Genomic DNA, 113,734 nt, shown 5'->3' with positions numbered 1-113,734 from the left:
ATACCGTGGTCGCGGCCAGCATCATGCCGACCATAAATTTCTTCAATTTCATTCCATCTCCTAAAATCACCAACGTTGATGCATTACATCTTGATACCGGTGTGCAAAGCGGCAATGCCTGCCGTCAAATTGTAGTACTGCACGCGCTCCAGGCCCGCCGTTTCCATCATGGTCTTCAGGGTTTCCTGGTCCGGGTGCATGCGGATCGATTCTGCCAGGTAACGATAGCTTTCCGCGTCGCCGGCGATTTTCTGCCCGAACCACGGCAAGACCGAGAACGAATACAGGTCGTACGGCTTTTGCAGGGGAGCGGCCACCTTGGAAAACTCCAGCACCAGCAGCTTGCCGCCCGGTTTCAGCACGCGGCGCATTTCCGCCAGCGCCACATCCTTGTGCGTCATGTTGCGCAGGCCAAAGGCCACGCTGACACGGTCGAAATAATTATCGGGGAATGGCAGTTTTTCCGCGTCACACAACATGGTGGGGGTGAGCAAGCCGCGATTCAAGAGGCGGTCGCGGCCCACGCGCAACATCGATTCATTGATATCGGTCAGCCAGACTTCGCCGGTAGGGCCCGCCTGCTTGGCAAACGCCTTCGACAAGTCGCCCGTGCCGCCGGCGATGTCGAGCACCTTGAAACCGGGGCGCACGCCCGCATTGGCAATGGTGAACGTCTTCCACAGACGGTGCAGCCCGCCCGACATCAAGTCGTTCATCACGTCGTATTTGGCAGCGACGGAATGGAACACCTTGGCGACTTCGCGCACTTTGTCGTCTTCTGCAACTGTTTTGTATCCGAAATGGGTCGTATTGGTCATGGTAGGCAGTCTGTTTGAACTTGGGAGCATTATACAAGCGGCAGGCGCATTTCCCCGTGACGCCGGAGAAGGTATTGCCTTTCCACTGCATTCGACGCGAGCATTGCCGCCCGGGCATACGCCGCCAGCGCCCCCTGCCGGTCGCCCTGGCGGCGCAGCAAGTCGGCCCGGGCCGCATGCAGATAATGCGATAGCGTCAGGCTGGGCAAGGCTTCCAGGCGATCGAGCCACGCCAGCCCGTGTGCGGCGCCATGCGCCATCGCACAGGCGATCACGGCATTAAGCAAGATCAACGGTTCCGGCTTGTGGCGCAGCAAGGCGCCGTACAGGGCGCTGATCTGGCGCCAGTCCGTCTGGCTGGCCGTGGGCGCTTTGGCGTGCAAGGCGGCAATCGCCGCCTGCAGCTGATATGGCCCTGGCGCGCGCGCCGGCAAGGCCAGTTCCAGCACGGCCAGTCCCTCGGCAATCAAGCCCCCCTGCCACAGGCGCCGGTCCTGCTCTTCCAGGGTCAGCAGATAGCCTTCAGGCGATAGCCGGGCCGGGCCGCGCGAAGCCTGCAGCAGCATCAGGGCCAATAGCCCCTGCACTTCGGGCTGGCCCGGTTGCAGGCTGTCGAGCAAGCGTCCCAGGCGCAGCGCCTCGGCGCACAGGTCCGCGCGCAGCAGGGTGTCGCCGCCGCTGGCGCAATAGCCTTCGCTGAACACCAGGTAAATCACGTGCAGCACCTGCGCCAGCCGTGGCTGCAATTCTTGTTCCGGCGGCAACTCGAACGGGATACGCGCTTCGGAGATCTTGCGCTTGGCGCGCAACAGCCGCTGCGACAGGGCAGCTTCCGCCACGCCGAAGGCGTGCGCGATCTCGCCCGTGGACAGGCCACACAAGATGCGCAGGGCCAGCGCCACCTGCGCCTCGGGCGCCAACGCGGGATGGCAGCAGATGAACAGCAGGCGCAGGCGGTCGTCTTCGATGGGCGGCGCTTCCACCGCCACGGCCGCAGTCAGGCTGCCTAGCTGGGCCTCGGCATCGCTGACGCTCTTGCCCGCCCGGCGCACGTGATCGAGGCCCGCATTGCGCGCCACGGAACTGAGCCAGGCGGCGGGATTATCGGGGATGCCCGTGCGCGGCCACAGTTCCAGCGCCTTGCGGCACGCTTCCTGTAACACATCTTCCGCCAGGCCCAGGTCGCCGAAACGCCGCATCAGGCCGGCCAGCACCCTGCCCCTTTCCTGGCGAAAGACGTGCTCGACGGCCGCAATGGCGTCGCCGGCCATCGTCAAGCCGTCACGGGCCGCACTTCGATGGTGCCCAGGGAAGCGGCAGGGCAACGCCCGGCCCAGGCCAGCGCCTCGTCCAGGTTGGCGCAGGCTAGCAGATAGTAGCCGCCCAGCTGCTCCTTGGTTTCCGCGAACGGCCCATCCGTGATGACGGGCTTGCCATTGCGCACCCGCACGCTGGTGGCGCTGCCCACGGGCGCCAGTTCGGCGCCCCCGCGCAGCACGCCTGCCGCCTCCAGCGCCTGCGTATAGCTGGCAAAGTCGGCCATCAGGCTGGCCATCTGCCCGTCTTCCATGGATTCATAGCGCGCCTCGTCGGCGTAGATCAGGATCATGTATTCCATAGTCTCTTCTCCAAAAGAAAAATGCCCGCAAGCGCGGGCATTCATACGACGAATGGATATGCGGCAATCCGACAAGCTTACCGCATTATTTTTCAGTTTAATGCTTATGCCCGCAGCTAGGGCCGTGGACGTGGCCGGAAGATTGCTTGACCGTCATGTCCGCCTTGGCGTCGCGGCCGCTGTCGCCGGGATAGCCGGCTGCCGCCAGCTGGTCCAGATAGGCTTGCCACAGCCTGTCTTTTTCCGCGCCCAGCTTGTACAAGTATGCCCAGGTGTACAGGCCGGAATTGTGGCCATCGCTGAAGGTGGGCTGCACGGCGTAGTTGCCGACCGGCTCGATGCCCGTGATGCCCACCAGGCGCTTGCCTAATTGCAAAGTTTCCTGGCCCTTGCCATGGCCCTGCACTTCGGCCGACGGCGAGTACACGCGCAGGTATTCGAACGGCAGCGCAAATTCGCTGCCATCGTCGAAAGCCACGTCGAGCACGCGCGACTGGTTGTGCACGGTCAAGCCGGTCGGTTGCGGTGTTGCTGCTTTTTCAGTCATGACGATGCTTTATGCGGATAAACGTTGAATGATGGCGTCGCGCAAGGCCGGCAACAGGGCGCGGCGCGCGGCCAGCACCTCGGGTGCCGTCTCGCGCTGCACGACAGCCCAGCTGGGGTTCGGGAAATGCGCGTCGTCGCGGTAGCGGGGAATCACGTGCCAGTGCACGTGCGGCGTCATGTTGCCGAAACTGGCCACGTTGACCTTTTCCGGCTGCATCACTTCACGCACGGCCAGCTCGACTTGCCACACGACTTCCATGACGTAGTTGCGCTCGCCAGGCGTCAAATCCGTCATTTCCTTGACGTGCTTGTTCCAGATCACGCGGCAAAAGCCGGGATAGGCGGCGTCATCGACGGCCACGACGGACAGGCGCTCGCTGCGCCACAGCAAGGCTTCACAGCCCTGCTTGTTGGCAAAGCCGTCCAGCAATGTGCACAGATCGCAGGTCACACCAGCACCCGTTCAATGCCGCCGTCATTGGCGCGTTTCACGTAATCCGGCATCCAGTTCTCTCCCAGCAAGTGTTTGGCGATCTCGACGACGATGTAGTCGGCCGTCGTGCCCGAATCGTCATTGTAGCGCGACAGGCCTTGCAGGCACGATGGGCAGCTGGTGAGGATTTTCACGTCACCGGTGAAACCGTCGCCGCGCAGCTTGTCGGCGCCCTTGACCATCTCTTCTTCCTTGCGGAAACGCACTTGCGTGGAAATGTCAGGGCGCGTGACGGCCAGCGAACCCGATTCACCGCAGCAACGGTCATTCTTCTCGATCTTGACGTTATCTACCGTGCTGATCAGGGAATTGATGGTCTTGCCCGATTCCTGCAGCTTCATCGGATTGTGGCATGGCTCGTGGTACATATAACGGGTGCCGTTGACGCCTTCCAGCTTCACCTGTTTTTCCAGCAGATACTCATGGATATCCATGATACGGCAGCCAGGGAAAATCTTCTCGAACTGATACGTGGCCAGCTGGTCGTAACAAGTGCCGCACGACACGAGCACCGTCTTGATGTCCAGGTAATTGAGCGTGTTGGCCATGCGGTGGAACAGGACGCGGTTGTCCGTCATCATCTTCTCGGCCTTGTCGAACTCGCCCGCGCCCCGCTGCGGATAACCGCAGCACAGGTAGCCCGGCGGCAAGACCGTCTGCACGCCCACTTCCCACAGCATCGCTTGCGTGGCCAGGCCCACTTGCGAGAACAGGCGCTCCGAACCGCAACCGGGGAAGTAGAACACGGCTTCCGTATCGGCCGTCGTCGTCTTCGGATTGCGGATGATCGGGATGACCTTGTCGTCTTCGATGTCGAGCAGCGCGCGCGCCGATTTCTTCGGCAGGTTGCCCGGCATTTTCTTGTTGATGAAGTGGATCACCTGCGCCTTGACGGGCGGCTTGCCCGTCGATGGCGGCGGCGCCTTGGTTTGCTTCTTGGCAAACTTCTTCAGCAAGTCGTGGCCCAGGCGCTGCGCCTTGTAACCCCAGCCGATCATGACCTTGCGCGTGGCATTGATGGTCACGGGATCGGTGGCGTTGAGGAACATCATCGTGGCCTTGGTGCCCGGATTGAAGCTCTTCTTGTCCATCTTGCGCAGCAAGTTGCGCATGTTCATCGACACGTCGCCAAAGTCGATGTTGACCGGGCAAGGCGTCACGCATTTATGGCAGACCGTGCAATGATCGGCCACGTCCTCGAACTCTTCCCAATGCTTGATGGAAATACCGCGGCGCGTCTGCTCTTCGTACAGGAAGGCTTCGATCAGGGACGAGGTCGCCAGGATCTTGTCGCGTGGCGAGTACAGCAAATTGGCGCGCGGCACGTGGGTCGAGCACACGGGTTTGCACTTACCGCAACGCAAGCAATCCTTGACGCTGTCGGCGATGGCGCCGATATCGCTTTGCTGCATGATCAGCGACTCGTGGCCCATCAGGCCGAACGATGGCGTGTAGGCATTGCGCAAGTCGGCGCCCATGCCCGGCAGATTCAGCAGTTTGCCCTTGTTGAAGCGGCCTTCCGGATCGATGCGCTGCTTGTAGCTGCGGAAGTCGCCGATTTCTTCTTCCGTCAAAAATTCCAGCTTGGTAATGCCGATACCGTGCTCGCCGGAAATGACGCCATTGAGCGAGCGGGCCAAAATCATGATGCGGCCCACGGCTTCGTGGGCGTCTTGCAGCATTTCGTAATTGTCCGAGTTGACGGGCAAGTTCGTGTGCACGTTGCCGTCACCCGCATGCATGTGCAGCGCGACGAACACGCGGCTACGCAAGATGCGCGCGTGAATCGCCGTCGCCTCGTCGAGGATTAGCTTGAAGGCGGCGCCGTTGAAGATCTGGCGCAGCTGGGCGCGGATTTCCTGCTTCCACGTGATGCGCACCGTGCGGTCCTGCACCACGTCGAACAGGGTGGCGTTCGGCTGCGTTTCCAGGCGTGCTTCGAACACGGGCAGCAAGCGCTCCATGCCCAGTTCGGCCAATTCAGCCTTCGCGTCGACCAGCGGACGGTCGAGCTGGGCCAGCAGATAAGTCCAGCGTGCCGTGACTTGCGCCAGCAACTGCTGCGCCTGCTCGGCGCGGTCGCCCAGCATTTCAGCATCATCGACGCGGTCGTCGGACGCATCGTCGCTCTTGCCGATTGGCAAGTTACCCTTGGCAAAGAACGCGCTCAGGGCGTCGGCCAGTTGCAGCTTGTTCTTGATCGACAGCTCGATATTGATGCGCTCGATGCCATCCGTGTATTCGCCCATGCGGTTCAGGGGAATCACGACGTCTTCATTGATCTTGAACGCATTGGTGTGCTTGGCGATCGCCGCCGTGCGGGCACGATCTAACCAGAATTTCTTGCGCGCTTCCGGGCTGACGGCAACAAAACCTTCGCCCACGCGGGTGTTGGCGATGCGCACCACTTCCGACGCCGCTTGCGCGACGGCGTTTTCATCGTCGCCGACGATGTCGCCAAACAGGGCCATCTTCGGCAACACGCCCCGCTTCGACTTGGTGGCGTAGCCGACGGCGCGCAGGTAGCGCTCGTCCAGATGCTCCAGGCCCGCCAGGCGGATGCTCGTGTATTGCTCGCCCTTGGCCGGCAAGCCGTCCAGGTAATCCTTGATTTCCACGATCGACGGGATCGCATCGCGCGCCTGGCCAAAGAATTCCAGGCAGACGGTGCGGGCGAATTTCGGCATCTTGTGCAAAATCCAGCGCGCCGACGTGATCAGGCCGTCGCAACCCTCTTTCTGGATGCCCGGCAAGCCGGCGAGGAATTTATCGGTGACGTCCTTGCCCAGCCCCTCCTTGCGGAACTTGCGGCCAGGAATTTCCAAAATTTCCGTCTTGAACGGCGCGTTCGGTTTTGTCGCGTCGCGCGTGCTCGGGTGGCGCCATTCCAGCTGGAAACGTGCCAGTGCGATATCGTGGATCTTGCCCAGGTTATGGTCGAGGCGGGTGACGTCGAGCCAGTCGCCGTTCGGATCGACCATGCGCCACGAGGCCAGGTTGTCCAGCGCCGTGCCCCACAGCACGGCTTTCTTGCCGCCCGCATTCATGGCGACGTTGCCGCCGATGCAAGAGGCGTGCGCCGAGGTCGGATCGACGGCGAACACGAAACCGGCCTTTTCCGCCGCTTCCGACACTTTGTTCGTGATCACGCCCGCGCCCGAATTGATCGTCGCGTATTCGTGGCTCAATCCCGGCAAGACCGTCATTTCCACGGCGCCCAGGGTGATGAGTTTTTCCGTGTTGATGACGGCCGACATCGGCGTCAGCGGAATCGCGCCGCCCGTGTAGCCGGTGCCGCCGCCACGCGGGATGATGGTCAGCCCCAGCTCGATACAGCCTTTGACGAGGCCGGCCATTTCCTCTTCCGTGTCGGGTGTGAGCACGACGAACGGATATTCCACGCGCCAGTCGGTGGCGTCCGTCACGTGCGACACGCGCGTCATGCCGTCGAAGCGCACATTGTGTTTTTCCGTGTAGCGGCCCAGCACCTTGACCGTGCGCTTGCGCAAGTCGTAGGTCTTGCGGAATTCGTCGCCAAAGTCGGCCACTGCCTTGCTGGCCGCCTTCAGCAGCAACTCCACATTGGCGCTGCGCGCCTTGGCCACTTCCGGCGCTTCGCCAGCCGCCAGCGCGTCGCCGCCGGCCGCATCGATGGACAGGCGGCGCTTGTCGACTTCGGCCAGGCGGTGATGCAAGGCATCGATCAAGCCCTGGCGGCGCTTCGGATTGTCGAGCAAGTCATCCTGCAGGTAGGGATTGCGGCGCACGACCCAGATATCGCCCAGCACCTCGTACAGCATGCGGGCGGAACGGCCCGTCTGGCGGGCGCCGCGCAGCTCGTCGAGCAGGCGCCAGGAGTCCTCCCCCAACAGGCGTATGACGATCTCGCGATCGGAAAACGACGTGTAGTTATACGGGATTTCGCGCAGGCGGCTTGCTGCGGGACCATTCGGCGTTTCTGCCAGTAAAGCTTGGATTTGTGCGGGAGCGTTCATGGAGTGTGGTGACGATATAGACTGGACCCTAAAGGGCCATTTTATCTTATTGCGCCGCACCATGCGGGAACAGCCTTATGCCGCCCAAGGTTTAAGCACCTCATCCGCCCCCATAGCAAATATGGAAAAGCCTTCTTTTACGCGAATAAAAAACCAGTTTCCATGATTTTTTGACGCAAAAATGCCAAGAATCGGACTCTATTGCAAACTATCGACCTGCCCAAAAATGGGGCAAACTGGCGTTGCAGGCAGTCCCATTCAGGCCAGCATCTGGCCGATCCGGTGCCATACGCCATCGGGCACGTACAGCAGCAAGCCCGTCATGGTCAGGTAGCGCGCGCACTTGCCGACGGCCATGTAGGCCACGCTGGGCCAGAACGGCAGCTTGAGCCAGCCAGCCAAAGTGCACAGCGGGTCGCCCACGAGCGGCAGCCAGGCCAGCAGCATGGTCTTGGCGCCATAGCGGGCCAGCCAGCGGAACCAGCGCGTGTCGCGCTCCTTGGCAAACGCCTGCTTGGCCCGGTAGCCGAGCCAGTAGTCGACGATACCGCCCAGGGTATTGCCCAGGGTGGCCACGCCGATGGCGGCCCAGAACAGCGCGGGATTGGCCTTGATGACGGCAAACACGGCCGGCTCCGAGCCGAGCGGCAGCAAGGTGGCGGAAATAAAGCTGATCAGAAAGACCGATGTCAGCCCGACTTCCGGTGCTGCGATCAGCTGCAGCAGCCAGGCGATTGCGGATTCGATCATGGAACACTTCGCGATGCAGTAAGGCTCTCCATTATAATGAAGAGCAGCCTGGGCGCCGCACACATCGCGCCGGCCGGCAAAGGCATACCCGCCCGCAGTTCCACAGAGCATTATTGTCGCCAGGCTATCCGCCGCGGCGCCGCCGCTATCGACAGACACGCTCCAGACCCTTTCTGGCCCAGAATCACTTGCTTGCAGACTATGAACATCGACTACCTCAAGAAAATCCTGACCGCCCGCGTCTATGACGTCGCCACCGAAACGCCGCTGGAACTGGCCCCTGCCCTGTCGCAGCGCCTGAACAACCAGATTTACTTCAAGCGCGAAGACATGCAAAGCGTGTTCAGCTTCAAGATTCGTGGCGCCTACAACAAGATGTCCAAGCTCAGCGAAGCGGAACGCAAGCGCGGCGTGATTTGCGCCTCGGCCGGCAACCATGCCCAGGGCGTGGCCCTGTCCGCCGCGCGCATGGGTTGCCGTGCCGTCATCGTCATGCCGACCACCACGCCGCTGGTAAAGGTCGAGGCGGTCAAAGGACGCGGCGGCGTGAACGTGGAAGTGGTGCTGCACGGCGAGTCCTACACGGATGCCTACAACCATGCGCTGACCCTGGAAAAGGAACAGAAGCTGACCTTCGTGCACCCGTTCGACGATCCGGACGTGATCGCCGGCCAGGGCACGATCGGCATGGAAATCCTGCGCCAGCACGCCGGCCCCATCCACGCCATCTTCGCGCCCATCGGCGGCGGCGGCTTGATCGCCGGCATTGCCGCCTACGTGAAACAGATTCGCCCCGACATCAAGATCATCGGCGTGCAAAGCGTCGATTCGAACGCCATGGCCCGCTCGCTCAAGGCCGGCGAACGCGTCACCCTGAACGACGTGGGCCTGTTTGCCGACGGCACGGCCGTGCGCCTGGCTGGCGAGGAAACCTTCCGTCTCGTGCAGGCGTATGTCGATGAAATCATCACGGTCGACACGGACGCCATCTGCGCCGCCATCAAGGATGTGTTTACGGATACGCGCAGCATTCTGGAGCCGTCCGGCGCGCTGGCCATCGCCGGCGCCAAAGCCTATGTGGAACGGGCCAGCCTGACCAAGCACCCCGTCAACAATGAAACCCTGGTCACCATCGCCAGCGGTGCGAACATGAATTTCGACCGGCTGCGTTTCGTCGCGGAACGGGCTGAACTGGGCGAATTCCGCGAAGCCGTGTTTGCCGTCACCATGCGCGAACAGCGGGGCAGCTTCAAGCGTTTCTGCTCGCTCATCGGCGCGCGCAACGTGACGGAATTCAATTACCGCATCAGCGATGAAAAAGCCGCGCACGTATTCGTCGGCATCCAAATTGCCGACCGGCATGAGTCGAGCGTGCTGGCGAAAACCTTCGAGGAACACGAATTCAAGACCCTGGACTTGACCCACGACGAACTGGCCAAGTCGCACATCCGCCATTTGGTGGGCGGCAAGAGCCGACTGGCCCAGGACGAGTTGCTGTACCGCTTCGAATTCCCCGAGCGCCCCGGTGCGCTGATGCGTTTCCTCGACAGCATGGCGCCGAACTGGAATATTTCCCTGTGCCATTACCGCAGCCAGGGCGGCGACGTGGGCCGCATCCTGATCGGCCTGCAAGTGCCGCCCGATGAAATGGGCGAGTTTGCCCGCTTCCTCGATACCCTCGGGTACCGCTATTGGGATGAGAGCAGCAATCCTGTGTATAAATTATTTTTGGGGTAATCACCCCAATTGCAAATGCTGGGGTCCGACCCGTCGGGTCTGACCCCTGTCCTTGCCGTTGGGCTGAAATAGGCTACCATGCGTCCTTGACTGAATTCACGCCACACGACCATGACCACCACCAACGATCTCGCCGAACAATCTCCCCTGGGCAAAAGCTCCGCCTACCGCACCGATTACGCGCCGGAATTGCTGTTTCCGATTCCGCGCCAGGGCAAGCGCGACGAGCTGGAACTGCGCGGCACTCTGCCCTTCTTCGGCCTCGATATCTGGAATGCGTATGAACTGTCGTGGCTGAACCAGCGCGGCAAGCCGCAGGTGGCCATCGCCAAGGTCAGCGCGCCGGCCGATTCGCCGAACATCATCGAGTCGAAATCGTTCAAGCTGTACCTGAACTCGTTCAACCAGACCAAGCTGGACAACCCCGAAGCGCTGCTGGCCCTGCTCAAGCAGGATTTGTCGAACGGCTTCGGCGCGCCCGTGCAAGTGGAACTGACCTTGCAGGAAGATTTCGGCAAGCTGAAAATGGGCGAATTCGACGGCGTACTGCTCGACCGCCTCGACCTGGAAATCACGCAATACACGCCTTCGCCGCTGCTGCTGAAAGCCGCCCTGAATGAAGCGCCCGTGGAAGAAAAACTCGTCTCGCATTTGCTCAAATCAAATTGCCTGGTGACGGGTCAGCCAGACTGGGGCAGCGTGCAGATCGAATATGCGGGGCCGCAGATCGACCAGGAAAGCCTGTTGCGCTACCTGATCGGCTTCCGCGAGCACAATGAATTCCACGAGCAATGCGTGGAGCGCATCTTTGTCGATATCTTGCGTCAGTGCAAGCCGCAAAAACTGTCCGTGTATGCGCGCTATACGCGCCGCGGCGGCCTCGATATCAATCCATGGCGCAGCAATTTCAGCACGGGTACGATGCCGGGCAATCTGCGCAATGCGCGCCAGTAACACCAGACACCACCACGCAACCATGCCAGCAGGAATGTTGGCTGTGTTTTAAAACAACGTTGCAGTAGTGCCGCAGAGCATGTCACAGACGCTGAAAAATCGGAAAATCGGCATTCGGCGGCGGAAAAACCGGCGCGCGCCGTGTTTTTAATCAAGAAATAGCCGATACACGCCGATGTTATTTTTTTGCTAAAATGATGGCCACGTGGGCTGTAGCGCCCACTGCGCCCGCAGCGGGCGTATACTGTTGAGAATTGGCGTTACAGGCCGCCGAAACAGGCCTATAATTCGGCTCGCAAGCCCTCTGCGCATTGCACCATTTCATTGAGTGTCATGACTAATCTTAGCAAAATATTATCCCTCGAAAACGTCCTGCTGGACCTGGAAGTCTCCAGTAAAAAGCGCGCCTTCGAGCAAGCCGGCCTGATCTTCGAAAACAATTACGGCATCGCCCGCTCTACCGTTTCGGACAATCTGTTTGCCCGTGAACGCCTGGGCTCGACGGGTCTGGGCCATGGCGTGGCCGTGCCGCATGGCAGAGTCAAGGGCAGTAAAACCTTGAAATCGCCGCTGGGCGCCTTCGTGCGCCTGGCCGAGCCGATTCCCTTCGAATCGCCCGATGGCAAGCCCGTCAATCTGCTGTTTTTCCTGCTGATTCCTGATCATGTCACTCAGCAACATCTGGAAATCCTGTCGGAAATCGCCGAAATGTTTTCCGACGATGCCTTCCGTACGGCGCTGGCCACGGATCCGGAACCGAAATCCGTGCATTCGCGCATCGTCAATTGGCAACCCAGTCTGCAAGCGGCGGGTTAAACTTCAGGTATTCCTCCACTCCTGAAGAAGACTGCCATGTTGCAAACGCCGCTGACGATACAACGCCTGTACGACGATAATCGTGAAAGTCTGCAACTGGGCTGGTTCGCCGGCTTCCCCGGCGGCGAGCGCCTGATCTCGGGCGACGTCTCGTCGGCCGCCGACCAGGTCGGCCACTTGAACCTGATCCATCCGGGCCGCATCCAGGTCTTCGGCCACCAGGAAATCAATTACTACCAGCGCCTGAAGGTCAATACGCGTACCCACGTGATCGGCGAGCTGATCGCCGGCGGCCCGCCCGCGCTGATCATCGCGCAAGGGCTGGAAACGCCGCCCGACATCCTCGCCATTTGCGACGAGCAAAACATTCCCCTGTTCTCCACCCCGTTGCCGGCCGCGCAAGTGATCGACTTCCTGCGCGTCTACCTGTCCAAAAAACTGGCGCAGCGCATCATCATGCATGGCGTGTTCATGGACGTGCTGGGCGTGGGCGTGCTGATCACCGGCGATTCGGGCCTGGGCAAGAGCGAGCTGGGGCTGGAACTGATTTCGCGCAGCCACGGCCTGGTGGCAGACGACGCCGTCGAATTCTCGCGCATCGCGCCGAACATGATCGAAGGGCGCTGCCCGCCCCTGCTGCAAAACCTGCTGGAAGTACGGGGCCTGGGCTTACTCGACATCAAGGCCATCTTTGGCGAAACGGCCGTGCGCCGCAAGATGCGCTTGAAACTGATCGTGCATCTCGTGCGCCGCAACGCGCTGGAAGAAGAAGTCGAGCGCCTGCCCTTCCTGTTCCCCACGGAAGACGTGCTGGGCCTGCCCGTGCGCAAGGTCGTCATCCCCGTCGCCGCCGGCCGCAACATCGCCGTGCTGCTGGAAGCGGCCGTACGCAATACCATTTTGCAACTGCGCGGCATCGATACCTTGCAGGAGTTCATGGAACGGCAACGACTCGCCATGAGTGGCGATTAATGTTGCCAAGGAGTTCGCCCTTGCAAGGGCGAACCGTTACGCAGGCACGCAGCAGTGCTGCGTGAATCCCCTGCTGCACCAACGACTCGCCATGAGTGGCGATTAATGTTGCCAAGGAGTTCGCCCTTGCAAGGGCGAACCGTTACGCAGGCACGCAGCAGTGCTGCGTGAATTCCCTGCTGCACCAACGACTCGCCATGAGTGGCGATTAATGTTGCCAAGGAGTTCGCCCTTGCAAGGGCGAACCGTTACACAGGCACGCAGCAGTGCTGCGTGAATTCCCTGCTGCACCAACGACTCGCCATGAGTGGCGATTAGCAACGTAGGTCGGATTAGCGGGGCCGCCGAGGCGGGGCAAGGCCCCGCGTAATCCGACAACATGATTGACGTATGCAGCAAAGAAATACCACAGTCTAAATTGCAATAATTTGTAAAGATAATTGCCTTGGAGCAGAGTGCCGATCTTTATTGTATGATCGGGCTATGCATATCGTCCTTATCACCGGAATATCCGGCTCCGGTAAATCCGTCGCGCTCAATGTGCTGGAAGATACCGGCTACTATTGTGTCGACAACCTGCCACCGGCCTTGCTGCCCAGCCTGGTGCAAACCCTGCTCGACGAAGGTACACCGCAACTGGCCGTCGCCGTCGATGCGCGCAGCGCCGAGTCGCTCGTCAGCCTGCCGCACAATGTGGCGCTGCTGCGCGACCAGGGACACGACGTCAAGGTCATGTTCCTGACGGCCACCACGCATTCGCTGGTGGCGCGCTTCTCGGAAACGCGGCGCAGCCATCCGCTGTCGCACGAATTGCGTCCGAACCAGAATCCGGCCAGCCGCCGCACCCTGATCGAGTGCATCTCGGAAGAGCGCGAACGCCTGTCGGCCATCGAACAGCTGGGCCACGTGATCGACACGTCCGAACTGAGCGCCAACAAATTGCGTGCCTGGATCAAGGATATGATCGCTTCCGAACGCGCACCGCTGACCCTGTTCTTCGAATCGTTCGCCTTCAAGCTGGGCGTGCCGCTGGACGCCGATTTCGTCTTCGACGTACGGGCCTTGCCTAACCCGTATTACGACCTGGCGCTGCGCCCGCTCGATGGCCGCGACGCGCCCGTGATCGCCTTCCTCGACGCACAGCCGAGCGCGCTGGAACTGCTGGCCGACATCCGCGCCTTCATCGAGAAATGGCTGCCGTCATTCAAGTCCGACAACCGCAGCTACCTGACAGTGGCCCTCGGTTGCACGGGTGGCCAGCACCGCTCCGTGTACATGGCGGAACGACTGGCGCAATACTTCGGCCCCAACGAGCGCGTGGTCTTGCGCCACCGCGAACGTAGCTAGTTAATTCAGGTGGCGCAGCGGATGCGCTGACGCCGGCCAGACCGGTGCGAAGAAACGCGCCACCATGGCAGCATCGACCTCGTACAGGCTTGATGGGTTCCAGCGCGGCGCATTGTCCTTGTCGACCACCAGCGCACGCACGCCTTCGAGCACTTCGCCATGCTCGAAATTGTGGCGCACCACCGTGCGCTCCAGACGCAGACAATCGGCCACGCCCAAGTGAGCCCCGCGCTGCAGCAATTCCAGAGTTACCGACATCATCAAAGGCGAGCGCAGGCGCATGGCCGCCAGCGCCTTGCTGGCGAACGCGCTGTCGTCCTGCGCCAGCGAGGCCATGATGGCCGCCACGGAACCCGCGCCGAAGTGACGGTCCAGCGCCACGCGCGCCGCCGCCAGCGAGGAGATACCCGCCTCGGCCTGGAACGGCGCCGCCAGCGCCTTGATGGCCACCGGCAAGGCCTCGCCCGGCGTCGATTCGAACAGGGCCAGCAGCGCCCCCATCTGCGCCTCGGGCAGGTAGACATCGGCCAGGTCCGTGTACAGGGCGTCGGCCGCGTTGATCGTCAAGCCCGTCAAGCCCAGGTACAGGCCCAGCTGGCCGGCCAGCCGGGACAGGAAATAACTGCCACCCACATCGGGGAACAAGCCAATATTAACTTCCGGCATGGCCATGCGTGTGCGGCCCGTGACGATGCGCAAGCGGTTGCCGGGTCCGGCTTGCGCCACGCCCATGCCGCCGCCCATCACCACGCCATCCATCACGGCGATATACGGTTTCGGATAGAAATGAATCACATGATTTAACGCGTATTCTTCCGTAAAGAAATCTTCCAGCAAGGCGCTGCCGCCTTGCGGCGTGGCCAGGCCCGCATCGTAGAAGAAACGGATGTCGCCGCCGGCGCACAGTGCTTTCTCGCTGCTCGAGCGGATCACGACGGCGTCCACCTGCGGATCGTCGCGCCAGGCCAGCAGGACAGCGCTCAGGGCGCGCACCATCTCCAGCGACAGGGAATTCAAGGCTTTCGCACGGTCGAGCACGATATGGCCCGTGCGGTTGCGGATGGAGGTCTGGACGAAGTCGTTCATGGCAGGCGTGAAAGAAGTGAAAGTACAAACATTCTAGCGCCTGCGCGGGGAACATTGCGTTCAAAAGGTCCAGGCGCAAAAAAGGGCGCAATGTGCGCCCTTAGTTGATCACAACTGCTGGAAGCGGGTGGCCTTAAACGGCGACGACGGCGTCTTCCTCGGAGTTGTCTGGCAGATGCTTGATCGCCTCTTTACCGTGCCCTTGCACTTTGGTTTTGTATTTCATCACTTGCCTATCGAGCTTGTCGATCAGGGCATCGATCGCGGCATACAGGTCTTGTGCCAGGCTTTCCACATAGACGGTTTTGCCACTTAAACGCAGGTTGACTTCGGCCTTTTGACGTTTTTCTTTCTCTTTGAGGTTATCCACGGTCAGAATCACGGCGATATCGATAACTTGATCGAAATGACGTTTCACGCGTTCCAGCTTCGTTTGTACGTATTCACGGATGGCTGGTGTCACTTCGAGATGATGTCCGCTGATGGTGAGATTCATACACACTCCTAAAGATGATCGGGTTCGTGCGGTCCATCCTATCCGGCCCGCAGAGGAACCGAAAAAAACTTACAAACACTTACGCAGGCTCACTGGCGGAATTTTCAACGCTTCCCGGTATTTGGCAACAGTACGTCGCGCAATCACCATGCCTTGTTCCCCCAGCATGTCCGCAATCTTACTGTCGGATAAAGGATTTTTAGGGTCTTCTGCTCCTGTCAGTTGCACGATCAATGCCCGTATCGCCGTCGATGACGCTTCGCCCCCCGCTTCGGTGGCGACGTGGCTACCAAAGAAATATTTCAACTCGAACATGCCGTGCGGGGTCAGCATGTACTTTTGAGTTGTTACCCGCGAGATAGTACTCTCGTGTAAACCCAGTGTATCAGCTATTTCACGGAGCACAAGGGGGCGCATGGCAACGGCCCCATGCGAGAAAAAGTTCTTTTGTCTTTCTACTATCGCCTGTGCCACGCGCAAAATCGTGTCGAAACGCTGGCGCATATTCTTGATCAGCCACTTGGCTTCCTGCAACTGTGCGCCCATGGCGCCCTCGCCCTTGCCCTGCTTGAGCAAGTTGGCATACATGGCGTTGATGCGCAGGCGCGGCATGACGTCGTTGTTCAGGGTCACTTGCCAGCCATTGCGCGCGCGCTTGACGACGACGTCGGGCACCACATAATCGGACACGTCCGAGGCGAACACGGCGCCCGGATGCGGATTGCACTGGCGAATCACCGTCTGCGCTTCGCGCAAGTCTTCATCGTCGCAATCAAGGGCTTTTTTCAGCTTGTTGAAATCGCGCTGGGCAAACCAGGCCAGGTGCTTTTCCACGATGACGAGGGCCATGCGCCGCGTCACCATGGCGATGTGCGGCAAGCGCTTGATCTGCAGCGCCAGGCATTCGGACGCATTGCGCGCGCCCACGCCGGGCGGATCGAAACTTTGCAGCAGCGACAAGGCCGTGCGCATCTCGTCGGCGTCGATTTCCAGCTCTTCCGGCAGGCGCGCCAGGATGTCGTCGAGCGACTCTTCCAGGTAGCCATTGTCGTCGAGCGCGTCGATGATCAGCTCGACCAGCGCACGGTCGCGCAACTCAAGCACCGTCACGCGCATCTGCTCCATCAGGTGTTCGCGCAGGGTGCAGTGATGGGCCTCGAGTTGCGGGCGGGAATCTTCGTCGTCGGGCGCCTTGCCCCGGCTCGCCTCGCTCCAGTCGCTGTCGCCGCCATCCGCGGCGGCCGGGCCCTCACCCGCCTCGCCGTCAAAGGTTTCCGCTTCGGCCGGCGCGGCAGGCGCCTCCTGGCCTGGCGGCTGGGGCGGCGCTTCGGCCGGCGCGGCCGTGGAACTCAAGGCCCCGTCGGACAGCAGGCGCAGCGAACGGTCGAGCGGATCGTCGAGGCGCTCGAGCAGGGGATTGTCCGTCAACAGTTGCTCGAGTTCCTGGTGCAATTCCAGGGTCGACAATTGCAACAGGCGTATCGATTGCTGCAACTGCGGCGTCAGTGCCAGGTGCTGCGAAGTGCGCAGCTGCAATGATTGTTTCATTGGCTTACATGCGGAAGTGTTCGCCCAGATAGACCCGGCGTACCGACTCGTTCGCGATGATGTCGTCGGGGCGTCCCGACGCCAGTACCGAGCCCTGGTTGATGATGTAGGCACGGTCGCAAATACCCAGCGTCTCGCGCACATTATGATCGGTGATCAGCACGCCGATATTGCGCTCCTTCAAGAAGCGCACGATGCGCTGGATCTCGATCACGGCGATCGGATCGACGCCGGCGAACGGCTCGTCGAGCAGCACGAAACGGGGATCGGTGGCCAGCGCGCGGGCGATTTCCACGCGGCGGCGCTCGCCGCCCGACAGGGACAAGGCCTGGTTCTCGCGCAACTTTTCAATCTGCAAATCGGCCAGCAGTTTATCCAGGCGCTCCTCGATCTCGGCCTTCTTCAAAGGACGGCCTTCGACGGTCTGGATTTCCAGCACGGCGCGGATATTGTCTTCCACCGTCAGCTTGCGGAAGACGGACGCTTCCTGCGGCAGATAGGACAAGCCCATCTGCGCGCGGCGGTGGATCGGCAGGCTGGAAATGTCCACGCCGCTGATGTCGATGCTGCCGCCGTCCGACGGCACCAGGCCGACGATCATGTAGAACGAGGTGGTCTTGCCGGCGCCGTTCGGGCCCAGCAAACCCACCACTTCGCCGCATTCGACTTGCAGCGAGACATCATGCACGACTTGCCGCTTGCCATAGGTTTTTTGCAGACCGCGAACGATCAGGGTGCTGCCGCAACGAGTATTGTCCATTATTTCTTTCCTGGCACAGGCGTGGCCGGCGCTTTCTCCGCTTCCGGCGCCTTGGTCTTCGGCTGGATCACCATGCGCACGCTGCCGCCATCGGAAGTGCTGGTGCCGCTGTCGGAATTTTCCATCTTGAATACTTCCTTGCGGCTGTCATACGAGATGAAGGCGCCATTGGCCACGTCGGTTACTTTCGTGCCTTCCAGACGCGTCAGCTTGGCCTTGGAAAACAGTTTCACCACTTCCGTCTTGTTGTCGTATTCCACGCGCTCCGCTTCGCCTTCGACCCACAGGTCGCCCGCGCCATCGCGCTTCTGGCGGAACGTGGCCAGCTTGCCGGGATCGGCCCAGAAGGTGATGAACTGGTAGCCTTGCGGGTCTTCCGTGATCAATGCCCGGCCCGCCTTCATGGTCAGGGTGCCCTTGACCAGCACGACGTCGCCCGTCAGGGTACGCACCTGCTTGACGTCATCGACGTGGCCGCTGCGTGCCGTGATGACGGCTTCCTTCTCGGAATCGGCTTTCTCGGCATGCGCCACGCCCATGATGGCCAGCGAAAATACGGTCAACAGCAAGATGTTCTTCATAGTATGGTTTCCTTGTTTCATTCTGTCATTTTGCCGCCGCGGCAGGGCGCGGTTTCGGCGGGAGGACCATGCGCAGCGCATTCTGCACTTCCACCACGCCCGTGGCGTTATTGGCTTTCATGCCGATGCCATTGAGGCGCGAAGTCCCCGTCAGGATATCGACAGGCACGTCCGTTTCCATTCTTTCCTCGTCCGGAAACACCGTCAGCGCTTCCGTCCTGACCGTCAGGTTCTGCGCCTTCGGACTGGCCGCGCGGTCGATCACGACCTTGCGGTGCAGTTGCAGCCGGGTATTGTCCTGGTCGATATGCGCCAGTTCCGCATTCATGTTCAACGGCGGCATGCCGGGCGTGAGCTTGCGCACGAAGGGCTGGTCGATATCGGACGAATCGTCGGCCGGATAATGCGTGAGCTTGGTGCCCGACACGATATAGCTGGGCTTACCCGTCAAATCCATGCGCACCAGGCTGAAATTGGTGATGAAATAATCGGGCTCATCCAGATGCTTGCTGGCCTTGATGTCCTGGCTGTTCTTGTTCATCACTTCGAGCAGCCAAAAGCTGGCCAGCGCGACAACAACCGCACCCAGCAAGGTAAAAATCGTGCGCCAGCGATGGGCGCCTCCTGGCTTACGCATAGGATTTCACTCTTTCCAATATCACTGGCGGCAAGGTGCGCCTCACTCCAGGAACGGCGCCATGACGCGCGCATAGTTGTCCTGCGCGCGCAGCAGGAATTCGCAGATCTCGCGCACCGCGCCGCGGCCGCCGCCGGCCTGCGTCACATGGTGCGCCAGGTCCAGCGCTTCCGGACGCCCGCCCGGCACACTGACGGCGAAACCGACGCGTTTCAGGATGGGCGCATCGATGACGTCGTCGCCGATATAGCCGCATTGCTCTTCCGTCAAGCCCGTCAGCGCCAGCAGTTCGCGAAACGGCGTCAGCTTGTCGTGGCCGCCCTGGTGCACATGGGTAATGCCCAGGTCTTGCGCGCGGCGTGCCGTAATGGCCGAGCGGCGCGCGCTGATAATGGCCGTCTGCACGCCCGATTCCTGCAACAGCTTGATGCCCAGGCCATCATACACATTAAACGTTTTCATCATCTCGCCATCGGGGCCGAAATGCAGGCTGCCGTCGGTGAGCACGCCATCGACGTCAAAGATCATCAGTTTGACCTTGGCCGCACGTGCCAGGTTGTCCGCTACGCTGTCCATCAGATCACCTTCGCTTGCGTCAGGTCATGGATATGCAGCGCGCCCACCAGCTTGCCGTCGGCATCGACGACCAGCATCTGGTTGATGCGGAACTGCTCCATCACGGCCACGGCATCGACGGCCAGGCGTTCGGGCGCGATGCTGCGCGGCTGCGCATGCATGACGTCGCGGATCGCCACTTGCGTGAAATCCTGCACGCGCTCGAACATGCGGCGCAAGTCGCCATCCGTAAACACGCCCACGGGGCGGTTGTCCGCGTCGACGACGGCCGTCATGCCCATGCCCTTCTTCGTCATTTCTTCCAGCGCCTGCAGCAGGGATGCCTCTACCGGCACTTTCGGCACCCTTTCGCCGCTGCGCATGACGTCATGCACATGCGTGAGCAGGCGGCGACCCAGGGCGCCGCCAGGGTGCGAGCGGGCGAAATCTTCTTCCTTGAAGCCGCGCAAGTCGAGCAAGGCCACGGCGATCGCGTCGCCCAGGGCCAGGGTGACGGTGGTGCTGGCCGTCGGCGCCAGGTTCAGTGGGCAGGCTTCTTTCTCAACAGAAATATCCAGGTGCACATCGGCCAGCTGGGCCAGGCTGGAATTCGGTTTGCCCGTCATGGAAATCAGTACGCCGCCCATGCGCTTGACGACAGGCATGATGGCCATCAGTTCGGACGACTCGCCCGAGTACGATATGGCAATAAAAGCATCGTCCGAGGTGACCATGCCCAGGTCGCCATGGGCCGCTTCGGCCGGATGCACGAACAGGGCCGGCGTGCCGGTGGAAGCGAGGGTGGCGGCAATCTTGCGCGCGATATGGCCGGACTTGCCGATGCCGGAGACGACGACTCTTCCTTTGCATTGCAGCAACAGCGCCACGGCGCGGCCCACGCTGTCGTCCGTGGCCAGGCGCGCGTGCAGCGCAACGATGGCGTCGGACTCGATCTGCAAGGTGGTGCGGGCCAGCGCGACAGCGCGCTCGGTCGTCGCTTGCATGTCAATTCGATCAAAAGCTTTCAGCATTGTTTTTTCATGGGTTACACTCATGCCCAAAGTATAAACGAATTAGGAAAGCAAAAAACTTGCCAGTCACAACAAACAACGATTTCCATTGACCGTACCGGGCAACCCATGTTTTCCTCGCTTGAACTGACCCTGATGTTACTCGGCAGCGCCGTGCTGGGCGTGGTCGCTTTCAGAATGTTGCATTTGCCGCCCATGCTGGGCTACCTGGCCGTTGGCATCGTCATTGGCCCCCATGCGCTGGGCCTGGCGGCCGAAAACGAGGCCAGCCATACGCTGGCCGAGTTCGGCGTCGTCTTCCTGATGTTTTCCATCGGGCTCGAGTTTTCTCTGCCCAAGTTCCTCGCCATGCGGCGCATCGTCTTCGGCCTCGGCATGGCGCAGGTGGTCACCACCATCATCGCCACCGTCGTCTTCGGCTGGTTCGTCGGGCGCTACCTGTCCGCCTACATCCACCTGAGCTGGCAAGCCGCGTTCGCCCTGGGCGGCGCGCTGGCCATGTCGTCGACAGCCATCGTCTCGAAAATGCTCACGGAGCGGCTCGAGCTCGAAAGCGAACACGGCCGCAAGATCATCGGCATTTTACTGTTCCAGGATCTGGCCGTCGTGCCGCTGCTGATCCTGATCCCCGCCCTCACGCGCGATTCGGACAACCTGGCCGAAACCCTGGCCTGGGCCGGCGGCAAGGCCCTGGTCGTACTGATCTTGCTGCTGTTCATCGGCCAGAAGATGGTGCGCGGCTGGCTGACCATCGTTGCCAAGCGCCGCTCGCAAGAATTGTTCATGCTCAACCTGCTCTTGATTACCCTGGGCGCGGCGTGGATCACGGAACGGGCCGGGCTGTCGCTGGCCCTGGGCGCATTTGTTGCCGGCATGCTCATTTCCGAGACGGAATTCAAGCACCAGGTGGAAGAGGATATCAAGCCCTTCCGCGACGTGCTGCTGGGCCTGTTCTTCATCACGGTCGGCATGCTGCTCAATATCCGCGTGGTGCTCGATAACTGGTGGCTGGTGCTGCTCTTGCTGTGCGGCCCCGTGCTGCTGAAATTCGCGCTGATCGCGGGCCTGGCCCGGCTGTTCGGGTCCAGCAACGGCGTGGCCTTGCGCACGGGACTGGGACTGGCGCAGGCGGGCGAGTTCGGCTTCGTGCTGCTGAACCTCGCTGGCGGCATCAAGCTGATGGACCCGTTCGTCGTGCAGGTGGTGCTGGCCTCGATGGTGCTGTCGATGCTGGTGGCGCCCTTCCTCATCGCCAAGTCGGACGCCATCGTCATGAAACTGGCGGCCAACGACTGGATGATGCAGTCGCTGGCGCTGACCAGGATCGCCACCCGCACCATGGCGTCACAAAAACACGTGCTGATCGCCGGCTTCGGGCGCAGCGGGCAAAGCCTGGCCATCCTGCTGGCGGAAGAAAAAATCGAATACCACGCGCTGGACCTGGACCCGGAACGGGTGCAGGAAGCGCAGCTGGCCGGCGCCAACGTCTCGTATGGCGATGCGGGCCGGCGCGAAAGCCTGGTGGCGGCCGGCATCTACCGGGCCAGCGCCGTCGTGATCACGTATGCCAACACGCCCTCGGCACTGAAGTTATTGCATCTGCTGAACGAAATGGCGCCGACTCTGCCCGTCATCGTGCGCAGCCACGACGATACCGACCTCGACCAGTTGAAGAAGGCGGGCGCGGCCGAAGTGGTGCCGGAATTGATGGAAGGCAGCCTGATGCTCGCTTCACATGCCTTGATCATGATGGGCGTGCCCCTGCGCCGCGTGGTGCACCGGGTGCAGGCGGCGCGCGAGGAACGCTATGCCTCGCTGCGCGGCTATTTCCACGGTTCCAGCGACGCGGGCGACGATGCCGAGCTGGAACGCCTGCATACGGTCACCGTCAGCGAGGACGCGCATTGCGTGGGACTGCCCTTGAGTGCGGTCGACGTGGCCGGCTGCGGCGCGTTTGTGACGGCCATCCGCCGCGGCCGCGGCCGCCTGGAAGTTACCCCCGAGACGCAGCTGGCCAGCGGCGATGTGGTGGTGCTGCGCGGCACGGCCGACGCCGTGGCCAAAGCCGAGACCTTGCTGTTGAAATAATCAGTCGCGCTGCGCTTTCCAGCTGACGACCTTGTTACGTCCATCGGCCTTGGCCTGGTACAGGGCCTGGTCCGCGTGCGCCACCAGTTGCTGCGCCACCGTTTCAATCGGCAGCAGCGCCGCGTCCGCTTCCAGGCTGGCCACGCCGATCGACACGCTGACCCACGCCTGCGCGCTGCCCGGCAAGTCGAACATGGTGCCGGCGATACTGGCGCGGATACGTTCGGCCACGAAGGTCGCGCTGTCGAGGTCGGCATCGATCAGCAGCACAACGAACTCCTCGCCGCCGAAGCGGCCCAGCGCATCGGAGCGGCGCAATTCCGTGCGGATGCGCGTAGCCACTTCGCGCAGTACTTCATCGCCGCCCTGGTGGCCATGCGTGTCATTGACCAGTTTAAAATGGTCGATGTCGATATACATGCATGAGATGCAATAATTCTGGCGCCGCGCGCGGGCGATTTCTTCCAGCAGGCGGCGATCGATATAGCGCCGGTTGTAGACGCCCGTCAGGGAATCGGTCAAGCCGATGTATTTGAGCATTTCATTGCTGATCACGTTTTCCAGGCAAATGGCGATGATGGACGCCATATGCTTGACGAAATCCGTGCCCAACGCGGGCGTAAAGCGCGTCACATCGCTGCTGGCCAGGTTCAGGCTGCCAATCAGGCGCTTGTTGCGCAGCAAGGGCACCAGCGCCACACTGCGCAGCGCGTCGATCTGCGGAAAACGGGGGCCATGCACGGCAGAGTCGAAGACACCAAGCAGCGGCGATGGCGGCAAGGCCGCTTCGCCCTCGGCCACGGGCTTTGGTGCGGCAAAGCCCAGCTCCGCCACGGCATGTACGAACAGCAACTGCGGGAAGGCGCTGAAATCGACACCGAGCTTTTCCATCACCAGCACGATATCGTCATCCTCGTCGAGCAGGCTCAGAGTGACGCCGTCGAGGTCGGAAATCACGGGCAAGGTGCGGAAAATGGTGCCAATCAATTCAGGAAACGTGGACGCGCTGACGATTTCCAGGTCGAACGCCTGGTGGCGGCACATGATGTCATGGTTGCGCTCGGCCTGTTCCAGCAGGAAAGCCATACGCGCACGCAAGGCCTGGTTTTCGGCTTCGAGGCTGGCAATGCGCGGGTCCGGCGGTATTGCTTGATTCATAGAAACCTTAAACCCTTGTGTGCGGGCGCCATGCTTAAAATGCCAGTTCGAAACCGATGTCCTGCCCCACCACGATACGCTCATCGCCGCCTTCGGTGACGATGGCGTTCATGCCGAAGCAGATGGCGCCGTCGAGCTCGGGCTTGGCGCGATAGCCATGCATGACGTCGAGCGGGTCCGGTCCGGGCACGCCCGTGGCCTGGTCCACCGACGGAATCGGGCAGCGCGAACACGGCTTGACGGGTTTTAGCACGGTCGCGCCGAATTGCAGGAAGTCGGCGTAGTCTTCCTCGAAGGCGCCGATATCGCCGATGACGAGGTTGGGGCGGAAGCGGTTCATCGGCAGCGCTTCGCGGCCGGCGGCGCGCAGCTTGTCATTCACGTCGGCTAGCGAGGCATTGCCCGCGATCAGCACCGGATAACCATCGGCAAACATGGTCTCGGCGGCAATGCCGTCCGTCCATTTGGTGCTGGTGGCGCGCACCACGTCCGGGTGAAAGCGCGCCAGGCGGCACGGCACGCCGATGGCGTTGGAAAACCAGGTGGCCGTGACGTCGTCGCAATCGTAGGCGCGCACGCAATCGTCCCACACTTGCACGTCGAGCATGGGCGAGTGTTGCGGATGCGGCAAGCCCAGCTCGATTTCCAGGCGCAACATACCCGGCGCGCGCAATTCCAGGGTGGTGGCCTTGATCGATGGCACGATCAGCGCCATGCGCGGATGTTCGCGCTGGGTCAGGAAGCGGCCCTGCTCATCGACCACCATCCATTCGCGGTCGAACACGTGCTCGCTCATCAGCCCTGAACGCGTCAGGACCGCCTCGCGCAAATGGATGCCGGCGCACGATTTGATGGGATACAGAATGATGTCGGACAGGATGGCCATGAACCGGAGACAGTGTTGCAGCTTCTGTCAGGAAATTATTCAGAAGCGAAGTATGGCAGCAAAGCGGGCAAGCGTAAATCAGCCACACTGAGCCAATAAGGCTGAGTGTGGCGTAGCAGTGATTAATACGTGTAGAAAATACGCTGGATTTCTTGCGTGCTGTTCGTTTTGGTCAGGGCCAGCATCAGCAGAATGCGGGCTTTTTGCGGGTTCAGGGTGTCGGAGACGACACTGTCGAGTTCATCGTCATTGGCTTCGCCATTGCGCGCCACGATGCCTTGGCCGACTCTGCTCGAACGCACGATCAGCACGCCCTTCTGGCGCGCTTCCACCAGGGCCGGCTTCATTTGTGCGGCCACGCTGCCATCGCCCACGCCAGCGTGGATGATGCCCTTGGCGCCAGCGGCGATGAAGGCGTCCATGCCGACACGGTTCATGTTGGCGTAGCCGTAGACGATGTCCACTTGCGGCAAGGCATCGAGCTTGCTGATGTCAAATTCCGATTCCAGCGTGTGCTTGCGCGTCGACTGGCGGTAGAAGAAAGGTTTGCTGCCCTGGATGTAGCCAAGCATGCCCAGTTCCGGCGACTTGAAGGTATCGGTCGTCGAGGTGTTGGTTTTGCTCACTTCGCGCGCGGCGTTGATCTGGTCGTTCAAGGCCACCAGCACGCCCTTGCCCACGGCTTCCTTGCTACCGGCCAGCAACACAGCGTTGTACAGGTTGATGGGGCCGTCAGCCGAGATGGCCGTCGACGGACGCATGGCGCCCACGACCACGACCGGCTTGTGGCTTTTCACGGTCAGGTTCAGGAAATACGCGGTTTCCTCGATGGTGTCGGTGCCGTGCGTGACGACCACGCCATCGACGTCGTTCGAGGCCAGCAGCACGTTGATGCGCTTGGCCAGGGTCAGCCAGTGGCTGTTGCCCATGCTTTCACTGGCGATCTGGAATACTTGCTCGCCTTTTACGTTTGCCACTTTCTTCAGTTCCGGCACGGCCGCGATCAGGCGTTCGACGCCCACGGTGGCCGAGGTGTAGCCGACGGTGGTGGTGCTGTCGGCGCCGCTGCCGGCGATGGTGCCGCCCGTTGCCAGGATCACCACGTTCGGCAATTTGACGGCCGCCTGCTGCGCACGCGCAGGCGAGGCCGCGACAAAGCCCATCAGCAAGGTAGCCAGCATCAGCTGTGCACAAGAATGAAATTTACGTGAAAACATGGTGCTCCTGTTCGGTGATGTGTCAAAGATAACAAAGTCGAGTGCAAATTATATGTCATCAGTGCTACAAAAAAGCCCAGATTCACGCGTTCAGCGCAAACGTGCGCCCCTTCCCATGCGCTACAGTGGCGCCATGTCCACACTCCTGTCCTTCCGCACTTGCCTCGTCCTGCCGTTCGTCCTGATGGCCCTGGGCGCCTGCGCCACGCAAATCGAACTGCGCACGGCGGCGCAGCAGGAGCAGTTCGCGCGGGAAGCGGCCAGCCAGGGCGACTGGGCGCAAGCCATGCGCAACTACGCGGACGCCGCCAACAATGCCGAACTGGGCCATGGCGATTTCGCTTGGCAGGCGCGGCTGCACCACGAAGCCGGGCGCGCCGCCAGCGCCGCCTGCCGCGACGAGGCGGCCGCCTTTCATTTCCGCCGCGCCATCGCGCTGGCAAAGAAAAGCGGTCAATCGAGCGCCCTCAGCGACAAGGCGCTGGAATCGCTACAGGCCGGCAAACCTTGCGGATTTCCTCGATGAACACCGCCCGCACCTTGCTGGCCGCCTGTGCCTTCTCCGCCGCCATGGCGCCGGCGCAAGCCGCCGAAGCACCGCTGCCCTTATGGGAAGCGGGGGTATTTGGCGGCACGGCCGTCACGCCCGCCTATCCCGGCGCCAGCGAACGCTCGACGCGCAGCCTGGCCCTGCCCTATCTGATTTATCGCGGGAAAGTGTTGCGCGCCGACCGTTCGGGCGTGGGCGCGCGCCTGCTCGATACGGACCGCCTCGACTTCGATATCGGTTTTGCCCTGTCCTTGCCGGCCCGCTCCAGCGACGTGCCGGCCCGGCGCGGCATGCCCGACCTGGGCACCCTGGTGGAATTTGGCCCGCGCCTGAAAATCAAGCTGGCCGAACCGACGCAGCACAGCCGCCTGGGCCTGGAACTGCCCTTGCGCGCCGTCATCGAAGCGCGCGGCGGCCTGCGCCGCCAGGGCGCCACGTTCGAGCCGCGTTTCGTGTATGGACTGCAAGGCGGGCAGCAGGCATGGCATGTGGACGCCAGCCTGGGCGCCGTGCTGGGCAATGCCGCCATCAATGATTATTTTTATGGCGTCAGCCCCGCGTTTGTCACCGCTCAGCGGCCAGCGTATGCGGCAAAAAGCGGGCTGATGCTCACGCGGCTGGGCCTGGGCGGTTCGTACCGGCTGCACCGGGACTGGCGCGCCTTTGCTTTTTTACGCTATGACAACTACTCAGGCGCCGCCAACCGCGCCAGCCCCCTGCTGCGCCAGAACAGCGGCACCTCGGCCGGCATCGGCCTGATGTGGACGTGGCGGCGCTCGGACAGCCTGGCGCGGGGCGCGGACGAATAGCAACAAGACGGCTTAAAACTCCGTCGTGGCCGACAGCATGACCGTGCGCGGCGCGCCCAGGCCCAGACTGGTCCATTGCGGCAGCGCCCAGTATGCCTTGTTGCCGACGTTCGTCACGCTGGCGCGTACGGTCAACGGCCGGCCCGCCGCCTTCGTCGCATAGCGGGCGCCCAGATCAAACACGGTACGGCCCGGCACGGACATCAAATTGTCGGCATTGATGTATTGCTTCGATGCCGCCGTCGCATTCGCCGTCAGGGTCACGCCGGGGATGGCGGGTGTATCCCATTCGACACCGAGCTTGGCTTGCAGTTTGGGCACGCCCGTTGCCTGCTTGCCCTGGTTGGCGCCGCCCGGCGTCTTGCTCAAGACCGGGTCGACATACGCCACGCCCCCCATCAGGCGCACGTCGCGCAGAGGCGAACCGAAGAAGCCCCAGTCGATGCCGCGGTTGCGCTGCTCACCGCCAAAGGAAAAGATATTGCTGACGGGGTCGACATAGCTGCTGGGCCGCTTGATTTCATACACGCTGACCGTATGCGCGAACTCGCCCAGGTCGACCTTGAAGCCAAGCTCCGCCTGCTTCGACTTGTACGGTGCAAAGACCTCGCCCGAGTTGGCCGCCGTCAACGGCGCCGTGGCGCCCTGGCTCAAGCCTTCGATGTAATTGCCATACAGGGAAATCGTCTTGCTCGCCTTGACCAGCAGGGCGACGGCCGGCGTGGTGGCGCCTTCGTCATAGCGCGAGGTGCGCGCGCCCGTCTTGATGTTGAAGTTATCGCTGAGCACTTCCTGGCGGCGCAAGCCCACCGTCAGCTGCACCTTGTCTTGCGCAAAAGAAAGCGTGTCGACCAGGCCGATACTGGCCAGGCGGAGTTCCGCCTTGGAAATTTGCGGCGCCTCGAAGCGCGTCGCCGGACCCCAGACTGGGTTATAGATATTCGTGATCCAGTCTTTTGCCAGGGTATTTCTGCGCCCGTACTGCTTGTCCGTGTGGTGATAATACGTGGCGTTGACGGCCCATTGATGGCCGATATCGCCCGTGCGCAGCTTGCCTCGCAAACCCGCTTCCGCCGACTGCTTTTCCACATCAAAACCCAGGTCGGCAAGATTGGTGCGGTAGTCGCCAGCCGTGTCGAACACCTGGATCAGGTACGCGCCCGTCGACTGGTAGTCGGCCCGGCTGGCGCCCACGGCGGCATACGCCATCACTTGCTCGTTCAAGTCCAGCTCGCCGCGCAGCATGGCGCCCTTGTCCTTGGTATCGTAGAACGCCCAGCTGGGATTCAACAAGGTTTCCGCTTTCGGCGGGTGCGGCACGGGCAAGCCGGGGGCCAGGTTGACGCCCCGGTTCAAGCCATCGGCGCGGTCCTCGCTGTGGTACAGGTCGGCGGACAGGCGCGCACCGTTGCCACGCCAGTCCAGGCCCACGGAGACGAGCTTGGTCTTCTTTTTCTGATGGTCGATGGCGCCCTCGCCATCGCGGTAGACGCCGTTGACGCGGATGCCGAACTGTTTATGCTCGCCGAACCGCTGCCCCAGGTCCACATGGCCGCCCCATTGCGCGTCCGACATATACGATGCCGTCACGCGCGCCAGCGGCGTATCGCCCGCGCGCTTGGGCACGAGGTTGATGCTGCCGCCTACCGAGCCGCCCGGTGGCATGCCATTGAGCAATGCTGACGGTCCCTTCAGCACCTCGATGCGCTCGAACATTTCAGGCGAAGTGCGGTAGTAGGGCGAGATGCCGTACAGGCCGCCAAACGCGACGTCGCCAATATTCGAGCTGAAGCCCCGTATCGAATAATTCTCGCCGATGATGCCCGTCATGCCGCTGCTGAAGACGGTGGGGTCGGTGGCGGAAATCACATCGGTGATGTCGCGCGCCTGCCGGTCTTCGATGAATTTATCCGTATAGCTGATGGTGTTGAACGGGGTTTCCATGAAATCCTTGTCGCCCAAAAATCCCACGCGGCCGCCGGACGCTACTTGCCCACCGGCATAGGCATCTGTCACCGTGTTGCCCTTGCCCCACACCGTCACGGCCGGCATGGTCGCGGCGGCCTCGGCGGCGGCGCTGTGCGCCGCTTCGCGGCGTACCGTATAGCTGCCATTGCCCTCGCGCACGGCTTGCAAGCCGTGGCCGCGCAGCAATTCGTAAAAACCCTCGGGCACGCTGTAGCTGCCGGACAGGCCTGCGCTGTTCTTGCCTTGCAGCAGGCTGGCCTCGACCGTCAATTCCACGCCCGCCTCGGCGGCGAAAGTGTTGAGCGCCGAGCCCAGCGCACCGGCCGGCACGCTGAACGCTTGCCTGGCCTGGCCCGTCCCCGCTTGTGCGTAGGCTGACGGGGCCGCCACGCCCAGCGCCCCCACGGTCAAGCCCGTGATGATCGCCAGTTGCACGGCGTTGGCGATGCGGCTCAGATTCAAGGCGGGAAGGTGGCGCGTTGCCATGCGGTGTGTCATACAGTAAATCCTTTCAGATGGGATGATTGCTTGTTCTCACCCTATCTCCCGAACGAAAAGGCAAAACCCTCAATCTCAATACGAATCATTACGAAAATATCATTGATAACCGCTGAGCACGTCGTCGATCACCCGCTTCAGCGACGTCACGCTGGCCGCCGTGATGTACCAGGCATCCGCATCGACGAAGACGACACGGCCGTTCTTCCAGGCCTTGGTCTGGCGCAGCAGCGGATTGGCCATCTGTTCGGCCGTCATGACGGGACGGTGTTCCATCACGGCCGTACGGTCGACAACATAGATGATGTCGGGGTTGGCTTGCTGGATGAATTCGCTGGAAATGGGCTGGCCATGCAAGCCCGCTTCGATGGCCGAACTGGCGGGTTTCACGCCCAGCGCCTCAAAGATAAAACCGTAGCGCGACTGCACGCCAAATGAGCTGAAGGCACCATTGTTATGCAGCACGATCAGCGCTTTCTCGGGACGGTCCTGGGTCATTTTGCGCGCGTCCGCCACCTTGGCGTCGAGTTCGGCGGCTTTCAGGTTGGCGACGTCTTCCTTGCCAAAGATACGCCCCAGCGTCAGCAAGTGCTGCTTGACCACCTCGATATGCTTGCTCTCGCTGTTCTGGTAGTCCACGTCGAAATGCAAGGTGGGCGCGATCTGGCTCAGTTCCTTGTAATGGTTGGCCTGGATCGACGTCATCAGCACCAGATCGGGCTGGAGCGCGTGGATATGCTCGAGATTGGGTTGCACGATGGCGCCCAGGTCGCGGATATTCGCGTCGTCCTTGTAGCGCGTGAGGAAATGCGGCACGTAATCCTTCACCATGCCGGCCACGGGCACGCCCAGCTGGTCGAGGAAATCGACTTCGTTCATGTCGAGCACGGCCACGCGCTGCGGACGATGTTGGATCACCGTCGTGCCCAGCTTGTGCACGATGGTGACGGGAGTAAATGCCTGCTCCGACGCGGAAGCGGCAGGCGCCGGCGGCGCCGTGGCCACCTTGTCGGTGCAGCCTTGCAGGGCGGCCATGGCGGCGAGCAGCACGGCCAGCGCGCAGCGGGATTTGTTCCAGATCATCTCAAGCTCCTGTGGGTGTAAAGTAATTGCAGACGCAGCCGCGCTCATTGCGCACGATGTGAAAATCGATGCCGTACAGTGACCGCAAGCGTGCCTCGGTGACGACCTCGTCGGCAGGACCGGAAAAGCGCACGGCGCCCCCCTGCATGGCAACGATGTGGTCGGAATAATTGGCGGCGAAATTGATGTCGTGGATCACCAGGATCACGGTGCGGCCCTGCTCGTCGCACAGGCGGCGCAACGCGCGCATGATCTGCACGGCGTGTTGCATGTCGAGATTGTTGAGCGGCTCGTCGAGCAGCAAAATATCGGTCTGCTGGGCGATCGTCATGGCCAGGAAGGCCATCTGGCGCTGGCCGCCGCTCAGCTCATCGACGTAGGCCAGACGCAGATTGTCCAGCGACAAAAAGGCGATGGCCGCGTCGATCGCTTGCCGATCCTGCCGCGTCAAGTTACCCCGGCTGTAGGGAAAGCGGCCGAAGGCGACCAGCTCTTCCACCGTCAGGCGCAAATGAAAATCGGGTGACTGGCGCAGGGTGGCCACCAGTCTCGCATAGTCCTGGATCTTGATGGCCGCGATGCTGCGCCCGTCTATCGCAATCTCGCCGCCATTCGCTTGCTGCAAGCGCGCGATGAGCATCAGCAAGGTGGTCTTGCCGGCGCCATTCGGGCCGATCAAGGACGTCACTTTTCCCTTGGGAAACTGCACGCTGACGTTGTCCAGCACACGCCTGGCGCCGTAGCTTTTTTCGATATGGTTGATGTGGATCATGCGGTGCCCCGGGTGCGGACCATGAGCGCGAGGAAATACGCGCCACATACAAGGTTGACGAGGATGCCAACCGTGGTCCGGTAGTTGAAAACGTGCTCGACCAGCAGCTGGGCGGCCAGGAAGATGACGATGGCAATGGCGCAGCCCAGCGGCAAGGTGGCGCGGTGACGCCCCGTGCGGGCCAGGGCATACGTTGTGTTCGCCACAAAGATGCCCATGAACGCCGTGGGGCCCAGCAGACTGGTTGACACGGCCACCAGCACGGCGATCAGCGCCAGCTGCAGCCGCACCATGCGCCGGTAATCGATGCCGAGCGAGATCGCCTGTTCGCGCCCCAGCGCCAGCACGTCGAGCGCCGGCAAAGTTTTCACGACAGCCACGCAGGCGGCGCCCGCCAGCAGGGCCGAGTACAGCAATTGTGCAGGCTGCGCCTTGTTGAACGATGCCTGGCTGAAGCCTTGCAAGATGGCAAATTCACCGGGGCTGATGCGCAGCTGGATGAACTGGGTCAACGTGCCGATCACCATCGTCAGCACAAAACCCAGCAGCAGCAGAAAATACACGTTGTTCTTGCCATCACGAAACAGCCAATAGTGGATGGCCCAGGAATACGCGAGCATCAGCGCAATCGACACGACAAAATTGCCGTTCTGTCCCAGCAGCACCACACTGTGCATGCCCATCGCGAGGATCAGCAGCGATTGCAGCAGCAGGTACACGGCTTCATAACCCATGACGGCCGGTGTCAGTATCCGGTTGCCGGCGATGGTCTGGAACACAATCGACGACACGGCCACGCAGACGCCGCCGATGGCGATGGCGGCCAGCCGCGACAGGCGCTTGGGGATGACGTAATCGAAGTCGAGATTGGCGCCGAGGAAGAGGAAAGCGAGCGCCAAAGCAAACACGGCAAGCCACAGCATCCGTTGATTCAAGAACCGCTTCATCGCCGCCCCCGGATGATCAGGATGAGGAACAGCAGGCCGCCCACGCCACCGGCCGTCAGGCCGATTGGCACCTCGAATGGATAGATCAGCAATCGCCCGGCGATGTCGCAGGCCAGCAGCAGCGACGCGCCGCACAGCGCGACGATGGGCAGGGTACGCTCCAGCTTGTCGCCGTAGCGCAAGGCTACCAAGTTGGGGATGGCCAGTCCGACAAACGGGATCGCCCCCACCGTGATCACCGTGGCCGCCACCGTGACGGCCACCAGCATCAGGCCCAGCACCACCGTGCCCGCATAATTCAGGCCCAGGCTGGTCGCCATGCCCTCGCCCATGCCCAGCACGGTAAAACGCTGCGCGTACACATACGTGAGGGCAACGATGGGCAGGATCAGATAAATGATTTCATAGTTGCCCTGCACGATGCGCGAAAAATCGCCGAGCAGCCAGCCCTGCATGCTTTGCAGGATGTTGTTGCGGTAGGCATAAAACTCGGCCACGGCGCTGAGCACGCCGCCATACACGAGGCCGATCACGGGCACCAGAATGGTGTTCTTGAAGCGGATGCGGCGGATCAGGGCCACGTACAGTACGCTGGCGGCAAGGCAGAAGGCCAGCGCGAACGCCATCTTGCCGGCCGTGCCCGCCGCAGGTGCCACGGTCAGCGCAACGAGGATGCCCAGCTTGGCCGCATCGAGGCCGCCCGACGTGGCCGGCTCGACGAATTTGTTGCGCACGATGTGCTGCAGGATGACGCCGCACACGGACAGGCCCACGCCCGTCAGCACCAGCGCCGCCAGGCGCGGCAGCCGGCTGGCCGTCAGGGTCAGCCACGTATCGTCGGACAGCGCGCCGGACGATGACAACAGTTGTGCCCACTCCATCTGCCTGGCGCCGACCAGCAAGGAGGCGCAGCACAGCAGCACGAAAAGGAAAAGCAGACGCGCGTGTGTCAAATGCCGGACTCCGTTCCAGGCTGGCGCGCGGGCGCGGCGATGCGCCAGCCTTTGGCCGCCTGGCGCTGGGCCAGGAAGTGCGCATACAGGCCGCCCTGCGCGCGCAAGATGGCTGGCGTGCCCTGCTCGCCCAAGGTGCCGCCATCGAGCACGACGATCTGGTCGGCCATGGCCACCGTCGACAACTGGTGCGCGATGACGATCAGCGTGCGCTTGCCGCGCAGCCGCGCCAGCGCTTCGGCGATGGCGGCCTGGTTTTCCGCGTCGAGCGCGGCCGTCGCCTCGTCGACCAGCAGAATCGGTGCATCCTTGACCAGCGCGCGCGCGATGGCGATGCGCTGGCGTTCGCCGCCGGACAGGCGCGCGCCGCCCTCGCCCACCGGTGTCGCAAGTCCCTGCGGCAGGCGGGCGATGATCTCGGCCACGCCCGCCTGGCGCGCCGCTTCCAGCACCTCGGCATCGCTGGCGTCCGGCTTGCCGATGCGGATGTTGTCGCCGATGCTGCCCTGGAACAGATAGCTGTCCTGGAAGATCTGGCTGATCTGGCCGGCCAATTGCTCGCTGGACATGTTGCGCACATCGACGCCGCCCACCAGCACCGTGCCTGCACTGGCGTCAAAGAAGCGCGCGATCAGGCGCACCAGGGTCGTCTTGCCTGAACCGGAAGCGCCGATCAGTGCCGTCATGCTGCCCGGTGCAATCTGCAGGTTGATGTCCGTCAAGACGTCGGGCTGGTCCGGCGCATAGCGGAAGTGCACGCCACGCAATTCGACCGAAGCATCGCGCGGCGCTTGCGGCTTGTGTGCTTCCGGCAAGGGCTGTACGGCGAAAATATCGCGCGCAGCGTCCAGCGGGCCGCGCGCACCGCGCAGCACTTCGCCATAGCTGGCCACTTCCTGCAGCGGGTCGACAAAGCGCACCACCAGCAGCAAGGCCACGATGACGGCGATGGCGTCTGCCACCGCTACCGTACCGAGCAGGCTCGCGGCAACGGCCAGCAAGACGGCGAAGATGGCTTGCACGGTCCAGGCGTTCAGCACCGAGGACAGCGCCGACAGGTATATGAGCCGCGTGCCCGCGTGGCGCTGTGTATCGATGGCTCGCTGCAGGAAACGCGTGCCGCCGTCAGCTGCGCCACCGAATGCGCGCAGCACCGACTGCGCTTGCGCAAACTCCACAAGACGCTGGCTGGTCTGGGCAAAGTGATGGTGGTAGGCATCATCGGCGCGCTGGCCTAGGTGCGCCGTGAGCCGCAAGGCGCCGGCCAGCAGGGGCAGCGCCAGCAGCGCGACCACGCCCAGCTGCCAATGCAGCGCAAACAGCGCGGCCAGCAATACCACGGGCGTGACGGCGCCGCAAATCACGGGCGTGAGCACGTGGGCAGGCAGCTGCGCGACGTTCATCATGCCTTGCGTGATGACGTGGCCCAGCTTCGCCGTATTCTCCGGTGTAAACCAGCCGACGGGCAGGCGCGCCACGTGGTCGCCCAAGCGCTGGCGCGCCCCTTGCAAGACCGTCACGCCCACGCGCACGCCCGCTTTCTCCACCTGGCGCCGCCAGGCCCAGCAAGCGACCAGCCCGGCCAGCAGCACGATCAGCCACAGGGCCGCGCCGCCCGTATCGCCGGCCAGCAGCCGGCCCAGAGCCAATACCAGCGCCGTGATCGTCAGCCCGCTCAGCACGCCATATGCGAGCGCCATGGCGCAATAGCGGCGGAACACGGGCGCATCATCGCCCAGCAGTTGAATAAACGTTTTCAGCATGGGAGCACCGCATCTTCCTGGGAATCCTGATAGCCGCCCAGCGCCCATAGTTGCGCATAGCGGCCCTCGTGGGCGAGCAAGCCGGCATGGCTGCCCTGCTCGGCGATGGCGCCGTTCTCGACGACGACGATGTTGTCGGCATGCATGACCGTGTCGAGCCGGTGCGCGATCACCAGCAGGGTGCGGCCTTGGGCAAAGCGCGACAGCGCATCCTGGATCGCCACTTCGTTTTCCGCGTCGGCCGCGGCCGTCGCTTCATCGAGCACCAGCACGGATGGATCGAGCAGCACAGCGCGGGCGATGCTCACGCGCTGCAGCTCGCCGCCGGACAGCTGCGCATCCTCGCCGATAACGGAATCGTAGCCGCGCGGCAAGGCCAGGATGCGCTCGTGGATGTTCGCCAGGCGCGCCGCCGCTTCGATCTCGTGCGTGCTGGCCGATGGGCGGCCCAACGCAATGTTCTCGCGCACGCTGGCGTGGATCAGCCGCACTTCCTGTAGCACGAAACCGATGCGCCGGTACAGCTCGGGCGTGGCGATGTGCCGCAGGTCGGCGCCGCCCAAGGTGATGCGCCCTTCTGTCGGGTCGAAAAAGCGCAGCAGCAGCCGCGCCAGGGTCGACTTGCCGGAGCCGGAAGCGCCGACGATGGCCGTCACCGTGCCGGGCTGCAAAGTCAGCGTGATGTCCGACAGCACCTTGTTCTGCCCATCGTAGGCATAGCCCACATTTTCCATGCGAATCTCGGTACCAACTGGCAACTTCTGCTGGCCTGGCGCCGGCTGCGCCAGCACGGGCGTATCGAGCAAGGCTTGCACGCGCTGGGCCGCGCCCGTGGCATTGTTGAGGTCATGCGTGAGGTAGTGCAGCAGCAGCATCGGTGCGGAAATGCCGGGCGCCACGAGGGCGAACGGCAGGATATCGATGGGCGCCATCGCCTCCAGCGCCACGAAGACGGTGCCGGCGAGCACCACCACGCCCAGCACGGCGACGGGCGCGATCAGCGCATTGGCATTCGCCATCGAGCCGACCAACGGACGCGTAAACGCGGCGAACGCGTCGGCAAACGCATCGACGGCCGCGCGGTAGCTGCAGTGCGCATGCCCCGTGGCGCCGAAGGCCTTGACCACGGGAATGCCGTTGACGAATTCCACCACGGCATTGTTAATTCGCCCCATGCCGGCGACAAATTGCTCCATATTGCCGCCACTGGCTTTCATGGCGCGGCCGAAGAACAGGAAGAAGCCGGGAAATGGCAGGATGGCGACGAGGGCCAGGCGCCAGTCCATGGCGAACAAGTAAATGACGGAGATGGCGATGGCGCCCACGGCGCGCCCCGTCGTCGTATAGAAGTGCGCGGTGAGGCTGTGCAGGGTATTGATATCGTCCTGCATCGCCTGCTTGACCTCGCCCGAGGCACGGCTGGTGAACCAGCCCAGCGGCACCTGCCCCAGGCGCTGCATGGCCTGCAGGCGCAATTGATGGGTGAGGCGGTTGTCGGCCAGATGCGCGGCCAGCTCGCCCAGCGTGGTCAGGGCCATGCCGGCAAACAGGCAGGCGACGCTGGCGATGATGATCTGCCATATATCGCCCCGCGCCAGCGCGGGGTTCAGGGCGATTTGCGCGATCTGCGCAATGCCGGCCAGCGGCACCAGGGTCAGCATGGAACCCGTACCGGCCAGCACGGCGGCGGCGATCAGGCGCCCGCGGATGGGCTGCAGTATCCGGCTGATCGGACCGGCTTGGCGGCGTGAGCTACTCATGGGAAAAACGGAAAAAAGCGTGCATAAGTTCAATGGATAAGGGTGGCTCTCACCCTATATCCCGAACGAGAATGCAAAACCCTCAATCGGGCCCGCGAAATTGTCAGGCAGCGGCCTGGACGGTCACCCAGTAGCGCGTGCGCGCAACGATTTGCACGGGCAAGGCCAGCGCCAGGTTGTGCAGCGCGCGGTCCGTATCGCGCAAGGAAAACACGCCGTTGACGGTGAGGCTGGCCACGGCCGGGTCGCAGCGCAGCAGGCCGGGACGATAGCGGGCCAGTTCCGCAAGCAGCTCATCGAGGCGCATATTGTCGGCCACCAACACCCCTTTGGTCCAGGCCGCGGCGCTGGCGGACGTGGGTGCGCCAGACTGCACGATGTCGGCCGAGTAGACGGCGCCCTGGCCCGTGTCGATGCGCACGGGACGGCCCGGCGCATGCGCGAGGCGCACCTCGACGGCACCCTCGAAGACGGCCACGCGCGACGTGTATTCGTCTTGGCGTAAAGTAAAACGCGTGCCTAGCGCCTGCACCGTGCCATGGCGGCCCTGCACGCGGAAAGGCCGCTGGGCCGGATCGGGATCGTGCGCCGTCGTGACGAGGATTTCGCCGCTGCGCAGTATCAGCAAGCGCTCGCTGGCGTCGAAGCGCACATCGATGGCGGAAGCGGAAGCGAGCATCACGCGCGTGCCGTCCGGCAAGGTAATCTCGCGGATCTCGCCCGTGGCCGTACCATGCCCTGCCGCGGCCACTTGCCACGCATCCGTGCCGCGCAGCATGTAGGCCATGCCACCCACGGGCAGCAGCACGGCCAGCAGTTTCAGAGCATTGCGGCGGTTCAGGTAGGCGGCTGGCGCCGGTTCGCGCAGCACATGCCGGGCCGCGTCGCGCGGCACGCTGTGCAGCTTGCCCTCGAACGCCTGCAAACGCTGCCAGGCGATGGCGTGGTGCGGATGGGCGGCGCACCAGCGTGCGCAGGCAGCCCGGTCTTCGTCGCTGGCGTCATCGGACCACAGGCGCGCCATCCATTGGGCCGCCTGCTGCACGATGGCCGGTGCAATCACCACATCCATGGTTCAGGCGCCTTGGGTGTGCATGGCCTGGTAGCAGGCCAGCAGGCCGGCGGCGATGTATTTTTCGACGGACGAGACAGACACCTGCAATTCGGTGGCGATGTCGCGGTAGCTCAGGCCATCGAGTTTGCACAGCAACAAGGCCTTGCGTGCCTTGGCGGGCAGCTGGTGCAGCACCGCATCGATTTCCGTCAGCGCCTCGATCACCAGCGCGCGCTCTTCCTCGGACGGCGCCAGCGCTTCGGGCACCAGGGCCAGCACTTCCAGATAGGCGGCCTCGATCTGGCGGCGGCGGTACAGGTCGATGACCATGCCGTTGGCGATCTGCGTCAGATGGCGGCGCGACTCCCCGGCCGGCGGCACCCTGCCCGTCTTCATCAGGTGCAGGTACACGTCATGCGCCAGGTCGGCCGCATCGAAGGCATTGCCGAGTTTACGGCGCAGCAAGCCACGCAGCCAGTGATGGTGGTCGGTGTACAGACTGCTGACTTGCTGCTGAAGCGCTAACTCGGCGGTGCTCACGATACCCTTCCTGTCGCCAACGGCCGGCAAGAACAGGCGCATCGTATTATAAATGAGAATTATTCTCATTATATAGTGAAAAACAGGACAGCCGCAACCATATCACGCGCCCGCTGGGCCATCCGGGCAATAAAAAACCCTGCAAATCAATGACTTGCAGGGTTCGTAGTGGCTCCGTACGGGAGCGGGTCGGGAATTAGACGTTGAACAGGAAGTTCAGCACGTCGCCATCCTTGACCACGTATTCCTTGCCCTCGGCGCGCATCTTGCCCGCCTCCTTGGCGCCCGCTTCGCCCTTGTAGGCGATGAAGTCGTCATAGGCGATGGTTTGGGCGCGGATGAAGCCGCGTTCGAAGTCGGTGTGGATCACGCCGGCCGCTTGCGGTGCCGTGGCGCCCACAGGGACGGTCCACGCGCGCACTTCCTTCACGCCTGCCGTGAAGTAGGTTTGCAGGCCCAGCAGCTTGTAGCCGGCGCGGATTAGACGGTCCAGGCCTGGCTCTTCCATGCCCATGTCGGCCAGGAAAGCGCCCTTGTCGGCATCGTCCAGGTCGGCGATTTCCGCTTCCAGCGCGGCGCAGATGGCGACGATAGGGGCGTTTTGCGATTGCGCATACGCCGTCAACTGGTCCAGCAGCGGGTTGTCCGTGAAGCCCGAATCGGACACGTTGGCCACGAACATGGCGGGCTTGGCCGTGATCAGGCACAGCGGCTTGATCAGTTCCATTTCGTCCGCGTCCAGGCCCATGGCGCGCACGGGCTTGGCGTCGTTCAGGTAAGGCATCATGCGTTCCATGATGGCCAGCAGCTTGGCCGCGTCCTTGTCGCCGGAACGGGCTTTCTTGTTTTCGCGGTGGATGGCTTTTTCCACGGTGCCCATGTCGGCCAGCGCCAGTTCGGTCTGGATGACTTCGATATCGTCGAGCGGGTTGATCTTGCCGGCCACGTGGATGACGTTGTCATCTTCGAAGCAGCGCACGACGTTGACGATGGCGTCCGTTTCGCGGATGTGCGACAGGAACTGGTTGCCCAGGCCCTCGCCCTTCGATGCACCGGCCACCAGGCCGGCGATGTCGACGAATTCCACGATGGCGTTGACCATGCGTTCCGGCTTGACGATGGCGGCCAGCGCATCCATGCGCGGATCCGGCACTTCGACGACGCCGACGTTCGGCTCGATGGTGCAGAACGGATAGTTTTCAGCCGGGATGCCGGCTTTCGTCAGTGCATTGAACAGGGTGGACTTGCCGACGTTCGGCAAGCCGACGATACCGCATTGGAGACTCATGGAAAACCTTTAATTAATCAATTTTGCCGGCAAGCGGCTGGTGCAAAAACGGCCTGTACCGGCGTTTTCTGGATAATCTTGCTGTATTAATGCTCGTAAGGGTCAATTGTACCTCTATGCACCCAACTCTTCAAAAAAACCGCCCTCTGTGCCGCTAACTGTCGCCATCCCCGTCGTCCGGCTGCGACGCATCGAATTCCAGGATGTCGCCGGGCTGGCATTCGAGCATTTCGCAAATCTTCGACAGGGTATCGAAACGCACGCCGCGCACCTTGCCCGATTTCAAGAGAGACAAATTCTGTTCCGTGATGCCGATGAAGGCGGCCAGTTCCTTCGATTTCACTTTTTTCCTGGCCAGTACCAGGTCGAGGCGCACGACGATACCCATCAGATGAACCCGCTGTTTTCATCGGCCAATCGCTGGCCTTCATGGAGGATTTGCGCCAGCGCAAAGAAAACTGAACACAGCAGCAAGGTCCACAGGTCGCCGCCCGTGATGTCGATGACCAGACGCAACTGGCTAGTCCCCTCTTCCAGCAAGCCGAACAGCATGCCGCGCACGGTCGGTTCCAGCAAAGTCAGCACCGTCCCCAGCAGCAAGCCGCCGGCGAAACGGCGAAAGTGCCGCGCTACCTGCGGCGTAAAAAACACGCCCTGCTCGAACTGGCGCAAGACCGTGGCCAGCTGGCGCACGGCGTCACCCAGCACGCACAAGGCCGGCAAGGCCAGCGCCAGGCCCAGTCCCCGCTGCCACAAGGGCATGGCGGCCAGGCGCTCGAATGGCTGGCTCTGTAATTGCAGCAACAGCTCATACATGCCGGCGTTGCCGACGGCTCCCTGCACGGCCGGCGCGGGCGCCAGCCAGCCCAGCACCGTCAGCAGCAGGTACAAGACAAAGAATCCCGAAACGCCGTAGCGCACGCGTCGGCTCAGCGCCGCGGACGCCGTCTGATTTTTTTTCATAGTTAAAAGAAAAGTATACGAAAGCGGCTAGTGCCGTTAGAATAAATTATCGTAAAACAATAATTAAATCATGTTTTGCGAACATTTTAGCATGTTCCATCACCCTTATCGACTGGAGACACCATGAAAACCCTGCTTGCCTCGCTCGTTTGCAGCACCGCCTTTTTGCTCAGCGGCACCGCCCGCGCCCATGACGTGAACGCCATGCTGCAGCAGGCGCTGGCCGACAAGAGCGTGCCGGCCATGACCATACTCGTGATTCGCGACGGCAAGATCGATGCGCAGGCGCAAGCTGGCGTGCGCGCCAATGACGGCCACGATGCCGTGCGCGCCGATGACGTGTGGAATATCGGCTCCGATGGCAAGGCCATGACGGTGACCCTGATCGCGCGGCTGGTGGAACGGGGCGTGCTGTCGTGGGACGCGCCGCTGTCGCGCATGCTACCCGCGCTGGCTGGCGGCATGCGCGCCGAGTACCGCGACGTCAACCTGATGGATCTGCTGTCGCACCGTGCCGGCCTGCCGCCCAATCCAGACGAGGCGTGGATCAATTCCACCTACGCTAACACGCGCCCCTTGCCGCTGCTGCGCCAGGAATACGCGCAGCGCGCGCTGGCCGACGCGCCAGTGGCCGCGCCGCGCGGCGAATCGCACTACTCGAACAGCGGCGCCATGATCGCCGCCGCCATCGCGGAACAGGCCACGGGCAAGACGTATGAGGAATTGATGCAGGCCGAAGTGTTCGGCCCGCTGGGCATGCGGGCCGCGTTCGGCCCCACCGTGCGCGGACAGAATCTGGGGCATAAGGAGAACAAGCCGATTGCCGGCTTGATGGCCAGCAATCCGCTGATGATGGCGCCCGATGGGGAGATTCACCTGAGCATGCAAGACTGGGCCAAGTTTGCGCTTGATCAACTGCACGGCGAACAAGGCAAGGGCAAGCTGCTGAAACGGGAAACGTATATCTTGCTGCACACGGCGCAGGGCGACACGAATGCAGCCCTGGGCTGGGGCGTGATGCATTTTCCACCGCAAGCGCCGCAGCGTGTGCTCACCCACCTGGGCTCGAACGGCTACTGGCACGCGTTGATCGCGCTGGCGCCCGGCAGCGGCGACGGCTTGCTGATCGCCGCCAACGCGGGCGAAGGCAGCAGCGCCCAGGCCAGCCAGCAGCAGATGGCGAAAACCATCATGGCCGGCTTCGGCCAGGCAGGAAATAACTAGGCCGTATGCAGTTTCATGGTCGCGGCTTCGAACTTGCCTTCGACGATCTGCGGCATCACCTGCAAGGATTTGTCGATCGCTTGCTCGATCAGTTCCTGGTCTTCGCGGCGCGGGCGGTGCAGCACGAAGTCGGCCACCTGCTGCTGCAGGCTCAGGGTGCGCGGATGGCCGATGCCCAGGCGCAAGCGCCAGTAATCCTGCGTGCCCAGCGCGGCCGTGATGTCTTTCAAGCCATTGTGGCCACCGGCCGAGCCGCCCTTTTTCAGGCGCGCGATGCCGGGCATCAAATCGAGTTCGTCGTGCACGACGAGCACTTCATCGGCGGCGATCTTGAAGAAGCGCGCCAGCGCGCCCACGGACTGGCCCGAGCGGTTCATGAAGGTCAGCGGTTCGAGCAGCCAGACTTCGTTGCCGCCGATGGAGGTCTTGGCCAGCATGGCGTTATAGCGCGAATCGCGCTGCAAGCGCGTGCCGGGCAAGCTGTTGGCAAGATTGTCCACCAGCCAGAAGCCGGCATTGTGGCGGGTTTGTTCGTATTCGGGTCCCGGGTTGCCGAGGCCGACGATCAGGCGTATGGGCATGGCTGTGTCTGCAATGTAAAAGAAAGCATTATCGGTGAAAACAGGCGGAAAAAAACCCGCGCGGCGAACCTGGCGGGTTTTTCCTTGCGACTACCGCATTGCTGCGGCGGCAAAATTACTTCTTGTCAGCAACAACTTCAGCAGCAGCGGCTTCAGCAGCAACGTGGCCAGCCGGTACCGAAGCGGTAGCGATGGTCAGGTTGGCGCCGTGGGTGACAGCGGTCACGCCAGCTGGCAGGACCAGGTCGCCTACGTGCAGCGAGTGACCGACGTCGATGTTCGACAGGTCAACGTTGATGAATTCTGGCAGTTGGCCTGGCAGGCACGAAACTTCGATTTCGTTGGCTACGTGGCTGATGGTCGCGCCGTGCAGTTTGACTGCTGGGGAAACGTCAGCGTTTACGAAGTGCAGCGCCACTTTCACGTGGATAGCTTGCTTAGCATCAACGCGCTGGAAGTCAGCGTGCAGAACCAGTTGTTTGTATGCGTGGACTTGGAAGTCGCGCAACAGAACTTGCTGGGAAACGCCGTCGATTTCCAGGTCCAGGATCGACGAGTGGAACACTTCTTTTTTCAACGCGTGGTACAGGGCGTTGTGATCCAGCGAGATCAGCACAGGGGCTTCAGCGCCACCGTAGACGATACCAGGGGTTTGGCCGGAAATGCGCAGGCGGCGGCTCGCTCCGGAACCTTGCAATTCGCGTTTAAATGCGATAACTTTCATGTGAAACTCCAAGAAGAACAAGGCTTGCGCCTTGTGTTATGAGGATGCCCGCGACCAGGAATCCTCGGAAATGGGGTGCAAAACACCCCGAAAATTAAAACACTGCGGCGCAACAGGCAAAAAGCCGGTCGCGCCGCAGGCATTACGTCTGTTACTGCTGATCGAATCAGTCGATGAACAGCGAGATGACGGAGTCACCCTTGATGATGCGTTTGAACGTCTCGGCCAGCAGCGGCGCGCACGTCAATTGACGGATCTTGCCGCAGGCCAGGGCCGCTTCGGACAGTGGGATCGTATCGGTCACGACCAGCTCATCGAGTGGCGACGCCGAAATACGGTCGATCGCCGGGCCCGACAGCACCGCGTGCGTGCAATACGCCACGACTTTTTTCGCGCCGCGCTCTTTGAGCACTTCGGCAGCCTTGGTCAAGGTGCCTGCCGTGTCGACCATGTCATCCATGATCACGCAGTTGCGGCCTTCGACTTCACCGATGATGTTCATCACTTCGGACACGTTCGCTTTTGGACGACGCTTGTCGATGATGGCCAGGTCGCAGCCCAGGCGTTTTGCCAGGGCGCGCGCACGTACCACACCGCCGACGTCCGGCGACACCACCAGCAGATCCTGGTAGTTTTTCTTTTGCAGGTCACCCAGCAAAATTGGCGAAGCGTAAATATTGTCGACTGGGATATCGAAGAAACCTTGAATCTGGTCGGCGTGCAAGTCCATGATCAGGACGCGCTCGACACCGGCTTCTTCCAGCATGTTCGCCACCACCTTGGCCGAAATCGCCACACGCGCGGAGCGTGGACGACGGTCTTGGCGGGCGTAGCCGAAGTAAGGAATAGCGGCGGTGATGCGGCCAGCGGAAGCACGTTTCAAGGCATCAACCATCAGCATGATTTCCATCAGGCTGTCGTTGGTTGGAGCACAGGTGGATTGCAAAACAAAAACATCCTTGCCGCGTACGTTTTCGTTAATCTCGACCATTACTTCGCCGTCGGAGAATTTCGAAACGTTTGCTTTACCGAGAGGGATGCCGAGGTTTTTTGCGACCCCCTCTGCCAACGCTGGATTCGCGTTGCCGGTAAAAACCATCAGGTTTTCGTAAGCCATGGGAGTCCCAAGAGGTGATATAGAAGTCTTGAAAAGCACTAACCGGGCATAGGCCCGGTCAGTCATGTTTAGAATATGCCGCGTGGCGGCACATCTGCTTTTTCCCGTACTGGACGCCAACTTCGCATCGACAGACTACGGTGAAATGGTGGCAGGGGAAGAAGGATTCGAACCTTCGCATGCTGGAATCAAAATCCAGTGCCTTAACCAGCTTGGCGATTCCCCTACGTTACTGACTGCTTGCCGTCATGTTGGCCAGTATTATACCGACTATTTGACGCTAAGCAAAATCTTTTTTTGCTCTCTACAACATGGTGAGCATCGGGTGGCGATTCAGCGCTTTTGCCTTCCAGGCGATCCAGACTGGTGGCACATTGCTGAGCACCGCATCCGCTTCTTCCTGACTATCAAACGCACTAAACACACAAGCACCGGAACCAGTCATCCTGGCCTCACCGTAAGCACCCAGCCATTCTACCGCATCTGCTACCGGCTTGAAAAGACTGCATGCTACTTGCTGTAAATCATTCTTACCAAACCCGCCCGCATCGTTTCCTTCTGCGAGGTGCCTGGAAAAGTCCGCTATTGTGACGGGTTCGGTATTTCTCGTCAAGCCTTCCGCGCAAAAAATTGCGGCGGTCGGCACTTGTACGCCAGGCTCGATCACGACATACCAGCACTCGGGCGTGGCAACGGGCTGCAAGGCTTCGCCCACGCCTTCGGCAAAGGCATTCTCGCCAAAGATGAAAAACGGGATATCGGCGCCCAGCGGCAAGCCCAGCGCCATCAATTCCTCGCGGCTCAAACCCGCCTGCCACAGGCGGTTCAAGGCCATCAGGGCCGTGGCAGCGTCGGACGAACCGCCACCGAGGCCGCCGCCCATGGGCAGCACCTTGTCGATGGCGATATCGACGCCGCGCGGCAAGGCGCCCGTGCGGCGCAGCACTTCGGCCTGCAGCAGTGCCGCGGCGCGGATGATCAGGTCTTGCTCCTCCGGCACGCCGGCGAGCGCCGTCACGCGGCGGATCGCCGTGTCGTCGCGCAGCGTGAAGTGCAGGGTGTCGCCATGGTCGAGCAACTGGAACACCGTCTGCAGCAGATGGTAGCCATCGGCGCGGCGGCCGTTGACGTGCAAAAAGAGGTTCAGCTTGGCCGGGGCCGGGCAGTTATTCAGGGTAGTCAACGTCATTGTGCTTGAGCAGATGGGGCATCGAGCACGATGCGCAGCGAGACGGCATCGGCCTGCGCGCTGGCATTGCGTTCGGCATCGATACGCCGCGGTTGGGGCAAGGCGCCCGGTGTATTGTCAGACGCATCTTGCCACGACACATAGCGCAAGCGCCAGCCGTCCTTGGTGGTGACGCTGTCGTTGGCCGGCGAAGCGACGAAGCGCTTGCCGTCGGCGCCCACGGCATGGCCTTGCAGCCAGTCGCGCAAGCCCGACACGGGCAAGGACCAGCCCAACAGCTGCGCGCTCAGGGCATCGACATCGGGCGCGCTGCGCGGCGCCTTGCCGCTTTGCGTCAACACGGCTTGCTGCGGCGTGACGACGATCGTCGCCAGCGTGCTGCCGACGGGCGAATACAGGGTCACGTCCGTGCGCTGCGCCGTCTGCTGCCAGTTGAAATTGACGGTGGCCGATTCGGGCTTGTCATCCTTCTGGTACACGACGTTCAGGCGGCCCGTCAGCTCGACCTGGTCGCGATAGGGCGCGACGGTTTGAGCGGATGGCGCGGCGCCGGACGAGAATGGGGAAGTCAGGGTCGAACAGGCCGAGAGGGACAGGCAGACGAGCGTGAGAGGGAGGAGTTTTTTCAACATGGGCACAAGGAAAAACCAGCGCCATGGCGCTGGTTTTATAGTTTAGTTAATCGATTCAATCACAAACTGACATTCAAGCGCGCCAGCGTACTTTTCAGCGCATCGTTTTTCGGATCCTTGCTTTGCGCCTCGCGCCACAGTTTTTGCGCTTCGGCCTTGTCGCCCTTCTGCCACAGCACTTCGCCCAGGTGGACGGCGATTTCCGGATCGCTGCGCACGGCATAGGCGCGGCGCAGCGCATTTTCCGCCGCGGCCAGGTTACCCATGCGGAATTGCACCCAGCCCATGCTGTCCATGATGAACGGGTCGCCGGGCGCCATCTGCAGCGCTTTTTCGATCAGCGCATGGGCTTCTTCCAGGCGCAGGCCCCGTTCGGCCAGCGAATAACCGAGCGCGTTGTACGCGTGCTGGTTGTCGGGCGCCAGCGCCATCACGCGGCGCAGACTCGCTTCCATCAGCTCGAATTTGTCCAGACGCTCGGCCAGCAAGGCGTAGTCGTACAGCAGTTCCGGATTGTCGGGGAAACGCAGCAAGGCGTTTTCCATCACCGTGTACGCGCTTTGCACGTAGCCGGCGTCGCGCAGGAATTGCGCATCGACCAGCAGCACCTGCGCCTGGCTTGCCGGATCGTCCGTTTCGATTTCCGTCAGCGCCTTGCGCGCCGCATCGAGATTGCCGCCGCGGGCGATCAGCTGGGCGCGGCGCAAGCGCGCCTCGACATAGCCGGCCGACGCGCTGTTGTCGACCTTGTCGAGCCAGGCGATGGCGCCGGCCGTGTCGCCGCGCGTCTCGGCGATCTGCGACAGTATCATCAGGGCCTTGAACGGATCGCGCGTATCGCCAGGATTTTTCTCCAGCACGGCCAGGAAGCGCTTGAAGTACTGCTCCGCGCCCTTGGTGTCTTCCAGCTGCAGCGCCACGATGCCGAGCGCATACAGAGCGCCCACGTTATCGGGCTGGCTTTTCAGCAGCAGCAGGAACTGCTCGCGCGCCGGCTCCAGCTGCTTTTGCTCGACCAGCAGGCGCGCATACGCGCCGCGCACTTCGACGGCGTCCGGATTCTTTTGCAGGAACGTGGCCAGCACCTTGTTTGCCGCCTCGGGTTCGCCCGTCACCTGCGCCAGGGTCAGCGCGGCCAGTTCGGAGTTCGGCTTGATGGCCAGCGCCTTGTTCGCTTCACGGATGGCGCGGTCACGCTCGCCAAGCGACAAGGCGCCCTGCGCCAGCACCAGATGCGCTTCGAACATGTCCAGGTAAGGCTGCACCAGGCGCGTCATCATCGAATAGGCATACAGCTTGTCATTCGAGCGCGACAAAATCTGCTGCATCTGGAACAGGGCCACGCCACGCGCGCCACCCGGCGCATTGGCCAGGCGTTCGGCGAAGATCGGTTCCGCTTCCTCGATCTTGTCGGTCAGGACGACAAAGCCAAGGAAGAATTGCGTTGCCTCGTCCGAGTCGGGCGCCAGCTCGCGCCACAGACGGATGGCCGCCAGCGCTTCGCTGCCCTGCTTGGCGGCCAGCGCCATTTCGGACGCGCGGCGCGCCAGGCGCGGGTCGCGCGTCTGCTGCGCCGCCACCATCATCGTCACGTACGGCCCTTGCCACTGCCCGCTCTTGAATTCCATTTCCGCGCGGGTCAGCTTGTACAGCAGGTCGCTGCTCAATTCGACCTTGGGCAAGCCATCCGCCTTGGCGTCTGCTTTGGCGTCCACCTTGGACTCGCTGCCCTCTTCCTGCGGCGCGGCGGGCGCGGACGCAGAGGGGCTGGCCGCAGCATCGGCAGGGGCGACAGGCGTCTGTGCCATGGCATGCGTGGCCATCAGGGCGGACAAGGTTACAATGGCGAAAGCGTTTTTCAAAGGCTGATCCTGGCTAAACGGCAAAGTTTGATTCTACGCCCAACGCGACTATCGCGTACTTCACGTATGTAACGAAATATATACGTCGTGGCGGCGTAGCCTGCCAGGGCCAGCCCTCGGCCGGCAAGCCGCCTGTTTTTTTACCCGGTTTTCAACCATTCGAGCCCTATGCCAGAATTGCCAGAAGTCGAAGTCACACGGCGCGGTGTCGCGCCCCACCTCGAAGGGCGCGCCGTGCGCTCCGTCGTGCTGCGCCGCGACGGCTTGCGCTGGCCCTTCCCCCCTGCCCTGGGCGAACAATTGTCGGGGCAAACCATCGGCCTGACGGGGCGGCGCGGCAAATACCTGCTGATCCACTTCCGCCACGGCACCCTGATCATCCACCTGGGCATGTCGGGCCATTTGCGCGTGCTGCCGACGGGGACGGAAGCGCAAAAGCATGACCATTTCGACCTCGTCGTGGAAGATGCGGACGGCGGCAGCCAGGTGCTGCGCATGACGGACCCGCGACGCTTCGGCGCCGTGCTGTGGCACGACGAGGCCGACGGCCCGCTGGACGGTCACGCGCTGCTGCGCGGCCTGGGCACGGAACCGCTGGAAGGCGGCTTCACGGGCCAGCTGCTGTTCGAAAAAACGCGCAACAAGGGCACCAACATCAAGCAGGTGCTGATGGCGGGCGACATCGTCGTCGGCGTGGGCAATATCTATTGTTCCGAAAGCCTGTTCCGCGCGGGGATCAACCCGAAGACACCAGCCCGGCGCATCGGCCTGGCGCGCTACGAAAAACTGGCGCAGGCGATCCGCGACGTGCTGGCCGAAGCCATCGTGCAAGGCGGCAGCACCCTGCGCGACTTCATCGGCGTGAACGGCCAGTCCGGCTACTTCCAGCAGACGTATTTCACGTACAACCGCGCGGGCAAGCCCTGCCGCGTGTGCGGCGCGCCTATCCGCCAGATCGTGCAGGGACAGCGTTCCACGTTCTACTGCGTGAATTGTCAAAAGTAAGTCATAGGTAAAGGGGAGCAGATGGTCAGAGACCTGGAACAATACAGCGCCTGGCGGCAGGACGTGCAGGCCGCCTTGCAGGCATACCGGCAAGCCGCCAGCGCGGCGGGCCTGGTCGACGGCGCCTCCGCGCTGCGCCTGGCGCGCTGTGGTTCCCGCCTGCTCGACGACCGTTTATCTGTCGCCTTCGTGGCGGAATTCTCGCGCGGAAAATCCGAGCTGATCAACGCCATCTTCTTTGCCGGCTACGGCCAGCGCATCCTGCCATCGGGCGCGGGACGTACCACCATGTGCCCCACCGAGCTGCTGTACGACGCGGCCTGGCCGCCCTCGATCCGGCTGCTGCCCATCGAGACGCGCGCGCAGAACCTGTCGACCAGCGACTACCGCGACCTGCCCGCCGCCTGGACCGTCCTGCCACTGAATATCGAGGCGGGCGGCGACATGCAGGAAGCGATCCGCCAGGTCAGCCTGACGAAAAAAGTCAGCGTCGAGGAAGCGGCGCGCTACGGCCTGTACGACGCCGACGACGCGGATGCCCCCGCCATGCTCGACGAGGACGGCCAGGTGGAAATCTCCATGTGGCGCCACGCCATCATCAACTTCCCCCATCCGCTGCTGAAACAGGGCCTGGTCATCCTCGACACGCCGGGCTTGAACGCCATCGGCACGGAACCGGAACTGACCCTGAACCTGATCCCGAATGCGCACGCGGTGCTGTTCATCCTGGCGGCCGACACGGGCGTCACGCGCAGCGATATCGAGGTATGGCGCAACCATATCGGCGCCGGTGCGGGGCGCCTGGTGGTGCTCAACAAGATCGACAGCATGTGGGACGAATTGCGCGGCGATGCCGAGGTGGCGCAGGCGATCGAACGCCAGCAGGCCAGCGTGGCGCATCTGTTGACACTCGACGCGAGCCAGGTGTTTCCCGTCTCGGCGCAAAAGGCTCTCGTGGGCAAAATCAACGACGATGCGGCGCTGCTGGAAAAGAGCCGCTTGCTGCCGCTGGAGACGGCCCTGTTCGAGGAGCTGATCCCCGCGCGCAAGGACATCATCCGGCGCCAGCTGGCATTCGACCTGGACGCCATCGAAGCGGCGCAGCAGGTGCAGGCGGCGGCCCGCGCGCGCGGCATCGCCGAGCAGTTGCATGAGCTGCACAGCCTGCGCGGCAAGAACCAGAGCGTGATCGCACACATGATGCGGCGCATCGACATCGAGAAAAAGGAATTCGACAGCAGCCTGTTCAAGCTGCAGGCGACGCGCGCCGTGTTTACCCGCCTGTCGACGGAACTGTACACAAGCCTGGGCATGGACATCGTGCGCGACGATATCGACGGCGTGCGCGCCGCCATGCAGCGCAGCCGCTTTTTCACGGGCCTGCGCGAAGCCGTGCGCCAGTATTTCGAGCGCATTGCCAGCAACCTGGACCGTTCGGAAGGCAAGACGGCCGAGATCACGGAAATGATGAACGTGATGTACCGCAAATTCGCTTCCGAACATGGCCTGGCGCTGGCCTTGCCGATGCCGTTTTCGCTGGCCCGCTACCGCCAGGAAATCGCCGACATCGAAGCCGTCTACCATAAGCAGTTCGGCACGGCGACCCTGCTCACCACCAGCCGCGTCGTGCTGATGGAAAAATTCTTCGACACCATCGCCTCGCGCGTGCGCCGCAGTTTCACCAACGCCAATGACGACGCCAGCGCCTGGCTGAAAGTCATCATGGCGCCGCTCGAAGCGCAGATCGTCGAGTACAAGGAACAGCTGAAACTGCGCTTTGCCTCGATCCAGCGCATCCACGACGCGACGGGCAGCCTGGAACAGAAAATCGCCGGCTTCGAGGCGAGCCTGGCGGCACTCGAACGCGACAAGGCGCAGCTGGCGCAATTGCTGGCCACTTTGCGCGCGGCCAGCGCAACATAGACAACAGAACACTGGAATCCTGCATGAAACGTTTGCTGCATCCGCTCTCGCCCGCCACGGGCATGGCACCTTTTGAAGATTATGTCGACCCGACTTTTTCCGCCACCGTCATCGCCTGGCAAAAGCAGCATGGCCGCCACGCGCTGCCCTGGCAAAACACGCGTGATGCCTACCTGATCTGGCTGTCCGAAATCATGCTGCAGCAAACGCAGGTCACCGCCGTCCTCGGCTACTACGCGCGCTTCCTCGAACGCTTCCCCACCTTGCGCGACCTCGCTAGCGCGCCTGTCGAAGACGTGATGGCGCAGTGGAGCGGCCTTGGCTACTACACGCGGGCGCGCAACCTGCACAAGTGCGCGCAGCGCGTGGTGGCCGAATACGACGGCGTGTTCCCCAGCGACCCGGCCCTGCTGGCCGACCTGCCCGGCATCGGCCGCTCGACGGCCGCCGCCATCTCCGCGTTTTCCAGCGGCACGCGCGCTGCCATCATGGATGGCAACGTCAAGCGCGTGTTCGCGCGCACGTTTGGCATCGACGCCTATCCCGGCGAAAAGCGGGTCGAGGAAGCCATGTGGCGCCGCGCCGAAGCGCTGCTGCCTGACACCGGCATCGAAGCCTACACGCAGGGCCTGATGGACTTCGGCGCCACCCTGTGCACGCGCAGCAGCCCCGATTGCGGCCGCTGCCCGCTGCAGCCGCGCTGCGTGGCCTACGCCACCGATCGGGTTAAAGACTTACCTGTGCGCAAACCGAAGAAAACCAGCCCGGAAAAACACGCCGTCATGCTCGTCATCATCGACGATGGCCAGGTGCTGCTGGAACAGCGTCCCGGTTCGGGCATCTGGGGCGGCTTGCTGTCCCTGCCCGAACTCGATGGCCACGTGCTGGCCGGCGAGGACTGTCCGCGCGACATCGACCAGGATGCGCTGGCGCGCGCCGTGGCGCCGTTCGGCGAAATCGAATCGCAGGAACGGCTGCTGCCCATCGTCCACGTCTTCACCCACTACAAGCTGTACATCGTCCCCTGCCGTATCACCGTGGCGCGCCGTCTGGCGCTGGCAGGAGAAGCGACGCACGTCTGGTACGACGGCGCGAAAATCGCCGATGCGCCGCTGCCTGCACCGATCAAGAAACTGCTGCTGGACCTGTTCGGCGATGCGCGTTCGGCGCAGCGCAGCATGTTTTAGTGCGCAGGCTTGCCGTACTGGCGCTGGCGATCCTGTTCTCGCCAGTGCATGCCGACACGGCGCTGCCGGAAGTCAGAATAGGCGTACTCGCCTACAAGGGCGGCGACGCCGTGCAGCAGGACTGGTCGTACGTGACGCGCCACCTGCAGGCCAGCATTCCCGGCATCAGTTTCATCCTGGCCGACTACGACCAGGCGGGCCTGACGCGCGCCGTGCAATCGCAAGCGATCGCCTTCGCCATCACCAGCAGCGGCCACTATGTAGCGCTCGAACACAGCGACGGCGCCAGCCGCATCGCCACCCTGGAATCGCCATGGACGGACTCGCCGCGCCAGGCCATCGGCTCGGCCATCGTCGTGCGCAGCGCGTCGCCGCTGCATGACCTGGCCGACCTGGCGGGAAAGAATGTGATGGCCGTGGCGCCCGACGCCTTTGGCGGCTACCAGATCGCCGCGCGCGAACTGCGCGAAGCGGGCATCGATCCCGCGCACGATTTTGCCAGCCTGCGCTACAGCGGCTTTCCCTCGCAGCAGATCGTCGACGCCGTGCGGTCCGGGCACATGGATGCGGGCATCGTGCGCACCTGCCTGCTCGAACAGATGGTGGCGCGCGGCGAAGTGCGCGCCGAGGAACTGCGCGTGATCACGACGCGCCCGATACCCGGCTTTCGCTGCGTCAGCTCGTCGCGGCTGTATCCGGACTGGCCCTTCGTGGCCCTGCGCCAGACGCCGCCCGCGCTGGCAAAAAAAGTGGCGCAAGCCCTGCTGGCCATGCCGCGCACCAGCGAAGGCTACAGCTGGACGGTGCCCAGCGATTACCAGATCGTCGATGAACTGTTCCGCGACTTGCACATCGGCCCCTACGCCTACCTGGACAAGCTGACCTTCGAGACGGCGCTGCGCCGCTACTGGGGCTGGATGCTGCTGGTGCTGGCCCTACTTATTGCCTGGGCCGTGCACACGGTGCGCGTGGAATACCTGGTCAGCCGGCGCACGGAGCAATTGCGCGCGGCCCAGCACCAGCAGCGCGCGCTGGAAGAGCAGGCGCGCCAGCGCCAGGCCACGCTCGACCACACGGCGCGCCTGGCGATCCTGGGCGAAATGGCCAGCGCCATCGCGCACGAATTGAACCAGCCGCTGGCGGCCATCGGCAATTTCGCGCGCGGCATGGCGCGCCGCATCGCGGCCGGCCGGCTCGACGCGGCGCCCCTGCTCGACGGCGCGCAGGAAATCGCCACGCAAAGCGAGCGCGCGGGCGCCATCATCCGGCATATCCGCGCGATGGCGCAAAAGCGACCCGCGCACAGCACGGCTTTCGCCCTGGCCGGCGCCGTCGAGCAAGCCGTATCGCTGTTCCGCGCCGCACATCCGCACGCCCATATCAGCTGGAACCACGAAGGCTGCAATCTTGAGCCGCGCGTGCTGGCCGACCCGCAGCAAGTGCAGCAGGTGCTACTCAATCTGCTTAAAAACGCGCTCGATGCGCAGGTGGAAAACGGCAATCCGCAGCATCCGATCGGCGTGCTGCTGCACCGTGAAAATGGCGCCTGCACGGTAGCCGTGCGCGACGCGGGATGCGGCCTGCCGGCAGCGCAGATGGCGCGATTGTTCGAACCGTTCTTTACCACCAAAGCCGAAGGACTGGGACTGGGCATGTCACTCAGCAAAAGCATCATCGAATCTTTCGGCGGCAGCCTGTCGGCGCACGCCAACGCTGATGCGCCAGGCTTGACGGTCTGGTTCCGGCTCCCTGAAGATACGCATATGGAAGCGCACAAGGAAATGCAAGAGGAAACACCATGAATGAAAGCGATGCCATCATCTTTGTCGTCGACGACGACGCCGCCATGCGCCGCTCGCTGGCCTATCTGTTCGATTCAGCCGGATGGAAAGTGCAGACGTTCGAATCGGCGCGCGATTTCCTGCAGCGCTACGCGGGCCATGCGCCCGGCTGCTTGCTGCTCGACGTGCGCATGCCTTTGATGAGCGGGCTGGAATTGCAGCAGGAACTATCGCGTCACGCGATCGCGCTGCCCGTGATTTTCCTCAGCGGCCACGGCGACCTGGCCATGGCCGTGCAGACGATGAAGGCAGGCGCCTGCGATTTTCTGGAAAAGCCATGCAAGGACCAGGTGCTACTGGACGCCGTCTCGCGCGCCGTGGCCCGCAGCGTGGAAGAAAGCCGCAGCGCCGCCAGCACAAATACGGCACAGGCAGCATTGGCGACATTGACGGCGCGCGAACGCGAAGTGGCGCTGCTGATGGCCGAAGGAAAAGCGTCGAAAGTCATCGCCCGCGAACTGGGCATCAGCGACAAGACGGTGCAGGTGCACCGCCATAACACGATGGAAAAACTGGGCCTGCATTCGGCAGCCGAGGTGGCCCGGCTGCTGATGGCGGGTGGGGCGATTTAGGCTGTCTGTCGGATTACGCTACGCTAATCCGACCTACCAACTAGTGGACAAATCTAAGTCCGCACGATACGCGCCGGCAGTCCCTGCCGCACAGCCGTGCCCGAAACGGGATCGACAAACACGTTCTTGTCGCCGCGGCTCGGATCCGTCAAGCCCAGGTCGTTCAAGTTGATGCCCGCGCCGATGGCCGGTTCATCGGGCTGGCGCGACTTGCCGATGCGGTGGGCGCGCGCGCCGTGCTCCTTGTGGCCGAAACCGTGCTCGATGGCGATCACGCCGCGCTGCACGCCGTGGCGCAGCATCACCGTGGCCCTGGCCTTGCCGCCCGGCGTTTCCAGGTAAATCACGTCGCCATTTTGCAGCTTCAAGCGGGCCGCGTCGTCAGGGTGCACGGCGACCGGGTTGTCGGGATGGATGCCGCGCAAGCGCCGCGCGCCGATGCTGTACGAGTTTTGCAGCGCCGATTTAAAGCTGATCAGCTCGAAAGGCCACTCGCTGGCCGGATAGGCTTTGCGTACGGGCGTGCCATCGGCAAACGCCGCCACTCGCCACGCGGGCGTGCCGGGAAAACGCTTGCCGCTCAAGCTGTTCTTGCTCACGCCCAGGCCCTCGTTGTACAGCATCATCGGTTTCAGGTAACGGTGCGTGGACCAGTCCTGCGGATACGGCGATTCGTCGGTCACGGGTGCAGGTACTGCCGGCGCCTTGGCATTCGCCGGTGGCGGCAGGCGCAGGCCGAACATCTCGCCATAGCTCTGGTAGCGCCCTCCCCGCGCCAGCATGAAGGCCACCTTGCGCCACTCTTCCGGCTTCAGGGTACGTTCCAGCTCGGGACGGATGCGCGCCACGCCGGACAGGTCGATGTCGTCGTCGCTCGCGTCAGGCACGGACGTTTTTCCCTGCCAGGCGATGTTGGCGCCGCCGCGCAGATACCAGTCTTCCGCGCGCTGCAGGGGAAAGCGCTGGCCATCCATGTCCTGCAAGGCGTCCGGGCCGAAGCCGGGCAAGGCCATCGTTTTGGCCAGCGCGATGAAGAACGATTCCATGCAGATGGTCTGGCCGTCCGGTGTCTTTTGCACGCGCGGTTCGACCACGGGCCAGCGCGCCGTGCTCATTTTGACGGGCATGCCGCCCCAGGCGCCAGCCCAGCCCCAGCTTTCATACAGCAAGGTATCGGGCAGCAGGTAATCGGCAAAGGCCGAGCTTTCATTGATGAAGGGGTCGATGGCGACGATCAGGGGAATCTTCTTCGGATCGGCCAGCTCCTTGCCGATCTGCGCGCGCAAGCCCGTGATGCCGTAGACGGGATTGCAGCTCCACAGTATCAGCGCCTTCAAAGTGTAGGGGTAGCCGTTCATGGCGCTGGTGAGCCACTCGGTCGCCAGCGCGGGCGCGTTCGGATACCACGGCGCCCTGGCCGGATACGCCTTGCCCGCTTCTTTCTTCAGCTTGAATTCCGAGGTTTTTTCATACGGCACATTGCGCCCGATCGGCATGCCGGCCGCCTTGATCTCGCCGCCAAAACTCTCGAGGTTGTAGCGCGGGCCGGGTCCCGCATCCTTGAAGCTGCCGCCATTGACGAGGGTGCCGCCCTTGCGGTTCAGATTGCCGATCAGGGTATTGAGCATGACCAGCGCATACGCGTTGTAAAAGCCGGCGCCCGACATCATGCCGCCGTGCGCATTGACGGCCGCGCGCTTGCCATGGCTGGTCAGTTCCTGCGCCAGGCCTTCGATGATGTCGCGCCCGATGCCGCAAGCAGCCGCGTAGTCATCCATGCTGTGGCGCTGCGCTTCCTCGTTGAGCATCGTCATCGCCGTCTTCAGGTGCAGCGGCGCGCCGGCCACGTCCAGCGGGCCGTCGAAGAACAGGCGCGCCTCGCCCTTGGCCGTGCTGTGCGGCACGATGGCTTGCGTGGCAGAGTCGATCACGCAGAAGGCGTCGCCATCCTTGTAGCGCTCTTCTTCCGCCAGTTCCACCGCGCCGATGTCCGACGCACGCAGGTAGCGGCCGTCGCGCGCGTGGCCCTTCTCGTTGATGATCAGATGCGTGGCGTTGCACCAGGCGGCCTCGCCCGCCGCTTCCGCCACCTTCAGGTTCGGCTGCACGAGGAAGTTGCGGTCATAACGTTCGTGCTCAATGATCCAGCGGATCATGGCCATGGCCAGCGCGCCGTCCGTACCCGGCTTGATCGGTACCCAGCGGCTGCGGTCGCCCGCGGCCAGGCTGTCCGCATTCGTCAGCACGGGGTCGACGACGACATAGCTGAATTCGCGCTTGCCCGAACGGGCTTTCGCGATCAAAGTGCCCTGGCGCTTGAACGGGTTGCCCGCATTGCCCGGCGCCGTGCCGACGAAAATGCAGAACTTCGTGTTTTCCAGGTCCACTTTCGCATGCGGCATTTTCTTCATGTCGCCGAACATGGCGCCCGAGCCGCTGCGGTAGGCGCCGCCGCAATACGAGCCGTGGTTGACCAGGTTCAGACTGCCGTACGACTGCTTGAAAAAGCGCGTGCCGAACGCCAGGCGGCCATCGTCGGTGCTGCACATCAAGCCCACCTGATTGACTTGCGGGCCCAGTTCCGGCTGCGCCGGATCGATCGGTTTTTCCAGCTCGCGCAAGGCACGCAGCCCCTGCACGTGGCCTTCGCCAAACAGGTCGCCGCCTTCCGTCACTTCCTTGACCAGTTGATCAAAGGCGATCGGTTCCCACTGGCCGCCGCCGCGCGGTCCCACGCGCTTCATGGGCGCCAGCACGCGAAACGGCGACTCCATCTGTTCCAGCACGCCGTTGCCGCGGCCGCAAGCCGTCGAGCGGCCTTTCAAGCCCTTTTCCTGGAAGCGCGACAGCGACACGAAGCTGTCGCGTATCGACGTTTGATATGGCAGCGCCGGATCGGCCGACAGGGGGCTGTACGGATTGCCCGCCACGCGCAAGACCTTGCCGCTTTTTTTATCGAGGCGCACGCGCACGCCGCAAAACGTGGTGCAGCCCATGCACATGGTGTAGCTGACCTGCTGGTCCGGATTGACTGTCAGCTTGCCCGTGGCCGTGTCGACGGAAAACTCGGGCGGCAGCGAATTGCCGTGCAGTTTCTGCACAGGCTTGTCTTTGCCCAGCGCGTGGTCGACCATGCGGCCGGCCGTGGTAGAAAAGCTGGCGGCAAACGCGGCCAGGCCGCCGCCGATGGCGCCATAGCGCAGCAGCTTGCGGCGCTTTTCATTGTCGTCTTCAGGGACGTCGTCGTGTGTGTGTTCGTTCATTTCTAGCTCCTCAGTGCGTGGCCATGGCGGGACGATTGCGCAGCATGCGTCCGGCCCATGGCAAAAATTCCAGCATCAGCAACAGCAGCGCGATCCACAGGCCGGCCGTGCCGATAATCCCCATCAAGCCATCATTCCCCATCGGCAGGTGGTAGTCGTACAGGCCCGCGCCCGTTTTCGGGATCGTCTGGCCGCCGATGAAAATCGTCCAGCGCATCATCCAGGCGCTATGCAGCGCGATCAGGCCGTTGACCAGGCCACTCGTGGCCGGGCGCCAGATGGCCAGCGCCATCGGCACAATGGAGGACAGCACGGCCCAGACAGCCGTGAACTGCCATTGCGGCATGCCCGCCACCTGGGTGAACGCCATGCTGTGGCTGGCGCTCACGCCAGAGAGACTCACGAACAGCCAGCCGCCGCCCAGGGCCAGCACCAGCGCCAGCGACAGGGCCAGCGCGCGGTTCAGCGATACTTCCAGCGCCTGCTCGCGACCCGGCAGGAAGCGGTTGAACAGCAGCGCCAGGCCCACGGCGCCAACAAAGGCCGTGGCCGCAAATTGCGCCGGCAGGAAGGGCGTGAACCACAGGGGACGGGCACGCACCACCATCACTTCCATCCCCGTGTACAGGCCCACCACGAAGGCGGCCAGCAAGGTGCAAACGGCGGCGATGCGGATGGCGCGCAAGGAAGCGGCGCCACCACGCCCCAGCAGGCGGTAGGCAAAGGCAAGTCGGTCATGTCCCTGCCCTCGCGTGGCAAAATCCACGCGCAGCGCCAGCCACGCGTACAGCATCAGGCAACCCAGATACAGGGGAATAAAGAACGAGCCCCACGACATCCACGATTGCGGCTGGAAGTAGATATAGAAATGGTAGAAGCGGCCCGGCCCGTGCAGGTCGGCCAGCAGCGCCACCGGCGCCGTCATGCCGCACACGAGGGACGCCAGCAGCGCGATACGCCCCAGGCGTTCATACGCCTTGCGGCCGAAGACGAAGTACGGCAAGGTCAGCATGAAGCTGCCGTAACTGAGGCCGATGAGGAAAAAATACTGCACCGCCCACGGCAGCCATGCCGCTTCGCGCGTGACGTTGACAATTTCGGTGATGTGGCTGTCCATGGTTTATTTCCCGTGTTTGCTCGGTTGCCAAAGAGTCGCTTCGCCTTCGACGTGGCCGGCGAAGCGCGTGTCCAGTCCCAAATAAAATACGTGGGGCTGGGTGCCCTGCTCGGGTTTGAGTACCTTCACCTTGTTCTCGGTGAGCAGCTGGTGCACCAGGCTTTCCGGGTCATTGAGGTCGCCGAAGATGCGCGCGCCGCCCACGCAGGTTTCCACGCAGGCCGGCAGCAAGCCTTCATCGACGCGGTGCGCGCAGAACGTGCATTTGTCGGCCTTGCCCGTCTCGTGGTTGATGAAGCGCGCGTCGTACGGACACGCTTGCACGCAGTAGGCGCAGCCCACGCAGCGGTCGCCATCGACGACGACGACGCCATCCTTGCGCTGGAAGGTGGCGCCCACGGGACAGACGGGAATGCAGGGAGGATTGGCACAGTGGTTGCACAGGCGCGGCAGCATGTAGGTGCCGCAGCGGTTCTCTTCCTTGACTTCATAGGTCGAGACGACGGTGCGGAAGCTGTTTTCCGGCACGGCATTTTCCATGATGCAGGAGACCGTGCAAGCCTGGCAGCCGATGCACTTCTGCACATCGACCACCATCGCCCAGCGCTGGCCGCCTTCGCCCTTCGTGGCCGCCTTGCTTGGCAGCGGCGCGATGGCCGCCCCGATCGTTACGGCTGGCAAGGCGCGCAAGAAACTGCGGCGCGATTCAATCATGACACTCTCCTTGACTATGGGCGGCAAGCCCTTGTTGACTTGCTGCCATGATAGAAAAGAAGGTGCTGCGGGGGTATTGGGGTGATAGTGCGGGGACCTAGATGATCATGCCAATTGACAGGATCGACAATGCGGAGTAGCGGGTAGGTCGGATTAGCGCGCAAGCGCGTAATCCGACGCCACCACCGGCCGCGCCAACAATGTTGTCGGATTACGGCCTGCGGCCTAATCCGACCTACGTTGACAATTCATCCCAAGGGGTAGATCGGTGCCCGCAGGGACCGTTACAGCTCGTCGAGCGAATACAGCCTGCGATGCTCGCGGATCGCATAGCGGTCCGTCATGCCGGCGATGTAGTCGGCGATCTTGCGCGCCTGCTGCGTGACGTCGCCATCCTTGAGCTGATAGTCGGGCGGCAGCAGGGCCGGTTCGGCCATGAAGCTGTCGTACAGTTCGCGCACGATGCGGCTGGCCTTTACGCGCATGCGGTTGACCTGGTAGTGGCGGTACAGATTCGCCCGTAAAAAGCGTTTCAGTTCCGTCGCGTCCTTGCGCATGGCGTCCGAAAAACGGATCAGCGGGGCACTGGCGCGCACTTCGTTCACATCACGCGGCGCGGCATCGGCAATCAGACCGGTCGAGGTGACGATCAGATCGTCGGCCAGGGCCGTGATCAGGCGGCGCAGGGTTTCATAGATGGCGCGCCGGCCCGACAGGCCGGGAAACGCCTGCTGCACGTCGCGCCACAGGCGGCCGAAGAATTCCACCTCTTCCAGCTGGGCGATGGTGATCAGGCCGGAACGCAGGCCGTCATCGATATCGTGGCTGTTGTAGGCGATTTCATCGGCCAGGTTGGTCAGCTGCGCTTCCAGGGTCGGTTGCGTGCGGTCGATGAAGCGCTGCGCCACGGGACCCAGTTCGCGCGCATGCGTCAAGGAGCAGTGTTTCAGGATGCCTTCGCGCGTCTCGAACATCAGGTTCAAGCCATCGAAGGCGCCGTAGTGCTCTTCCAGGGTGTCGACCACGCGCAGGCTTTGCAGATTGTGCTCGAAGCCGCCATGCTCCTGCATGCATTCATTGAGCACGTCCTGGCCCACGTGGCCGAACGGCGTGTGGCCCAGGTCATGCGCGAGCGCGATGGCTTCGACCAGGTCTTCATTGAGGCGCAGGTTGCGCGCGATCGAGCGGCCCACTTGCGCCACTTCCAGGCTGTGCGTCAGGCGCGTGCGGAACAGGTCTCCCTCGTGGTTGAGGAAAACCTGGGTCTTGTATTCGAGGCGGCGGAAGGCCGAGGAATGGATGATGCGGTCGCGGTCGCGCTGGAACTGGCTGCGCGAGGCGTGCGGCGCCTCGGCAAAGCGACGTCCCTGCCCCTGTGCCGAATGGGCCGCATAGGGAGCGAGGAAGTCTTCCGGCAGCATGTTATTGCACTCCGGCGGCCAGGGCGGCCAGCACCAGTTCGTGCGGTGCGGACGTGATGCACGGGCTGCCCAGCGGTTTCAAGAGGATGAACTTGATGGCGCCGCCCTCGTTCTTCTTGTCGACCTCCATCAGTTCCAGCCAGCGCTCGACACCGAGGTCCGGCGCCTTGATCGGCAGGCCAGCGGCGGCGACGAGCTTGCGCACGCGCTCGACGGCAGCCTGGTCGATATAGCCCATGCGGCACGACAGATCGGCCGCCATCACCATGCCGCAGCCGACGGCTTCGCCGTGCAGCCAGTGGCCGTAGCCCAGGCCCGCCTCGATGGCGTGGCCGAAGGTATGGCCGAAATTCAGGATGGCGCGTAAGCCGCCTTCGCGCTCGTCCTGGCGCACCACGTCAGCCTTGATTTCGCACGAGCGGGCGATCGCATACGCGAGGGCGCCCTTGTCGCGCGCCATCAGCTTGGCCATGTTCGCCTCGATCCAGTCGAAAAACGCGGCGTCGATGATGGCGCCATGCTTGATCACTTCGGCCAGACCCGCCGACAGCTCGCGCGCCGGCAGGGTTTCCAGGGTCGAGGTGTCGGCGATCACGGCGCGCGGCTGGTAGAAGGCGCCGATCATGTTCTTGCCCAGAGGGTGGTTGATGCCCGTCTTGCCGCCGACGGAGGAATCGACCTGCGCCAGCAAAGTGGTAGGCACCTGCACGAAGCCGATGCCGCGCATGTAGCTCGCTGCCGCATAGCCGGTCAGGTCGCCGATCACGCCGCCGCCCAGCGCCACCAGGGTGGTCTTGCGGTCGCATTTGTTGGCCAGCAGCGCATCGAAGATCTGCATCAGGCTGGCCCAGTTTTTATATTCTTCGCCGTCCGGCAGGACGATGCTGATCACTTCGCGGCCATCGCTGGCCAGTGCCGCCTGCAGGCGGCCCAGGTACAGCGGCGCGACGGTGGTATTGGTGACGATGGCCACCTTGTGGCCGCTGATATGGCGCAGCAGCGCATCGGCATCGGCCAAGAGGCCAGGACCGATGGCGATCGGATAACTGCGTTCGTCGAGGTCTACGCTCAACAACATTTTGGATTGCTCGTTCATCGAAGGCTCTGCATGAATGACGCAGTTGGGCGAGGCCTCGCATTCGAGGCTGGCCAGCTGCATCAGGATGGTCTGAACCATCGATTGTACGTTAGGACGGCCCGTGTCGATCACAATGTCGGCCACTTCCATGTAATGGGGCTCGCGCTGCGCCGTCAATTCTTCGAGCTTCCGGCGCGGGTCGGCCGTCTGCAGCAGGGGACGGTTCTTGTCGTGGCTGGTGCGCGCGAGGATGTTGCTGACGCTGGCGCGCAGGTACACGACCGTGCCCCGCTCCTTCAGGTAGGCGCGGCTGTCGGCGTTGAGGATGGCCCCGCCACCGGTGGCCATGACGATGCCTTCCTGGGCGCTCAGGTCACGGATGACCTCGGCTTCGCGCCGGCGAAAGCTGGCCTCGCCCTCGATTTCAAAGATCCACGGGATGGTCGCTCCCGTGCGTGCTTCGATTTCGTGGTCGGAATCGACAAAGCGCAAGCCCAGCTTGCGGGCCAGGATACGCCCGATCGTGGTTTTGCCTGCGCCCATGAGGCCTACTAAAAACAGATTTTGCATGTGCTGCGACAGTTAATTTGGATTACGACAATCAGTGGCTTGTCCATACGGACTAATGACGCCTGGCGGTGAAATATCCACGCGGTTAAAGTCCGTCGCCAGCCCCGGAAGCAAAGTGTAACCGACATAAGTTGCCTCCGTCCCGGAACTATTGCCGCGAATCGTCAATTCGACGTCCAGCCAGTGGGCCCTGTCGCGCGGATAAGTCAGGGTGACGAGCGCCGTTCCCGAGCTGTCGGTCTTGCCGCCGGTCGACAGATTGAGCGGAATGCCCGGGTCCAGACGGCCATTCAGATTGAGGTCGTTATTCGGATTGAAGGTGCCGCTGCGGTCCCGGTCTTCATTGTCGCACTTCAACGCGGCCGCCACCACCCACGACTGGGCAGCCTGGGAATATTGCAGATAGCCCTTGTAATAATAGCGTGGCCAGGCGGCGGCCGTGATGATCACGTCCGGCACGGGGTTGCCGGCGGCATCCGTCACAAACACGCTATACGTCTTGCGGTAGGTGCTGCTGTCGGAGGCGTCGAGCGCATTGCCGCTGCCGGCGCTGATGAACAGCGATTTTTTCGTCACCGTCAGCTTGACCGTGGCCGCATTGCTCGACACACCCTGCAGTTGCGCTTTGACAACGACGCCATCGACACCGGTGGTGCCCTGCCCCGCGATGTAGCTGACCGTGGCCACGCCATCGCTGTCGGTGGCAACCAGCGAAGGCGAGCTCAGAGAACCATTGCTGGCATCGTTCTGGATCGAAAAGCTCACCTGTGCATTCTTGACCAGGTTGTTTTCCGCCGTGCCATCGCGCACGATGGCGCGCAAGGCGCTGCGCTGCGCCGTGCTGCCGGCCGTATTGGCGCCAATGACCGCCGGGTCGGCTTGCAGGCTGATCGTGGCCTGGGCCGTCAGTGGCGCAACGAACTCCACTTCCGACTGTACCGAGGCGCCGCTGTCTTCGTACTTCGCCGTGAGGGCGGTCAGGCCGGCGCCGCTGGCTTGTACGTAAGCGATGGCATTGCCGCCCACCAGCGCCAGCGGCGCCTGCAATGGCGTGCCGCAGGCGGCGTCCTGGTAGATGGCGCCGCGCGACGTGCTGAAACGCACATTGCCCGTTTGTGGCACGCCAGCCACATCGCTATGCACCGTCACCGCATAGCAGGTGTTCGTGTTCAAGGTCGCCAAGGCAACATTGCCTCCCGACACGGCATTGATCGTGAAGTTCGATGCATTGATTGCAATTGGCAAGACGACGCTGTCACCCTGCGCCTTGACGCTGATGCTGTCGCTGCTGCCTGCCTGGGCGTTGTAGCTCAACACCAGCTGGCCGTTGTTGTCCGTCAGCGCGGGACTGGCGCCGCCGCCCTTGACCGTGATGGCATTGCTGCGGGCGCTGAAGGTCACCGGTTTGCCAACGAGGGGATTGCCGCTCGAATCGACCAGCTTGACCACCATGTCGGTGCTCGTCTTCAGGTTCACCGTTGAAAAGGCACTGATGACCAGCCGGGTGCCGCTGACGCCGATGTCCGTGCTGGCCGTCTGCGCGCCTGCGCTGGCCGTGACCTTGATCGTGCGCAAGCTGGCGTCGCCCCCCGTATTCAGGCTGACCAGCGCCTGTCCCTGCGCATTGGTATTGACCTTTGTCGCACCCAGCGCGCCCGAATCGGCACTGAATGTCACGCTGGCATTGGGCACGACGGCATTGTTGGCGTCTTTGACAAAGGCGATCATGTTGACGGCGGTACCGCCCGACGACGCCAGAGTGCCGCCGGAAGAGGTCAGCAGCAAGCTGGCAATACCCGAGGTGACAGGCACCACTTTCACCACCACGGGGGCCGACTCGACGCCGCCGCTGCTGGCCTTGATGGTAATGTCGCGCAAGCCCGCATCGCCCTTCACGCTGAGTTTTTCCGTCACCGTGCCATTCGCATCCGTCACGCGGTTGGTGTTGCTGATGGTGCCGGAACTGGCGGTGAAGGTCACCGTCTGGCCAGTCATGGCATTATTGCCGGGATTTTTCACCACTGCCGTCAGCACGACTTCCGTCCCGTCCGCGCCCGATGCCACAATCGTTGTTGCGCCAGCCACCAGTACCACGCTGCCGACACCGGCATTCGCGCCATCCTTGACACCCAGGGTCGGGTCGCCGCCACCGCCGCCACATGCGGCCAGCAAGGCGCCCAGCGCCAGCAAGACCAGCCAATTCGATACCCGACTCCAATAAGTGTTGCTCAAAGATACATTCCGCATAGTCGCCATCAGTCCGCTTTCGTTTGCATTGTTACTTAAACGTAAAGATGTGACATTAACGTGTTGCTGGCCGATCTGCCACTATTTTCGGCGTAATAAACACCATTAGTTCCGTTTTTTCTTGACTGCGGCCCGTGCTGCGGAAAAAAACACCGAGTACGGGAATGTCGCCAAGAATCGGCACCTTGCTGTCCGTGCCCCGTTCGGATTGCTGATAAATACCGCCCAGCACCACCGTGCCGCCGTCTTCCACCATCACTTGCGTGCGCACATGCTTGGTGTCGATGGCGAAGCCGGAACGGGTTTCCTGGCCCACGCTATCCTTGTTGACGTCCACTTCCAGCACCACGTTGCCATCCGGCGTGATCTGTGGCGTCACTTCCAGGCGCAAATTCGCCTTGCGGAACGTGATCGACGTGGCGCCGCTGCTGGTGGCCACTTGGTAGGGCAGCTCGATGCCCTGCTCGATCAGCGCCAGTACCTTGTCGGCCGTCACCACGCGGGGGCTGGAAATGATCTTGCCCCGGCCGTCCGCTTCCAGCGCCGACAATTCCAGGTTCAGGAAGCGGTTGGCGGCCGCCGAAAACAGGCTCAGGGCGAAGCTGGCCGGCTGCAAGCCATTGATGCTGGCGGCCGGCAAATTGACGAATTGCGTGTTCGGCACGAAGGCGCCGCTGCCGGCCACCGTTTGCCCCGTCGCCTCGCCCACGCCCTGGTAGCTGCCGCCGACAGCCGCGCGGCGTCCGATGCCGCCTAGGGAAAAACCTGGCAGCTGGCCTGCCGCCAGGCGCTGGTCCGTAAAACCCAGGCGCGCGCCCAGGTTGCGGCTGAAACTGTCGTTCGCCTCGACGATGCGCGCCTCGATCATCACTTGTCGCGTTGCAATATCCGTCTTGGCGATCAGCTGGCGGATCTGTTCCAGGCGCGCCGGCACGTCGGTGACGAACAGCTGATTCGTGCGCGGCTCGATCAGCACGCTGCCACGGCGCGACAGCAGCCGGCTGCGCCCTTCCCCCGCGTCCAGGCCGAACACGGTGCGGAACGCTTCAGCCTTCTGGTAATTGAGCTGGAAAATGGCTGACTGTAACGGTTCGAGTTCCGCGATCTGCGCGCGCTGTTCCAGTTCCAGCTTTTCGCGCGCAAGGATTTCCTCGCGCGGCGCGATCCACAGCACGTTGCCATTGCGCCGCATGTCCAGTCCCTTGGCCTGCAGCAGCACGTCGAGCGCCTGGTCCCACGGCAAGTCGCGCAAGCGCACGGTCACATTGCCAGCCACGCTGTCGCTGGCGATGATGTTTTGCCCCGATGCATCGGCCAGGATGTGCAGGGCCGCGCGCACGCCCACGTTCTGGAAATCGACGGAGATTTTGTCGCCCGCATACAGGCGCGGCGCCGACACCTGCACCACGGCTTCCTGGGCAAGGCCGCCGGCATGCAGGCACAGCATCACGGCCAGGAGCATGCGGTGCGGCCTCATGGCGCCGCCTCGGGCAGGCTGGCCTTCGGAGCAGCCCCCGCCACCTGCAAGGCCAGGCTGCCGCGCCGCTCGCGCCACCCGCCTCCCCCATCCTGCAGCAGCTCCTTGTATTGCAGCGCCTGTTCACTGATTTGCGTGACCTGGCCGTGGTCCGGTCCCAGATATTGGCCCACCGCCACCCGGTACACGCGCTGGCCCGCCAGCAGCAATGCGCTCAGGCGCCCATCCTGTTGCACGCTGCCAACCATGCTGATGGCCGGCAAGGCCACGCTTTCCAGCGGTTCGCGCATTCGCCGCGGGTCGGGCCCCGCCACGCCACCCTGCTGACTGGGCGCGGGCGGCAAGGCGTTAAAAGGATCAGCCAGGGCGGCGGCCTCGTAGGGATGCGGCGCGACAGCGGCAAGCGGACGCCAAGTTGGTGTCACTACGGGCGCGCCCGCCTTGGGTGCCAATACCGCTTGCGCCGCCAGTTCCCCCGCTTCGGGCAAGCGATACGCTTGCAACACGGCATCGAGGGTCAGCAAGCGGTCCTTGCCGAGGGTCAGGGCCAGCGCATGCACGGTGACGATGCGCGGCAAGCGCGCCAGGTCCGCCAGCAGCGCGCCCATGGCGTGGTAGCCGCCGCGCAACTGTATGGCGATCGGCAAGGCGACATACGGCGCTTGCGGCCGCGCAGCACCCGGCTTGAACAGTGAAAATTGCAGGCCGCGCGCCTGGCCGGCGGCGTTAATGTCCGTCAACAGCGCCGCCATTGCTTGCTGGTCCGGCAATTGCTGTTCCAGCAGGGCCAGTTCGGCGCCGGCCTGGCCCTGCTCTGCACGCCACTGCGGCAACTGCTTCGCCCTGGCCTGCGCCGCCAGATAATCGGTGCGCAAGCGGCCCTCCTCGCCTTGCGCCGCCTGCACGGCGGCCATCATTCCAGCCAGCCACACGGCGTGCAGCAGCGCGGCCACCAGCGCACCGGCCAGGGCGGCGCAAGCGAGGCGCGCCGGTAACGGCCACAGCGATGCGGTCTTCAAGCTCAGCATGATCAACCTCCACGACTAAGATTGCCCAGCAGGTGCCAAAGCCAGCCGTATCGTCCATTCCACGGCGCCATCGGCCGCGCCGCGCACTTCCAGCACTTCAGGGCGGGACCAGGGCGCGGCCTGCTCCAGCGCCAACAGCAATGCCGCGACCTTGTCCTGCGACACGGCCTGCCCTTGCAGGCGCACCATCGCCGTTTCCTGGCGCACACTGTGCAAGGCCACGCCAGTCGGCATCGCCCGGGCCAGAGCCGCCAGCATGCGCACCCAGGCATGGCGTTGCTCTTGCAAACTGGCAATGGCCTGCTGGCGCTGCAGCAGCGCCGCCGTCTCGCCCTGCACCCGCTTGCCCGCGGCAAGGACGACATTGACTTGCTGCATGCGATGTTGCCAGTCCTCCTGGCGGCGCAGCTGTGCGTCGAGCTGCTGTTGCAGCCAGGCGCCTGCCGCCAGGGCCAGCAGCAATCCCATCAGCGCCCCGCCGGCCAGTTGCCACAGCAGCCACTGAATGCGCTTGCGGCGCGCCGCCTGGCGATATGGCAAAAGGTTGATACACGGCACTTTCGCCACGGTCTTCATCGGGCGTACCGGTGCATGGCCAGGCCCCAGGCCAACTGGTACGCCACGCCGCCGTCGGACAAGGCTTGCCAGCCGCCCTGTGCGAGCGCCGCCTGCAAGGCCAGCGCCTCGCTATCCATGATGACCGGCGTCAACCCGGCCGCCTTGGCCGCATCGAGACGGTGCTGCACGCTGGCACGCCGCGCCGCCACCAGCAGCACGTCGATCTCGCTGCCTGCCTGGCCGGCAAGCGGCGGCGCGGGGCCGAGCATGACAAAATCCAGACTGGCGTCTTCCAGCGGAAACGGCATGTATTGCGCCGCTTCCAGTTCCACGAGGATTTCCAGCTGCTCCTCCGGCAATCCGGCAGGCAGGCGGATCGCATGCGTGATCAGGGCCGTGGCCGGCATGGCCAGCGCCACGCGGGTGCAGCCGCTGCCACTGTCGCGATAAGCCTGACGCACGGCATCGGCCAGGCCCTGCAGATCTTCGATATTGCCTTCAAACATCACTCCTGCGGCCAGCGCAGAACTGCCGTAATGCCGGCACGACAGTTTCCCCCGCCGGCGCCTCAACTCGACCACGCGTACGGCATCGTCCGCCATGTCGACGCCCAGCAAGCCGGTGCCAAGAAAACTGCTGATGGACATGTTTTTCATAGAGAAAAGTCAGCGTGGAAGGAGGTCCTGCCACCCGAAAGCCTAGTCCCGGCAGCGCTGGCTTGTAAATGGATTTCACGCTGGAGTCTGCGGCGCGCGGCGCCTATCTGGCAGGGCCGTGATCTGGCGCAGGATAATTGTTACCAAATCCTGGTTGCCAGCGGGCCAATACACGCTTATATAGAGTATCGGCAAGTTTCGACTGTCTCCCCCGGCAAGCGCCACAGCGCGCTGCCACCCCGGCAAGCTCGCTTATAATTGACCGGCATAAATTTACTGAAAGACATGACACGCATGACATCTTCAAAATCCGCTGGCAACGCTGGCTCGAAACCGCCCCAGAAGGGCAGCAAACCCAAACGCTTTTTGCTGATGGCCCTGGTATCGTTCCTGGGCCTGGGCGTCGTCGGCGTGCTGCTGGTGGTATTCGGCCTGGCCATGGCGTATCCGAACCTGCCGGCGCTCGATACCCTGACCGATTACAAGCCGAAAATGCCGCTGCGCATTTTCACCTCCGACAGCGTGCTGATCGGCGAGTTCGGTGAAGAGCGGCGCAACATGGTGCACATCAAGGATATTCCCGATGTCATGAAGAAAGCCGTGCTGGCCATCGAAGATGACCGCTTCTATGAACATGGCGGCGTCGATTACCTGGGCATCACGCGCGCGGCCCTGCACAACCTGACGGGTGGCGCCAAGCAAGGCGCCTCGACCATCACGCAGCAGGTGGCACGCAATTTCTTCCTGTCCAGCGAACAGACCTTGAAACGCAAGGCGTATGAAGTCTTGCTGGCCTGGAAGATCGAGAAAAACCTCAGCAAGGACCAGATCCTGGAAGTGTATATGAACCAGATTTATCTGGGTCAGCGCGCCTACGGCTTCGCCTCGGCCGCGCAAATCTATTTCGGCAAGAATATCCAGGACCTGACCGTGGCCGAAGCGGCCATGCTGGCCGGCTTGCCGAAGGCGCCGTCGGCCTACAACCCCGTCGTCAATCCGAAACGCGCGCGCATGCGCCAGCAATACATTCTGCAGCGCATGGCGCAGCTGGGCTACATCACGCCAGAGCAATACACGGAAGCCAAGAATGAAGAGCTGAAAGTGAAAACCGACAGCAGCGCCTTTGGCGTGCATGCAGAATACGTGTCGGAAATGGCGCGCCAGCTCGTCTACGAGCAATTCAAGGAAGACACCTATACGCGCGGCCTGAACGTCTATACCACCATTACCAAGGCCGACCAAGATGCCGCCTACATCGCCTTGCGCAAGGGCGTGATGGATTACGAAAAACGCCACGGCTACCGCGGCCCGGAAGCGTATATCGAAATTCCGAAAACCAAGGCCGAAGCGGACGATGCGATCGAAACGGAACTGGCCGACCATCCGGACAGCGACGACATCATCGCCGCCATGGTGCTGCAGGCGTCACCCAAATCGCTGCAGGCCGTCACCTCGGCCGGCGAGGAAATCACCATTACCGGCCCCGGCCTGACCTTCGGCGCGGCCTGGCTGTCGGAAAAAGCGGCGCCGAACCGCCGCATCAAGCGCGGCGCCGTGATCCGCGTCATGCAAGAAGGCAATGCCTGGGTCTTGACGCAGATGCCGGAAGTGCAATCGGCGTTCGTCTCGGCCAGCACCACCGACGGCGCCATCCGCGCCATGGTGGGCGGTTTCGATTACAACCGCAACAAGTTCAACCACGTCACGCAGGCATGGCGCCAGCCAGGTTCGGCCTTCAAGCCCTTCATCTATTCCGCGTCGCTGGAACGGGGCCTGTCGCCGGCCACCATCATCAACGATGCGCCGATCTCGTTCGACGCGGGCCAGACGGGCGGCCAGGCGTGGGAACCGAAGAACTACGACAGTAAATACGATGGCCCGATGACCATGCGCAAGGGCTTGATGAAATCGAAAAACATGATTTCCATCCGCATCCTGCACAAGATCGGCGCCAAGTATGGCCAGGAATACGCGACGCGCTTCGGCTTTGACGCGGACAAAAACCCGCCATACCTGACCCTGGCCCTGGGCGCCGGCAACGTGACGCCGCTGCAGATGGCGGGCGCCTATGCCGTGTTCGCCAATGGCGGCTACAAGGTCAACCCGTACCTGATCGCCAAGGTCACCGATAGCGATGGCAATGTGTTGTCGCAAGCCAAGCCGGACCTCGCGGGCGAGGAAGCCAACCGGGTCATCGACGAGCGCAATGCCTTCATGATGAACAGCATGCTCAACGACGTCGTGCGCTTCGGCACGGCCAATAAAGCCATGGCCTTGAAGCGTCCCGACCTGGCCGGCAAGACGGGCACGACCAACGATTCCATCGATGCGTGGTTTGCCGGCTACCAGGCCAAGCTGGTCGGTATCGCCTGGATCGGCTACGACCAGCCGCGCAACCTGGGCAACCGCGAAACGGGCGGCGGCCTGGCCTTGCCGATCTGGATCAGCTACATGGCGAAAGCTCTGAAAAGCATTCCCGTCGAGGAACGCGCCGTGCCGGAAGGCCTGATCCACGTGGGCGACGAGTACTACTATGCGGAAAATCCACCGGGCACGGGCGTAGGCAGCCTGGAAGGCGCGGCGCGCGGCACGCCGGAGGAAGAGAAAGCGAAAGAAGCCGTGAAGAACGAGTTGTTTTAAACGGTAATCATGCAAAAAGGGCAGCCTGCAAAGGCTGCCCTTTTTTTATTGCCACGGCAGTCAGAGTTACTTCAGGACCACCGGCGCGCCCGCCTGCTCGCTGGCCATGGCCGACAGGGCCGCGAACAGTTCGGAGCCGTCGCGCGTGTTGATCCACTCGTCGCCCACGCGCTTGTAGTGGAAACCGCCGGAACGGGCGGCCACCCACATTTCGCGCATGGGGGCCTGGCTGTTGACGATGATTTTCGTGCCGTTATCGATGAACTCGATTTCCAGCACATTGCCGCTACGGCTGCATTCGACGTCGAGCACGTCTTCATCGTTCAGCCGGTCCAGCGCCGCCTCGATCTGGGTCAGGGTGGCTTCGGCCAGGGCCAGGAATTCCGATTCGCTCATGCTACACTCCAAAGATCTTAATCAAACCGTGATTCTAATCGTGAAGTCATCCTCAGCGTTTTATATCGGCACCGCCATTGTGGTTTCTAGCGTCCTGGCCGGCTGCGGCCAGACCGGCCCCCTGTACCTGCCCAAGCCACCCGCGGCCAAAGGCGCGCCAGCCAAAGGCCCCGTCGAACCGGCGCCCGTGCCGCCGCCACCGGTGATCGTGCCGGCAACCTAAGCCGAGCGTACCGGGGTGGCAGCCTTGGCCGCCCTGGCGCTTTTCTCCCGCTTGCTCCAGGCGAAATAAACGCGGATTAACAGCAGTAGCGCGACGATGCTGCCGAACAGGATCGGTTGCGCGAAATTATTCTTGCCCGCCTTCATCCACCAGAAGTGCAAGATGCCCAGCGGCGCGATGATGTAGATCAGCCGGTGCAGCCACTGCCAGCGCTTGCCACCCAGTCGTTTGACCATGCCGTTCGTGCTCGTCACGGCCAGCGGAATGAGCAGCACGAAAGCGATAAAGCCTACCGTGATGAACGGGCGCTTGAGCACGTCCTTCCACATTTCCTGCACATCGAAAAAGTGATCGAACCATAAAAAGGTGGTGAAGTGCAGCGCCGCGTAGAAAAAGGCGAACAGGCCCAGCATGCGCCGCAGCTTGATCAGCCAATTCCACTGCGTGATACGGCGCAAGGGCGTCACCGCCAGGCTGATGCACAGGAAATATAGGGTCCAGTCGCCCGTGCCGCGCGTGATGAATTCCAACGGCTCCACCAACTGCCCCGTGTACGTCAGCCAGACCATGCGTGCAAACGGCAGCAGCGCCAGCAAAAAGATCAGGCTTTTCAGCAGCGACAACTGCCTGGCTGTGGGATTGAGGGCCATGGTCTTTCCTTAAAAGAATTTCTTCAGGTCCATGCCCGCGTACAAGGAAGCGACATCGTTGTAGCCGTTGAACATCAGGGTCTTGCGCTTGCGCGCGAGAAAACCGTCTTCGCCGATGCGCCGCTCGGAAGCTTGCGACCAGCGCGGATGATCGACGTTCGGATTCACGTTCGAGTAAAAACCGTATTCGGACGGCGCCGACAGGTTCCAGGACGTGCGCGGCTGTTCCTTGACGAAGCGGATCTTGACGATGGATTTGGCTGACTTGAAACCATATTTCCACGGCAAGACCATGCGCACGGGCGCACCGTTCTGGTTCGGCAAGGTTTCGCCATACATGCCCAAGGTCAGCAGCGCCAGCGGATGGTTCGCTTCATCGATGCGCAAGCCTTCCGTATACGGCCACTGCAGCACGCGGCTGCCCACGCCCGGCATCTGTTTCTTGTCGGCCAGGGTGATGAATTCCACGTATTTGGCATTGCCCGTCGGCTCGACCTTCTTGATGATTTCCGAGAAGGAGTAACCGACCCAAGGGATGACCATCGACCAGCCTTCCACGCAGCGCAGCCGGTAGACGCGCTCTTCCAGCGGCGCCAGCTTCAGCAGCGCGTCGAGGTCCAGGGTCATCGGCTTCTTGACTTCGCCTTCGATGCTGACCGTCCACGGCCGTGTGCGCAGGGTGCCCGCGTTTTGCGCCGGATCGCTCTTGTCCGTGCCGAATTCGTAGAAATTGTTGTAGCTGGTGGCGTCTTTATAGGCCGTCTGCTTGTCCAGCGCGGAATAGGCAGGATTGAGCTTGGCAGCCAGCTTGGGATTGGTGCCTTGCGCGAACGCTTCGCGGCTGGCCATTTCCAGCAAGGCCGCACTGGACACGGAGCCCAGCGCCACTTGCTTGATGAAGCTGCGGCGCGATTCGAATACGGCGCGCGGCGTGATTTCGGAAGAATACGGCAACTCAATGCCGTTGGGACTGCGCTTGATCAACATGGCGGCTCCGGAAAAAGGTGATTGGATATACCTTACACCAGTTTTTCCGGGCCGTTCATGACGCTTCTGTCATTAAAGTTTGCCGTAAGAATGCAGGCCGGAGAGGAACATGTTGACGCCCAGGAAAGCAAACGTCGTCACCAGCAAACCTACCAGCGCCCACCACGAGGCGACGCGGCCGCGCAAGCCCGTCATCAGGCGCATGTGCAGCCAGGCTGCATAGTTGAGCCAGACGATCAGCGCCCACGTTTCTTTCGGATCCCACGACCAGTAGCCGCCCCATGCTTCGGCCGCCCACAGGGCGCCCAGGATGGTCGCTACCGTAAAGAAAGCGAAGCCGACGGAAATAGCCTTGTACATGACGTCGTCGAGCACTTCCAGCGACGGCAGGCGGTCGACCAGGTAGCCGCTCGACTTGAGCAGGTAGGCCGCAGCCACCATGGCCGACAGGGCGAAGGTGCCGTAGCCGATGAAGTTGGCCGGCACGTGGATTTTCATCCACCAGCTTTGCAGGGCCGGCACCAGCGGCTGGATTTCGGCCGCGTCGCGCGTGACCGTGTACCACATCAGGAACACGACGGCCGCCGAAATGACCAGCATGACGAAGGCGCCCAGCTGGCGCGTCGCGTAATGCTGCTCGTAGTACAGGTAGAACATGGCCGTGATCAGGGAAAACAGGATGAACACTTCATACAGGTTCGATACGGGGATGTGGCCCACGTCGGCGCCGATCAGGTAAGACTCGTACCAGCGCACCAGCATGCCCGTCAGGCCCAGCACGACGCCGGCCCAGCACAGCAGGGAACCGACGGACGAGCCGAATTCCGAGCGCGCCACCAGGCCGATCCAGTAGAACAGGGTCGACAGCACGAAAAGCGTGCCCATCCACAGGATGGCGGACTGGCTCGACAAGATGTATTTCAGGAAGAATTTCTGGTTCGCCATCTCCAGGTGGCCCGCATACAGCTCGATGGCGAACAGCGACAGCACGGCCGCCACGGGGATCAGCCAGCGCACGGGCTTCCAGTACCACCCCAGCCACGCGAACGTGGGCGCCGCGGCCAGCAGGATGGCTTTTTCATAGATATCCATGAAGGCGCCAAAACGCATCAGGCCGAACAGGGAGGCGGCCAGCAAGCCGGCGCCATACAGCCAATCGATCAGGCTCAGGCGCTTGAAAAATCCTGGTTCCTGCGTATATATTTGCTTGTTTGCCAATTCCATCATTTTCTCCATTCCCGGCGGCGCTGCAGCGTCCCGAAACTCAGCCAATCCAACTCAGCGCAGCTTACGCCGATTGCGGCAGCTTTGCCTTCAAGTTCTCAAATTCTTTTTCAAAATCCAGGGTCTTGCGTTGCGTGCTCATGGCCATCAAGGCCTCGCTGCCGCCCTCGCCATCCTTGATCCACACCCACAGGCGGCGCTCGCGGATATAGAACATGGAAAATACGCCGATCACGAGGAACAGACAACCGAGGTAGACGACGCTCTTGCCTGGCGAACGCGTCACTTGCAGCACGGATGCCTTGATTTCCGTGAAGTCGTCGAGTTGCAGATACACGGGCGCGCCATAGAAGAAGCTGTCGGACAGCGCATTCGTCGCCAGTTGCAGGAAACGGCCATGCTTGTCATCGGCCTCGATGGCTTTCAAGCCGTCCTGGGCACGCGCCGCCTGCCACAAGTCCCACAGGCTGCCATTCAAGATTTTCATGAAGATGTCGGCCGCTTTTTCTTGCTCAGCGGCAGGAATTTTCTCCAGGAAACGCGAAATGGCGAGGAAACCGCCCTCTTGCCCATTGCCGGCAAAGATGCCGAGGCTTTTCGCGGCCGATTCCTGCAACTGGCCGCGCAAGGCTTCCGCGCCCGCCTGTGGCATGGCGCGCGCCGCATAGCGCGTGGCCGCCTGCTGGCGCAGCGCCGGATCTTGCAGCGCGGCACGCAAGCGCATCCATTCGTTCACGCTGTAATTGTCATCGGCGGGAATGCGCAGATAGCTGAACGGGTCGCTGGGGTTGACGCGCATGCCGGCCAGGAACACCGTCGTGCCATCGACCGTGACGGGCTGCATGTAGTTCTGGTACTCGCGCGCCTGGCCTGTCTTGTCGCGCAATTTGTATTGCACCGAGGGGCCGACGTTCTTGAGATCCTTGTTGTTCGCGTTCTTCGCGGCCGAGCCGAGGCGCTTGTCCAGGCCGACGGAGAATTTCTCGTTGAAACTTTCCGCCTTGCTGACGGCGCGCACATCCTGGCCCGCGCTGAGGTTTTCCACGTTGAACGGACGGAAACCCGACCATTCCACTGTGTAGGAATTGCCATCGCTGCGCTCGAGCGGCGTGCTGCCGCCCACTTCGCCGCCGATATCGAAACGTTTCGTCGTCTTGCCCGTCATGGGAAAACCCGTCAACTTGAGCTTGCTGCCGCCATCTTCAAAGCTGGACTGGTACAGGGCCAGGCCCTTGTACAGCAGCGGCTGGTTGACTTTGATGGTCGCTGGGAAACTTTTCCCTGTTTCATGATCGGTGACGACCACATCGCTGGCGAACAGCTTGGGCATGCCCGTGCTGTAGAAATCGATGTGGAATTTTTTCAGCAGGATGGTGATGGGCAGATCCTGGATCAGCACGCCGTCGGCCTGGGGAATGATGGCCGTGTTGCTCGACGAACCTTCCGGAATCATGGTATTGCCGCGGAACGTAGGATTCGACAGGCTCAAACGGTGCTGGGCGGGAATGTCGGCGATCACGCCGCTGCCGGCAAATGGCGTCTTGCCGAAGAACCACTGTTGCACACGGATCGGCATTTCCGAGTCGAGCAAGCCGCCCACGCAGATGATGACGATGGCGCCGTGGGCAAAGATATAGCCCCATTTATTGGCCGCGCCACGCTTGGCCGCCACCAGGGTGGCGTTGTCCTTCTCGACCACCTTGGCCGCATAGCCGGCGTCTTTCAGGCGCATCACCATCTGCTGCGCCAGCACGGCGCGCGGCAGCGGCACCTGCCATTCCAGCTTGTGGTGGAAATTGCGCAACGATTGCTCGCGCACGGTTTCGCGCCAGCTACGCATGTCCTTGAGCATCTTCGGCGCATTGCGCACGATGCACAGCGAGGTCGAGGCGACGAGGAAACCCATGATCACGAGGAACCACCAGGCCGAATACACGGAATACAGGCTCAGCTTGTCGAAAACGGCGAACCAGAACGGACCGAACTGGTTGACATAATTGGGCATGGGCTCGTTTTGCTTGAGCACGGTGCCAATGATCGATGCGACGGCGATCAGGGTCAGCAGGCTGATGGCAAAGCGCATCGACGAGACCAGCTCGACGAATTCAGCCAGGCTGCGGCGTTGGGTCTTTAACTCGATTCCGGTCGTGCCTGTGCTCATACGTGGATACTCATACGGGATATGCAATCTTCAAGAAAATGTAGGCATGGAGCAGAGTGTTTCTCCGCGCAAGGCGGCAGCATACTCCTGTTTGGCCCCTACCATGAAAAAGGGCAGCCCGTTGAGACGGCCGCCCTTGTTCACGCGCGCTGCTGCGCCTGGCAATCTCTTGCCACTATGAAAACTTACTTCAGGCCGGCGATATAATCGGCCACGGCGGCGATCTCGTCATCCGACATGCGGGCGGCGATGGTGTGCATTTCCGCGCTGTTCTTGCGGGCATCGGCCTTGGTGCTGCGGAACATCGTCAACTGGGCCACCGTGTAATCCTGATGCTGGCCGGCGATGCGCGGATACTGGACGGGAATGCCATTGCCCGTCGCGCCATGACAGCTGGCGCAGGCTGCAACTTGCTTGGAAGCAATGCCACCACGGTAGATTTTCTTGCCCAGGTCGATCGTATCCTTGTTTTTCGCGGCACCCGGCTTGGACAGCTGCGTGCCCAGGTAGGCAGCGATATTCTTCTTGTCGGCGTCGCTGAGCATCTTCGCGTACGTCGTCATGACGGGCTGGTTGCGCTGCGGCGTCGTGAAGTCGACCAATTGCTTGTAGATATAGCTTTCGTGCTGACCGGCCAGCTTCGGATTGACCGTGATGGTCGAATTGCCGGCCGCGCCATGGCAGGAGACGCAGGCAGGCAGACCGCGCGCCGCATCGCCATCGGCGTACAGGGTAGCGCCCTTGGCAGCGTCAGCCTTGACGGCCGGTTTCGGTGCTTCGACCGCAGAGGCAGTTGCCGATACAGCCAGCAAAGCGAGCAGCATGGATTTGAACAACGGTGAAAACGCACGATTCATTCAGGCACCCTGAGACAGTGAGAAATTAGTGGTGGACATTGCCGCGCCCTGTGGATTTTTGCTTTATTTTCAGGGCCGCAAGCCGCATCGCTGCTACGCCGGCAACAATAAACAACCCCTTATTGTACAATAGCTTCTTGGCGTTATCGCTCCCTTATCGCTCCCTTTTGTTGCTTTACTACTCCCATGTCAAAACTCTGGCAAGCCCGCTTCTTTACGACCGTCAACCAATTGCGTGACCTGCCCGATACCACGGTGCCGGAAATCGCCTTTGCCGGCCGCTCCAATGCCGGTAAATCGACCGCCATCAACATCTTGTGTAATCAGAAAGGCTTGGCGTTCGCCTCCAAGACACCTGGCCGTACCCAGCACATCAACTACTTCTCCATCGGCGGCGCCCATGTGGCGCAGCACCGCAAGGATGCCACCATCGTCGAAGAGATCGAATGCCTGTTGGTCGACTTGCCGGGCTACGGCTATGCGGAAGTATCGGGCTCGGCCAAATTGCACTGGCAGCGCCTGCTGGGCGACTACGTGCAGCGCCGCGAACAATTGGCCGGCTTGATCCTGATCATGGATTCGCGCCGCCCGTTCACCGACCTGGACATCCAGATGCTGGAATGGTTCGCCCCGACGGGCAAACCGATCCACTGCATCCTGACGAAAGTCGATAAGCTGAACCGCAACGAATCCGTGAATGCCTTGCGCCAGGCGAAAGCCAAGCTCGACAGCTACGTGGATGAAGACGGCGTTGGCTTCCCGTTCACTGTGCAACTGTTCTCGGCTCTGAAAAGAGTCGGCATCGACGAAGCCAATGACAAGATCATGGAACTGGCCGGCATCAGCGAAGACGGCGCGGCCCAGATGGTCGAACTGATCGAGATGGAAGACGACGTCGAGCCGGAAGCGGGAACCGACAAACCGGCTTGATCGAGATCAACGCTGCGTAAAAAAGGCTGCCCGTTCACACGACGCAGCCTTTTTTTATTGCAGCGCGTCCTGGCGCCTAGCGCCGTCCCGGCCCAGAGCGCTTCTCGGAAAAGAATTCCTGGCGCAGGAACGCCGTCAGCTCGGCCGTGTCTTCCACCCTGGCGCTGAGGTTGACGTTACGCCCCAGGCGCCGCGATTCCCACACGAAATCACCAGGTTTTTCGGCACGGATCAGCTGAATCATCTTCTTGATGATGGCCGATTCGATATCGGGTTCATTGCCCAGTTCGACTTTTTCCTGCTTCAGCCAATTGCGCTTGAAGTTGCCATTCCAGCCCTTGAACTTGACTTCCGCGCTGAACGAGGTCTGGTTGACGATGGAAAACACGCCGCCCGAATCCTCGCGGTCGCTGCCCGAATTGCGTCCCTGGGCGCCGGCGATATTCGCCTTGGCCACGCGCATGGCGCGGTCGTTTTCGCTTTCCTCGGCCGGCGGCGTGGGGTTCTGCGCCTCGCGCTGCTTGCGGCGCTGCTCGATCATCGAGCTCATGTCTTCAGCCGGCGGCGGCGGCAACGGCACTTTCGATACCAGCGGCGGCGTGTAGGTTTCCAGTTTCGGCTTGTCGCGCGGCACGTCTTTTGTCACCACGCGCTTGCTCGGGGCCGGCGGCGGTTTCACCTTGGCCACTTTCGTGTCCTTCGGTTTTGGTGTGGGCTTCGGTTGCGGCTTCGGTTGCGGCTTGTCTTTCAGCGGCGCGATGTAGACCATCGCGCTTTCCTTCTTCGGCGGCGGAATCTTTTCGATCGTGTCGCCGCGCAACAGGACATACGCCGCCAGCAGCACGTGCAGCAAGACGGACACGCCGAGCGCCACCTTGCGCGTCGTGCTGGTCCTGGACCCGTAGGCCGGTGGTGGCTGGATCACTTGCCCGCAGGTGGGGCAAACATCGGAATCGGCAGCCAACAAATGGGTCGTGTCATGCAAAATGAATCGTGCTTTCTGTGTAGCGAAGAAATAACATTACAGGGCAGCCATAGTGCCAGAGTCCCTTGCTTTTGGGAACACTTCCTCGGCCTTTCCAACCCGAAGCGTACAGGATAGCGACATTCCTTGCAGCGCTGACCAGAGTACCCGAGCCCTCCCTTGACGGTTGTTACCGTATGTATCACTGCCCATACAAAACCGGCGCCCCATTCACGCAGGAAGGAGACGCCGGTCACGGGTCACGCAAGTGCTCACGTACTCAAGCCTTGTTGTCGAGCGCCACCAGTTGCTCGTCCGTCATCGGCCCCGTGCCGCTGTACTTGTCTAGGAATAAATAGATGACGGGAGTGATGAACAGGGTAATCACTTGCGAGAACAGCAATCCGCCGACCACGGCCAGGCCCAGCGGCTGGCGCAGCTCGGCGCCGGCGCCCAGGCCCAGGGCGATAGGCAAGGCGCCCATCAGGGCTGCCGCCGTCGTCATCATGATGGGACGGAAACGCAGAATGCACGCCTGGCGGATGGCCTCAGGTGGGCTCATGCCTTCGTTGCGCTGCGCATGCAGGGCGAAGTCGATCATCATGATGGCGTTTTTCTTGACGATACCGATCAGCATCAGGATACCGATGATGGCGATCATGGTCAGGTCCATGCCGAACAGGCGCAGGGTCAGCAGCGCGCCCACGGCCGCCGATGGCAAGCCGGCCAGGATGGTCAGCGGGTGGATATAGCTTTCATACAGCACGCCGAGCAGCACATAGATCACGACCAGCGCGGCAATGATGAGGATGATCTGACTAGCCTGCGAGCTCTGGAACACGGCCGCGTCGCCGCCATAGCGCGTGATGATGGAGGCCGGCAAGCTCATGTCCTTGGCCATCGCATCGATCTTGCCCGTGGCGATGCCCAGCGGCACGTCCGGCGCCAGGTTGAAGGCGATGGTGACGGCCTGCAACTGCCCCTGGTGGTTGACGGACGTGGGCCCGATCGTGCGTTCCACATAGGCAATACTCGACAGTTTCACCAGTTCGCCCGTCTTGCTGCGCACGGACACGCGCGTGAGCGCATCGTCATACTGGCGGTCGGCCGTGGCCGCCTCCAGGATCACGTAATAGCTGGCAGCCGATGAATAGATGGTCGACACTTGCCGCTCGCCAAAGGCGCTGTACAGGGCCGTGCGGATATCGGACATTTGCACGCCGAGCAGATTGGCCTTGTCGCGGTCGATCCTCAGCGACGCCTGCAAGCCCTTGATCTGCGAATCGCTGGTAACGTCGCGGAAGGCGGGGTCCGTGCGCATGCCGGCAATAAACTTTTCCGCCCAGTCATTCAGGGCGTCGGGACTGACGCTTTGCAGGGTGTACTGGTAGCGGCTCTTGCTCTGGCGCCCGCCCAGCTGCAAGTTTTGCACGGGCCGGAAATACACGGCCATGCCCGGCACGGTGCCCGCCGCGCGGCGCAGGTTTTCCAGCACCACGGGCATTTTCGGCCGCTCGCTGCGCGGCTTCAAGACCATGAACATGCGGCCCGTGTTGCCGCCGCCGACGAACGACGTCACGTCCTGCACGCTGGGGTCCGCCTTGAGCACGGCCGCCACGCGCGCCTGCAAATCCTGCAGCGCCGCAGATGAGATGTCTTCCGACGCTTCCGTATTCACCTGGATCTGGCCCAGGTCTTCCTCGGGGAAGAATCCTTTCGGAATGGTCGCGTACAGTAGCACCGTCAGCGCAAAGGTGCACACGGCAACGAACAGCACCACGTTGCGGTGCGCCAGGGCCTTGTCGAGCAGATGCACATAGCCGTTGCGCAATGCCGTGAAGCCCGCTTCGAAATGGCGGCCGATAAAGGTTTTCTCGCCATGGCTCGGGTCGCTGTCATTGTGCTCGCGCGAGTCGGCAGGCAGGAAGCGGCTGGCCAGCATCGGCACCAGGGTCAGCGACACAATGGCGGACACCAGCACGGCCAGCGAGACGACAACGGCGAACTCATGGAACAGCAAGCCGATCACGCCCGGCATGAAGAAGATGGGGATGAACACGGCCACCAGCGAGACGGAAATCGAAATGATGGTAAAGCCCATCTCTTTCGCCCCTTCGAGCGCTGCGCGTATCGGTTTCTTGCCCATCTCGATATGGCGCACGATGTTTTCCAGCACCACGATGGCATCGTCAACGACGAGGCCGACGGCCAGGGTAATGCCCAGCAGGGATACGTTGTCGAGGCTGTAGCCAAGCCAGTACAGCAGGGCCAGGGCGCCGAGCAGCGAGATCGGCATGGTGACGGCCGGAATGAAGGTGGCGGCCGCGCGGTGCAGGAACAAAAAGATCACCAGCACGACCAGCACCACCGTCAGGGCCAGGGTCAGATTCACGTCGTGGATGGCTTCGCGGATCGACAGCGAACGGTCGTTGACCAGGCTGATCTGTATCGACTGCGGCAATTGCTCCTTGAAGCCTGGCAGCAATCGGCGCACGCCATCGACCACTTGCACGGTGTTGGCGTCCGGCTGGCGCTGCACCATCAGGCTGATCGAGCGCTCGCCATTGAAACTGCCGACGGCCTTGATCGATTGAAAGCTGTCTTCCACCTCGGCCACGTCTTTCAGGCGCACGGGCTGGCCGTTGCGGCTGGCAACGATCAGCTCGGCAAAATCGGCCGCTTTCATCATTTGCGGATTGCCCTGGATGGTCAGGGTCTGGCTGGGGCCGTCAAGGATGCCCAGCGGGGAGTTCGTGTTCGAGGTGCGCAAGGCAATGGCCAGCTCGTCCATCGTCAGGTTGCGCGCATTCATCAGGTCGGCACGGGCGCGCACGCGCACGGCAAAGCGTTTCTGGCCATTGACGATGACCTGGGCGACACCGGGCAAGGTCGACAGGCTCGGCGCGATCAGGTTTTCCGCATAATCGTTAAGGTCCGACAAGTTCAGCGAGGGCGACGTCATCTGGATGAACAGCACCGGGGCATCGGCCGGATTGACCTTGCGGTAGGACGGCAAGTCCGTCATTTCCGTCGGCAGCTGGCGCTGCGCGCGCAGCAGGGCCGCCTGCACGTCGACGGCCGCCTCATTGACATTGATGCTGGCGTCAAACTCCAGGGTCAGCGAGGTATTGCCCAGCGTACTCGTGGACGTGATCAGGCTGAGGCCGGAAATGGTGGAGAACTGTTTTTCCAGCGGCAAGGCCACCGACGAAGCCATGGTTTCCGGGCTGGCACCGGCCAGGTCGGCGCTCACGTTGATGACGGGCGTGTTGTAGCTCGGCAAAGCCGCGACGGGAATTTGCAGGTAGGCCAGCACGCCGGCCAGGATGATGGAAAGGGACAGCAGCACCACCATGACGGGGCGGCGGATGCTCAGTTCGGACAGGTTCATGCTGGCTTGCCCTGTGCTGCGGCGGCGCCATCGGCAGCCTTGTGTTTTTCCGCCAGGCGCACCTTGCTACCCGGACGCAAATTCTGCTTGCCATCGACGATGACTTTTTCATCGCCGGCCAGGCCGGTGACGACGGCATTCGGTCCAAATGCATACACGCGGGCAATCTTGCGCATCTTGGCCGTGCTGTCCGCTTCCATCGAGTACACAAACGTGCCGGCGGTACTCGTGATGATGGCATTTTGCGGGATCACCAGCGCATCCTTGAGAGTGCGCACGGTCAGCTGCGTATTGACGTACTGGCCTGGCCACAAATCGGTGCCGCCATTATTGAAGCGGGCCTTGATCTTGATCACGCCCGTGGCGGGATCGACGGCATTGTCGATAAAGTTCAGCTTGCCATCGAGCTGCTTGCCGCCCGCGTCCGACAACAGCGCCTTGACAGGCACCTCGCCCGCCTTTTGCGCCGCCAGCAAGCCGGACAAGCTGCTTTCCGGCAAGGTGAAGACCACGTCGATCGGGTCGAGCTGGGTGATGCTGGTCAGCGACGTGGTCGGCTGCACCAGGCTGCCCGCATAGACATTGATGGCGCCCACCCTGCCCGCCTGCGGCGCGCGCAGGACGGTGTAGCTGGAATCGACCTGGGCGGCGCGCAAGGCGGCCTGGTCGGCGGCCAGCAAGGCGCGTGCCGCGTCGAGCTGGCTTTGCAGGGTATCGACAGCGCCCTGGGCAATGAAATTCTTGCTCAGCAAATCCTGGTTGCGCTTGAGCTGGCGCTCGAAGTCCTGCACCGAGGCGCGGTCGCGCAAGACTTGCGCCTGCGCCTTGTCGACATTCGCATGCTCGCTGCGCGCGTCCAGCGTAAACATCAGCTCGCCCTGCTTGACGAACTGGCCTTCGCGGATATGCACCTTGGTAATCGTGCTGGTCGTCTGCGGGTGCAAGTCGACGCTGCTGATCGGCATCACGCTGCCATTGGCTTGCAGCACCATCGGCACATCCTCCCGCACGGGCGCGACCACGCTCACCGTCGTCGGCGCCTGTCCGCCCTTGCCCCCTTTGCCATCCTGTCCACCGGCCGCCGCGCCGGACGGATGAGTGAAATACCAGATGCCGCCACCGATACACAGGGCCGCAGCCACGAGGATTGCCAGACTAGTCTTTTTCATTGTTCTGTCACGCTGTCGCAGCGCAGGGCTGCAGGTTGAATGTAGTAGTTGCCAGGGGGCATAAAGCACAATATTGTCGCACGGAAATGCTCACTTTCCTGCGTAATACTCTGGCACGATGAGGGTGACTTCCAGTCCACCGTCGACGTGATTGGACAGCAAAACCGTGGCGCCGTGCTGCTCGGCGATATTGCGCGCGATGGTCAGGCCCAGGCCCGTGCCGCCCGACTCGCGCGAACGCGACGTCTCGATACGGTAAAACGGTTCGAACACCTTGGCCAGCTGATCTGGCGCAATGCCCGGCCCGCCATCGCGGATGCGGATGCGCGCGGCGCCGGGGATGCGCTCGACGGTCACTTGCGCGTACTGGCCATATTTGACGGCATTGTCGATCAGGTTCACCAGGCAGCGCCGCATGGCGATCGGGCGCGCCATCAGGGCCATGCTGGCTTGCCCGGCCAAGGTGACATTCTGGCCGGCATCGGCCGCGTCGGAGCAGACGCTATCCAACAGGGAATCGAGATCGAGCGCCTGCATCGCTTCCGTGCTGTCCATCGAGCGGGCCAGGTCCAGTCCTTCCTTGACCATGCTTTGCATGGCCGACAGGTCGCCCACGAGGCGGTCATACAATTCCGTATCGGCCACTTTTTCCAGGCGCAGGCGCAAGCGCGTGAGCGGCGTTTGCAAGTCGTGCGTGATGGCGGCCAGCATCTGTGTTCGCTGGGAAATATGCTGGCGGATGCGCGCCTGCATGGCATTGAAGGCGGCGCTGGCCTGGCGGATTTCGCTGGCACCCGACAGGGTCAGCGGCGGATGGTTGATGTCGTTGCCCAGGTCTTTCGCCGCCTGCGCCAGCTGCTTGAGCGGGCGCATGGTCATGCGCGTGACCAGGTAGGCGAGGATGGCGATGCTGATCAGGAAAGGCAGCAAGGTCATCCAGTCGTTATGTTCATTGAACGGCGGCTGCTGGCGCGGCGGCAAGACCATCAGGCGCAGCACGTGGCCATCCTGCATGCGCACGTCGAGGTTTTCGCAGGTGCCGCCCCATGGCTTGGCGGAAAACATGCCCGGTGATTTGCGCGGTTCGATACAGGCGGCCGGGCGTTCGGCCAGCGCGCTGACCTTGAAACCTTCACCCAGTTTGGCTTGCAGGGCGGTGGAAAATTCCGTCGGCTTGCCCGGTACATGCTCGACATCGGGACGCAATTCCAGGCGCACGCTGCCCTTGTTGGCCACCTTCAGGTAGGCGGCGCGCGAGGCCAGCGGCACCACGTCGGCCGCCATCACCAGCTGCTCGGCCCGCTCGACGGCGTGGTAATCGCGGTATTGCTCGATGGCGCGCTGGCGTTCGCCCACGGCCAGCCACTGCGTCAGCGCGGCCGAAGCGACGATGCCGATCAGCAAAAACACGAAGACTCTGCCCGTCATCGAGCCCAGGAAGGCCTTCACGCGTGCGGCTCCACATTGACCTGGCCGGCCAGCACGTAGCCGCCGTTGCGCACGGTCTTGATGATTTGCGGCAAGCGGGCATCTTCGCCGAGTTTTTGCCGCAGGCGGCTGATCTGGATATCGATCGAGCGGTCGAACGGATCGGCGTCGCGGCCCTGCGTCAGGTTCAGCAGCTGGTCGCGGTTGAGCACGCGGTTCGGGTGCTCGAGGAAGACGCGCAGCAGGCGGAATTCCGCGCCCGACAGCATGATCACCAGGCCACTGGGATTGAGCAGGTGGCGCGCCGTCAAGTCCAGGGTCCAGCCGGAAAAGCGGATTTGCTGCGCCTTGTCCGACGGCACGTTCGACGGCATGGCATGGCTGCGGCGCAGCACGCTGCGTATGCGCGCCAGCAATTCGCGCGGCTCGAACGGTTTCGGCAAGTAATCGTCGGCGCCCATTTCCAGGCCCAGGATGCGGTCCAGCGGTTCATTGCGCGCCGTCAGCATGATCACCGGCACCGTCGATTGGGCGCGCAGCTTGCGGCACAAGGTCAGGCCGTCGTCACCGGGCAGGTTCAAGTCGAGCACGATCAGATCGGGCCGCGTTTCATCGAGGATTTTCCACATGGCCGTGCCATCTGCCGCGCCCAGGGTGCGGTAGGCGTTCGTTTCCAGGTAGTCCGCCAGCAAGCTGCGGATATCGCGGTCATCGTCGACGATGAGAATTGTAGAAGTGGGTTCCATGGTACGAATTATCCCCACTTCCCCCGGCCTTGCACAACGCATTTGTATCGTCTTGTATATAGAAGACCCGAAGAAACATATAGATACAAACTGTCTGGCAGCGGACACTTCGGGGAAACATGGCGAGTCCAACATGGATTCATGTGCAGCAACATGTACATCCCTCACTTTACAAAGGAATCCAGATGAACGCCTCAATGAAGACTTTACGCAAGAATTTGATCATCGCCATGAGCGTACTCGGCATGGGTGCGGCATCGCTGACCGTTCACGCCCAGGAAGCGGCCGCCAGCGCGCCTGCCGCCAGCACCAAGATGCAACACGAAGGCCAGCGCGGCCAGCACCGCGGCGGCAACCCCGCCGAACGCATGGCCAAGTACCAGGCCCGCCTGCACGACAAGCTGAAGCTGACGGCCGCCCAGGAACCGGCCTGGGCCACGTTCACGGCCGCCAATGCGCCGAAAAAACCGATGGGCGACTGGAAAGCCAAGCGCGAAGCGATGGCCAAGCTGTCGGCGCCGGAACGCATGGAACAATGGATCACCATGTCGAAGGAACGCATCGCCGACCAGGAAAGCCGATTGGCCTCGCTGAAAACGTTCTACGCCGTGCTGACGCCAGAGCAAAAGAAAGTGTTTGACGACAGTGTGCCTGGTGGCAAAGATGGTGGAATGCGCGGCCACCATCGTGGTCATGGTGCGCACCATAAAGCAGGCTGAGCGCAGGTCGGATTAGCGGCGGAACGCCGCGTAATCCGACAACCTTGTTGACGTGTGCGGTGGTGTCGGGTTACGCCCTGACGGGCTAACCCGCCCTACTCCTCCAGCTTGCGCAAGGAGGTCAGGAAAGTGGCCGCGTTCTGGAAGCCGATCACGCGCGACTGGGCGATTTCCTGTCCCTGTGGATTGAACATGATGATGCCCGGCGGGCCGAACAGCTGGAAACGTTTCAGCATGGCCTTGTCGTCCGCATCATTGGCCGTCACGTCCACTTGCAGCAGCACGGCTTGCCCCATCTTCTCGCGCACGGCGGGGTCGACGAAGGTCAGTTTTTCCATCTCGATGCACGACACGCACCAGTCCGCATAAAAGTCCAGCAAGGCCGGCTTGCCGTTCAGCTGTGCCAACGCCGCATCGAGCTGCGCCACTGTCTTTACACGCGTAAATGGTTGCGCGTGCACTTGGCCACCACCGAGGTGCGCCAGCGGCGCCAGCGGGTCGCGGCCACCGCTGGCCACGCCCACCAATTGCATCGCGCCCAGCACGGCAAAGACGAGGCCGAAGGCCTTGGCGACCCAGGCGTTCTTCGCGCCGCTCTTGCCCACCAGCAGGTACATGCCGTAGCCGACGAACAGCACCGTCCAGCCCAGCATCTGCACGGCGCCCGGCAGCACGGGCGAGACCAGCCACCAGGCCACGCCCAGCTGCAGCACGCCAAAGAAGCGCTTGACGGCATCCATCCACGCGCCCGCGCGCGGCAACAAGGTGCCGGCCGACACGCCCACCAGCAGCAGCGGCACGCTCATGCCCACGGCCATGGCGAACAGGGCGCTACCGCCGATGACGACGTCGCGTGTCTGGCTGATGTACAGCAAGGCGCCGGCCAGCGGCGCGGCCACGCATGGCCCCACGATCAGGGCGGAAATGGCGCCCATGACGAACACGCCCGCCAGGCGGCCCGACGATTGCTGGTTCGACACGGACGTCAGCTTGCCTTGCAGGAAAGCGGGTACTTGCAGCTCATAAAAACCGAACATCGACAGGGCCAGGCCCGCCATCAGCAGGGCAAAGAAACCGAGCACCCATGGGTTTTGCAGTTGCGCGGCCAGGCCTTCGCCCGCCAGACCGGCCGCCACGCCCAGCGCCGTGTAGACGATGGCCATGCCCAGCGCATAGGTCAGCGACAGCAGCAAACCGCGCGAGCGGCTGACCTTGGCGCCATCGCCGATGATGATCGACGACAAGATCGGCACCATCGGCAGCACGCACGGCGTAAAGGCCAGGCCCAGGCCCAGCAGCATGAACAGGGGCACGATGACGAGCAGCTTGCCGCCCTTCAGTGCCGCTTCGATCTTGCCCATTTCGCTTTGCGCGGGCGCGGCGCTTGCCGCCGCAGGGGCCGCCGCCACCGGCTCGGGCGTGCTGGTAATGTCCGCTTGGGGAATGCTCATCACGGACACGCCAGGCGACGCTTGCGCCTGCGGACCATTGACAGCCGCCGTGTCGACTGCGGGAGCTGCCGGCAAGGCGAATTTCGATGGCAAGCCGCCCGGCGCCATGCTCTGGCCGCCACCACCGCCCACCAGCTGGGCCGTGGCATCCTGCGGCGCATAACACAGGCCCTTGTCGGAGCAGCCCTGGCCCGTCGCCTTCAGGATGAACGCGCCGGCCGCTTCCACGGGAATCGTGATGGTCAGCGTCTTGCGGAACGTTTCCACGTTCTTCTGGAAAGTATCGTCAAACTTGACTTTGCCAGCCGGATACACGGGCGTGCCCAGTTTGGCGCCCACGGCCTCGAACTTGAAGCGCTCGTGGTACATATAGTAGCCATCGGCGATCACATAGGTGACGGCGATGGTGGACGGATCCTGCATGCGGGCGGAAAACTTGAAGGCCAGCTCGGGATCGAGGAATTCATCGTCGGCACGGGCTTGATTGGCGCCAAAGACGGCCATGGCCAGCAGCAAGCTGGTGGCAAACCACAGCAACAGTTGACGTAGGGGAGCGGCGCGCGCGGTGGCGCTGGAGGGGAAACGGGACATGAACGACCTTTTTCTGCGGCATCAGCTGTGCCATTCAACAAGAGACGCGCGGGGCGTGCAGTGGCTGCAGGGCCGGCGCGAAAGAAGAATAGTACACCGCAGCAAGGATAGCTGCAGCAGAAAACAAAAAAGCCAGGCTAGGCCTGGCTTTTCTTGAAGCGGCTACTGGGATTACTCGCCAGCAACTTCAACTGCTTCGGTCGTATCTGGACGATCCATCAGTTCAACGAACGCCATAGGAGCGTTATCGCCGACGCGGAAACCCATTTTCAGGATACGCACATAACCACCGTTACGGTTGGCGAAACGTGGGCCCAGTTCAGCGAACAGCTTGACGACCATTTCACGGTCGCGCAGGCGGTTGAAGGCCAGACGCTTGTTTGCCAGGGAGTCGGTTTTGCCCAGGGTCAGAATTGGCTCGACAACGCGGCGCAGTTCTTTTGCTTTTGGCAGGGTGGTTTTGATCGCTTCGTGACGCAGCAGCGATACTGTCATGTTGCGCAGCATTGCCAGACGGTGGGACGAGGTACGATTCAGTTTACGGAGGCCGTGACCGTGACGCATGGTAAATCCTTTCGGTAGTGAGTTTAAATCCAGTTCTTCGATCAATGAAACCAGGGTTTCATCGCGGACCGGTTTGGTACTTCAAAAATAAAAGCCTGGGACACCTGTCCCAGGCAGTTTGCTACAACTTCGAATTACTTTTCCAGGCCGGCAGGCGGCCAGTTTTCCAGCTTCATGCCCAAGGTCAAGCCGCGCGATGCCAGCACTTCCTTGATTTCGTTCAGGGACTTGCGGCCCAGATTTGGCGTTTTCAGCAGTTCGTTTTCCGAACGTTGGATCAGGTCGCCGATGTAGTAGATGTTTTCCGCTTTCAGGCAGTTTGCCGAACGCACGGTCAACTCCAGATCGTCGACTGGACGCAACAGGATAGGATCGACCAGCGGAGCGCGCGATGGCGCTTCGGCGGCGGCTTCCGTGCCTTCCAGGGCGGCGAACACATTCAACTGGTCCACCAGAACGCGGGCCGACTGGCGGATCGCTTCTTCCGGCGAGATCACGCCGTTGGTTTCGATGTTGATGATCAGCTTGTCCAGGTCGGTACGCTGTTCAACGCGGGCCGATTCAACGAAGTACGATACACGGCGCACTGGCGAGAACGACGCATCCAGAATGATGCGGCCGATGGTCTTGTTCGTGTCTTCCGACAGGCGACGCACGTTACCAGGAACGTAGCCGCGGCCTTTTTCAACCTTGATCTGCATGTCCAGCTTGCCACCAGCGGTCAGGTGGGCGATCACGTGGTCAGGGTTGATCAGTTCGACGTCATGCGGCAGGTCGATGTCGGAGGCCAGGATCGCGCCTTCGCCTTCTTTTTTCAGGGTCAGGGTTACCGAATCGCGGTTGTGGACTTTGAAAACCACACCCTTCAAGTTCAGCAACAGATCGACGACGTCTTCTTGCACGCCATCGAGGGAGGAATATTCGTGGACGACGCCAGCGATCGTCACTTCGGTCGGCGCGTAGCCTACCATCGACGACAGCAGAACGCGGCGCAACGCGTTACCCAATGTGTGGCCATAGCCGCGCTCGAACGGTTCCATCACGACCTTGGCGTGACCTGCACCGAGAGCTTCAACATCGATAATACGTGGCTTCAACAAACTGTTTTGCATGAAATGTCCTTTTCAATACCCTCGGCTCATTACACCGATAAGGCTGATGGCATTAGTGAAACGCCCACTTTACAAAAGCAAAGTGGGCGGAGATCTTGCTACTGACTACTATTAACGCGAGTACAGCTCGACGATCAGCGATTCGTTGACGTCGTTAGCGATTTCGTTACGCTCTGGCAGGGACTTGAAGGTACCTTCCATTTTCTTGGCATCAACCGAAACCCAGCTAGGCATACCAACTTGTTCAGCCAGCGACAGTGCTTCAACGATACGCACTTGCTTTTTCGATTTTTCACGAACAGCAACGATGTCGCCAACTTTGACTGCGTACGAAGCGATGTTCACAACGATACCGTTCACGGTGAACGCTTTGTGGCTGACCAATTGACGCGCTTCAGCGCGGGTCGAGCCAAAGCCCATGCGGTAGCAAACGTTGTCCAGACGCGTTTCCAGCAACTTCAACAGCGTTTCGCCGGTGTTGCCTTTACGACGGTCTGCTTCAGCGAAGTAGCGGCGGAATTGACGTTCCAGCACGCCGTACATGCGCTTGACTTTTTGCTTTTCGCGCAGTTGGTTACCGTAGTCCGAGGTGCGGGCGCCGGATTTGACACCGTGCTGGCCTGGCTTGACGTCCAGTTTGCACTTGCTGTCCAGCGAGCGACGTGCGCTCTTCAGGAACAGGTCTGTACCTTCACGGCGGGAAAGTTTTGCTTTAGGTCCGATATAACGTGCCACGATACTTCCTTTTTTTAAATGATAACGCCCCAGCCACATGCATGATCAAACACACTGATGCGGTTAGGCGCTAGTCTGATTTGGTTTCAATCAGACGGTGGCTGAAAACGAAAAACCCGTCAAACAGAATTTGACAGCCAAGAACAGCCGGGCAGTATAACCGTTTCCGGCTCCCTGCTCCAGCGTTTTCACACAACTGTACTGAGTTACAACAGACAGCAAAGCAGCTGGCGCCGAAGCGCCCTCTGCAACACTATCTTAGATACGACGACGTTTCGGTGGACGGCAACCGTTGTGCGGTACCGGCGTCACGTCCTGGATCTCGGTGATCTTGATGCCCAGGTTGTTCAGCGCGCGAACGGCGGATTCACGACCAGGACCTGGGCCCTTGATACGTACTTCCAGGTTCTTGACGCCACACTCAACAGCCACTTTACCAGCGGCTTCCGCGGCGACCTGCGCTGCGAATGGGGTCGATTTACGCGAACCCTTGAAGCCTGCACCGCCGGAGGTAGCCCACGACAAGGCATTGCCTTGACGATCGGTGATGGTAATGATGGTGTTATTGAACGATGCGTGGACATGTGCGATGCCTTCAGCGACGTTCTTTTTAACTTTTTTACGCACGCGTGCTGATGCGGCGTTATTTTGCGACTTAGCCATAATTATTCCCTAGCGGATTATTTTTTCAGCGATTGAGCGGCTTTACGCGGTCCCTTGCGGGTACGTGCGTTCGTACGCGTACGCTGGCCACGGCAAGGCAGACCCTTACGATGACGCATGCCGCGGTAGCAACCCAGATCCATCAAACGCTTGATGTTCATGGACAGTTCACGACGCAGATCGCCTTCGACGATGAATTTACCTACTTCATCGCGCAGCTTTTCCAGTTCGCTGTCATCCAGATCTTTGATCTTTTTGTTGGTTGCTACACCGGTCGATGCACAGATTTTCTCTGCGCGTGGACGGCCCACACCGTAGATGGCCGTCAGGCCGATAACGGTATGCTGATGATTTGGGATATTAACCCCTGCAATACGTGCCATTTGTTATTCCTCGATTAACCTTGACGCTGCTTGTGACGTGGTTCCACGCAGATAACGCGGACTACGCCTTTGCGCTTGATGATCTTGCAGTTGCGGCAGATCCGCTTGACTGATGCGAGAACTTTCATTTTTGGGCTCTTTCTTTCGCTTCTTTGGTTTGATTCAGTGTGTTACTTGGTACGGAACACAATGCGGGCTCGGCTCAGGTCGTACGGCGTTAACTCCACCGTCACCTTGTCTCCAGGGAGAATGCGAATATAGTTCATCCGCATTTTACCTGAAATATGCCCGAGCACCACGTGTCCGTTCTCCAGCTTCACTCGAAATGTTGCATTTGGGAGATTCTCAAGAATCTCGCCCTGCATCTGTATGACGTCGTCTTTTGCCATTCGGTATGTTTACCGCGCTTAACGCGTCGGAATTCCGCCCTTGAAATTTGCTTTGCGCAGCAGTGAATCATATTGCTGCGACATCACGTAGTTCTGTACTTGCGCCATGAAATCCATGGTGACAACTACAATAATCAATAAAGAAGTACCGCCGAAATAGAATGGTACTTTCCACTGGGCTTGCATAAATTCCGGCAATAAACACACCAGGGTGATGTAGACTGCGCCGGCAAGTGTCAAGCGTGTCAGGATCTTGTCGATGTAACGGGCTGTCTGCTCGCCTGGACGAATCCCGGGAATGAACGCACCGCTTTTCTTCAAGTTATCCGCTGTTTCCTTGCTGTTAAAGACCAGCGCTGTATAGAAGAAACAGAAAAACACGATCGCCACTGCGTACAACAGCGCATGGATAGGCTCACCAGGCCCCATCGATGCTGCCAAATCTTTCAAGAACCGCACCGCAGGGTTAGCGTTGTCGGCGCCCTTTGAAAACCAGTCCACGATAGTGGCCGGGAACAAGATGATCGAAGAAGCAAAGATCGGCGGGATCACGCCGGCCATGTTCAGCTTCAACGGCAAATGGCTGGTTTGACCGCCATAAATCTTGTTGCCTACCTGGCGCTTCGCGTAATTGACCAATATTTTGCGCTGACCACGTTCGACGAATACAACGAAGTACGTTACCAGTGCTACCAGGATCACGATGAAAATCGCGCTGAAGCTGCCGATCGAACCATTCGACACCTGAGTGAACAAGCCACCCAACGCCGACGGCAGACCTGCTGCAATCCCGGCAAAAATGATGATCGAGATGCCATTCCCCAAGCCACGCTCGGTAATTTGCTCACCCAACCACATCAAAAACATTGTTCCGGTCAACAAAGTGACGACCGTCACGAAGCGGAATGCAAGACCAGGTTCCAACACCAGACCAGCTTGCGACTCCAGTGCGACTGCAATGCCTAACGCTTGGAACAGTGCCAGGGCAACCGTGAAATACCGGGTGTACTGGGTGATCTTGCGACGACCTGCTTCGCCTTCTTTTTTCAACGCTTCCATCTGCGGTGACACGATCGACAGCAATTGCATGATGATCGAGGCCGAGATATAAGGCATGATACCCAGCGCAAACACTGTAAAACGAGACAAGGCACCGCCCGAGAACATGTTGAACATGCCCAGGACGCCGCCTTCGTGCTCCTTGAACAGCGAGGCTAATTGTGTCGGGTCAATCCCGGGAACCGGGACGTGAGCACCGATACGATAAACCACCAATGCGCCAAGCAAAAACCAGAGCCGTCCCCAAGGGAAACCGGCCGCTGCACTTTTAGCAAGTTGTGGATTAGTCGCCAATTTTCGCTCCGATCAAGCTGTTAGCGGTCAACTCAGGCTACCGAGCCGCCGGCTGCTTCGATGGCTGCTTTCGCGCCAGCGGACACTTTCAAGCCCTTCAAATTCACCGCTTTGGTGATTTCGCCGGACAAGATCACGCGCACGTCACGGGCCAACACGCCCAGAACGCCAGCTTGCTTCAAGACCAGAATGTCGACATCGCCAACAGCCAGGTTGTTCAGATCGGACAGGCGCACTTCAGCTTTGAAGGTTGCGTGCATCGATTTGAAACCGCGCTTAGGCAGACGGCGTTGCAGAGGCATCTGACCGCCTTCGAAACCGACTTTATGAAAGCCGCCCGAACGCGATTTCTGACCTTTGTGACCACGACCCGAGGTTTTACCCAGGCCGGAGCCGATACCGCGACCGACGCGACGCTTGTAGTGCTTAGCGCCTTCGGCTGGTGCAATAGTATTCAATTCCATGATTTGCTCCGTTCGTGTAAGCCCGAAGGCTTACCCGACAACTTTAACGAGATACGATACTTTATTGATCATGCCGCGTACGGATGGGGTGTCTTGCAATTCGGAAACCGAATTTACACGACGCAGACCCAGACCGCGCACGGTAGCGCGATGCGATTCGCGCGTACCGATCAAGCCCTTGACCAATTGCACTTTGACTGTGTTTGTCATTTTGTCCACCTTAAGCCAGAATGTCTTCGACCGACTTGCCGCGTTTGGCAGCGATATCGGAAGCAGTGCTCATTTTCGACAGGCCGTCCAGCGTAGCGCGTACCAGGTTGTATGGGTTGTTCGAACCGGTGGATTTCGCCACCACGTCCGTCACGCCCATCACTTCGAAGATAGCGCGCATTGCGCCACCAGCGATAACGCCAGTACCAGGCTTAGCTGGGTTCATCAGGACCTTGGAGGCGCCGTGACGACCAACAACCGTGTGATGCAAGGTGCCGTTTTTGAGCGGTACTTTGATCAGGTTGCGACGGGCTTCTTCCATTGCCTTCTGCACGCCAACTGGCACTTCTTTCGATTTGCCCTTGCCCATGCCGACGCGGCCATCGCCATCACCAACTACGGTCAGCGCGGCGAAACCCATGATACGACCACCCTTGACCACTTTGGTCACGCGGTTGATCGCGATCATTTTTTCGCGCATGCCATCATCCGGCTTGTCGCTTTGCATTTTTGCTTGCATTTTTGCCATGATTGATCCTTAGAACTTCAGACCGGCTTCGCGTGCGGCTTCTGCCAACGCTTTCACACGGCCGTGGTAACGGAAACCGGAGCGGTCAAACGCAACTTCGGTAATCCCTGCTTTCAACGCTTTTTCAGCGACGCGCTTGCCGATCAAGGCTGCAGCAGCGGCATTGCCGCCTTTGCCGGATTGGCCTGCCAGTTCAGCGCGAACTTCCGCTTCAGCCGTCGAGGCCGAAACCAGGACTTTAGCGTCCGGGCTGATCAGGTTGGCGTAAATGTGCAGGTTGGTGCGATGCACCGACAAGCGATTTACTTTCAATTCCGCAATCTTGATGCGGGTTTGGCGTCCGCGGCGAAGCCGTGATTCTTTCTTATCCATCGTCAGCCCCTAATTACTTCTTCTTGGTTTCTTTAAGCTTAACCACTTCGTCCGCATAGCGAACGCCCTTGCCTTTATAAGGCTCAGGAGCGCGGTAAGCACGAACTTCAGCGGCTACCTGGCCAACCTGTTGACGGTCGATACCTTTAATCAGGATCTCGGTCGGGGTTGGTGTTGCGCAGGTAACGCCAGCTGGCATGTCATGCACTACAGGGTGCGAGAAACCCAGGGACAGATTCAACTTGTCGCCTTGAGCTTGCGCCTTGTAACCCACGCCTACCAGGTTCAGCTTTTTCTCGAAACCCTTGGTGACGCCAACAACCATGTTGTTGACCAGTGCGCGCAGCGTGCCGGACATGGCATTGGCTTCGCGGCTGTCGTTCGCCACGTCGAAACTCAGGGTTCCTGCATTGTTTTCCACTTTGACCTGGCCGGTGAGGGCCTGGGAAAGTACGCCCAGCGGGCCTTTTACGGTGATCGCTTGTGCGGAGATGGCGACTTCGGCGCCAGCTGGCACTACGATAGGCATTTTAGCTACTCGAGACATGTGTAACTCCTTAAGCCACGTAGCAAATAACTTCGCCGCCGACACCGGTAGCGCGTGCTTTGCGGTCAGTCATGACGCCTTGCGGAGTCGACACGATCGCCACACCCAAGCCATTCATCACAACAGGGATCTCGTCTTTACCCTTGTAGACGCGCAGACCCGGACGGGACACGCGCTCCAAGCGCTCAATGACGGGACGGCCAACATAATACTTCAAACCGATTTTCAGTTCCGCTTTGCCACCAGCTTCGGCAACAGCGAAATCTTCAATGTAACCCTCGTCCTTCAGGACGCTGGCAATCGCAATTTTGACTTTCGACGATGGCATGGCCACGGTCGTCTTTTGCACGCCTTGTGCATTGCGAATGCGGGTCAGCATATCGGCGATAGGATCGCTCATACTCATTGCATATTCTCCTATTACCAGCTTGCTTTTGTCATACCCGGAATTTCACCACGCATGGCGAATTCACGGAGCTTGATACGACCCAGACCGAATTTACGGAATGTGCCGCGCGGACGACCAGTGATGGCGCAACGGTTACGTTGACGCGTCGGGTTCGAGTTACGTGGCAGCGCCTGCAGTTTCAGGCGAGCTTCGTAGCGCTCTTCTTCCGATTTCGATTGGTCATCGACGATGGCCTTGAGAGCTTCGCGCTTAGGGGCGAATTTCGCCACCAGGTCAGCACGCTTGATCTCACGATTAATCAGTGACAGTTTGGCCATGATCAGTTCCTGAAAGGGAATTTAAAGGCGGCGAGCAAAGCTTTGGCTTCGTCATCGGTCTTAGCGGTTGTCGTGATGCTGATATTCATACCGCGCAACGCGTCAATCTTGTCGTATTCGATTTCAGGGAAAATGATCTGTTCCTTGACACCGATGTTGTAGTTGCCACGACCATCAAATGCACGGCCGTTCACACCACGGAAATCGCGTACGCGCGGCAGAGCCACGGTAATGAAGCGATCCAGGAACTCGTACATGCGAGCGCCGCGCAGGGTGACCATCGTACCGATCGGGTAACCTTCACGGATTTTGAAGCCTGCGATCGCTTTGCGGGACTTGGTGGTCACTGGCTTCTGGCCGGCGATCTTGGTCAAGTCAGCAACTGCGTGCTCGAGAACTTTTTTATCCGCGATAGCCTCACCAACACCCATGTTCAGGGTGATCTTGGTCAGGCGTGGAACTTCCATTACCGACTTGTAACCAAACTTGCTGGTCAGGTCGGCAACGACTTTTTCTTTATAGAATTCTTGGAGACGTGCCATGATTTCTTAAGCCTTCACTACTTCGCCGGAGGATTTAAAGATGCGAACTTTCTTGCCGTCCACTTCTTTGAAACCCACGCGATCTGCCTTGCCAGTCGCTGCATTAAACAATGCAACGTTGGACACGTGAATTGGCATGGTCTTATCGACGATACCACCAGTTACGCCAGTCATCGGGTTTGGCTTAGTCGCTTTTTTAGCGATGTTAATGCCGTCAACCACGATATGTTCAGCATCGATACGCTGCTGTACCACACCACGTTTGCCCTTGTCTTTCCCGGTCAGAACGATGACTTCGTCGTTTTTACGAATCTTATCCATTACGACTCCTTACAGGACTTCCGGTGCCAGGGACACGATTTTCATGAACTTCTCAGTACGCAGTTCGCGTGTGACAGGTCCAAAAATACGGGTACCGATCGGTTCCAGCTTGGCGTTCAACAGAACGGCGGCGTTGCCGTCGAACTTCACCAGGGAACCGTCTTGGCGGCGAACACCTTTAGCGGTGCGCACAACCACGGCGTTATAAATTTCACCTTTTTTGACACGGCCACGTGGCGCAGCAACCTTAACGGTTACCTTGATCACATCGCCAATGCCAGCATAACGGCGCTTGGAGCCGCCCAATACCTTGATGCACATTACTTCTTTGGCACCGGTATTGTCAGCCACTTCGAGCCGGCTTTCAGTTTGAATCATAGTATTCTCTTTCCCAACTTAAGCCGAAGAATCCACACAATGTAGACCCACGGTCAGTCTTGGTCCCGCCAGAGCCGCCCTGCTGGGCTTCACTGTTTGGGTGCATGACCTTCATACATCAACTGACCGCGAATGCTACTGTCTGTGGCCAGACACTTTGCGGCGTTACATGAACGAAGCCCGCAAGTATTACATACAATTTGCGGGCCTGCAAGTACTAATTAAAACCCACCGCCGAAACGGTGGTTTTTATTTAAACGGTTGGTGCGGCTTGAACCACACGTGTCACCGTCCATGCCTTCGTTTTGGAGATCGGGCGACCTTCCTGGATCTCGACCGTGTCACCGGCCTTGACTTGGTTGGTCTCGTCATGCGCGTGATACTTGTTCGAGCGCATGATGATCTTGCCATACAAAGGATGTTTTACGTGGCGCTCGATCAGAACGGTAACGGTCTTGTCCATCTTGTCCGAAACCACTTTACCGATCAGCGTGCGCTTGAGCGACTGTTTCACTGGTTCGTTCATTTGGCTTCCTTCAGATTCATTACCGTCTTCACACGCGCGATATCGCGGCGTACCTTCTTGAGCTGCGAAGTGTTGCTCAGCTGCTGCGTAGCGATTTGCATGCGCAGGCCGAACTGTGCCTTCAACAGGTCATTCAGCTCTTTTTGCAGAGCTGGCTGGTCCTTGCCGCGGAGTTCAGATGCTTTCATATACAACTCCAATTATTGGCCGACTTGGCGGATGACAAACGTCGTCGCCAGTGGCAGTTTAGCGGCGGCAAGACGGAATGCTTCCCGTGCCAGCGCTTCATCAACGCCATCCATTTCGTACAGTACTTTGCCTGGCTGAATTTCAGCGACGTAGTACTCAGGATTACCTTTACCGTTACCCATACGGACTTCAGCCGGTTTGTTCGAAATCGGTTTGTCCGGGAAGATACGGATCCAGATACGGCCACCGCGCTTGATGTGACGCGTCATTGCACGACGCGCCGCTTCAATTTGACGCGCAGTGATACGACCGCGCGCAACTGCCTTCAGACCGAATTCGCCAAACGACACGGCGGTGCCGCGGCTGTGCGAAATACCGGTATTACGGCCTTTCTGCTCTTTACGATACTTTCTGCGTGCTGGTTGCAGCATGATTATTCTCCTGCTTTCTCAGCTGGTGCTGCTGCGGCGGCCGGTTTAGCGGCGGTACGCACACGTGCACCTGGTGCTGTGGATGGTTTCGCACCGGCACCGGCTGGACGTGGACGGCCAGCTGGCTTGCCATCGTCACGGCGTGGGCCGCGGCTTTTCTTCTCGTCAGCTGGGGTATCGATGACTGGTGCATCGCCGTTAGGCGCGCGGTCACCTTTGTATACCCACACCTTGACACCGATGATGCCGTAGGTGGTCGACGCTTCGCTGGTACCGTAGTCGATATCGGCGCGCAGGGTATGCAGAGGCACGCGGCCTTCGCGGTACCACTCTTTACGTGCGATTTCGATACCGTTCAGACGGCCGGACGACATGATCTTGATACCGAGAGCACCCAGGCGCATTGCATTTTGCATTGCACGCTTCATGGCGCGGCGGAACATGATCCGTTTTTCCAGCTGCTGAGCGATCGAATCGGCGATCAGTTGCGAGTCGATTTCTGGCTTGCGAATTTCTTCGATGTTCACGTGAACAGGTACGCCCATGATCTTGGTCAGCGCCGACTTCAGTACTTCGATGTCTTCGCCTTTTTTACCAATGACCACGCCTGGACGCGAGCTGTAGATCGTGAAGCGCGCGTTCTTGGCTGGGCGCTCGATAACGATGCGGCCAACGGATGCGTTCTTCAGTTTCTTTTTCAGGTAAGCACGTGCTTTCAAGTCTTCGTTCAGCATGGCAGCGAAATTACCGTTGCCTGCATACCAGCGCGAAGCCCAGTTACGGGTGACCGCCAGACGGAAACCGGTTGGATGAATTTTCTGACCCATCGTGGCTCCTTAGTTACCGACAGTCACGTAAACGTGACAGGATTGTTTCGAAATACGGTCGCCACGGCCTTTTGCACGCGCGGTGAAGCGCTTCAGGACGGGGCCCTTTTCGACGTAGATCGTTTTCACGAACAATTCGTCGATGTCCGCACCATCATTGTGCTCGGCATTCGCAATAGCGGATTCCAGAACGCGTTTGATGATCGCAGCACCTTTTTTCGGGCTGAATTGCAAGATGTTGAGTGCAGCGTCAACTTTCTTGCCACGGATCAGGTCAGCAACCAGGCGGCCCTTTTGGTCCGACAGGCGCACACCTTTGAGGATAGCTTTAGTTTCCATTATTTCTTAGCCTTTTTGTCAGCTGCATGGCCCTTGAACGTACGGGTCAGTGCGAATTCGCCGAGCTTGTGACCAACCATGTTTTCGGAAACATAAACCGGCACGTGCAGCTTGCCGTTATGAACCGCGATCGTCAGGCCGATGAAGTCAGGCATGATTGTCGAACGACGCGACCAGGTTTTGATTGGCTTTTTGTCTTTGGCTGCTTGCGCGGCTTCAACTTTTTTCACCAGGTGGGCGTCACAGAACGGCCCTTTTTTCAATGAACGTGTCATGTGCTACCCCTTATTTCTTGCCGCGGCGCGAGACGATCATGGAAGTAGTACGCTTGTTGCTGCGTGTCTTCTTACCTTTAGTCTGTTGGCCCCAAGGCGAAACTGGATGACGACCAGCTGCTGTTTTACCTTCACCACCACCGTGCGGGTGATCGACCGGGTTCATGACCACACCGCGAACGGTAGGACGAACACCGCGCCAGCGCATCGCACCAGCTTTACCGATTTTACGCAGGCTGTGCTCGGCATTGCCGACTTCACCAACCGTTGCACGGCACTCGATGTGCACGCGACGTACTTCACCCGAGCGCAGACGCACTTGAGCGTAGGTACCTTCACGTGCCATCAGCACAACGCCAGCGCCGGCGGTACGTGCCATTTGGGCACCTTTACCTGGCAGCATTTCGACGCAATGCATCACGGTACCGACTGGGATGTTACGGATTGGCAAGCAGTTACCCGATTTGATCGGCGCTTCCGAACCGTTCATCACGCTGTCGCCAACGGCCATGCCTTTGGTTGCGATGATGTAGTGACGTTCGCCGTCGGCGTAGCACAACAGAGCGATATTCGCGGTGCGGTTTGGATCGTATTCGATACGTTCCACTTTCGCTGGAATACCATCTTTGGTGCGCTTGAAGTCGATCAAGCGGTAGTGTTGCTTATGACCACCACCGATATGACGGGTGGTGATGTGACCGTTGTTGTTACGACCAGCGGTCTTGGATTTCTTTTCAACCAGGGCAGCGAATGGACGACCTTTGTACAGGTCGGCATTCACCACCTTCACCATGCCGCGACGGCCTGGCGAGGTTGGTTTCATCTTAACGAGTGCCATTATGCAGCCTCCTCGGAGAAGTTGATTTCCTGGCCAGGCTTCAGGCACACGAAAGCACGCTTGGTATGGTTACGACGACCGTTGAACTTGCCGGTGCGCTTTTGCTTACCTTCGCGGTTTGCAGTTTGCACGGACAGAACTTCAACCTTGAACAGCAGTTCGACCGCTGCCTTGATTTCAGGCTTGGTTGCATCCGGCAGTACGCGGAATACAATTTGCTCGTTCTTTTCCGCGACCATGGTGGCCTTTTCGGAAATCACGGGCGCCAACAGCACCTTCATCAAGCGTTCTTCGCTATGTTTCAAAATCGCGCTCATGCCAGCATCTCCTCAATCTTGGCCAATGCAGCTTTGGTGACCAGGATCTTCTTGTAGAACACCAGGGACATCGGGTCTGCGTGACGTGGCTCAACGACGAGTACGTTAGGCAGGTTGCGCGATGCCAGTTCCAGGTTTTCGTTCAGAACGTCGGTGATGATCAGAACCGAATCAAAGCCCAGGCCGTTCAATTTTTGCGACAGCAGCTTGGTTTTTGGCGCGTCGATCGTCAGATCGTCGATGACGATCAGGCGCTCTTCGCGAGCCAGCTGCGACAGGATCGAGCAGATACCTGCGCGATACATCTTTTTGTTCACTTTGTGGGTGAAGTTTTCGTCAGGCGAGTTCGGGAAAATCCGACCACCGCCGCGCCACAGTGGCGACGACGACATACCAGCACGAGCGCGGCCGGTACCTTTTTGGCGCCATGGCTTTTTCGTCGTGTGGTGAACTTCTTCACGGTCTTTTTGCTTGCGGTTACCACTACGTGCATTCGCTTGATAAGCGATGACGACTTGGTGGATCAGCGCTTCATTGTAGTCACGGCCGAAAATCGTATCGGCTGCAGCAACGTTCGAGGCGGCTTGACCTTGCGCATTCAGAAGCTTGAGTTCCATCGTTTAAGCTCCCTTCTTGGCTTTGGTTTTGATGGCTGGCGAGACAACTACCTGGCCATTTTTCGCACCTGGAATCGCGCCTTTGACCAGCAACAGCTGACGGTCGGCATCGATACGGGCGATCACGAGGTTCTGGATCGTACGGTTAACGTCACCCAGATGACCGGTCATGCGCTTACCAGGGAAAACGCGACCTGGATCTTGTGCCATACCGATGGAACCTGGAACGTTATGCGAACGCGAGTTACCGTGCGTTGCACGGCCAGAAGCGAAGTGGTAACGTTTGATAACGCCTGCATAGCCTTTACCGATGGTAACGCCTTGCACGTCGATCTTTTGACCGACTTCGAACAGGGAAGCAGCGACAACATCGCCAGCTTTCAGTTCAGCGGCTTTGGCAGCGTCGACACGGAACTCTTTCAACAGAGTACCGGCTTCAACACCAGCTTTAGCGTGATGACCAGCAACAGCTTTGGTCACGCGGGAAGCGCGACGTTGACCGAATGCGACCTGAACAGCGGAGTAACCATCTGTTTCAGGGGTTTTGATTTGCGCAACACGGTTGTTCGATACGTCCAACACGGTGACAGGAATCGAATCCCCTTCATCCGTGAAAATGCGCATCATACCAACCTTGCGACCGAGAAGGCCTAGGCTCATTTTTTCTCCATTCCCACCTGCGATTGGGCGGGGCTTGTTTAACTACAAAGTAACGTAGGACTCAAAAAAGACGAATCCATACCGAAGCCGGCTAGTATATAGCACAAAAACCCTTGACGCAACAAGTTAACACGAGGTATGTCAAAGTGTTGCGCGACGCCCCTGCGGGAGTTGTCGGCGCGCCGGAAAAATGCCGCCGCGAGCCAACTTGAGAGGCGCAAAGCACGGCGGCATGCGCCCTGGCGGGCAATGGCAGAAACACACAGGGCGCGCAATGACTTGCGCGCCCTGCCCTGCACTTCCCGGGGCGTGACGCCCGAAAAAGCTTATTGCTGGCAGTTGATCAGGCAATGCTGGTACAGATCTTCGCAGATGGGGCTGCCGCCGAGGTGCGCCCGGCAATTGGCCACTTTTTGCCCGCACTCGCTATAGCACTGCGTGACATCGCCAGCGGCAAACGCATACGAGGCGCTCAGGCCCAGCGCAAACAGGAAAGCCATCGACTTCTTGATCATATTTCATCTCCGTTTATCAGATGGAAGAACAACCAGGACGCCACGCCATCCTCGCACCGCCCCGGGCAGGCGCCGCGGCGCCCGTCATTACTTAAAAAGCAATGCCAATAGAATACCGTAAACAATACCAACCAACTACCAATTAATGCCGCCGCCAAACAAAAAGCCAGCCCGGACAGATCACCGTCCGGGCTGGCTGCAAGCGTTACGGCGCATGACGCCCGGGCCGTCCCTATTCTTGCGGCGCTCCTTTGCCAATCTGATACCAGTCCACCTTGCGCGTCGCCACCATGATGACTGCCAGCACGGCGAACAGCAGAATGCTGCCCATCACCAGCGCATTGTTTTCCGAACTGAGCAAGCCATACAGCGCGCCATACAGCATGGTCAGCGCCACGCCGAAGCCGATGCCGCGCCAGGCGTTATGCAGCACGTGCACCAGGTAAAAGCTGGTCAGCACGATACAGGCGGCGCTGGCGATCAGGTAGGCGGCCAGGAAGGCGATGTGCTCGGCCAGGCCCACCAGCAGCAGGAAGAAAATCACCAGCGACAGGCCCACCAGCAAATACTGCACCGGGTGGATCGGCAGGCTTTTCAAAATTTCAAAGATGAAGAAGGCGGCAAACGTCAGCGCCACAAACAGCAAGCCATACTTGGTGGCCCGGTCCGACTGCGAATACACATTGATCGGCTCGATGAAGCCGACGCTGAAACGGTCCACCTGGCCCAGCGGTGCGCTGTCGGGCACCTTGAACTCGCCCTCGATCGTGCTCAGCTGCGTTTGCGCATTGCTGGCCAGCGACGAGATATTCCATTCGACCTGAAAGCCATCGGCATTGATCTGGCGGTGTTTCGGCGACGGCAGGAAGCGCCCGCCAAACTGCGGATGGGGCCAGTTCGACTTGATGCTGATCTGGCTGTTTTTCGCCACCGGCACGAAATGCTGGCGTTCGATGCCGTCCAGTCCCAGGTCAAAACTGAATTTCACCTGCTGCGCTTGCGCCAGCGGCATGGCGCCCAGGGGTGCATGCAGGCCGCTGCGGAAGGCAAACAGGTCGGTGCCCTGTTCGAATTCGATCTGGCGCCCGCCCCAGTCGATTTTCGGGATGTTGCGGATGCCGCGCACGTCCTCGATGGACAAGGCAACAAACGGCTCGCCCAGGGTCACGCGCGCGTCCGGCGTCTTGCGCGGCAACTGCTCAAGACTGGGCACCGTGAAGTCGCCCTTGAACGCATGCTGGCCGCTGTACACCAGCACCTGGTGGATGCCACGGTAGCGGCGGTCGGTCTCGATGGTGCCTTCCTGCAGCAAGAGGTTCGGGTACACCAGCAAGCGGCGCTGCATGACGCGGCGCTGCACCTGCGTCTGCGCCGGCACGCTGCCTTTCTGCTCCTTGTCGACGGCGATCTCGACCCGCTCGTCATATTGCTCCACATACGGGATCACGAGGATGGGACCGATGATGGTTTGTTCGCGCACCGAATCGGCGGCGATGCTGTTGACGGCTTCCTGGCGGAATTCCATCCGCTCCTTGATCGTTTCCTGAATCATCAGCAAAGGCAGGCCGATCAGCAACATCAGGCCGAACACGATCAACGCTTTGACTAAGAGGGTTTTTTGCATGGCGCATCCTTGAAGTAAGGCGGCCAGTGTAAAAAAGCTGTGTGCGCTGACGATGCAGTCTGTGTGAAGCGGGAGAATAAAGTGCGCTAGGCTAGTGGCAGGCACAGGCGCGCGCAGGCGCCGCCCTCCGCATGATTGAGCACTTCGACCGTGCCGCCATGCAGCGAGGCCACCTCGCGCACGAAGGGCAAGCCCAGGCCCGTGCTCTTGCCGGCGCTCGGGCGCGGCAGGGAATAGAAACGCTCGAAGACGCGTTCCAGCGCATACGCGGGGATGCCCGCGCCACGGTCGCGCACGGCAATTTCCACCTGGCTGCCCTGGCGCCGCGCCGTCAGGTCGATGCAACTGCCCGGTGGCGCAAAGCCGGCCGCGTTGTCGAGCAAATTGCCCAGCGCCTGGCGCAGCAGCAAGGCATCGCCGGCGACAAGCAGCTCGTCGGTATCGAGTTGCAGGCGCACGCCGCGCGCCGCCAGGGTGGCGGCCGCGTCCTGCGCCACTTGCGCCAGCAGGGGCGCCAGCGCGATGCGCTCGGGGTGATCCAGGCGCTGCTGCTTTTCCACGCGCACGAGGGCCAGCAGCTTGTCGATCAGCTGCCGCTGGCGCGCATTCTGTTCCAGGATGCTGGCAAGGAACTGGCGGCGCTCGACCGGCGGCATGTCTTCCTGCAGCAGCTCGGCCGAGGCCTGGATGGCGGCGATCGGGCTTTTCAATTCGTGCGCCAGGGTGTGCATCAGCTGCTCCACGTATTCCTTGCCTTCCAGGCGCGTGCGCATCGCCTCGAGCGCCCGCCCCAGGGTACCGATCTCGTTCTTTCCCAGCGCCGGCAGCGCCACCTTGCGCCCCGCTTCCACGTCGCCGATGTAATGCATCAGCTTGCCCAGCGCATGGTGCAGCCACCAGGCAAATGCCAGGCCGATCAGCAGCGACAGCAGCAACAGGATGGCGCCGCGCTGCAATATCTTGCGCTGGCTGCGCTCGACAAACGCTTGCACGCTGGCATTCGGCTTGGCCACCGTCAGCACGCCGATCACCTCATTGCCGTCGCGAATCGGCGCGGCCACATGCATGACGGTCGACATCTCGTCATCAGGCCGGCTGCGCGTGCTGCGCGCGCCATACTTGCCCTGCAAGGTGAGATATACGTCATTCCAGCGCGAATAGTCGCGCCCTACGTCGCGCCCGCTGGAATCGAACAGCACGATGCCGTGCCGGTCCGTGATGGTGATGCGGTAGTCGAGCGTGCGCTTGCGTACGCCATTGATATTCACGTCCACGCCATGGCGCGCGTAGTCCTGCATGCGCTCGGCCACGGGCGACTGCGCCAGCGTGCCCGCCTTCAGGTCGGGCGCCACCAGGTTGGCCAGCAGCTGCGAGGTATCGACCAGGGTATCTTCCAGGGTCGAGCGCACGCCCGGCTTGACCTGCTCCATGAACACATTCAGCAGAAACCAGGCGGCCAGCCCGACGATCAGGAAGTAGCCGAGCAGGATACGCAGGCCGATCTTCATGCGCCGGCCAGGCTGTAGCCAAGGCCACGGTGGGTATGAATGGGATCGGTCTGCGCATCGACGGCGCGCAGCTTGGCGCGCAGCGATTTCACGTGCGCATCGACGGTGCGGTCGAGCGTATCGGGCGCCCCGCTCCACACGCGCTGCATCAGCTGCGCGCGCGACAGCACGTGGCCCGGATGCTCGAGCAGGGTTTTCAGCAGCAGGTATTCATAGCGGGTCAGGTCCAGCGGCTGGCCGTGGAACAGCACCCGCGCCTCAAGCGCGCGCAACTCGAAGCGCGCCGGCGCGGTCGCGGCGACAGGCGCGGCTATCGTCATGCCAGTCTCGCGCGGCACTTGAGCGACACCCGTGCGGCGCAGGATGACGCGGATGCGCGCCACCAGTTCGCGCGGCGAAAACGGTTTGGTGACGTAATCGTCAGCGCCGATTTCCAGACCGACGATGCGGTCGATCTCGTCGCTGCGGGCCGTCAGGAAGATCACCGGCACGTCGGAAAACTGGCGCAGCCGGCGGCACACTTCCAGGCCGCTCATGTCGGGCAAGCCCACGTCGAGCACCACGAGAACGGGCATCTGCGCCGCTTCGCCGGGCATGGGGCGCAGCGCGGCCAGGGCGTGCTCGCCCAGCATCACATGGCGCGGCGTAAAGCCGTCCGTGCGCAAGGCATAGGCGATGCTGTCGGCAATCGCCTGTTCATCTTCCACGATCAGGACAGTCTTGGACATGGCGGCGGCACGCATTAATGGACAAGCCCGGAGTATCCCTGAAGCACGCAAGCGGCGTCAATCGCGCAGGCTGGCGAAAAGCCACCCTACCCCAAAAAACTTATAGTATATTTATTACGGCATGACTCCACCGATACACCGTGTTTGACACCCGTCCGAGGAGACTATGAAGACCCATACCATCAGCCTGCTATGCGCCGTCAGCCTGCTGGCCGCCTGCGCGGCACCAGCGACGCTCACCACCTCCAATGAACAGCAGGATGCCTGCAACGCGGCCGAACTCAAAGGCCAGTTTGGCGAAGCGGAACTGGCGTGCGTACAGGCGCTGCGCAGTGCCGAGCAGGCCGGGGCCAGCGCGGACATCCTTTCGCAGCGCCAGTACAACCTGGGCCGCATCAAGCGCTTGCAGGGCAAGAATGCGGAGGCGGAGCAACTGTACCGGCAAGCGCTGGCCACGGAGGAAGCGGCGCAGCCGCGCAGCGATGCGCGCGTCGGCCGCCGCATGGTGGAACTGGCGTCGGCCCTGGCCGCGCAAGGCAAGTGGCAGGAAGGCACGGGCTATCTGGAACGCGTGCTGCCGCTGCTGCCGAAGCTGTCGCCCGCCTCGCGCACGTATTCGGCGGAAGTGCTGCGCCAATACGCGAAGCAACTGCAAGGCGGCCCGCAAGCGGCGCTGGGCGCGCGCTTCGACGTGGTGGCGGCCAGCTTGTAGCAAGCCGTCCCGAAGCCCGGCCTAAGGCTGGGCGACGTGGATGCTGGCCTTGATGTGCTTGAGGTGCGCCACGATGGTGAACGTCATCACCACCAGCAGCGACCATGAGCTCCATTTGCTGACGTGCACGACCGACCACGCGCCTAGCTGGTTCGGATAGCGCCACACGCCCCAGAAGGTGCTGATGTTTTCAGCCAGCCAGATGAAGAAGCCGACCAGCACGAAACCCAGCAGCAAGGGCATGCTGCGATCGCGGTCGAGCGGGCGGAACACCACGGTCGTGCGCGCGTACAGGCCCAGCGCGCAGGCAGCCAGATACCAGCGGTAGTCGCCGATGTAGTGGTGAGTAAAGAAGTTGGCGTAGATCAGCAGCGCGATCAGCACCGCCATCCAGTACGGTGGATGGTGGCGGATCCGCATGTCGAGCAGGCGCCAGGTCTGGATGATATAGCTGCCGACGGCCGCATACATGAAGCCGGAAAACAGGGGCACGCCGAACACCTTGGTGTAGGCGAAGTCGGGATAGCTCCACGACTGGATCGTCCCCGACACCTTGAACACTTCCAGCGCGAAGCCGACCGCATGAAACAGGCAGATGGCTTTCAATTCATCCCACGTCTCGAGCCCGCTCCAGAGCATCGCACCCTGGATCGCCAGCGCCACCAGCAGCAGAACGTCATAGCGCGGCAGGCCGAACAGGCCGGCGCGCGGCACCAGGAAGACGGCGGCAAAAAACAGCCCCACGAACAGGCACGACCTCGCCTCCTTGATGCCGAAATACAAAAATTCGGTCAGGAAGCGCGACCAGCCGCGCAGGCGCTCACGGGGAGCGGCATTTAACAGATGGGTATCGAGGGCGTTAAGCATGCAGCAACTTTATCGGCCGGCAGCGGCACTGTAAAGCGATATCCCCCATGCATCGATGGCGGGGCAAAAAAAACCAGGCACGCGGCCTGGTCTTTGACACGTCGGGCATTGCTGCCGGACGGTGGGGGTATCAACTGACGATGATCAGAGGAAGGTGTAGCTGGCCGATACGCCAATACGACGGAACTGGAACGATTCGGCGTAGCCTCTGCGCCACTGCACCGGTGCGGCCTTGTCGAACAGATTGTCGATGTAAAGGCTCAGACGGGTATTTTTGATACCGCTGAATGACAGGTTGTAATCGACCGTGGTGTTGCTGCCTACGCGCGAGCAAGCATCCATGTTCTCAGCCGAAACCTTGTTGGTAACGCAGTAGGTCGGCGAAGTCTGGCTGTCGTTGCTGAAACCACTGGCGTAGTTCAGGGTCATGCCGTGGTCAAACGAGCCGGCCTTCAGGCTGGCGCGCAGCTTGGCTTTCAGACGCGAACCCATGTCATAGTTACCTGCCAGGTTGGTGTCATAGGCATTGTCGGTCACGCTGAATTCCTGGTATTTCCACAGGTAAGTACCTTCCAGTTTCAGGCGAACCTGGCCGATGCCGGTGTTGAAACGGCCACCCGCATCAAAGTCGAAGCCCGAAGCACGGGTCTTGCCGCTGTTGACATATGGGTTGTACAGCAGGCCGATCGCGCCAACGCCGCCGAAGTTGGTGGTATTGCCAGGTGCGTATTTTTTTACCAGTGCCAGGAATTGCGCATCGGAAGCCGAGTTATCGACACGAACCAGCTGTCCGGCTGGCAGGCCAGCTTCGCCGCGCAGGATATCAGCCACGCCACGGGTACCGATTTCGTCCTTGCGTTCGATATGGTAGTAGTCCAGTGCCACGGTCCAGTTCTTGACCGGTTCGAAAACGAAACCAGCGGTGATCGAACGCGAGGTTTCCGGTTTCAGGTCCTTGTTCGCCGACACGAAGCTAGGCACGCCGCCTTTGCAATCACTGTTCTGGAAGGTATTGCCCTGAGCCTTGTCGACGCTGGTGGCGGCCGGATTGTTCTGCACCAGCTTGTTCAAGGCACTGGCGGTTGCGCAACGACGTGGATCGCTGACATCGGTGGCAAACGAGCTGCGGCCCAGGCCGTTACCGGTTTCAACGATGTTAGGCGCACGGAAGCCGCCAGCGGCCGTGGCGCGCAGCAACAGGGTGTCGGTGGCGTTGACGCGCAAGCCGAGCTTTGGTGAGAAGTGCACGTCGCTATTGGTGGACTTGTCGGCACGCACTGCGGCACTCACTTCCACACGCTTGACCACCGGGATGGTCGCTTCGGCGAACAGCGCGTAGTGATCCATGGTGTCTTTGACTTGCAGGCCGGCGATGCCGACCAGGTCGCCACTCAGCACGTTGTCCGAGCTGGCCATTTCATACTTTTCGCGACGGATGTCGGTACCGAACGCCACGCTCAAAGGACCGGCTGGCAATTGCGCCACTTCACCGGACACGGTCGCGTCGACGAAGGTGATTTTCGATTCACCCTTGGTGGTACGTACCGGGAACATCGATTCCAGCAGCGCGGCATCGTTTTGCTGGCCGAACTTGTAGGTGCCGTTGACGATGGCATTGGTGTAACCAGTAGCGCTCACGGCACGGGTGGCCTTGTTGGCTTTCGAGTTCATGTAGCCGACTGCGGATTTCCAGTCGAAATTGCCGATGTCGCCGTTCAGACTCAGCATGACGCGCGTCTGATCGGATTCGGTGCGGTTGAAGTTGAAGCCGTCACCGGTGTCCATCATGCGGGCGCGGTATTCCACCGGTACGCCGTAAGGGTTGTTGGCGTGGCTAACAGGTAATTTTGGATAGAAGTATGGACCAACCATCTTACCGTTGATCGCGTCGTACCAGGTGCTCGACGACGTGGTGGCGCTGCCATTGCTGACGTTGAACGGAGCAACGATATAATCGTTGCTGGCGCCGGCATTGGTGATCTCGAAGTTGGCGTCGATGCTCTTGCCAATGCGGAAGTGCGTGTTGCTGGCCACCGCATAGCGCTTGGCATTGGTGGTCAAGCCCGTGTACGGCAAGATATCCATCTTGCACAGCTTGTCCTTGGCATCGATCTTGTCGGCCGGGCAGCCTGGCGCGGCAACGATGTTCGTGCTGTTCAGGAAGTAGTTGCCGGTTGGCGAGAACGCGCTCATGGCGTCCCAGGTCGAACGGCCCGGGGTCTGGCGGTGCCATTCAGGGTAGTGGCCGCGCAGGTCGCCAGCGGTGTAACCATCGTTCTTGTAGGATTCGTACGTCAGGTAGGTGTTGAAACCATCCTTGTCGATATCGCCGTAACCGACGATGCCCGACACGTTGCGGCTGCGCTGGTCTTTGAAACGGTCCGTTTCCTTGTAGTTGCCAGTGATTTTGGCGCCTTCGAAGTTTTTCAGCAGGATGATGTTGATCACGCCAGCGATGGCGTCGGAACCGTAGATTGCCGATGCGCCATCTTTCAGGATTTCGATGCGCTCGATGGCGGCAGCCGGGATCGCGTCAAGGTTGGTGAAATTCTGTTGTGCACCATCGGCCAGGCCGTATTGCGCAATGCGGCGGCCGTTGACCAGCACCAGGGTCGCGACCTTGCCCAGGCCGCGCATGCCCACCCCCGAGGAACCTGTGGCGAAACTGCCGGAGCTGCTGCTCGACGAGTCGATCGAGGTGCTGATGGCGGAGGAGGAACTCAAGATGCCCAGCGCCGTGGTCTGGCCGGTGCGTTCGATGTCATCGCGGGTCAGCACTTGCAGTGCGCCAGCTGTTTCAGCTTCGGTGCGCTTGATGCTGCTGCCGGTGACTTCGACGCGTTGCAGCTTTTCTGCAGGTGCGGCAGCTTCTTGTGCCACAGCGTATTGGGAGAAGGCCAGTGTCAATGCTATTGCAAGGGTGCTTTTCTTCAAACGGGGGGTATTGCTCATCACTGTACTTTTCAAAACTACTCCTCAAATATTGTTTTCGTTTTATAAATCGATGCGTTGCACTGATCATTTTTGTAAAATAATCACACATTCTCACGCATGTTACAAATTTCTCACATTCGACGCGCATGCGAAAGAAAACAATTAACAATTGTTGTTTTAACCCCACTTTATAGACCGAGCTCTTTGCTGGAATCAAGCTGGCGCGCATTGCGCTGGCAGGCAATCCCGGTGATGAGAGGTGAAAAGAAGAAAATGGGATGGAGTAGGATGAAGACAGGACGGAAGCACCCGCCAAAGGCATGGCACCAATGACAATGGGGCCGGGCGCACTCACGATCGTGAGCAGGCCCGGCCCCATCATCAGGCAGCGGGATACCCCGCCGGCCCGGAACAGCTGTCAATACCTAGTACTACGGTCTTGTCAGCTGCCCTAGAAACTCTTATTGCAGTTTGATTTCGACATCAACACCAGCTGGCAGGTCCAGCTTCATCAACGCGTCAACGGTTTTGTCCGTTGGGTCAACGATGTCCATCAGGCGTTGGTGCGTACGGATCTCGAACTGATCGCGCGAAGTTTTGTTGACGTGCGGGGAACGCAGCACATCGAAACGTTGAATACGGGTAGGCAGTGGTACTGGGCCTTTGACGACAGCGCCGGTGCGCTTCGCGGTTTCAACGATTTCCAGAGCGGACTGGTCGATCAGTTTGTAATCGAAAGCCTTCAGGCGGATACGGATTTTTTGGTTTGGTGCCGACATGATATTTCCTTAAAAGAACGAACCGCGCGGTTTGCACGGCAATGAGGTCATACGGGAATTTCTGACGCAACAACCGTCAGGGTCGACATGATAGCACCAAAATGCTTGCCAACCCCGGCAGTTGAATAAAAAGAAGGGCGCCGGGCGACGACGCGTCTTCTTTTATGCAGGCTTAAGAATTAAGCCAGGATTTTTGCAACAACACCA

General features: G+C 61.3%; 112 protein-coding genes, 1 tRNA gene and 1 pseudogene (1 of these 114 cut by a window edge). 19 read left to right on the top strand and 95 right to left on the bottom strand.

All coding sequences use genetic code 11. From position 1 onward, the window contains the following. The 8 genes from V3C40_RS21680 to V3C40_RS21645 all read right to left on the bottom strand — a co-directional run. Positions 1-52, bottom strand: partial view of a Tim44 domain-containing protein gene (locus V3C40_RS21680; RefSeq protein WP_072457756.1) — the beginning only. The gene continues 902 nt to the left of window position 1, outside the view; only the first 52 of its 954 coding nucleotides appear in the window; its start codon is at positions 50-52; its stop codon lies beyond the left edge, outside the window. 31 nt (positions 53-83) lie between these two features. Then, on the bottom strand, positions 84-818 hold the full coding sequence (gene ubiE, locus V3C40_RS21675) for a bifunctional demethylmenaquinone methyltransferase/2-methoxy-6-polyprenyl-1,4-benzoquinol methylase UbiE (RefSeq protein ID WP_034778407.1): 735 nt from the start codon (positions 816-818) through the stop codon (positions 84-86). 29 nt (positions 819-847) lie between these two features. Then, positions 848-2,089, bottom strand: coding sequence for an RNA polymerase sigma factor (locus V3C40_RS21670; RefSeq protein ID WP_331778486.1), 1,242 nt, complete (start codon positions 2,087-2,089; stop codon positions 848-850). Between the two features lie 2 nt (positions 2,090-2,091). After that, complete coding sequence (locus V3C40_RS21665; RefSeq protein WP_072457760.1) at positions 2,092-2,436, bottom strand: YciI family protein; 345 nt, start codon at positions 2,434-2,436, stop codon at positions 2,092-2,094. 97 nt (positions 2,437-2,533) lie between these two features. Beyond that, the gene (locus V3C40_RS21660) at positions 2,534-2,983 is read right to left on the bottom strand and encodes a gamma-butyrobetaine hydroxylase-like domain-containing protein (protein ID WP_072457762.1); all 450 of its coding nucleotides are present in this window, start codon (positions 2,981-2,983) and stop codon (positions 2,534-2,536) included. Positions 2,984-2,992: 9 nt separating this feature from the next. Next, positions 2,993-3,436: an HIT family protein gene (locus tag V3C40_RS21655; RefSeq protein WP_070305338.1), complete on the bottom strand. Its 444-nt coding sequence runs from the start codon at positions 3,434-3,436 to the stop codon at positions 2,993-2,995. Then, positions 3,433-7,473: a DUF3683 domain-containing protein gene (locus tag V3C40_RS21650; RefSeq protein WP_331778485.1), complete on the bottom strand. Its 4,041-nt coding sequence runs from the start codon at positions 7,471-7,473 to the stop codon at positions 3,433-3,435. Before V3C40_RS21650 ends, V3C40_RS21655 begins: the two co-directional genes overlap by 4 nt. A gap of 258 nt (positions 7,474-7,731) precedes the next feature. Further along, positions 7,732-8,223: a YqaA family protein gene (locus V3C40_RS21645; protein WP_034753347.1), complete on the bottom strand. Its 492-nt coding sequence runs from the start codon at positions 8,221-8,223 to the stop codon at positions 7,732-7,734. Positions 8,224-8,424: 201 nt separating this feature from the next. On the opposite strand from V3C40_RS21645, the gene ilvA reads away from it, so the two are divergent. The 5 genes from ilvA to rapZ all read left to right on the top strand — a co-directional run bounded on the left by ilvA (position 8,425) and on the right by rapZ (position 14,049). Further along, the gene (gene ilvA / locus V3C40_RS21640; protein ID WP_034753344.1) at positions 8,425-9,960 is read left to right on the top strand and encodes a threonine ammonia-lyase, biosynthetic; all 1,536 of its coding nucleotides are present in this window, start codon (positions 8,425-8,427) and stop codon (positions 9,958-9,960) included. 111 nt (positions 9,961-10,071) lie between these two features. Next, entirely contained in the window at positions 10,072-10,914 is an 843-nt protein-coding gene (gene queF / locus V3C40_RS21635; RefSeq protein WP_072457768.1) for an NADPH-dependent 7-cyano-7-deazaguanine reductase QueF, read from the top strand. Positions 10,915-11,247: 333 nt separating this feature from the next. Then, positions 11,248-11,730, top strand: a complete 483-nt coding sequence (locus tag V3C40_RS21630; RefSeq protein ID WP_034753339.1) for a PTS sugar transporter subunit IIA — start codon at positions 11,248-11,250, stop codon at positions 11,728-11,730. Positions 11,731-11,766: 36 nt separating this feature from the next. Next, the gene (gene hprK / locus V3C40_RS21625) at positions 11,767-12,702 is read left to right on the top strand and encodes an HPr(Ser) kinase/phosphatase (protein WP_034753337.1); all 936 of its coding nucleotides are present in this window, start codon (positions 11,767-11,769) and stop codon (positions 12,700-12,702) included. Between the two features lie 483 nt (positions 12,703-13,185). After that, positions 13,186-14,049: an RNase adapter RapZ gene (rapZ, locus tag V3C40_RS21620; protein ID WP_034753336.1), complete on the top strand. Its 864-nt coding sequence runs from the start codon at positions 13,186-13,188 to the stop codon at positions 14,047-14,049. On the opposite strand, the gene V3C40_RS21615 is transcribed toward rapZ, so the two are convergent. The 8 genes from V3C40_RS21615 to V3C40_RS21580 all read right to left on the bottom strand — a co-directional run bounded on the left by V3C40_RS21615 (position 14,050) and on the right by V3C40_RS21580 (position 20,767). After that, positions 14,050-15,135 (bottom strand): enoyl-CoA hydratase/isomerase family protein, encoded by a 1,086-nt coding sequence (locus V3C40_RS21615; protein ID WP_331778484.1) that lies wholly within the window; start codon positions 15,133-15,135, stop codon positions 14,050-14,052. A gap of 133 nt (positions 15,136-15,268) precedes the next feature. Next, positions 15,269-15,631: a ribosome hibernation-promoting factor, HPF/YfiA family gene (hpf, locus tag V3C40_RS21610; RefSeq protein ID WP_034753331.1), complete on the bottom strand. Its 363-nt coding sequence runs from the start codon at positions 15,629-15,631 to the stop codon at positions 15,269-15,271. A gap of 69 nt (positions 15,632-15,700) precedes the next feature. After that, on the bottom strand, positions 15,701-17,179 hold the full coding sequence (locus tag V3C40_RS21605) for an RNA polymerase factor sigma-54 (RefSeq protein WP_331778483.1): 1,479 nt from the start codon (positions 17,177-17,179) through the stop codon (positions 15,701-15,703). Between the two features lie 4 nt (positions 17,180-17,183). Then, positions 17,184-17,939: an LPS export ABC transporter ATP-binding protein gene (gene lptB / locus V3C40_RS21600; protein ID WP_034753325.1), complete on the bottom strand. Its 756-nt coding sequence runs from the start codon at positions 17,937-17,939 to the stop codon at positions 17,184-17,186. Next, complete coding sequence (gene lptA, locus V3C40_RS21595; protein ID WP_331778482.1) at positions 17,939-18,520, bottom strand: lipopolysaccharide transport periplasmic protein LptA; 582 nt, start codon at positions 18,518-18,520, stop codon at positions 17,939-17,941. Before lptA ends, lptB begins: the two co-directional genes overlap by 1 nt. Positions 18,521-18,545: 25 nt before the next feature. Then, a complete protein-coding gene (gene lptC, locus V3C40_RS21590; RefSeq protein ID WP_034753320.1) occupies positions 18,546-19,157 on the bottom strand; it encodes an LPS export ABC transporter periplasmic protein LptC in 612 nt (203 codons plus the stop codon). A 42-nt stretch (positions 19,158-19,199) separates the two neighbouring features. Beyond that, complete coding sequence (locus V3C40_RS21585) at positions 19,200-19,733, bottom strand: KdsC family phosphatase (RefSeq protein WP_331778481.1); 534 nt, start codon at positions 19,731-19,733, stop codon at positions 19,200-19,202. Next, positions 19,733-20,767 carry a KpsF/GutQ family sugar-phosphate isomerase gene (locus V3C40_RS21580; protein WP_034753654.1) on the bottom strand — a complete coding sequence of 345 codons (1,035 nt, stop codon included), beginning with the start codon at positions 20,765-20,767 and terminating at the stop codon, positions 19,733-19,735. Before V3C40_RS21580 ends, V3C40_RS21585 begins: the two co-directional genes overlap by 1 nt. 84 nt (positions 20,768-20,851) lie before the next feature. Between V3C40_RS21580 and V3C40_RS21575 the strand changes: the two genes are divergently transcribed. Beyond that, positions 20,852-22,831: a monovalent cation:proton antiporter family protein gene (locus V3C40_RS21575; RefSeq protein ID WP_072457683.1), complete on the top strand. Its 1,980-nt coding sequence runs from the start codon at positions 20,852-20,854 to the stop codon at positions 22,829-22,831. On the opposite strand, the gene V3C40_RS21570 is transcribed toward V3C40_RS21575, so the two are convergent. From V3C40_RS21570 to V3C40_RS21560, 3 genes are all read right to left on the bottom strand, one after another. Further along, positions 22,832-23,989, bottom strand: a complete 1,158-nt coding sequence (locus V3C40_RS21570; RefSeq protein ID WP_331778480.1) for a GGDEF domain-containing protein — start codon at positions 23,987-23,989, stop codon at positions 22,832-22,834. 34 nt (positions 23,990-24,023) lie between these two features. Then, positions 24,024-24,875: an MOSC domain-containing protein gene (locus V3C40_RS21565; protein WP_331778479.1), complete on the bottom strand. Its 852-nt coding sequence runs from the start codon at positions 24,873-24,875 to the stop codon at positions 24,024-24,026. A 122-nt stretch (positions 24,876-24,997) separates the two neighbouring features. Then, positions 24,998-26,092, bottom strand: a complete 1,095-nt coding sequence (locus V3C40_RS21560) for a type II asparaginase (protein WP_034753307.1) — start codon at positions 26,090-26,092, stop codon at positions 24,998-25,000. A 133-nt stretch (positions 26,093-26,225) separates the two neighbouring features. On the opposite strand from V3C40_RS21560, the gene V3C40_RS21555 reads away from it, so the two are divergent. Next, positions 26,226-26,618 (top strand): hypothetical protein, encoded by a 393-nt coding sequence (locus tag V3C40_RS21555; RefSeq protein ID WP_331778478.1) that lies wholly within the window; start codon positions 26,226-26,228, stop codon positions 26,616-26,618. After that, a complete protein-coding gene (locus V3C40_RS21550; RefSeq protein ID WP_331778477.1) occupies positions 26,615-27,451 on the top strand; it encodes a MipA/OmpV family protein in 837 nt (278 codons plus the stop codon). The genes V3C40_RS21555 and V3C40_RS21550 overlap by 4 nt, the downstream gene beginning before the upstream one ends. A gap of 12 nt (positions 27,452-27,463) precedes the next feature. On the opposite strand, the gene V3C40_RS21545 is transcribed toward V3C40_RS21550, so the two are convergent. The 12 genes from V3C40_RS21545 to V3C40_RS21490 form a co-directional block, all read right to left on the bottom strand. Then, positions 27,464-29,917 carry a TonB-dependent receptor gene (locus V3C40_RS21545; RefSeq protein WP_331778476.1) on the bottom strand — a complete coding sequence of 818 codons (2,454 nt, stop codon included), beginning with the start codon at positions 29,915-29,917 and terminating at the stop codon, positions 27,464-27,466. 99 nt (positions 29,918-30,016) lie between these two features. Next, the gene (locus V3C40_RS21540; RefSeq protein WP_331778475.1) at positions 30,017-31,000 is read right to left on the bottom strand and encodes a siderophore ABC transporter substrate-binding protein; all 984 of its coding nucleotides are present in this window, start codon (positions 30,998-31,000) and stop codon (positions 30,017-30,019) included. 1 nt (position 31,001) lies between these two features. Beyond that, positions 31,002-31,772 (bottom strand): iron ABC transporter ATP-binding protein, encoded by a 771-nt coding sequence (locus tag V3C40_RS21535; RefSeq protein ID WP_331778474.1) that lies wholly within the window; start codon positions 31,770-31,772, stop codon positions 31,002-31,004. Continuing rightward, positions 31,769-32,719 carry an iron chelate uptake ABC transporter family permease subunit gene (locus tag V3C40_RS21530; protein ID WP_331778473.1) on the bottom strand — a complete coding sequence of 317 codons (951 nt, stop codon included), beginning with the start codon at positions 32,717-32,719 and terminating at the stop codon, positions 31,769-31,771. Before V3C40_RS21530 ends, V3C40_RS21535 begins: the two co-directional genes overlap by 4 nt. After that, positions 32,716-33,672, bottom strand: a complete 957-nt coding sequence (locus V3C40_RS21525; protein WP_072457665.1) for an ABC transporter permease — start codon at positions 33,670-33,672, stop codon at positions 32,716-32,718. Before V3C40_RS21525 ends, V3C40_RS21530 begins: the two co-directional genes overlap by 4 nt. Next, positions 33,669-35,435, bottom strand: a complete 1,767-nt coding sequence (locus V3C40_RS21520) for an ABC transporter ATP-binding protein (protein WP_331778472.1) — start codon at positions 35,433-35,435, stop codon at positions 33,669-33,671. The genes V3C40_RS21525 and V3C40_RS21520 overlap by 4 nt, the downstream gene beginning before the upstream one ends. Beyond that, the gene (locus tag V3C40_RS21515) at positions 35,429-37,195 is read right to left on the bottom strand and encodes an ABC transporter ATP-binding protein (protein WP_331778471.1); all 1,767 of its coding nucleotides are present in this window, start codon (positions 37,193-37,195) and stop codon (positions 35,429-35,431) included. Before V3C40_RS21515 ends, V3C40_RS21520 begins: the two co-directional genes overlap by 7 nt. A gap of 103 nt (positions 37,196-37,298) precedes the next feature. Next, the gene (locus tag V3C40_RS21510) at positions 37,299-38,267 is read right to left on the bottom strand and encodes a FecR domain-containing protein (protein WP_331778470.1); all 969 of its coding nucleotides are present in this window, start codon (positions 38,265-38,267) and stop codon (positions 37,299-37,301) included. Between the two features lie 3 nt (positions 38,268-38,270). After that, a complete protein-coding gene (locus V3C40_RS21505) occupies positions 38,271-38,789 on the bottom strand; it encodes a sigma-70 family RNA polymerase sigma factor (protein ID WP_219330182.1) in 519 nt (172 codons plus the stop codon). A 196-nt stretch (positions 38,790-38,985) separates the two neighbouring features. Next, positions 38,986-40,077, bottom strand: a complete 1,092-nt coding sequence (ychF, locus tag V3C40_RS21500) for a redox-regulated ATPase YchF (RefSeq protein ID WP_034753282.1) — start codon at positions 40,075-40,077, stop codon at positions 38,986-38,988. 154 nt (positions 40,078-40,231) lie between these two features. Then, complete coding sequence (locus V3C40_RS21495; RefSeq protein ID WP_034778346.1) at positions 40,232-40,465, bottom strand: helix-turn-helix domain-containing protein; 234 nt, start codon at positions 40,463-40,465, stop codon at positions 40,232-40,234. Further along, positions 40,465-40,998, bottom strand: a complete 534-nt coding sequence (locus V3C40_RS21490; protein WP_331778469.1) for a hypothetical protein — start codon at positions 40,996-40,998, stop codon at positions 40,465-40,467. The genes V3C40_RS21495 and V3C40_RS21490 overlap by 1 nt, the downstream gene beginning before the upstream one ends. Before the next feature lie 165 nt (positions 40,999-41,163). Here V3C40_RS21490 and V3C40_RS21485 point away from each other — a divergent pair, with 165 nt between their 5' ends. Further along, positions 41,164-42,264 (top strand): serine hydrolase domain-containing protein, encoded by a 1,101-nt coding sequence (locus V3C40_RS21485; protein ID WP_331778468.1) that lies wholly within the window; start codon positions 41,164-41,166, stop codon positions 42,262-42,264. On the opposite strand, the gene pth is transcribed toward V3C40_RS21485, so the two are convergent. From pth to V3C40_RS21450, 7 genes are all read right to left on the bottom strand, one after another. Further along, on the bottom strand, positions 42,261-42,845 hold the full coding sequence (gene pth, locus V3C40_RS21480; RefSeq protein ID WP_034753275.1) for an aminoacyl-tRNA hydrolase: 585 nt from the start codon (positions 42,843-42,845) through the stop codon (positions 42,261-42,263). The genes V3C40_RS21485 and pth overlap by 4 nt on opposite strands. 115 nt (positions 42,846-42,960) lie before the next feature. Beyond that, positions 42,961-43,569: a 50S ribosomal protein L25/general stress protein Ctc gene (locus tag V3C40_RS21475; RefSeq protein ID WP_128141099.1), complete on the bottom strand. Its 609-nt coding sequence runs from the start codon at positions 43,567-43,569 to the stop codon at positions 42,961-42,963. Between the two features lie 166 nt (positions 43,570-43,735). After that, entirely contained in the window at positions 43,736-44,686 is a 951-nt protein-coding gene (locus tag V3C40_RS21470) for a ribose-phosphate pyrophosphokinase (RefSeq protein ID WP_034753270.1), read from the bottom strand. Positions 44,687-44,835: 149 nt separating this feature from the next. Then, positions 44,836-44,912, bottom strand: a tRNA-Gln gene (locus V3C40_RS21465). Positions 44,913-44,990: 78 nt separating this feature from the next. Continuing rightward, a complete protein-coding gene (gene ispE / locus V3C40_RS21460) occupies positions 44,991-45,875 on the bottom strand; it encodes a 4-(cytidine 5'-diphospho)-2-C-methyl-D-erythritol kinase (RefSeq protein ID WP_331778467.1) in 885 nt (294 codons plus the stop codon). Continuing rightward, complete coding sequence (locus V3C40_RS21455) at positions 45,872-46,507, bottom strand: outer membrane lipoprotein LolB (protein ID WP_331778466.1); 636 nt, start codon at positions 46,505-46,507, stop codon at positions 45,872-45,874. Before V3C40_RS21455 ends, ispE begins: the two co-directional genes overlap by 4 nt. Positions 46,508-46,566: 59 nt before the next feature. Next, positions 46,567-48,369, bottom strand: coding sequence for a tetratricopeptide repeat protein (locus tag V3C40_RS21450; protein WP_034753263.1), 1,803 nt, complete (start codon positions 48,367-48,369; stop codon positions 46,567-46,569). A 168-nt stretch (positions 48,370-48,537) separates the two neighbouring features. Between V3C40_RS21450 and mutM the strand changes: the two genes are divergently transcribed. Genes mutM through V3C40_RS21425 form a run of 5 tightly spaced genes read left to right on the top strand, consistent with a single transcriptional unit; the run spans position 48,538 to position 54,897 of the window. Next, positions 48,538-49,374, top strand: coding sequence for a bifunctional DNA-formamidopyrimidine glycosylase/DNA-(apurinic or apyrimidinic site) lyase (gene mutM / locus V3C40_RS21445; RefSeq protein WP_046681687.1), 837 nt, complete (start codon positions 48,538-48,540; stop codon positions 49,372-49,374). A gap of 21 nt (positions 49,375-49,395) precedes the next feature. Next, a complete protein-coding gene (locus tag V3C40_RS21440; RefSeq protein ID WP_046681686.1) occupies positions 49,396-51,297 on the top strand; it encodes a dynamin family protein in 1,902 nt (633 codons plus the stop codon). Between the two features lie 23 nt (positions 51,298-51,320). Further along, the gene (gene mutY, locus V3C40_RS21435; protein WP_442907307.1) at positions 51,321-52,484 is read left to right on the top strand and encodes an A/G-specific adenine glycosylase; all 1,164 of its coding nucleotides are present in this window, start codon (positions 51,321-51,323) and stop codon (positions 52,482-52,484) included. Then, positions 52,484-54,286 (top strand): sensor histidine kinase, encoded by a 1,803-nt coding sequence (locus tag V3C40_RS21430; protein ID WP_331778465.1) that lies wholly within the window; start codon positions 52,484-52,486, stop codon positions 54,284-54,286. The genes mutY and V3C40_RS21430 overlap by 1 nt, the downstream gene beginning before the upstream one ends. After that, positions 54,283-54,897 (top strand): response regulator transcription factor, encoded by a 615-nt coding sequence (locus tag V3C40_RS21425; protein ID WP_331778464.1) that lies wholly within the window; start codon positions 54,283-54,285, stop codon positions 54,895-54,897. Before V3C40_RS21430 ends, V3C40_RS21425 begins: the two co-directional genes overlap by 4 nt. Before the next feature lie 53 nt (positions 54,898-54,950). On the opposite strand, the gene V3C40_RS21420 is transcribed toward V3C40_RS21425, so the two are convergent. The 10 genes and pseudogenes from V3C40_RS21420 to pilM all read right to left on the bottom strand — a co-directional run bounded on the left by V3C40_RS21420 (position 54,951) and on the right by pilM (position 69,017). Beyond that, positions 54,951-58,160: a molybdopterin dinucleotide binding domain-containing protein gene (locus V3C40_RS21420; protein ID WP_331778463.1), complete on the bottom strand. Its 3,210-nt coding sequence runs from the start codon at positions 58,158-58,160 to the stop codon at positions 54,951-54,953. A gap of 10 nt (positions 58,161-58,170) precedes the next feature. Next, complete coding sequence (gene nrfD / locus V3C40_RS21415; RefSeq protein WP_331778462.1) at positions 58,171-59,277, bottom strand: NrfD/PsrC family molybdoenzyme membrane anchor subunit; 1,107 nt, start codon at positions 59,275-59,277, stop codon at positions 58,171-58,173. Between the two features lie 3 nt (positions 59,278-59,280). After that, positions 59,281-59,991: a sulfate reduction electron transfer complex DsrMKJOP subunit DsrO gene (gene dsrO / locus V3C40_RS21410; RefSeq protein WP_051991383.1), complete on the bottom strand. Its 711-nt coding sequence runs from the start codon at positions 59,989-59,991 to the stop codon at positions 59,281-59,283. 284 nt (positions 59,992-60,275) lie between these two features. Further along, positions 60,276-61,412 (bottom strand): deoxyguanosinetriphosphate triphosphohydrolase, encoded by a 1,137-nt coding sequence (locus V3C40_RS21405; RefSeq protein ID WP_100428826.1) that lies wholly within the window; start codon positions 61,410-61,412, stop codon positions 60,276-60,278. Between the two features lies 1 nt (position 61,413). Next, positions 61,414-63,033, bottom strand: a complete 1,620-nt coding sequence (aroKB, locus tag V3C40_RS21400; protein ID WP_442907306.1) for a bifunctional shikimate kinase/3-dehydroquinate synthase AroKB — start codon at positions 63,031-63,033, stop codon at positions 61,414-61,416. 39 nt (positions 63,034-63,072) lie between these two features. Continuing rightward, positions 63,073-65,292 (bottom strand): Ig-like domain-containing protein, encoded by a 2,220-nt coding sequence (locus V3C40_RS21395; RefSeq protein WP_331778460.1) that lies wholly within the window; start codon positions 65,290-65,292, stop codon positions 63,073-63,075. 70 nt (positions 65,293-65,362) lie between these two features. Then, positions 65,363-66,688: pseudogene (locus tag V3C40_RS21390) on the bottom strand (type IV pilus secretin PilQ); the annotation flags it as partial. Between the two features lie 92 nt (positions 66,689-66,780). Next, positions 66,781-67,812: a pilus assembly protein PilP gene (locus V3C40_RS21385; protein ID WP_331778459.1), complete on the bottom strand. Its 1,032-nt coding sequence runs from the start codon at positions 67,810-67,812 to the stop codon at positions 66,781-66,783. A gap of 15 nt (positions 67,813-67,827) precedes the next feature. Beyond that, the gene (locus V3C40_RS21380; RefSeq protein WP_331778458.1) at positions 67,828-68,388 is read right to left on the bottom strand and encodes a PilN domain-containing protein; all 561 of its coding nucleotides are present in this window, start codon (positions 68,386-68,388) and stop codon (positions 67,828-67,830) included. Next, a complete protein-coding gene (gene pilM / locus V3C40_RS21375) occupies positions 68,385-69,017 on the bottom strand; it encodes a pilus assembly protein PilM (protein ID WP_070305287.1) in 633 nt (210 codons plus the stop codon). The genes V3C40_RS21380 and pilM overlap by 4 nt, the downstream gene beginning before the upstream one ends. A 303-nt stretch (positions 69,018-69,320) precedes the next feature. Between pilM and V3C40_RS21370 the strand changes: the two genes are divergently transcribed. Continuing rightward, the gene (locus V3C40_RS21370; protein ID WP_034753639.1) at positions 69,321-71,666 is read left to right on the top strand and encodes a penicillin-binding protein 1A; all 2,346 of its coding nucleotides are present in this window, start codon (positions 69,321-69,323) and stop codon (positions 71,664-71,666) included. Between the two features lie 66 nt (positions 71,667-71,732). On the opposite strand, the gene cyaY is transcribed toward V3C40_RS21370, so the two are convergent. Continuing rightward, positions 71,733-72,062 (bottom strand): iron donor protein CyaY, encoded by a 330-nt coding sequence (gene cyaY / locus V3C40_RS21365; RefSeq protein ID WP_035824041.1) that lies wholly within the window; start codon positions 72,060-72,062, stop codon positions 71,733-71,735. On the opposite strand from cyaY, the gene lptM reads away from it, so the two are divergent. After that, on the top strand, positions 72,061-72,285 hold the full coding sequence (lptM, locus tag V3C40_RS21360) for an LPS translocon maturation chaperone LptM (protein ID WP_080698622.1): 225 nt from the start codon (positions 72,061-72,063) through the stop codon (positions 72,283-72,285). The genes cyaY and lptM overlap by 2 nt on opposite strands. On the opposite strand, the gene V3C40_RS21355 is transcribed toward lptM, so the two are convergent. The 5 genes from V3C40_RS21355 to V3C40_RS21335 form a co-directional block, all read right to left on the bottom strand. After that, entirely contained in the window at positions 72,282-72,935 is a 654-nt protein-coding gene (locus V3C40_RS21355) for a sulfite oxidase heme-binding subunit YedZ (RefSeq protein WP_331778457.1), read from the bottom strand. The two genes, lptM and V3C40_RS21355, sit on opposite strands and share 4 nt — an antisense overlap. Before the next feature lie 9 nt (positions 72,936-72,944). After that, positions 72,945-73,922 carry a protein-methionine-sulfoxide reductase catalytic subunit MsrP gene (gene msrP / locus V3C40_RS21350; protein WP_034753241.1) on the bottom strand — a complete coding sequence of 326 codons (978 nt, stop codon included), beginning with the start codon at positions 73,920-73,922 and terminating at the stop codon, positions 72,945-72,947. A gap of 72 nt (positions 73,923-73,994) precedes the next feature. Continuing rightward, positions 73,995-75,146, bottom strand: coding sequence for a c-type cytochrome biogenesis protein CcsB (ccsB, locus tag V3C40_RS21345; RefSeq protein WP_034753239.1), 1,152 nt, complete (start codon positions 75,144-75,146; stop codon positions 73,995-73,997). 64 nt (positions 75,147-75,210) lie between these two features. Continuing rightward, on the bottom strand, positions 75,211-77,307 hold the full coding sequence (locus V3C40_RS21340) for a cytochrome c biogenesis protein ResB (protein ID WP_331778456.1): 2,097 nt from the start codon (positions 77,305-77,307) through the stop codon (positions 75,211-75,213). A gap of 185 nt (positions 77,308-77,492) precedes the next feature. After that, positions 77,493-78,164 (bottom strand): c-type cytochrome, encoded by a 672-nt coding sequence (locus V3C40_RS21335; protein ID WP_035824033.1) that lies wholly within the window; start codon positions 78,162-78,164, stop codon positions 77,493-77,495. 186 nt (positions 78,165-78,350) lie between these two features. On the opposite strand from V3C40_RS21335, the gene yihA reads away from it, so the two are divergent. Further along, positions 78,351-79,094, top strand: a complete 744-nt coding sequence (yihA, locus tag V3C40_RS21330; protein WP_034753234.1) for a ribosome biogenesis GTP-binding protein YihA/YsxC — start codon at positions 78,351-78,353, stop codon at positions 79,092-79,094. A 76-nt stretch (positions 79,095-79,170) separates the two neighbouring features. On the opposite strand, the gene V3C40_RS21325 is transcribed toward yihA, so the two are convergent. The 5 genes from V3C40_RS21325 to V3C40_RS21305 all read right to left on the bottom strand — a co-directional run bounded on the left by V3C40_RS21325 (position 79,171) and on the right by V3C40_RS21305 (position 86,792). Continuing rightward, positions 79,171-80,079, bottom strand: a complete 909-nt coding sequence (locus tag V3C40_RS21325) for a hypothetical protein (protein WP_331778455.1) — start codon at positions 80,077-80,079, stop codon at positions 79,171-79,173. Positions 80,080-80,338: 259 nt separating this feature from the next. Next, positions 80,339-83,449 (bottom strand): efflux RND transporter permease subunit, encoded by a 3,111-nt coding sequence (locus tag V3C40_RS21320; protein WP_034753227.1) that lies wholly within the window; start codon positions 83,447-83,449, stop codon positions 80,339-80,341. Further along, positions 83,446-84,618, bottom strand: coding sequence for an efflux RND transporter periplasmic adaptor subunit (locus V3C40_RS21315; protein WP_331778454.1), 1,173 nt, complete (start codon positions 84,616-84,618; stop codon positions 83,446-83,448). The genes V3C40_RS21320 and V3C40_RS21315 overlap by 4 nt, the downstream gene beginning before the upstream one ends. 90 nt (positions 84,619-84,708) lie before the next feature. Continuing rightward, positions 84,709-86,067, bottom strand: coding sequence for an ATP-binding protein (locus V3C40_RS21310; protein ID WP_034753225.1), 1,359 nt, complete (start codon positions 86,065-86,067; stop codon positions 84,709-84,711). Continuing rightward, positions 86,064-86,792 carry a response regulator gene (locus V3C40_RS21305; RefSeq protein ID WP_034753223.1) on the bottom strand — a complete coding sequence of 243 codons (729 nt, stop codon included), beginning with the start codon at positions 86,790-86,792 and terminating at the stop codon, positions 86,064-86,066. Before V3C40_RS21305 ends, V3C40_RS21310 begins: the two co-directional genes overlap by 4 nt. A 185-nt stretch (positions 86,793-86,977) precedes the next feature. Between V3C40_RS21305 and V3C40_RS21300 the strand changes: the two genes are divergently transcribed. Further along, positions 86,978-87,511 (top strand): Spy/CpxP family protein refolding chaperone, encoded by a 534-nt coding sequence (locus tag V3C40_RS21300; protein WP_331778453.1) that lies wholly within the window; start codon positions 86,978-86,980, stop codon positions 87,509-87,511. A gap of 95 nt (positions 87,512-87,606) precedes the next feature. Here the strand turns inward: V3C40_RS21300 and dsbD are convergent, their stop codons facing one another. The 33 genes from dsbD to creB all read right to left on the bottom strand — a co-directional run bounded on the left by dsbD (position 87,607) and on the right by creB (position 108,235). Beyond that, positions 87,607-89,553, bottom strand: a complete 1,947-nt coding sequence (gene dsbD / locus V3C40_RS21295; protein WP_331778452.1) for a protein-disulfide reductase DsbD — start codon at positions 89,551-89,553, stop codon at positions 87,607-87,609. 171 nt (positions 89,554-89,724) lie between these two features. Next, positions 89,725-90,117 carry a 50S ribosomal protein L17 gene (gene rplQ, locus V3C40_RS21290; protein ID WP_034753219.1) on the bottom strand — a complete coding sequence of 131 codons (393 nt, stop codon included), beginning with the start codon at positions 90,115-90,117 and terminating at the stop codon, positions 89,725-89,727. Between the two features lie 134 nt (positions 90,118-90,251). Continuing rightward, positions 90,252-91,229, bottom strand: a complete 978-nt coding sequence (locus V3C40_RS21285; protein ID WP_008444343.1) for a DNA-directed RNA polymerase subunit alpha — start codon at positions 91,227-91,229, stop codon at positions 90,252-90,254. 111 nt (positions 91,230-91,340) lie between these two features. Next, positions 91,341-91,964, bottom strand: coding sequence for a 30S ribosomal protein S4 (gene rpsD / locus V3C40_RS21280; protein ID WP_010394478.1), 624 nt, complete (start codon positions 91,962-91,964; stop codon positions 91,341-91,343). A gap of 258 nt (positions 91,965-92,222) precedes the next feature. After that, positions 92,223-92,627 (bottom strand): 30S ribosomal protein S11, encoded by a 405-nt coding sequence (gene rpsK / locus V3C40_RS21275; protein WP_010394475.1) that lies wholly within the window; start codon positions 92,625-92,627, stop codon positions 92,223-92,225. A 17-nt stretch (positions 92,628-92,644) separates the two neighbouring features. Further along, positions 92,645-93,010 carry a 30S ribosomal protein S13 gene (gene rpsM / locus V3C40_RS21270; RefSeq protein WP_046681666.1) on the bottom strand — a complete coding sequence of 122 codons (366 nt, stop codon included), beginning with the start codon at positions 93,008-93,010 and terminating at the stop codon, positions 92,645-92,647. A gap of 14 nt (positions 93,011-93,024) precedes the next feature. After that, positions 93,025-93,138: a 50S ribosomal protein L36 gene (rpmJ, locus tag V3C40_RS21265; RefSeq protein ID WP_010394471.1), complete on the bottom strand. Its 114-nt coding sequence runs from the start codon at positions 93,136-93,138 to the stop codon at positions 93,025-93,027. Positions 93,139-93,180: 42 nt separating this feature from the next. Next, positions 93,181-93,399, bottom strand: coding sequence for a translation initiation factor IF-1 (gene infA / locus V3C40_RS21260; RefSeq protein WP_005663428.1), 219 nt, complete (start codon positions 93,397-93,399; stop codon positions 93,181-93,183). An 18-nt stretch (positions 93,400-93,417) separates the two neighbouring features. Further along, a complete protein-coding gene (gene secY / locus V3C40_RS21255) occupies positions 93,418-94,752 on the bottom strand; it encodes a preprotein translocase subunit SecY (RefSeq protein ID WP_010394438.1) in 1,335 nt (444 codons plus the stop codon). 32 nt (positions 94,753-94,784) lie between these two features. After that, positions 94,785-95,216, bottom strand: coding sequence for a 50S ribosomal protein L15 (rplO, locus tag V3C40_RS21250; protein ID WP_034753211.1), 432 nt, complete (start codon positions 95,214-95,216; stop codon positions 94,785-94,787). A 30-nt stretch (positions 95,217-95,246) separates the two neighbouring features. Beyond that, a complete protein-coding gene (gene rpmD, locus V3C40_RS21245) occupies positions 95,247-95,426 on the bottom strand; it encodes a 50S ribosomal protein L30 (RefSeq protein ID WP_010394435.1) in 180 nt (59 codons plus the stop codon). A 10-nt stretch (positions 95,427-95,436) separates the two neighbouring features. Beyond that, complete coding sequence (gene rpsE / locus V3C40_RS21240; RefSeq protein ID WP_010394433.1) at positions 95,437-95,955, bottom strand: 30S ribosomal protein S5; 519 nt, start codon at positions 95,953-95,955, stop codon at positions 95,437-95,439. 9 nt (positions 95,956-95,964) lie between these two features. Further along, entirely contained in the window at positions 95,965-96,327 is a 363-nt protein-coding gene (rplR, locus tag V3C40_RS21235) for a 50S ribosomal protein L18 (protein ID WP_010394431.1), read from the bottom strand. A gap of 13 nt (positions 96,328-96,340) precedes the next feature. Beyond that, on the bottom strand, positions 96,341-96,874 hold the full coding sequence (gene rplF, locus V3C40_RS21230) for a 50S ribosomal protein L6 (RefSeq protein WP_034778281.1): 534 nt from the start codon (positions 96,872-96,874) through the stop codon (positions 96,341-96,343). Positions 96,875-96,884: 10 nt separating this feature from the next. Beyond that, positions 96,885-97,280 carry a 30S ribosomal protein S8 gene (rpsH, locus tag V3C40_RS21225; RefSeq protein WP_034753208.1) on the bottom strand — a complete coding sequence of 132 codons (396 nt, stop codon included), beginning with the start codon at positions 97,278-97,280 and terminating at the stop codon, positions 96,885-96,887. 14 nt (positions 97,281-97,294) lie between these two features. After that, positions 97,295-97,600: a 30S ribosomal protein S14 gene (rpsN, locus tag V3C40_RS21220; RefSeq protein WP_010394423.1), complete on the bottom strand. Its 306-nt coding sequence runs from the start codon at positions 97,598-97,600 to the stop codon at positions 97,295-97,297. Positions 97,601-97,602: 2 nt separating this feature from the next. Then, on the bottom strand, positions 97,603-98,142 hold the full coding sequence (rplE, locus tag V3C40_RS21215) for a 50S ribosomal protein L5 (protein WP_010394421.1): 540 nt from the start codon (positions 98,140-98,142) through the stop codon (positions 97,603-97,605). Positions 98,143-98,148: 6 nt separating this feature from the next. Further along, positions 98,149-98,463, bottom strand: a complete 315-nt coding sequence (gene rplX, locus V3C40_RS21210; RefSeq protein ID WP_034753204.1) for a 50S ribosomal protein L24 — start codon at positions 98,461-98,463, stop codon at positions 98,149-98,151. Between the two features lie 9 nt (positions 98,464-98,472). After that, on the bottom strand, positions 98,473-98,841 hold the full coding sequence (gene rplN / locus V3C40_RS21205) for a 50S ribosomal protein L14 (RefSeq protein WP_008444317.1): 369 nt from the start codon (positions 98,839-98,841) through the stop codon (positions 98,473-98,475). 253 nt (positions 98,842-99,094) lie between these two features. Further along, positions 99,095-99,367, bottom strand: a complete 273-nt coding sequence (gene rpsQ, locus V3C40_RS21200; RefSeq protein ID WP_010394415.1) for a 30S ribosomal protein S17 — start codon at positions 99,365-99,367, stop codon at positions 99,095-99,097. Next, positions 99,364-99,555 carry a 50S ribosomal protein L29 gene (gene rpmC / locus V3C40_RS21195; protein ID WP_010394412.1) on the bottom strand — a complete coding sequence of 64 codons (192 nt, stop codon included), beginning with the start codon at positions 99,553-99,555 and terminating at the stop codon, positions 99,364-99,366. The genes rpsQ and rpmC overlap by 4 nt, the downstream gene beginning before the upstream one ends. A gap of 12 nt (positions 99,556-99,567) precedes the next feature. Next, positions 99,568-99,987 carry a 50S ribosomal protein L16 gene (rplP, locus tag V3C40_RS21190; RefSeq protein ID WP_034753201.1) on the bottom strand — a complete coding sequence of 140 codons (420 nt, stop codon included), beginning with the start codon at positions 99,985-99,987 and terminating at the stop codon, positions 99,568-99,570. A 2-nt stretch (positions 99,988-99,989) separates the two neighbouring features. After that, positions 99,990-100,814, bottom strand: coding sequence for a 30S ribosomal protein S3 (gene rpsC, locus V3C40_RS21185; RefSeq protein WP_034753199.1), 825 nt, complete (start codon positions 100,812-100,814; stop codon positions 99,990-99,992). 9 nt (positions 100,815-100,823) lie between these two features. After that, positions 100,824-101,156 carry a 50S ribosomal protein L22 gene (rplV, locus tag V3C40_RS21180; protein WP_170840583.1) on the bottom strand — a complete coding sequence of 111 codons (333 nt, stop codon included), beginning with the start codon at positions 101,154-101,156 and terminating at the stop codon, positions 100,824-100,826. Continuing rightward, positions 101,153-101,428 (bottom strand): 30S ribosomal protein S19, encoded by a 276-nt coding sequence (gene rpsS, locus V3C40_RS21175; protein ID WP_008444295.1) that lies wholly within the window; start codon positions 101,426-101,428, stop codon positions 101,153-101,155. The genes rplV and rpsS overlap by 4 nt, the downstream gene beginning before the upstream one ends. A gap of 10 nt (positions 101,429-101,438) precedes the next feature. After that, a complete protein-coding gene (gene rplB, locus V3C40_RS21170; RefSeq protein ID WP_034753198.1) occupies positions 101,439-102,266 on the bottom strand; it encodes a 50S ribosomal protein L2 in 828 nt (275 codons plus the stop codon). After that, entirely contained in the window at positions 102,266-102,583 is a 318-nt protein-coding gene (rplW, locus tag V3C40_RS21165; protein ID WP_010394398.1) for a 50S ribosomal protein L23, read from the bottom strand. The genes rplB and rplW overlap by 1 nt, the downstream gene beginning before the upstream one ends. Then, on the bottom strand, positions 102,580-103,200 hold the full coding sequence (gene rplD / locus V3C40_RS21160) for a 50S ribosomal protein L4 (RefSeq protein WP_034753197.1): 621 nt from the start codon (positions 103,198-103,200) through the stop codon (positions 102,580-102,582). Before rplD ends, rplW begins: the two co-directional genes overlap by 4 nt. Before the next feature lie 3 nt (positions 103,201-103,203). After that, positions 103,204-103,860 carry a 50S ribosomal protein L3 gene (gene rplC, locus V3C40_RS21155; RefSeq protein ID WP_010394393.1) on the bottom strand — a complete coding sequence of 219 codons (657 nt, stop codon included), beginning with the start codon at positions 103,858-103,860 and terminating at the stop codon, positions 103,204-103,206. A 326-nt stretch (positions 103,861-104,186) separates the two neighbouring features. Continuing rightward, positions 104,187-104,375: a hypothetical protein gene (locus tag V3C40_RS21150; RefSeq protein ID WP_034753196.1), complete on the bottom strand. Its 189-nt coding sequence runs from the start codon at positions 104,373-104,375 to the stop codon at positions 104,187-104,189. Between the two features lie 232 nt (positions 104,376-104,607). Further along, positions 104,608-105,999: a cell envelope integrity protein CreD gene (gene creD / locus V3C40_RS21145; protein WP_331778451.1), complete on the bottom strand. Its 1,392-nt coding sequence runs from the start codon at positions 105,997-105,999 to the stop codon at positions 104,608-104,610. Between the two features lie 86 nt (positions 106,000-106,085). Next, positions 106,086-107,507 (bottom strand): two-component system sensor histidine kinase CreC, encoded by a 1,422-nt coding sequence (creC, locus tag V3C40_RS21140; RefSeq protein ID WP_331778450.1) that lies wholly within the window; start codon positions 107,505-107,507, stop codon positions 106,086-106,088. Then, on the bottom strand, positions 107,504-108,235 hold the full coding sequence (gene creB, locus V3C40_RS21135) for a two-component system response regulator CreB (RefSeq protein WP_331778449.1): 732 nt from the start codon (positions 108,233-108,235) through the stop codon (positions 107,504-107,506). The genes creC and creB overlap by 4 nt, the downstream gene beginning before the upstream one ends. A gap of 166 nt (positions 108,236-108,401) precedes the next feature. On the opposite strand from creB, the gene V3C40_RS21130 reads away from it, so the two are divergent. Next, the gene (locus V3C40_RS21130; protein ID WP_051991374.1) at positions 108,402-108,947 is read left to right on the top strand and encodes a tetratricopeptide repeat protein; all 546 of its coding nucleotides are present in this window, start codon (positions 108,402-108,404) and stop codon (positions 108,945-108,947) included. Positions 108,948-108,968: 21 nt separating this feature from the next. Here the strand turns inward: V3C40_RS21130 and V3C40_RS21125 are convergent, their stop codons facing one another. The 3 genes from V3C40_RS21125 to rpsJ form a co-directional block, all read right to left on the bottom strand. Continuing rightward, positions 108,969-109,814: a DUF817 domain-containing protein gene (locus tag V3C40_RS21125; RefSeq protein WP_034753191.1), complete on the bottom strand. Its 846-nt coding sequence runs from the start codon at positions 109,812-109,814 to the stop codon at positions 108,969-108,971. Between the two features lie 144 nt (positions 109,815-109,958). Continuing rightward, the gene (locus tag V3C40_RS21120) at positions 109,959-112,694 is read right to left on the bottom strand and encodes a TonB-dependent receptor plug domain-containing protein (RefSeq protein WP_331778448.1); all 2,736 of its coding nucleotides are present in this window, start codon (positions 112,692-112,694) and stop codon (positions 109,959-109,961) included. A gap of 515 nt (positions 112,695-113,209) precedes the next feature. Next, positions 113,210-113,527, bottom strand: coding sequence for a 30S ribosomal protein S10 (gene rpsJ / locus V3C40_RS21115; protein WP_010394389.1), 318 nt, complete (start codon positions 113,525-113,527; stop codon positions 113,210-113,212). Between the last annotated feature and the right edge of the window lie 207 nt (positions 113,528-113,734).

Origin of the sequence: Janthinobacterium sp. LS2A (assembly GCF_036543145.1) — a bacterium.
GTDB classification, from domain to species: Bacteria; Pseudomonadota; Gammaproteobacteria; order Burkholderiales; family Burkholderiaceae_D; genus Janthinobacterium; species Janthinobacterium aestuarii.
Note: the sequence above shows the minus strand (reverse complement) of the source record. Positions and strands in the feature narration are given on the sequence as shown.

Excerpts from the sequence above, each read along its gene's own strand:
- ubiE (WP_034778407.1), bottom strand. The coding sequence starts at position 818 with ATGACCAATACGACCCATTTCGGATACAAAACAGTTGCAGAAGACGAC.
- V3C40_RS21670 (WP_331778486.1), bottom strand. The coding sequence starts at position 2,089 with ATGGCCGGCGACGCCATTGCGGCCGTCGAGCACGTCTTTCGCCAGGAA.
- V3C40_RS21665 (WP_072457760.1), bottom strand. The coding sequence starts at position 2,436 with ATGGAATACATGATCCTGATCTACGCCGACGAGGCGCGCTATGAATCC.
- V3C40_RS21660 (WP_072457762.1), bottom strand. The coding sequence starts at position 2,983 with ATGACTGAAAAAGCAGCAACACCGCAACCGACCGGCTTGACCGTGCAC.
- V3C40_RS21650 (WP_331778485.1), bottom strand. The coding sequence starts at position 7,473 with ATGAACGCTCCCGCACAAATCCAAGCTTTACTGGCAGAAACGCCGAAT.
- V3C40_RS21645 (WP_034753347.1), bottom strand. The coding sequence starts at position 8,223 with ATGATCGAATCCGCAATCGCCTGGCTGCTGCAGCTGATCGCAGCACCG.
- ilvA (WP_034753344.1), top strand. The coding sequence starts at position 8,425 with ATGAACATCGACTACCTCAAGAAAATCCTGACCGCCCGCGTCTATGAC.
- queF (WP_072457768.1), top strand. The coding sequence starts at position 10,072 with ATGACCACCACCAACGATCTCGCCGAACAATCTCCCCTGGGCAAAAGC.
- V3C40_RS21630 (WP_034753339.1), top strand. The coding sequence starts at position 11,248 with ATGACTAATCTTAGCAAAATATTATCCCTCGAAAACGTCCTGCTGGAC.
- hprK (WP_034753337.1), top strand. The coding sequence starts at position 11,767 with ATGTTGCAAACGCCGCTGACGATACAACGCCTGTACGACGATAATCGT.
- rapZ (WP_034753336.1), top strand. The coding sequence starts at position 13,186 with ATGCATATCGTCCTTATCACCGGAATATCCGGCTCCGGTAAATCCGTC.
- V3C40_RS21615 (WP_331778484.1), bottom strand. The coding sequence starts at position 15,135 with ATGAACGACTTCGTCCAGACCTCCATCCGCAACCGCACGGGCCATATC.
- hpf (WP_034753331.1), bottom strand. The coding sequence starts at position 15,631 with ATGAATCTCACCATCAGCGGACATCATCTCGAAGTGACACCAGCCATC.
- V3C40_RS21605 (WP_331778483.1), bottom strand. The coding sequence starts at position 17,179 with ATGAAACAATCATTGCAGCTGCGCACTTCGCAGCACCTGGCACTGACG.
- lptB (WP_034753325.1), bottom strand. The coding sequence starts at position 17,939 with ATGGACAATACTCGTTGCGGCAGCACCCTGATCGTTCGCGGTCTGCAA.
- lptA (WP_331778482.1), bottom strand. The coding sequence starts at position 18,520 with ATGAAGAACATCTTGCTGTTGACCGTATTTTCGCTGGCCATCATGGGC.
- lptC (WP_034753320.1), bottom strand. The coding sequence starts at position 19,157 with ATGCGTAAGCCAGGAGGCGCCCATCGCTGGCGCACGATTTTTACCTTG.
- V3C40_RS21585 (WP_331778481.1), bottom strand. The coding sequence starts at position 19,733 with ATGGACAGCGTAGCGGACAACCTGGCACGTGCGGCCAAGGTCAAACTG.
- V3C40_RS21580 (WP_034753654.1), bottom strand. The coding sequence starts at position 20,767 with ATGAGTGTAACCCATGAAAAAACAATGCTGAAAGCTTTTGATCGAATT.
- V3C40_RS21575 (WP_072457683.1), top strand. The coding sequence starts at position 20,852 with ATGTTTTCCTCGCTTGAACTGACCCTGATGTTACTCGGCAGCGCCGTG.
- V3C40_RS21570 (WP_331778480.1), bottom strand. The coding sequence starts at position 23,989 with ATGAATCAAGCAATACCGCCGGACCCGCGCATTGCCAGCCTCGAAGCC.
- V3C40_RS21565 (WP_331778479.1), bottom strand. The coding sequence starts at position 24,875 with ATGGCCATCCTGTCCGACATCATTCTGTATCCCATCAAATCGTGCGCC.
- V3C40_RS21560 (WP_034753307.1), bottom strand. The coding sequence starts at position 26,092 with ATGTTTTCACGTAAATTTCATTCTTGTGCACAGCTGATGCTGGCTACC.
- V3C40_RS21555 (WP_331778478.1), top strand. The coding sequence starts at position 26,226 with ATGTCCACACTCCTGTCCTTCCGCACTTGCCTCGTCCTGCCGTTCGTC.
- V3C40_RS21550 (WP_331778477.1), top strand. The coding sequence starts at position 26,615 with ATGAACACCGCCCGCACCTTGCTGGCCGCCTGTGCCTTCTCCGCCGCC.
- V3C40_RS21545 (WP_331778476.1), bottom strand. The coding sequence starts at position 29,917 with ATGACACACCGCATGGCAACGCGCCACCTTCCCGCCTTGAATCTGAGC.
- V3C40_RS21540 (WP_331778475.1), bottom strand. The coding sequence starts at position 31,000 with ATGATCTGGAACAAATCCCGCTGCGCGCTGGCCGTGCTGCTCGCCGCC.
- V3C40_RS21535 (WP_331778474.1), bottom strand. The coding sequence starts at position 31,772 with ATGATCCACATCAACCATATCGAAAAAAGCTACGGCGCCAGGCGTGTG.
- V3C40_RS21530 (WP_331778473.1), bottom strand. The coding sequence starts at position 32,719 with ATGAAGCGGTTCTTGAATCAACGGATGCTGTGGCTTGCCGTGTTTGCT.
- V3C40_RS21520 (WP_331778472.1), bottom strand. The coding sequence starts at position 35,435 with ATGCTGAAAACGTTTATTCAACTGCTGGGCGATGATGCGCCCGTGTTC.
- V3C40_RS21515 (WP_331778471.1), bottom strand. The coding sequence starts at position 37,195 with ATGAGTAGCTCACGCCGCCAAGCCGGTCCGATCAGCCGGATACTGCAG.
- V3C40_RS21510 (WP_331778470.1), bottom strand. The coding sequence starts at position 38,267 with ATGGATGTGGTGATTGCACCGGCCATCGTGCAGCAGGCGGCCCAATGG.
- ychF (WP_034753282.1), bottom strand. The coding sequence starts at position 40,077 with ATGAGTCTCCAATGCGGTATCGTCGGCTTGCCGAACGTCGGCAAGTCC.
- V3C40_RS21495 (WP_034778346.1), bottom strand. The coding sequence starts at position 40,465 with ATGGGTATCGTCGTGCGCCTCGACCTGGTACTGGCCAGGAAAAAAGTG.
- V3C40_RS21485 (WP_331778468.1), top strand. The coding sequence starts at position 41,164 with ATGAAAACCCTGCTTGCCTCGCTCGTTTGCAGCACCGCCTTTTTGCTC.
- pth (WP_034753275.1), bottom strand. The coding sequence starts at position 42,845 with ATGCCCATACGCCTGATCGTCGGCCTCGGCAACCCGGGACCCGAATAC.
- V3C40_RS21475 (WP_128141099.1), bottom strand. The coding sequence starts at position 43,569 with ATGAAAGTTATCGCATTTAAACGCGAATTGCAAGGTTCCGGAGCGAGC.
- V3C40_RS21470 (WP_034753270.1), bottom strand. The coding sequence starts at position 44,686 with ATGGCTTACGAAAACCTGATGGTTTTTACCGGCAACGCGAATCCAGCG.
- ispE (WP_331778467.1), bottom strand. The coding sequence starts at position 45,875 with ATGACGTTGACTACCCTGAATAACTGCCCGGCCCCGGCCAAGCTGAAC.
- V3C40_RS21455 (WP_331778466.1), bottom strand. The coding sequence starts at position 46,507 with ATGTTGAAAAAACTCCTCCCTCTCACGCTCGTCTGCCTGTCCCTCTCG.
- mutM (WP_046681687.1), top strand. The coding sequence starts at position 48,538 with ATGCCAGAATTGCCAGAAGTCGAAGTCACACGGCGCGGTGTCGCGCCC.
- V3C40_RS21440 (WP_046681686.1), top strand. The coding sequence starts at position 49,396 with ATGGTCAGAGACCTGGAACAATACAGCGCCTGGCGGCAGGACGTGCAG.
- mutY (WP_442907307.1), top strand. The coding sequence starts at position 51,321 with ATGAAACGTTTGCTGCATCCGCTCTCGCCCGCCACGGGCATGGCACCT.
- V3C40_RS21425 (WP_331778464.1), top strand. The coding sequence starts at position 54,283 with ATGAATGAAAGCGATGCCATCATCTTTGTCGTCGACGACGACGCCGCC.
- V3C40_RS21420 (WP_331778463.1), bottom strand. The coding sequence starts at position 58,160 with ATGAACGAACACACACACGACGACGTCCCTGAAGACGACAATGAAAAG.
- nrfD (WP_331778462.1), bottom strand. The coding sequence starts at position 59,277 with ATGGACAGCCACATCACCGAAATTGTCAACGTCACGCGCGAAGCGGCA.
- dsrO (WP_051991383.1), bottom strand. The coding sequence starts at position 59,991 with ATGATTGAATCGCGCCGCAGTTTCTTGCGCGCCTTGCCAGCCGTAACG.
- V3C40_RS21405 (WP_100428826.1), bottom strand. The coding sequence starts at position 61,412 with ATGCTGCCGGAAGACTTCCTCGCTCCCTATGCGGCCCATTCGGCACAG.
- aroKB (WP_442907306.1), bottom strand. The coding sequence starts at position 63,033 with ATGGGCGCAGGCAAAACCACGATCGGGCGTATCCTGGCCCGCAAGCTG.
- V3C40_RS21385 (WP_331778459.1), bottom strand. The coding sequence starts at position 67,812 with ATGCTGAGCTTGAAGACCGCATCGCTGTGGCCGTTACCGGCGCGCCTC.
- V3C40_RS21380 (WP_331778458.1), bottom strand. The coding sequence starts at position 68,388 with ATGAAGACCGTGGCGAAAGTGCCGTGTATCAACCTTTTGCCATATCGC.
- pilM (WP_070305287.1), bottom strand. The coding sequence starts at position 69,017 with ATGTCCATCAGCAGTTTTCTTGGCACCGGCTTGCTGGGCGTCGACATG.
- V3C40_RS21370 (WP_034753639.1), top strand. The coding sequence starts at position 69,321 with ATGACATCTTCAAAATCCGCTGGCAACGCTGGCTCGAAACCGCCCCAG.
- lptM (WP_080698622.1), top strand. The coding sequence starts at position 72,061 with ATGCTACACTCCAAAGATCTTAATCAAACCGTGATTCTAATCGTGAAG.
- cyaY (WP_035824041.1), bottom strand. The coding sequence starts at position 72,062 with ATGAGCGAATCGGAATTCCTGGCCCTGGCCGAAGCCACCCTGACCCAG.
- V3C40_RS21355 (WP_331778457.1), bottom strand. The coding sequence starts at position 72,935 with ATGGCCCTCAATCCCACAGCCAGGCAGTTGTCGCTGCTGAAAAGCCTG.
- msrP (WP_034753241.1), bottom strand. The coding sequence starts at position 73,922 with ATGTTGATCAAGCGCAGTCCCAACGGCATTGAGTTGCCGTATTCTTCC.
- ccsB (WP_034753239.1), bottom strand. The coding sequence starts at position 75,146 with ATGGAATTGGCAAACAAGCAAATATATACGCAGGAACCAGGATTTTTC.
- V3C40_RS21340 (WP_331778456.1), bottom strand. The coding sequence starts at position 77,307 with ATGAGCACAGGCACGACCGGAATCGAGTTAAAGACCCAACGCCGCAGC.
- V3C40_RS21335 (WP_035824033.1), bottom strand. The coding sequence starts at position 78,164 with ATGAATCGTGCGTTTTCACCGTTGTTCAAATCCATGCTGCTCGCTTTG.
- yihA (WP_034753234.1), top strand. The coding sequence starts at position 78,351 with ATGTCAAAACTCTGGCAAGCCCGCTTCTTTACGACCGTCAACCAATTG.
- V3C40_RS21320 (WP_034753227.1), bottom strand. The coding sequence starts at position 83,449 with ATGAACCTGTCCGAACTGAGCATCCGCCGCCCCGTCATGGTGGTGCTG.
- V3C40_RS21315 (WP_331778454.1), bottom strand. The coding sequence starts at position 84,618 with ATGAAAAAGACTAGTCTGGCAATCCTCGTGGCTGCGGCCCTGTGTATC.
- V3C40_RS21305 (WP_034753223.1), bottom strand. The coding sequence starts at position 86,792 with ATGGAACCCACTTCTACAATTCTCATCGTCGACGATGACCGCGATATC.
- V3C40_RS21300 (WP_331778453.1), top strand. The coding sequence starts at position 86,978 with ATGAACGCCTCAATGAAGACTTTACGCAAGAATTTGATCATCGCCATG.
- dsbD (WP_331778452.1), bottom strand. The coding sequence starts at position 89,553 with ATGTCCCGTTTCCCCTCCAGCGCCACCGCGCGCGCCGCTCCCCTACGT.
- rplQ (WP_034753219.1), bottom strand. The coding sequence starts at position 90,117 with ATGCGTCACGGTCACGGCCTCCGTAAACTGAATCGTACCTCGTCCCAC.
- V3C40_RS21285 (WP_008444343.1), bottom strand. The coding sequence starts at position 91,229 with ATGCAAAACAGTTTGTTGAAGCCACGTATTATCGATGTTGAAGCTCTC.
- rpsK (WP_010394475.1), bottom strand. The coding sequence starts at position 92,627 with ATGGCTAAGTCGCAAAATAACGCCGCATCAGCACGCGTGCGTAAAAAA.
- rpsM (WP_046681666.1), bottom strand. The coding sequence starts at position 93,010 with ATGGCACGTATTGCAGGGGTTAATATCCCAAATCATCAGCATACCGTT.
- rpmJ (WP_010394471.1), bottom strand. The coding sequence starts at position 93,138 with ATGAAAGTTCTCGCATCAGTCAAGCGGATCTGCCGCAACTGCAAGATC.
- infA (WP_005663428.1), bottom strand. The coding sequence starts at position 93,399 with ATGGCAAAAGACGACGTCATACAGATGCAGGGCGAGATTCTTGAGAAT.
- rplO (WP_034753211.1), bottom strand. The coding sequence starts at position 95,216 with ATGGAATTGAATACTATTGCACCAGCCGAAGGCGCTAAGCACTACAAG.
- rpmD (WP_010394435.1), bottom strand. The coding sequence starts at position 95,426 with ATGACAAACACAGTCAAAGTGCAATTGGTCAAGGGCTTGATCGGTACG.
- rpsE (WP_010394433.1), bottom strand. The coding sequence starts at position 95,955 with ATGGCAAAAATGCAAGCAAAAATGCAAAGCGACAAGCCGGATGATGGC.
- rplR (WP_010394431.1), bottom strand. The coding sequence starts at position 96,327 with ATGGATAAGAAAGAATCACGGCTTCGCCGCGGACGCCAAACCCGCATC.
- rplF (WP_034778281.1), bottom strand. The coding sequence starts at position 96,874 with ATGTCTCGAGTAGCTAAAATGCCTATCGTAGTGCCAGCTGGCGCCGAA.
- rpsH (WP_034753208.1), bottom strand. The coding sequence starts at position 97,280 with ATGAGTATGAGCGATCCTATCGCCGATATGCTGACCCGCATTCGCAAT.
- rpsN (WP_010394423.1), bottom strand. The coding sequence starts at position 97,600 with ATGGCCAAACTGTCACTGATTAATCGTGAGATCAAGCGTGCTGACCTG.
- rplE (WP_010394421.1), bottom strand. The coding sequence starts at position 98,142 with ATGGCACGTCTCCAAGAATTCTATAAAGAAAAAGTCGTTGCCGACCTG.
- rplX (WP_034753204.1), bottom strand. The coding sequence starts at position 98,463 with ATGGATAAGATTCGTAAAAACGACGAAGTCATCGTTCTGACCGGGAAA.
- rplN (WP_008444317.1), bottom strand. The coding sequence starts at position 98,841 with ATGATTCAAACTGAAAGCCGGCTCGAAGTGGCTGACAATACCGGTGCC.
- rpsQ (WP_010394415.1), bottom strand. The coding sequence starts at position 99,367 with ATGAACGAACCAGTGAAACAGTCGCTCAAGCGCACGCTGATCGGTAAA.
- rpmC (WP_010394412.1), bottom strand. The coding sequence starts at position 99,555 with ATGAAAGCATCTGAACTCCGCGGCAAGGACCAGCCAGCTCTGCAAAAA.
- rplP (WP_034753201.1), bottom strand. The coding sequence starts at position 99,987 with ATGCTGCAACCAGCACGCAGAAAGTATCGTAAAGAGCAGAAAGGCCGT.
- rpsC (WP_034753199.1), bottom strand. The coding sequence starts at position 100,814 with ATGGGTCAGAAAATTCATCCAACCGGTTTCCGTCTGGCGGTCACCCGT.
- rpsS (WP_008444295.1), bottom strand. The coding sequence starts at position 101,428 with ATGACACGTTCATTGAAAAAAGGGCCGTTCTGTGACGCCCACCTGGTG.
- rplB (WP_034753198.1), bottom strand. The coding sequence starts at position 102,266 with ATGGCACTCGTTAAGATGAAACCAACCTCGCCAGGCCGTCGCGGCATG.
- rplW (WP_010394398.1), bottom strand. The coding sequence starts at position 102,583 with ATGAGCGCGATTTTGAAACATAGCGAAGAACGCTTGATGAAGGTGCTG.
- rplD (WP_034753197.1), bottom strand. The coding sequence starts at position 103,200 with ATGGAACTCAAGCTTCTGAATGCGCAAGGTCAAGCCGCCTCGAACGTT.
- rplC (WP_010394393.1), bottom strand. The coding sequence starts at position 103,860 with ATGAGCCTAGGCCTTCTCGGTCGCAAGGTTGGTATGATGCGCATTTTC.
- V3C40_RS21150 (WP_034753196.1), bottom strand. The coding sequence starts at position 104,375 with ATGATCAAGAAGTCGATGGCTTTCCTGTTTGCGCTGGGCCTGAGCGCC.
- creD (WP_331778451.1), bottom strand. The coding sequence starts at position 105,999 with ATGCAAAAAACCCTCTTAGTCAAAGCGTTGATCGTGTTCGGCCTGATG.
- creC (WP_331778450.1), bottom strand. The coding sequence starts at position 107,507 with ATGAAGATCGGCCTGCGTATCCTGCTCGGCTACTTCCTGATCGTCGGG.
- creB (WP_331778449.1), bottom strand. The coding sequence starts at position 108,235 with ATGTCCAAGACTGTCCTGATCGTGGAAGATGAACAGGCGATTGCCGAC.
- V3C40_RS21130 (WP_051991374.1), top strand. The coding sequence starts at position 108,402 with ATGAAGACCCATACCATCAGCCTGCTATGCGCCGTCAGCCTGCTGGCC.
- V3C40_RS21125 (WP_034753191.1), bottom strand. The coding sequence starts at position 109,814 with ATGCTTAACGCCCTCGATACCCATCTGTTAAATGCCGCTCCCCGTGAG.
- rpsJ (WP_010394389.1), bottom strand. The coding sequence starts at position 113,527 with ATGTCGGCACCAAACCAAAAAATCCGTATCCGCCTGAAGGCTTTCGAT.